Raw genomic sequence first — 115,343 nt, 5'->3', positions numbered from 1 at the left:
TTTAAGCGCTCGTCGATATCGCTGAGGGCGATAACTTCCGCGCCGACTTCATCCGCCAGCGCCTGGGCGCGTTCACGGGTGCGGTTGGCAATCACCATTTTGCGAACGTTATGTTCGCGCAGATGGCGGGCGACCAGTTCGATAGTTTCCCCCGCGCCAACCAGTAACACCGTGACGCTGGAGAGCGATTCAAAAATTTGTCGCGCCAGCGTACAGGCGGCGAAGGCAACGGAAACGGCGCTGGCGCCGATATCGGTTTCGGTACGCACGCGCTTAGCTACCGAAAACGATTTCTGGAACATACGCTCCAGTTCGCTGACGTTCAGATGGCCGCGGCTGGAATCCGCAAACGCTTTTTTCACCTGCCCGAGGATTTGCGGCTCGCCAAGCACGAGTGAATCCAGGCCGCTGGCGACACGCATCAGATGGCTGACGGCGTCATTATCCTGATGCCAATAAAGACTTTTACGTAGGTCTTCTTCATTCAGGCCGTGGAAGTCGCATAGCCAGCGAATCAGCGCTTCCTGCAGGTTGTCCTGCTCTTCAACGCTGAGATACAGCTCCGTGCGATTACAGGTTGATAACACCACCCCGCCCTGCACCATCGGCTGAGCCAATAAGCTCTCCAGCGCCTTGTCGAGCGTATCCGGCGAAAACGTTACGCGTTCTCGCAGCGCTACCGGAGCTGTTTTGTGGTTGATGCCAAGAGCTAAAAGGGTCATGGTGAGGGAATAGTACCAGCGTTGCTAAGGTTAGTCTGAGCGCATCATACAGGATGCGCGTACTCAATAAAAGAGACGCCCCCCTTTTGGAGTAATAGTCAGGGCTTAATAGCCACTAACGGTAATTTTTTGATTTCAGACAACTTGAACGTAGACGCTATCGGCCAGCGACGCTAGCATTAAGGGTTATTATTGCAACCCGCTACACAAATCGGTGTGCGAACCATCAGTCGCCGCATTTCACTGTAGACATCAAGGATTTGTCATCATTATGAATCGACTGTTCCGCCTGCTGCCGTTGGCAAGCCTCGTTCTGACCGCCTGTGCAATCAATACTCCGCCGCAAGGGCCAGGCAAAAGCCCGGACTCCCCGCAATGGCGCCAGCACCAGCAGGATGTCCGCAACCTTAACCAGTTCCAGACCCGCGGGGCGTTTGCCTATCTTTCCGATGAGCAGAAAGTGTATGCCCGTTTCTTCTGGCAACAAACCGGCCAGGACCGCTACCGCCTGCTGCTGACCAACCCGCTTGGCAGCACCGAACTGTCATTAACCGCGCAGCCGGGCGGCGTCCAATTGATTGACAACAAAGGCCAGACCTACAACGCCACCGATGCCGAAGAGATGATTGGCCGCCTGACCGGCATGCCGATCCCGCTTAACAGCCTGCGTCAGTGGATTATCGGCCTGCCGGGCGATGCCACCGACTATTCGCTGGATGACCAGTACCGCCTGCGCGAACTCAACTACACGCAGAACGGTAAAACCTGGCACGTGACCTACAGCGGCTACACCAGCGACACCAAACCCGCCCTGCCGTCTAATATGGAACTCAACAACGGCAGCCAGCGCATCAAGCTGAAAATGGATAACTGGATTGTGAAATGATGAGTCGCTGGCCCGCCCCCGCAAAATTGAATCTGTTTTTGTATATCACCGGTCAACGCGCCGATGGTTATCACACGCTGCAGACGTTGTTTCAGTTTCTCGACTATGGCGACACGCTGACCATTGAACCGCGCCGCGACGGGAAACTGCGGTTGTTAACGCCGGTCGCCGGCGTGCCGGATGAAGAGAACCTGATTATCCGCGCCGCCAGATTGCTGATGGCAGCGGCGGAGTCTCACGGTCAACTCCCCGCAGGCAGCGGCGCGGATATCAGCATCGACAAACGCCTGCCGATGGGCGGCGGCTTAGGCGGCGGCTCTTCTAACGCCGCGACGGTGCTGGTAGCCCTCAATCATCTGTGGGGCTGCGGGCTTAGCGAAGACCAGCTGGCGACGCTTGGGCTACAGCTCGGCGCCGATGTCCCGGTTTTCGTTCGCGGTCACGCGGCGTTTGCCGAAGGGGTTGGCGAGATTCTCACCCCGGTCGATCCGCCGGAAAAATGGTATCTGGTCGCCCACCCGGGCGTGAGTATCCCGACGCCGATCATTTTTCGCGATCCGGAGTTACCACGAAATACCCCGAGCAGGTCAATTAATACCTTACTAAACTGTGAATTCGGCAACGATTGCGAGGTTATCGCAAGAAAACGTTTTCGTGAGGTTGATGCAACGCTTTCCTGGCTGTTAGAATACGCGCCGTCGCGCCTGACTGGCACAGGAGCCTGTGTGTTTGCTGAATTTGACACCGAATCCGCCGCTCGTCAGGTGCTGGAAAAAGCCCCGGAATGGCTGCAAGGCTTTGTTGCGCGAGGAATAAATGTCTCGCCGCTGAAGCAAGCCCTACTGAAGTAATTCTGCTTTTTGCATGAATAACGGCAAGTTTGCCGGGCAAACAGAGTATCGGTGACAACGTCACCCTGTTCCAGACGTTGCATCGTGCTCTTTAATACACCGCCTGGATGAGATGGCGCCGGCCCGCACAGTTTAATGGCCCGTTTCATCCACCACTGGACGCATGCCTGAGGTTCTTCTCGTGCCTGATATGAAGCTTTTTGCTGGTAACGCCACCCCGGAACTAGCACAACGTATTGCCAACCGCCTGTACACTTCTCTTGGCGACGCCGCTGTAGGTCGTTTTAGCGACGGCGAAGTCAGCGTACAAATCAACGAAAACGTACGCGGTGGTGATATTTTCATCATCCAGTCCACTTGTGCTCCCACCAATGACAACCTGATGGAATTGGTTGTTATGGTTGATGCCCTGCGTCGCGCTTCTGCAGGTCGTATCACCGCTGTTATCCCTTACTTCGGCTATGCCCGCCAGGACCGTCGCGTACGTTCCGCTCGTGTGCCAATCACCGCTAAAGTCGTCGCTGACTTCCTGTCCAGTGTCGGCGTTGACCGCGTACTGACCGTTGACCTGCACGCTGAACAGATTCAGGGCTTCTTTGATGTTCCGGTTGATAACGTATTCGGTAGCCCAATTCTGCTCGAAGATATGCTGCAGCTGAATCTGGACAACCCGATCGTGGTTTCTCCGGACATCGGCGGCGTGGTTCGCGCTCGCGCTATCGCGAAGCTGCTGAACGATACCGACATGGCGATCATCGATAAACGCCGCCCGCGCGCTAACGTTTCTCAGGTGATGCATATCATCGGCGACGTCGCTGGCCGTGACTGCGTGATGGTTGATGACATGATCGATACCGGCGGTACCCTGTGTAAAGCCGCGGAAGCGCTGAAAGAGCGCGGTGCGAAACGTGTCTTCGCCTACGCGACTCACCCGATCTTCTCCGGCAATGCTATCCAGAACATTAAAAACTCTGTGATTGATGAATTCGTCGTCTGCGATACCATTCCGCTGACGCCGGAAATCAAAGCGCTGGACAAAGTCCGCACCCTGACCCTATCAGGTATGCTGGCCGAAGCGATTCGTCGTATCAGCAACGAAGAATCCATTTCCGCTATGTTCGAGCACTAATCGAGCCCAGCCGAAAAACCCGCTGCGGCGGGTTTTTTTGTCTCTGGTTCATATTTGTATGACTAATGCCTCCTTCACCTGCCATTCAGTTGACAGATGATGCGCTCATGGATGAAACATTATTGTGAATAGATTATTTTCCTCACATGTGATGCCTTTCCGCGCCCTCATCGACGCTTGCTGGAAAGAAAAGTACACCGCATCGCGCTTTACCCGCGATCTCATCGCCGGGATAACCGTCGGGATCATCGCTATCCCGCTGGCGATGGCGTTAGCAATTGGCAGCGGCGTAGCGCCTCAATATGGACTCTACACCTCGGCGGTGGCGGGGATTGTCATCGCCCTGACCGGCGGTTCACGCTTTAGCGTTTCCGGCCCCACCGCGGCCTTCGTGGTGATCCTCTATCCGGTGTCACAACAGTTTGGCTTGGCCGGCTTGCTGGTGGCGACGCTAATGTCGGGTATCTTCTTGATCCTTTTCGGCCTCGCCCGCTTTGGCCGTCTGATTGAATATATCCCGCTTTCAGTCACCCTTGGCTTTACCTCCGGTATCGGCATCACCATCGGTACCATGCAAATTAAAGACTTCCTTGGTCTGCAGATGGCGCATGTCCCAGAGCACTATCTGCAGAAAGTCGGCGCGCTGGTGATGGCGCTGCCGACAATTAACGTTGGCGATGCCGCCATCGGTATCGTGACGCTGGGTATTCTGATTTTCTGGCCGCGTTTGGGCATCCGCCTGCCGGGGCACCTGCCGGCGCTGCTGGCGGGCTGTGCGGTGATGGGCATCGTTAATTTACTCGGCGGACATGTGGCGACCATCGGCTCGCAGTTCCACTATATCCTCGCCGATGGCAGCCAGGGCAACGGTATCCCGCAATTGCTGCCGCAGCTGGTGTTGCCGTGGGATATGCCGGGCTCGGAGTTCACCCTGAGCTGGTCGTCGCTGCGCGCGCTGCTGCCTGCCGCCTTCTCTATGGCGATGCTGGGCGCCATTGAATCACTGCTCTGCGCGGTGGTGCTCGATGGTATGACCGGCACCAAACACAAAGCGAATAGCGAGCTGGTCGGCCAGGGCCTGGGCAATATCATCGCGCCATTCTTTGGCGGCATTACCGCCACCGCGGCGATTGCTCGCTCCGCGGCTAACGTGCGCGCCGGCGCGACCTCGCCGATTTCCGCGGTGATCCATGCCCTGCTGGTGATCCTCGCGCTGCTAATCCTCGCCCCGCTGCTCTCGTGGCTGCCGCTGTCGGCCATGGCTGCCCTGCTGCTGATGGTAGCGTGGAACATGAGCGAGGCGCATAAGGTGATTAACCTGCTACGCCACGGGCCAAAAGACGACATCGTTGTGCTGTTGATGTGCATGTCGTTGACCGTGCTGTTCGATATGGTCATCGCCATTAGCGTCGGTATCGTGCTGGCTTCGCTGCTGTTTATGCGCCGCATCGCGCGCATGACGCGACTGGCGCCGGTCAACGTTGAAGTGCCGGACGATGTTCTGGTGCTACGGGTGATCGGCCCGCTGTTCTTCGCTGCGGCGGAAGGGTTGTTTACCGATCTGGAAAGCCGGATTGCAGGCAAACGCGTGGTGGTGCTGAAGTGGGATGCGGTGCCGGTGCTGGACGCCGGCGGTCTTGACGCTTTCTTGCGCTTTGTGAAGCGCCTGCCGGAAGGCTGCGAGCTGCGGGTATCGAACCTTGAGTTCCAGCCGCTGCGTACTTTAGCGCGCGCAGGCGTCCAGCCGATTCCGGGACGCCTGAGCTTCTACCCGGACCGTACCGCGGCGCTGGCGGATATTGAATTAACGCAATAAAAGAGAGGCTCGCCGGAAGGGAGATCCGGCGAGCTGAATTCAGTTAGCTGTGACGATGCTGGTCGCGACGGCAGCGTTTATCGTAGTGGCGTACCCACCAATAGCGGTCGGAGACTCTTTCATGACCGCCAACGCGAGCGCCCGCCAGCCATAAAACGGCGCCGACGAAAATACTCAACACCGCGCCATGAGCAAAGAATTGCGGCAGGTTAAATTGTGGAAGCTGGTTTAAAATAGAGTAACCAACGCCGACCACCATCACAACCAACCCTAAACCCATCAGTATGTTACCGAGTAACGAAGCGTTTCTGCGTTTCATATGTCACCTCCGGACCTTGGGCTACATGGGAATATCCCCAAAATTTATAGGTTAAGTATAGACAATAGGGATATGAGTGATTGCGTGAGTGATCACATTCGGGAACATCTGATCAACAAAAGTTTACAAATAAGCCACTGAACAACATCAAATTCTAATGGTTCAAAGTGGAAATTATCAGCAACGGTAGCGTTTCGCTGGCAGAATTTTGTCAAGCGCCGACGCAGGCAGTACACTACGCGGCAAAGTACGCCTATGCAGGAATAAAAAGTGACGATAAAACTGATTGTCGGCCTGGCTAACCCCGGAGCGGAATACGCGGCAACGCGCCATAACGCCGGCGCCTGGTACGTAGATTTACTGGCGGAGCGCCACCGCGCGCCGCTGCGAGAAGAGAGCAAATTCTTCGGCTATACCTCGCGCCTGAACCTGGCGGGGGAAGACGTGCGTCTGCTGGTGCCGACCACCTTTATGAATCTCAGCGGCAAAGCCGTGGCCGCGATGGCTACCTTTTACCGTATTAATCCGGATGAAATTCTGGTCGCCCACGACGAGCTCGATTTACCCCCCGGCGTCGCTAAATTCAAACTTGGCGGCGGGCACGGCGGTCATAATGGCCTGAAGGACATTATCAGCAAGCTGAGTAATAACCCAAACTTTCACCGCTTACGCGTCGGAATTGGCCATCCGGGCGATAAAAATAAAGTTGTCGGCTTTGTGCTGGGTAAACCACCGGCCAGCGAACAGAAGCTAATTGACGAAGCGGTTGATGAAGCGGCGCGCTGTACAGAGGTGTGGCTGAAAGACGGTTTAACCAAAGCTACCAACCGTTTACACGCCTTTAAAGCGCAATAAGCGTCCGACGTGCGGAATTTTTGCCGCACACCGTGTATAATAGGCGAAGCTATTTACTTTTCTACAGTCTGTTATTCATAACAGACTGATTATCCAAAGATTAAGGTGATTTAAATCATGGGATTCAAATGCGGTATCGTCGGTTTGCCCAACGTCGGCAAATCCACCCTGTTCAATGCGCTCACCAAAGCAGGTATTGAAGCGGCCAACTTCCCGTTCTGTACCATTGAGCCGAACACCGGTGTCGTACCGATGCCCGATCCGCGTCTGGACAAACTGGCTGAGATCGTCAAGCCGCAGCGTATCCTACCGACGACCATGGAATTCGTTGATATTGCCGGTCTTGTTAAAGGCGCGTCCAAAGGCGAAGGTCTGGGTAACCAGTTCCTGACCAATATTCGTGAAACCGAAGCCATCGGCCACGTAGTGCGTTGCTTTGAAAATGACAACATTATCCACGTCGCGGGTAAAGTCGATCCGGCGGAAGATATTGACGTTATCAACACCGAGCTGGCGCTGTCCGACCTCGACACCTGCGAACGCGCCATTCACCGCGTGTCCAAGAAGGCCAAAGGCGGCGATAAAGACGCTAAGGTTGAACTGGCCGCGCTGGAAAAATGCCTGCCGCAGCTGGAAAAAGCAGGCATGCTGCGCGCGCTGGATCTGAGCAAAGAAGAGAAAGAAGCGATCCGCTATCTGAGCTTCCTGACCCTGAAGCCGACCATGTACATCGCCAACGTTAACGAAGACGGTTTTGAAAACAACCCGTATCTCGACCAGGTTCGCGCTATCGCTGAGCAAGAAGGTTCCGTGGTGGTTCCGGTTTGCGCCGCCGTTGAATCCGACATTGCCGAGCTGGACGACGAAGAGCGTGACGAGTTCATGGCCGAGCTGGGCCTTGAAGAGCCGGGCCTGAACCGCGTGATCCGCGCAGGCTACGCTCTGCTGAACCTGCAGACCTACTTCACCGCCGGCGTCAAAGAAGTTCGCGCATGGACTATTCCGGTTGGCGCGACCGCGCCGCAGGCTGCCGGTAAAATCCACACCGACTTCGAAAAAGGCTTTATCCGCGCCCAGACCATCGCCTATGAAGATTTCATTGCTTATAAAGGTGAACAAGGCGCGAAAGAAGCCGGTAAAATGCGTGCGGAAGGGAAAGACTACATCGTTAAAGATGGCGACGTAATGAACTTCTTGTTCAACGTCTAATCCCGGACGATAAAATCCGCGCCCCGGCGCGGATTTTTCATTTCAAAGCCTCGCAGGTTTTATGACTCGCGAGGCTTTAAATTATCTGAATGGCGCATCTAACGGAATTTCTGCGTCAGGCTCGTGGGTAATTCGGTTACGCAGATCGCGACGAATCATTTCAATTGCCCAGAACCAAAAAATATGGCCAAGCAGTTCAGAAATATATTCATCAGCCGGAATGTTTAATAACGACGGCGTAAGTCCTAATAGCGGAAATGAAATCCAGTGTACCGCAATGGTGGCGACAATACCGGCCCATACTCCCTGCCATAATTTAACTTTTGGGAATATCTCCGCCACCACGCAATAGCCAATCGCGAACACCAGCGAAAAGATGATATGCGTGACCATTACCGGGTTGATGATATGCTCAGAGAAGGTGTACACGGTATGTGTAGGGTCAATGCCAAGATAGTCGCGTAAAAAGAGATAAGGAGGATTAAATTCATCACGCCCACCGGAAAATGTTCGCGGCGGCAGAGGTACTTCCGCCCCCCACTTAACGAATGCCGACATAATTCCGGCAATAACCCCAACTAATAATGCGACGCCATAGCGACGCCGACCTGGTGCAGTTTGTACAAAAAAGTCCTTAATTGCCATAAATCCCTCGCCATGAATAATATTGTTACAGCATTGCAATATTCTTTAAGTCCGCGCGGGTATGGCTTGATCAAGATCACACTTTTTGTTCAAAAGATAAACAAAGCTAATATTTTTATGTCATCGCGGAGCATCAATTAATGCCCCGCGTGGCATTCTTTTAATCACGCCAACCCATTGCCGGTGCAACGTGCTTCAGAATAGACTCAATCACGTGAGCGTTATAATCCACGCCCAGCTGATTCGGCACCGTCAGCAATAAAGTATCCGCTTCTGCGATCGCCTCATCCTGTTTCAGTTGCTCGATGAGCTTATCGGGTTCAGCGGCATAGCTGCGGCCGAAAATGGCGCGGGTTTTCTCATCAAGAAAACCAATACTATCGCTGTTATCCCGGCTGGAGCCAAAATACATCCGGTCGCGATCGTCCATCAGGGCAAAAATACTCCGACTGACCGATACCCGCGGCGTACGCGTGTGCCCCGCCTCCGTCCAGGCCTGACGATAAGCGCGGATCTGTTTCGCCTGTTGGATATGGAATGGTTCGCCCGTCTCATCATCTTTCAGCGTCGAGCTCTGCAGGTTCATACCGAGCTTCGCCGCCCACATCGCCGTGGCATTAGAGCCCGCGCCCCACCAGATACGCTCGCGTAGTCCGGCAGAATACGGCTCAAGGCGCAGCAATCCCGGCGGGTTGGGGAACATCGGTTGCGGGTTAGGTTTAGCGAAACCTTCGCCGCGCAGCACGTCCAACAGGACCTCAGTGTGGCGCCGCGCCATATCAGCGTCAGACTCGCCATCCTGCGGTTGAAAACCGAAATGACGCCAGCCATCAATCACCTGTTCCGGCGAGCCCCGGCTGATGCCAAGCTGTAAACGCCCACCGGCTATCAAATCTGCAGCGCCGGCATCCTCCGCCATATATAGCGGGTTTTCGTAGCGCATATCGATAACGCCGGTGCCAATCTCAATCTTTTTAGTTTTCGCGCCGATAGCGGCCAGCAGCGGGAACGGTGAACTGAGCTGGCGGGCGAAATGGTGCACCCGAAAATAGGCGCCGTCCGCGCCTAACTCTTCGGCGGCAACTGCCAGATCGATGGATTGTAAAAGCGTGTCGGCAGCGGAACGAGTCGCCGACTGCGGCGATGGCGTCCAGTGGCCAAATGACAAAAATCCAATCTTTTTCATGAGGATAGACCCTGATTTGGCAAAACATTCAGCAGACGCGGAGATAACGTTCCGCGTCTGCTTGTGGTTCTCCTACTCTACCCCTTAGCCAAAATGTATAAATGGCGTTTATTTAACAGAATAGTTCAAATAAATTGACCAAATATTACGAGAGTTATTTCTGCATCAGCGCAAAAACGCCCCAACCGAAATATTCCCGGGTATAAGTGACATGGCGAAGCGGTGCGGCATTGAGCTCCGCACGGACCTCAACCGCAAATTCATCATCCGGATGCGCCTGCAGCCAACGGCGCATCGTTAGCCATTTAGCGGCTTCATAACGGTCCCACCCTTCGCGGTCAGCCAGCACCATCTCAACAATGTCATAGCCCAGTTCGCCAAAAGTGGCGACCAGCGCTGGAAGCGGCAACAAATCGGCCACCGCAGAAACGCCGCAGGCGCGCGCCTGTTCTTCTGTGGCGGGTACCTTACGCCACCAGGGTTCCCCGATAAGTAGCATACCGCCAGGCTTAAGGCTGCGGGCTAACTGCGCCACGGTTCCAGCGACGCCGCCGGCTATCCACGTCGCGCCGATACAGGCCGCCACATCGTATTGCCGTTCGGCAACGTAACCTGCCGCATCGCTATGGAGAAAAGTGACGCGATCGCTAACGCCAAGTGCTGCGGCGCGTTGTTTTGCCTGCGCGGTAAACAATGGGCTCATATCAATGCCCATACCGCCGATAGCATGGTCCCGCGCCCAGGTGCAGAGCATTTCACCAGAACCGCTGCCAAGGTCGAGGATCTGCGCCCCTGCCTGCAGGCGAAGTACGCGGCCAAGCGTGGCATATTTTTCCGCCGTGAAGGGGTTATGGATACGATGTTCACTTTCGCTGATGGTAAAGATACGTGGGATATCGATAGTTGTGGTCATGTCACTCTCCTTAGCGGTTATCCGGCTGGGCGCGAACGTTATTCAGCCCGCTGGTGTTGATGCGGTACGGTTGGCCGTTAACGGATTTAATCAGTTTTTTAGTGCGGAGCTTTTTGAAGACGGCGAGCGTACAGTCGCTGAGCAGTAGCCCTTCGCGGCTATAGCACTCCACGGCAATGACGCGGCCTGATGTATCGCGAATGTGCGCAATACGTCCGCCTTTCGCGAGAACGTGTAAGGTACGTTGTTCCTGACGGGATAAATTCATACTGGAAAACCTGTTTAATCATCATGTGCAAAACGTGCAAACACGCAGCGGTGTCCGCATTCGATTTCAGCGCAGTGATAACCAGCCCGGCCTGAAAGGTCGGCAAACTGATTATCAGATGATTACATTCTCCAGCATCAAAGCCTCGGTAGAGTTGAAAGGTATTTACCGGCTGGATGATAACATCCAGTGACAGAAAGGATATTTATAAACGGGAAAATTGTGATCGGTATCTGAAATTGCGCCCCCGCCCCATGACGAAAGGCGCACAATGAATGGCAGCAACGCATTGCTCCTGATTACCACATCAAATCATCAGGTACTTTAAAGTCAGCGTACGGATCGTCTTCGTCCTCTGCTTCCTGGCTCAGGGCGCTGTTCAACACAATACTCTCGGCGTCGCGCTGGGCGATTTTATCCGCCACGCTGGCAGGGATAATCGCGTATTCATATTTACCGTTATTATCAACAGCAAGGCGGGCAATCGCCAGACGGCCGCTAATGAGCTGCGCCTGGGTGGTTTTATCCACATCAATGTTTTTGATGAGATTATTATCCGTAAAGTTAAAAGCGATATGGCCTTTCGCAATCGTGATTCGGTTCATTTCGATCAGCTGCTTAACCTGCGCTTTATACTCTTTTGCTAAAGCCGCTTGCTTTTGCTGCTCGCTGAGCTGCTTGTCGCGCTCAAGCTGGGCTTTTTTGTTTTCCTCAACGGCCTCGCGGGCTTCACGCGCCTGAACACGTGACTTTTTCGCCGTTCTCTGAACCTTAGCCATCTTTTTACTGGTGACCAGACCCGCTTTCAGCATCTGCTCTTGTAAGGTAAGTTTTGTCATCGTCGTTTCTACAATCGTTTGAATGATGTTTTGGATACGGTAAATCAGGGTCAGACTTTCAGGAGCTTCACCGTGGCGTCGATGTCGATTTCATCTTCAGAGAAGATGAGCGTGGTGCCCTGAAAGGTAGTGATCGCCAGCTTTTTCAGCGTACGCATTTCACCCGGCTTCACGCTCGCTTTGGGCTTGATGCTGTTCATCAGCAGCCCCACGGAGAGCACCGCATTTTCCTTGTCGATATGCGTATCTGCTGGCACTTCCTCACTGTAGACCAGGTAAGACTTAATCGATGTCAGCTTCAGGCGCTCACCGGCAATATACAGATATTTGCTTTCCGGGATGACCTTCACCGCGTAAGCTGATAGGCCCTTATTATTGGTCGTAGGTTCAAACGTGACCGCCGCATCTTTCTTAATCAGCTCCGGATTGGCGACCTTAATCACGTGAAAATAGCGGTTATCACCATTTTCATCTTTGATAAATCCGAAACCTTTATCTTTAAACCACGTTGTGATCGTACCGTTCATCGCCATTACCGCCTGATTAATCGTTTATCTACTCAATTTTGCAGCGCGCAGTTTAAAGCACAATGTCAGCGTAGACCATGCCTTTGCTCTAAGTGTTGCCTGATATCGGCAATTGATCCTGGCTTTTGCCGAAAATTTGATTCATTAATGAGTACGGTTCATTCAGGAGAATGCATGATGCCTAATCTACCCTCCGTTGCGTTGCTAGGTCCTGGCGCTATCGGCACGACCATTGCCGCCGTACTGCATGAAGCGGGCCGCAAACCGCTGCTCTGCGGGCGCACCGCGCATCAACGGTTGGTTTTGCGCCACGAAGACGGCGAAACGATCATTCCAGGACCAGTATTGACCGATCCACATACGCTGGAACACCCGATTGAGCTGCTGTTTGTGGCGGTGAAAACCACCCAGGTAGCGGATTGCGCGGGCTGGCTTAACGCGCTGTGCGATGAAAACACGGTGGTCTGCGCACTACAGAACGGTGTCGAACAGGAAAGCCTGCTTAACCCCTATGTTAACGGCGCAAAGGTATTGCCTTCGGTTGTCTGGTTTCCGGCACAACGAGAGGCGGATGCTTCGGTATGGTTACGCGCCAAACCGCGCCTGACGCTACCCGATACGCCGCAAGGGCAGAAAATAGCCGAGGTTCTCGACGGTACCCGCTGCGCGGTTGAGTTGACGGCTGATTTCACATCGGTCGCCTGGCGGAAACTTCTGCAAAATGCCGTCGCTGGCCTGATGGTGCTGGCGAATCGCCGCGCCGGGATGTTTTCGCGCCAGGACATCACCGGGCTGGCGCTGGCCTATCTGCACGAGTGCCTGGCGGTGGCGCGCGCCGCAGGGGCGGTACTCGCCGATAGCGTGCCGCAGGAAATTGTTGATGGGTTTCATCAGGCACCGGCGGATTTAAGCACCTCGATACTTGCCGACCGTCAGGCCAATCGTCCGCTGGAATGGGACATCCGCAACGGAGTCATACAGCGCTATGGCCGAACGCTGGGCGTTGCCACCCCCATCAGCGATGTCGTCGTGCCGCTGCTGGCGGCTGGAAGCGAGGGGCCTGGCTAAGATTGCTTCAAAAAAATTACCGTATTTGTTATAGTGTTACTCACTGATTATTTACCTCTGCGGTGCCAAAAAGAACAAGATTCACCGCAACCCAGGACAAGAAAATGCTAGATTACCGCTTCCCGACAGCTTTGCAGATGGTTCTCAGCGTAGCGATGGCGGAGCAATTGGGTGAACGTTCGACGAGTGCGATCCTGGCCTACGGCCTGGAAGCCAACCCGAGCTTTATCCGTAAACTCATGGTTCCGCTCACCCGCGACGGCATCATCGTCTCCACACTTGGCCGCAACGGCTCTATTCATCTTGGCCGTCCTGCCGATCAAATCACGCTGCGTGATATCTATCTTTCCGTTATTGAAGATAAAAAACTGTGGGCGTCTCGCCCTGACGTCCCGGCTCGCTGCGTGGTCAGCGCCAACGCTTGCTGGTACTTTAAGTCCGTAGCCGATGAAGCCGAGCAGGCGTCGCTCGCGGTGTTAGCTCGCCACACCGTGGCGAGCGCCCTGGAAGAGGTCAAAAAAGCCGATACCAGCGGCTGCGATCCGCTGCCTGAGCTGACTGCCCGCTATAAAGAAGCGCATTAACTTTTCTTGTTGCGAAAAAAAACCGCCTTTAAACGAAAAGGCGGTTTTTTGTTATTAGCAGCGACCTACTCAGGCAGGACGTCCCTAACCGGTTCGCCGCGCGTCACCAGTTTTCGCAGCGTCACGTAAAACACCGGCGTCAGGAACAGCCCAAACAGCGTCACGCCGAGCATACCGGAGAACACCGTGATCCCGGTGACGCCGCGCACTTCCGCCCCCGCGCCGTGGCCAAGAATCAGCGGAATCGTCCCGGCAATAAAGGCAATCGAGGTCATGATAATCGGACGTAAACGCAGACGACAGGCTTCCAGCGCCGCTTCCATAATCCCTTTGCCCTGAATTTCCAGTTCGCGGGCAAACTCGACAATCAGAATCGCGTTTTTACAGGCCAGCCCCATCAGCACCACCAGCCCCACCTGCACAAATACGTTATTGTCGCCGCCGGTCAGCCAGACGCCAAACAGCGCGGAGAGCATGGTCATCGGGACGATAAGGATCACCGCCAGCGGTAGCGTCCAGCTTTCATATAGCGCCGCCAGCACCAGGAACGCCAACAGTACCGCGACCGGGAAGACGATTAGCGCCGTATTGCCCTGCGTGGCCTGCTGGAAGCTGAGATCCGTCCACTCAATATTCATCCCATTCGGCAGTATCTGCTTAGACATGCCTGCCAGCAGCGTCATCGCCTGCGTGGACGAGAGCACGCGGGGATCGGCATCGCCAATCAAATCCGCCGCCGGATAACCATTGTAGCGAATCACCGGATCCGGTCCGTAGGTGGTATTAATATTCACCATACTGCCAATCGGCACCATTTCGCCCTGATTATTGCGGGTACGTAAATTAGCAATATCTTCCACGCTGTCGCGGAACGGCCCGTCAGCCTGCGCCATTACGCGCCAGGTACGCCCAAACTGGTTAAAGTCATTCACATACGATGACCCCAGATAAGTTTGCAGCGTCCCGAAAAGGTCGGTCAACGACACGCCCTGCGCTTTCGCTTTATCTCGATCGACCTGCACATCCAGCTGCGGCACGTTCGCCTGATAGGTCGAGATCGGGAAATGCATCCCCGGCGTCTGCATAATCGAACCCGACATCGCGTTCACTGCGTTTTGCAACGCGCCATAACCCAGACCGGCGCGATCTTGAATATACAGTGAATAGCCGGACCCCTGACCCAGTCCTAAAATCGGCGGCGGCAGAATCGAGAAACCAAAGCCCTGCTGAATTTGCGCGATTTTGGCATTAATCTCGGCATTAATTTCCGCTGCGGTGTGTTTTCGCTGATCGAACGGTTTCAGACCAAAAAAGACCGTCCCGGTATTCGGCGTATTGGTGAACTGCAGCGCATTAAGCCCCGGAAAAGCCACCGCATAATCCACGCCTTCGGTATTCATACCGATTTCGCTCATTTTGCGGATCACGGCGTCGGTGCGCGCCAGTGAAGAGCCTTCGGGCATTTTCACGCCGCCAATTAAATACAGTTTATCCTGCGTCGGAATAAACCCGCCGGGTACGACTTTAAACATCACGCCAGCGGCGCAGAGCAGCAGGACGTAGACCACAAACACCGCGCCGCGTCGCCCGAGCGTTTTGCCTACCAGCCCCTGATAGCCGTTTGAGCTACGATGGAAAAAACGGTTAAACGGACGGAAAATCCAGCCGAACAAGCGATCGATAAGCCGGGTCGGGAAGTCTTTCGCCGCGCCGTGCGGTTTTAACAGCAGCGCCGCCAGCGCTGGCGAGAGCGTCAGGGAGTTGATGGCGGAGATCACCGTCGATATCGCAATCGTCACCGCAAACTGCTTATAAAACTGCCCCGTTACCCCGGAGAGGAACGCCATCGGCACAAACACCGCGCACAACACCAGCGCGATAGCGATAATCGGCCCGGAGACTTCGCGCATCGCCTGATGCGCCGCCGCTAGTGGCGCCAGCCCCTCTTCGATGTTTCGTTCAACGTTTTCCACCACCACGATGGCATCATCCACGACGATACCGATCGCCAGTACCAGCCCGAACAGACTCAGGGTATTCAGCGAAAAGCCCAGCAGATAAAGAATGCTGAAGGTGCCCACCACCGATACCGGCACCGCGATCAGCGGAATAATCGACGCGCGCCACGTCTGCAGGAACAAAATCACCACCAGCACCACCAACACTACCGCTTCCAGCAGCGTTTGCACCACCGCGCGAATCGAATCGCGCACAAACACGGTCGGATCGTACGGCGCCGCCCATTTCATATCTTCCGGGAAACGGGTGGAGAGTTCGTTCATTTTCGCGCGTACGGCGTTAGACAAATCGATAGCATTCGCCCCCGGCGACTGGAAAATACCAATCCCGACCGCGTCTTTATTGTTAAGCTGGGAACGTAACGCATAGCTACCCGAGCCCATTTCGATACGCGCCACGTCGCGCAGGCGCACCAGCGAACCGTCTTGCGCCGTTTTCAGAATAATATTGCCAAACTCTTCTTCCGTATGCAGACGCCCCTGGGCGTTAATAGAGATCAAAAAATCGCTCTCTTTCGGCAGCGGCTCGGCGCCCAGCTGTCCGGCGGAAACCTGAACGTTTTGCTCCTGCATCGCCGTCACCACATCCGATGCGGTTAACCCGCGCGCCGCAACCTTATTGGGATCCAGCCAGATGCGCATCGCATATTCACCCGAGCCAAAAATCTGGATCTGCCCGACGCCGGGCAGACGCGCGAGTTCATCTTTTACTTTCAACGTGGCGTAGTTACGCATATACAGTGAATCGTACTTACCGCCGGGTGAAAACAGATGCACCACCAACGTCAGCGTTGGCGATTGCTTCTGGGTGGTGATGCCTAAACGGCGCACATCTTCCGGGAGACGAGCCTCGGCCTGCGAGACCCGGTTTTGCACCTGAACCTGCGCCTGATCGGGGTCGGTTCCCGGACGGAACGTGACGGTAGTGACCAGTACGCCGTCAGAGCCTGCGACGGACTTCATGTACATCATATTTTCGACGCCGTTGATGGCTTCTTCCAATGGCGTCGCCACGGTTTCGGCGATCACTTTCGGGTTGGCGCCGGGATACTCCGCCCGCACCTGCACGCTAGGCGGTACGACATCAGGATATTCGCTGACCGGCAACAGCGGAATGGCGATCAAGCCGGTGATAAAAATCAGAATCGACAGCACGGCGGCAAAAATCGGCCTGTCGATAAAAAAGCGGGAAAAGTCCATATGGCGGATTCTCAGATAAGGGATCAGTTGAGGGCGGCGCTGGTGGTCATGGCAACGGTCTTCGCGTTAACCGGCATTCCCGGCATAAACACTTTTTGCAAACCATCGACGATGACTTTGTCGCCTGGGTTCAGCCCCTGCTTGACGATACGTAAACCGGCAGCCAACCGCCCCGGCGCAATATCGCGACGCTGGGCTTTACCCTCTTTATCAACGATATAGACATATTTACGGTCCTGATCGGTCAGTACCGCTTTGTCGTCGATAAGCGTGGCTTTGAATTCAGCGCTGCCCGGCAAGCGGACACGGGCAAAGAGTCCCGGCGTGAACAGACGCTGCGAATTGTCCAGCAGCGCGCGCATGCGGATCGTACCGGTGCTCGGCGTTAACTGATTATCCAGAAAATCCACTTTACCCTGATGAGGGTAGCCCTCTTCGCCCACAAGGCCGATCTCAACCGGTAATGCCTGGTGGCTGCTGGAGGCCCCTTGCCCCCTGCGGGCAAGATTTTGGTAGTGAAGATAGGTCGACTCATCCACGTCAAAGTAGACGTAAACCGTTTTCTGCGACACCAGCGTGGTAAGGACGCTGGCGGTATCGCCAGCGGTGACCAGATTACCGCTGGTGATTAACGCGCGACTGGCGCGGCCATCAATAGGCGCGGTCACTTTGGTGAAGTCCAGATTAAGCTGCGCGGCATCAACCGCCGCCTGGGCGGCGCGAATATCCGCTTGCGCCTGGACCGCAGCGGAGCGGCGCTGCTCCCACTCTTCACGGGAAACCAGATTGGTATTGATTAATTTATCGGTGCGGTTTGCTTCACTTCGCGCCAGGCTTGCTTGCGTTTTCGCTCTCGCCAGGGTTGCCTGCGCCTGTTCCAGCGCCGCGCGATAGGTTCGATCGTCAATGGTAAATAACACCTCCCCCTTCTTCACCTCCTGACCGTCGGTGTAATTCACTTTATCAATATAACCAGAAACGCGGGGACGTAGCTGCACGCTTTCCACCGCCTCAATCCGGCCATTAAAGCTATCCCACTGACTAATGGATTTCACCACCACCTCAGCGGCGCTGACGGCAGGCGCTTGCGGCGCGGCGTTTTGCGCGACGCCTTCATCGCAGCCGGCGAGCAGCGCCGAGAGTAGCACCATACCTACTGCAGTCAGATGACGTTTTCCCCAGGTTTTTTGCAGGCTCATTATTTTTATTCCGGTAATTGTCGCCGCCGGGCAAGACGCTGCGGGAGACGCTGCGCCACTTCCTTTGTCCGGGCAGGCTTGAGGCCATTTGTGTCGTTCATCGCCACAAAACTGTAACAGTTGCGAATACACTATCGCGGCGATTGTAGGAAGGCGCTAAACTAAGTGCAAGAATAATTGTTGCACTTTATGTGCTATTCTTCTGGATCGAAAAAAGCCCATTTCAGGCAGGGAATTAATTGCAACAATAAAACTTGCAATTAATGCTAAAACGGGCCACCTTAAATGCAACAATTAAAGATGCTTTTATTATCTGCGTGGAGCAACAAGATGAACACTGCTGCGGTTATTCACGATCTACTCGATTGGATCGACAACAATCTCGAGAGCCGTCTGGATATTGAGACCGTTGCCAGGCGTGCGGGCTATTCGAAATGGCACCTGCAGCGGATCTTCAAGGAGCACACCGGTTACCCTCTCGCTGAATATATTCGCATGCATAAGCTACAAAGATCGGTCGAACGCTTAGCCAACAGCGACGAGCCTATTTTAAACGTGGCGATCGCACTGGGTTTCGACTCCCAGCAATCCTTTAACCGTAGCTTCAAGCGCCAGTATGGCCAGGCGCCCGGCGCCTGGCGACGCAGTATCTGCGGCGCAGAAACACAGCATTTACGCTAACAGTCGTGATAACCGTCGTGATAATCGTCCTCAGGGATTCGGCGAGCGAACAGTAGAAGCACCTATGTTTAGCAGCTATCAGGGCGTAGCGCCTACCGTTATGATTGGCCCATACCAAACAAACAAGGACGCGTTACCATGCTGAACAAATCGCCGTTGGTGTTGTTATTGTTCCCTTTACTGCTGGCAGGTTGTCACCATCATCAGCCCACGCCGCGCGCGGCGGCGAGCGCCACTGAAGTAGACGATCTGTTCGCCAGCCTCCCTTCGTCGAAACCATCAAGTCGGGCTACCTACGCCCGACAGATAATGACCGCCATCAGGGCAAAAATGCCTGATTCCGTGGAGTATCCCGGGCAAACCTGTCGGATTCGTTTGTCGCTGCAGCGTGATGGCACCGTAAATTCCGCTACCGTGGAAAAGGGGGATGAAGAACTATGCAACACTGTTGTAGCCGCATTTATGCAAGCAGACATTCCCGCCGCGCCGGATGATGACGCTTATCAGACGTTTAAAAATACCAGTATCGATTTTAAAGCATAAGACTAGCGCTTTATTACCAGCAGCATGGCATTCAACCGACCGTAATTCGTAGTATATTAAAAACAATCTCTGTTATCAGGTATACGGAATGTCCTACTCCATCGGCGAATTTTCCCGTCTTTGCGGCATCAATGCGACCACGCTGCGGGCCTGGCAACGCCGGTACGGCCTGCTGAAACCCGAGCGTACCGATGGAGGCCACCGCCTCTATAACGATGATGATGTCCAACTGGCGCTAAAAATTCTCGACTGGGTAAAAAAAGGCGTGCCTGTAAGCCAGGTTAAACCGCTATTGACCCGCTCTGACGCCGGCCCTGGTGATAACTGGCTTGTCCTGCAGGACAATATGCTGCAGCGGCTGAAAGAGGGAAAAATCGAATCCCTGCGCCAGCTGATCTACGATGCCGGTCGGGAAAATCCCCGCCCTGAGCTGATTACCAACGTATTGCGCCCATTACGCAGTAAAGTATCGGCTAATGTGCCGGCGATGCAGACCCTGCGTGAGATCCTCGACGGCATCATTATCTCCTACACCTCTTTTTGTCTTGAAGGCGATAAACGCGCGCCGGGCGATAACTCTCTGATTACCGGTTGGCACCTGAGCGACCCATGTGAAATCTGGCTGGAAGCGCTCATGCGTACCGGACAAGGTCATCGCATTGATGTGCTGCCGATGCCGGCCACCGCGCTGGCCCCGGAAATATTTCCTCAACGCCACTGGTTGCTGGTGACCACGGGCCAGCTCACCGCCGCACGCCAGAGACAGATAGATCTCTGGCGTCAATTGGTTATTTCTCTGGACGTTATCTCCTTGTAAAAAAGCTTTGCTCCCCTACGCCATGTTCTCCGCTAAAAAAGCACGCCAAAAACTTGGACAAAAATACGTGATTGTGTAAGTTTAATGTATCGGGCTAAACGTTTTTGCGCGATGGCCCATCCAGTGAGAGCAAAGCGAGGAGTACGCCATGAATAAGCAACCTGTCATTGGCATCAGCGGCTGTTTAACCGGCTCGTCCGTGCGCTTTGATGGCGGACATAAACGATTGCCATTTGCGATGGATGAACTGGCGCCGTGGGTAACCTTCAAACCCATTTGTCCGGAAATGGCCATCGGTCTCAGCTCTCCACGTCCGGCTCTGCGCCTGGTGCGGACCGACGAAGGTGAGATTCAGATGCGTTTTAGCAGCGATCCGCATGACGATGTCACAGGCAAAATGGCGGACTTTACCGCCGGTTACCTGCCTGGGCTTGGCGAATTAGCAGGTTTTATCGTCTGCGCCAAATCACCGAGCTGCGGCATGGAACGCGTGCGCCTGTATGATGAAAAAGGCAACCGCGGGCGCAAAGAAGGAACCGGCCTGTTTACCCACGCGTTGATGGAAGCCTATCCGTGGTTGCCGGTAGAAGAGGATGGACGACTGCACGACCCGCAGTTAAGAGAGAATTTTGTCGAGCGTCTTTTCGCCCTGCATGAACTGAATACGCTGCGGGCCAATGGCCTGACCCGTCGGGCGTTAATGGATTTTCATAGCCGCTATAAACTGCAGCTACTGGCGCATCATCAGGCCGGCTATCGAGAAATTGGCCCTTTCGTCGCGTCGATGCATCAATGGCAAGACCTGGATGCCTTTTTCGTCGCCTACCGCGATAAGCTGATGGCGATCCTGAAAAACACCGCCTCCAGGAAAAACCACACCAATGTGCTGATGCATATTCAGGGCTATTTCCGCGAACGGTTGAATAGCCGCCAGCGCGGCGAGCTGCGTGACGTGATACTGCATTATCGCGCGGGGCTGCTCCCAATCCTGGCGCCCCTTACGCTGCTTAAGCATTACCTGGCCGAGTATCCTGATCGCTATCTGCAGACGCAAAACTATTTTGATCCCTACCCGCAGGCTTTAGCCCTGCGCCTGGGTGTTAATTAACCGCCAGGCGGTGTGCAATTACGACGAAGCGTGACTACTTCTTCTTGTTCATCATGGCTTTTAAATCGGCAAAAGGATTGTAGGTGGCTTCACCGACATCCTTTTGCGCATCTTCACCGGCCACCACTCTGGTACCGTACTGGTCGGCCTCAGTGTACTTGGAGTGCTCATGATCGTGGCAATAGAGGCACAATAGCTCCCAGTTGCTGCCATCTTCCGGGTTATTGGTATGATCGTGATCGATGTGATGTACCGTCAGTTCACGCAGGTTGGAGTAGACAAATTCGCGCGAGCAACGTCCGCATACCCATGGATAAATTTTAAGCGCCTTCTCGCGATAGCCACTTTCCAGGCGGGCGTAGTTTTTGGGGATCAAAGCCATGGCAGATGTTACCTGTGATAAAGAGATAATTTACGATAATAGCGCCAATATAGCGTAAAACGGAGCAGGAAAGGAAATCGATGCGCTGAGGTGGGCGGGGGCAAAATCCCGGCGTGGCGCCGGGAAGATGATTATTAATGGCTGGTCACTGCCGCCGCCGCGACCGGATGATCCGCTGAAGCGACAACCGTGGTACGCGCTACAGGATGGCGACCGTTATCGCTGGTTGCCGCCGCCACCGCCACCGGATGGTCCGCTGTGGCGACAGCCGTAGTACGCGCCACCGGATGGTTGCCATTATCGCTGGTTGCCGCCGCGACCGCCACCGGATGATCGGCTGAGGCTACAGCTGCGGTCCTTGCGACCGGATGGTAACCCGCGAAGGCAGAAATACTTGCTGATGCTAATACCAGGGTCAGAATAATCTTTTTCATAATATCACCTCTAATAATAATAACCTGAAAAAACCAGGCAAAATATGGCAATAAATACAGCCAATGGATGATTTACCGTAGCAAGCGGCAGCGGGCATGAATAGCTCACTGTTATTTAATTATGGATAACCCGGTACACAACAAATAAAAACGGGAACCCTTAGGCTCCCGTTTCGCATTAATCCAGAAAAATGGATTACATGTTTTTGATGATCGCGTCGCCGAACTCAGAGCATTTCAGCAGCTTAGCGCCTTCCATCAGACGTTCGAAGTCATAGGTCACGGTCTTGGCGGCGATGGCGCCTTCCATGCCTTTAACAATCAGGTCTGCGGCTTCGAACCACTGCATGTGGCGCAGCATCATTTCTGCAGACAGGATGATGGAACCTGGGTTCACTTTATCCTGGCCGGCATACTTCGGCGCGGTACCGTGGGTGGCTTCGAACAGCGCGCACTCGTCGCCAATGTTGGCGCCCGGCGCGATACCGATACCGCCAACCTGCGCCGCCAGGGCGTCAGAGATATAGTCGCCGTTCAGGTTCATACAGGCGATAACATCGTATTCAGCCGGACGCAGCAGGATTTGCTGCAGGAACGCATCGGCGATCACGTCTTTAACCACGATCTCTTTGCCGGTGTTCGGGTTCTTGATTTTCACCCACGGGCCGCCGTCGATCAGCTCACCGCCGAACTCCTCGCGAGCCAGCTGGTAACCCCAGTCTTTGAACGCGCCTTCGGTGAACTTCATGATGTTGCCTTTGTGCACCAGGGTCACGGAATCACGATCGTTAGTGATCGCATATTCGATAGCGGCGCGTACCAGGCGTTTGGTTCCTTCTTCAGAGCACGGCTTGATGCCGATACCGCAATGTTCCGGGAAGCGAATTTTCTTCACGCCCATCTCATCGCGCAGGAATTTGATAACTTTGTCAGCTTCGGCAGAGTCTGCTTTCCACTCGATACCCGCATAAATATCTTCGGAGTTTTCACGGAAGATAACCATATCGGTCAGCTCCGGGTGTTTAACCGGGCTCGGGGTGCCCTGATAGTAACGTACCGGACGCAGGCAAACGTAGAGATCCAGCTCCTGACGCAGCGCCACGTTCAGAGAACGGATGCCGCCGCCAACTGGCGTCGTCAGAGGACCTTTAATAGCAACACGGTAATCACGAATCAGATCGAGGGTTTCAGCAGGCAGCCAGACATCCTGGCCGTAAACGTGGGTAGATTTTTCACCGGTGTAAACTTCCATCCAGGAAATTTTACGCTCGCCTTTATAGGCTTTCTCAACGGCGGCATCAACCACTTTCAGCATCGCTGGGGTAACGTCAACACCGATACCGTCACCTTCAATGAACGGGATAATCGGGTTATGAGGGACGTTCAGTTTGCCGTTTTGCAGGGTGATTTTCTGACCTTCCGCCGGAACTACTACTTTGCTTTCCATTAACCTCTCCTTCGAGCGCTTCTGGTTCTGCTCTTTCCTCTTCACGCGAGCCTGGTGTTGGCTTAGTCGGCCTACTCCTGAGTACCGGGTTGCCCCGCTAACCGGAGATTCGCGTCCGTGTTGCCTTCCTGCCTGTATTGCGAATCGGTTTGAGCAATTTTTTGTTAATAATTTGTAATGAGCATGTCAATACTACCTGAATGTTTGCGTCCATGAAAGGCATTCGTAATTAGGCTATAATGCGGCAATTGAGAGAGCCTGAAAATACCATGCAGAAAACTTCATTTAGAAAACATCGCGTTGAGCGATTCAGCACACAACAAGTGACCAGACAACGTAAAGAACGCCAGCTTAAAACTGTGATCTTGTTCAATAAACCCTACGATGTGTTGCCGCAGTTTACCGACGAGTCCGGGCGCCGCACGCTGAAGGATTTTATCCCTGTCGCCGGTGTTTACGCCGCCGGTCGTCTTGACCGCGACAGCGAAGGTCTGCTGGTGCTGACCAACGACGGCGCGCTACAGGCAAAACTGACCCAGCCCGGTAAGCGCACCGGCAAAATTTACTACGTTCAGGTGGAAGGCGAACCTACAGAAGAAGCGATCCGCGCGCTGCGCGACGGAGTGACGCTAAACGATGGACTCACCCTACCCGCCGGCGTGGAGCTGGTGGATGAACCCGCCTGGCTTTGGCCGCGCAATCCGCCGATTCGCGAGCGTAAATCGATTCCCACTCGCTGGCTAAAAATCACCCTCTATGAGGGGCGCAACCGTCAGGTTCGCCGGATGACCGCCCACGTCGGTTTTCCGACGCTAAGGCTAATTCGCTACGCCATGGGCGGCTATACGCTTGATGGTTTAGCCAACGGCGAGTGGCGTCAAACCGAATAACCGCATTCATAAGGAAGCTCGATGTTTAAACCGCACGTCACCGTCGCCTGCGTGGTTCACGCCAAAGGCAAATTCCTGATTGTTGAAGAGACGATTAACGGCAAAGCGCTATGGAACCAGCCAGCTGGTCATCTTGAGGCCAATGAGACCCTGGCGCAGGCCGCCGAACGCGAACTGTGGGAGGAGACCGGTATTCGCGCCGCGCCGCAGCACTTCATCCGCATGCACCAGTGGCAGGCCCCGGATAATACGCCGTTCCTGCGCTTCCTGTTTGCCATTGAGCTTAACGATACGTGCGCTACTGAACCGCACGACAGCGACATCGACCGCTGTCTGTGGCTCAGCGCTGAGGAAATTCTTAACGCTAAAAACCTGCGCTCGCCGCTGGTGGCGGAAAGCATTCGCAGCTATCAGCAGGATCCGCGGCATCCGCTGTCGCTGATTGCGGAATTTAACTGGCCGTTCACAGGGGGTGCCTGAACGGTTGACGCGTGCTAGAATACGCCGCCTTGAAGTTCAATGTGGTGAGTATTCCAATGTCAGAAAGTCCAAAAAAAGTGATCGTCGGCATGTCCGGCGGCGTCGATTCCTCTGTTTCCGCCTACCTTCTGCAACAGCAAGGGTATAAGGTGGAAGGCCTGTTCATGAAGAACTGGGAGGAAGACGACGGTGAGGAATACTGCACCGCCGCTGCCGACCTCGCCGACGCGCAAGCCGTCTGCGATAAGCTCGGTATTGAACTGCATACCGTCAACTTTGCCGCAGAATACTGGGATAACGTCTTCGAGCTGTTCCTCGAAGAGTATAAAGCAGGCCGTACGCCGAACCCGGATATCCTGTGCAACAAAGAGATCAAATTCAAAGCCTTCCTTGAGTTCGCCGCAGAAGACCTCGGCGCTGACTACATCGCCACCGGTCACTACGTGCGCCGCGCCGATGTCAACGGCAAAAGCCAACTGTTGCGCGGGCTCGACGGCAATAAAGACCAGAGCTATTTCCTCTACACCCTCAGCCACGAACAAATCGCGCAAAGTCTGTTCCCGGTCGGTGAGCTGGAAAAACCGCAGGTGCGTAAAATCGCCGAAGAGCTGGATCTTATCACCGCGAAGAAAAAAGACTCTACCGGCATCTGCTTTATCGGCGAGCGTAAGTTCCGCGACTTCCTGGGCCGCTATCTGCCTGCGCAGCCGGGCAAAATCATCACCGTCGACGGCGATGAGATCGGCGAACACCAGGGGCTGATGTATCACACCCTCGGCCAGCGTAAAGGGCTCGGCATCGGCGGCACCAAAGAAGGTAGCGAAGATCCGTGGTATGTGGTCGATAAAGACGTGGAAAACAACGTGCTGATCGTCGCCCAGGGTCACGATCACCCGCGTCTGATGTCCGTCGGCCTGATTGCCCAGCAGTTACACTGGGTCGATCGTCAGCCGCTGCAGGGCACCCTTCGCTGCACGGTGAAAACCCGCTACCGCCAGACCGACATCCCCTGCACCGTGAAGGCGCTGGATGACGACCGCATCGAGGTTATCTTTGATGAACCCGTCGCCGCCGTGACGCCGGGACAGTCGGCTGTTTTCTATAGCGGCGAAGTGTGTCTCGGCGGCGGAATTATCGAACAGCGTCTGCCGCTGGCGTCTTGATCGACCATTTTCCGCCGGATGCCTGATTAACGCCCGGCGGGTTACAAGGAGTAAGCGTGGCGAAGAATTATTATGACATCACTCTGGCGTTGGCGGGCGTATGCCAGGCGGCGCGGCTGGTTCAGCAACTGGCGCATCAGGGGCATTGCGACAGCGACGCCCTGCACGTTTCGCTGAACAGCATCATCGATCTCGACCCGGATTCAACCCTGGCGGTATTCGGTGGGAGTGAAGCCAATCTTCGTCTCGGGCTTGAGACTCTGCTCGGCGTGCTGAATACCAGCAGCCGTCAGGGCCTCAACGCGGAACTCACCCGCTACACATTAAGCCTGATGGTGCTGGAACGTAAACTCGCCGCCAGCAAAGGGGCGATGGATACCCTCGGCAACCGCATCGGCGGCCTGCGCCGTCAGTTAGAACATTTTGATCTACAATCTGAAACGCTGCTCAGCGCGATGGCCGGCATTTACGTTGACGTCATCAGCCCGCTGGGGCCGCGCATTCAGGTCACAGGTTCCCCTGCCGTGCTGCAAAGCCCGCAGGTTCAGGCGAAAGTCCGTTCTACCCTGCTCGCCGGCATTCGTTCCGCCGTGCTCTGGCATCAGGTTGGCGGCGGACGTCTGCAGCTCATGTTTTCTCGCAATCGTCTGGTTAACCAGGCAAAACAAATTCTTGCTCATTTAACCCCGGAGTTATGATTTATGGAATTATCCTCACTGACCGCCGTTTCCCCCGTAGACGGCCGCTACGGCGATAAAGTCAGCGCGCTGCGCGGTATCTTCAGCGAATTCGGTTTGCTGAAATTCCGTGTACAGGTAGAAGTCCGCTGGCTGCAAAAACTGGCCGCGCACGCAGCGATCAAGGAAGTTCCTGCTTTTGCTGCCGACGCAAACGGTTTCCTTGATAAAATCGTTGCCGACTTCAGCGTAGAGGACGCGGAGCGTATCAAAACCATCGAACGCACCACCAACCACGACGTGAAAGCGGTAGAATATTTCCTCAAGGAAAAAGTCGCCGATATCGCCGAGCTGCACGCGGTGTCAGAATTCATTCACTTCGCCTGTACTTCTGAAGACATCAACAACCTGTCGCACGCGCTGATGCTGAAAACCGCACGTGACGAAGTGGTGCTGCCGTACTGGCGCAAGCTGATTGACGCGATTAAAGATCTGGCGACCCAATACCGTGACGTACCGCTGCTTTCTCGTACCCACGGTCAACCGGCTACCCCGTCCACCATGGGCAAAGAGATGGCCAACGTCGCCTACCGTATGGAGCGCCAGTACCGTCAGCTGAATCAGGTGGAAATCCTCGGTAAAATCAACGGCGCGGTCGGTAACTACAACGCCCACATCGCTGCCTATCCGGAAGTTGACTGGCATCAGTTCAGCGAAGAGTTCGTTACTTCGCTTGGCATTCAATGGAACCCGTACACCACCCAGATCGAGCCGCACGACTACATTGCCGAACTGTTCGATTGCATGGCGCGCTTCAACACCATCCTGATCGATTTCGATCGCGATGTGTGGGGCTACATTGCGCTCAACCACTTCAAACAGAAAACCATCGCCGGCGAAATCGGCTCTTCGACCATGCCGCATAAAGTGAACCCGATTGACTTCGAAAACTCCGAAGGCAACCTCGGCCTGGCGAACGCCGTGATGCAGCATCTGGCCAGCAAACTGCCGGTTTCCCGCTGGCAGCGCGACCTGACCGACTCCACCGTGCTGCGTAACCTCGGCGTAGGTATCGGTTATGCGCTAATCGCGTACCAATCCACGCTGAAAGGCGTGAGCAAACTGGAGCTGAACCAGGATCGTCTGCTGGACGAACTGGACCACAACTGGGAAGTGCTGGCTGAGCCGATCCAGACCGTCATGCGCCGCTACGGTATCGAAAAACCGTACGAGAAGCTGAAAGAGCTGACCCGCGGTAAGCGCGTTGATGCCGAAGGCATGCAGCAGTTCATCGACGGCCTGCCGCTGCCGGAAGCAGAAAAAATCCGCCTGAAGGCGATGACCCCGGCTAACTACATCGGCCGCGCGACCACCATGGTCGACGAGCTGAAGTAACCGGCCTGACTCAGGTAGCATGGGCAATCTCTTCGCGCATGCTACCTGGCAATCCCCCGCTTTCCACGCAGAAAAACACGCTCTCCCGCCTGGTTTAAATAATGTTTACCCCCAGCCCCACATAATGGCGTTAAACTATTAAAATCGAAAATGAAATGGAGAATGGGCATGCGCGTACTCGTCGTTGAGGATAATGCTCTGCTGCGCCATCACCTCAAGGTCCAGCTACAGGAATTGGGGCATCAGGTGGATGCTGCGGAAGATGCAAAGGAAGCAGACTACTACCTGGGCGAGCATATTCCGGATGTCGCCATCGTTGACCTCGGCCTACCGGATGAAGACGGTCTGTCGCTAATCCGCCGCTGGCGCAGTCACGACGTATCGGTACCGGTACTGGTGCTGACCGCCCGTGAAGGCTGGCAGGATAAAGTTGAGGTGCTGAGCGCTGGCGCCGATGATTACGTCACCAAACCCTTCCATATCGAAGAGGTCGCCGCCCGCATGCAGGCGTTGCTGCGTCGCAATAGCGGCCTGGCCTCGCAGGTTATCTCGATCCCGCCGTTCCAGGTGGATTTATCGCGCCGCGAGTTATCGGTCAATGAACAGCCGATCAAGCTCACCGCCTTTGAGTACACCATCATGGAAACGCTGATCCGTAACCGCGGCAAAGTGGTGAGCAAAGATTCGCTAATGCTGCAGCTCTACCCGGATGCCGAACTCCGCGAAAGCCACACCATCGATGTGTTGATGGGGCGGCTGCGTAAGAAAATCCAGGCGCAATATCCGCAGGACGTGATCACCACCGTGCGCGGCCAGGGCTACTTATTCGAACTGCGCGGATGAAAAGCGTGTTACGACATATTCTTCCGCTTTCTCTGCGCGTCCGCTTTCTGCTGGCGACCGCCGCCGTGGTACTGATCCTGTCGTTGGCGTACGGCATGGTTGCGCTGGTAGGCTACAGCGTGAGCTTTGATAAAACCACCTTCCGCCTGCTGCGCGGTGAGAGCAACCTGTTCTACATGCTGGCGAAGTGGGAAAATAACCACATCGATGTCGATATCCCCGAACACCTGAACATGCAGAGCCCGACGGTGACGCTGATTTACGACGCCAAAGGTAAACTGCTGTGGGCGCAGCATGACGTCCCGTGGCTGGTGAAGCGGATCCAACCTGAATGGCTGAAAAGCAACGGCTTTCATGAAATAGAAGCCGATGTTGGCAGCAGTAGTCTGCTGCTGCGCAATAATGATGAAATGCGCGAACAGCTTGACGCCATCCGCGAGGAAGACGACTCCTCGGAGATGACGCACTCGGTGGCGATTAATCTCTATCCAGCCACCGCGACGATGCCGCAATTGAGTATTGTGGTGGTCGACACCATTCCGGTGGAGCTAAAACGCTCTTATATGGTGTGGAGCTGGTTTATTTACGTGCTGGCGGCCAACCTGTTGCTGGTCATTCCGCTGCTGTGGCTTGCCGCCTGGTGGAGTTTACGCCCTATCGAATCCCTGGCGAAAGAGGTCCGCGAGCTGGAAGAACATCATCGTGAGAGGCTCGATTCTCACACCACTCGTGAACTTACCGGCCTGGTCAGTAACCTCAATCGCCTGCTGAAAAGCGAGCGTGACCGCTATGACAAATACCGAACCACCCTCACTGACTTAACCCACAGCCTGAAAACGCCGCTGGCGGTGCTGCAAAGCACCCTACGCTCGTTGCGCGGCGAGAAAATCAGCGTCAGCGAAGCTGAGCCGGTAATGCTGGAACAGATTAGCCGCATCTCGCAGCAAATCGGCTACTATCTGCACCGCGCCAGCATGCGCAGCGGCAATGCGCTTCTCAGCCGGGAACTGCACCCCATCGCCCCGCTGCTGGATAGCCTGACCTCTGCTTTAAATAAGGTCTACCAGCGTAAAGGGGTCAACATCACGCTGGATATTTCGCCGGAGATAAGCTTTGTCGGCGAGCAGAACGACTTTATGGAAGTGATGGGCAACGTTCTCGATAACGCCTGCAAGTACTGTCTGGAGTTTGTCGAAGTCTCGGTACGCCAGACCAACGACAACCAGTTGCATATTCTGGTGGAGGACGACGGCCCCGGTATCCCCCGCAACCAGCGCACGGCGGTGTTCGATCGCGGCCAGCGCGCCGATACGTTGCGTCCGGGTCAGGGGGTAGGCCTGTCTGTCGCCCGCGATATCGTCGAACAGTACGACGGCGATATCCTGACCGGTGACAGCCTGCTCGGCGGCGCCTGCATGGAAGTTATCTTTGGCCGCCAGCTTCCTGATGATAAAGAGAGCTAACGCAACAGTTTTTTAACGGCGCCTGCATCGCCGCGGCGCCGCATCCGTTATAATCCCAGACAGACACCTGCTGTGGAATATAAATATGGACTATCAATTAACGCTTAACTGGCCCGACTTCATCGAACGCTACTGGCAAAAACGCCCGGTAGTGTTAAAGCGCGGCTTCGCCAATTTCATCGACCCAATCAGCCCGGATGAACTGGCCGGCCTGGCCATGGAGAGCGAGGTCGACAGCCGCCTGGTGAGCCATCAGGACGGAAAATGGCAGGTCAGCCATGGTCCATTTGAAAGCTACGATCATCTTAGCGAGAACAACTGGTCGCTGCTGGTGCAAGCGGTGAACAACTGGCACGAGCCGACGGCGGCATTGATGCATCCCTTCCGCGCCCTGCCGGACTGGCGTATCGATGACCTGATGATCTCTTTCTCCGTTCCCGGCGGCGGTGTGGGTCCACACCTTGATCAATACGACGTGTTTATTATTCAGGGCACCGGCCGCCGACGCTGGCGCGTGGGCGAAAAGGTGCCGATGAAGCAGCACTGCCCGCATCCCGATCTGCTACAGGTTGATCCATTCGAGGCCATCATCGATGAAGAGATGGAACCTGGCGATATTCTCTACATTCCGCCAGGATTCCCACATGAAGGCTATTCGCTGGAAAATTCGCTTAACTATTCGGTCGGCTATCGTGCGCCGAATGCCCGCGAGCTGTTCAGCGGTTTTGCTGACTATATTTTGCAACGAGAGTTGGGCAGCCAGCGCTATGCCGATCCGGACGTGCCATCCCGCGACCATCCGGCCGATATTCTGCCGGTTGAACTGGATCGCCTGCGTGAGATGATGCTGGGGCTGATTAACCAACCTGAACACTTTAAGCAGTGGTTTGGTGAGTTCATTACCCAATCCCGCCACGAGCTTGACGTAGCGCCGCCGGAGCCGCCATACCAGCCGGATGAAATTTACGATGCGCTGCAGCAGGGCGATAAGCTCGCCCGCCTTGGCGGCCTTCGCGTGCTGCGGATCGATGGCGAAGTGTTCGTCAACGGCGAGAAAATCGACTCTCCGCACCGCCCGGCGCTTGACGCCCTGGCAACGCATCTGTCGCTACGCGCCGAACATTTCGGCGATGCGCTGGAAGACCCATCTTTCCTCGCCATGCTGGCGGCGCTGGTCAACAGCGGATACTGGTTCTTCGAGGACTGAGTCGACACCCTGCCCGGTGGCGCTACGCTTACCGGGCCTACAAACGGCATCAACCCACATCCTGCCCGGTGGCGCTGCGCTTACCGGGCCTACAAACGGCATCAACCACACCCTGCCCGGTGGCGCTGCGCTTACCGGGCCTACAAACGACATCAACCACACCCTGCCCGGTGGCGCTACGCTTACCGGGCCTACAAATGGCATCAACCCACATCCTGCCCGGTGGCGCTGCGCTTGCCGGGCCTACAAACGGCATCAACCACACCCTGCCCGGTGGCGCTACGCTTACCGGGCCTACAAACCACATCAACCCACACCCTGCCCGGTAGCGCTGCGCTTACCGGGCCGACAAATGGCATCGGTACCGTAGGCCGGATAAGGCGTAGCCGCCATCCGGCATATTACCGCCGCTCTCCGGCATCTATTTCGACCGTATCCCCAGCCCAATCTTCAGGATATAACCCTTTCCTCACATCGCGGTGGAACGTTGAATATGGCCAATCCCTCACGCATCCAACAAGCCGATATTTCACTGGATTGATATAAACGTAATCCATATGGCGCCGATAATCTTCATCATTACGGATGGCATGTTCCCAAAAACGCGGCTGCCAGATCTGGTTTTGCGCTAACGCACGCGTAAAAGACTTTTTAATTTCCCGCCAACGACCGGAATAATCGGAATCGCCTTCCGGCAACGTCCAGATACAGTGCATATGTTCAGGTAACACAACCCAACTGTTAATCTGGAAAGGTCTTTTACGTTTAGCACAGGCTATCGCGGCACGAAGATGATCAATATGTCGTGTCAGCAGATCGCTGTGCCGATTTTGCAGGTTTACGGTGAAGAACCAGCAGCCGCCGGGGATATAACTACGGCGATAATTTGACATCAGAGGTTCCCTCCTCTTCAGCTTATATGGACTCTTTTTGCCCGGTGGCGGCTCACGCCTTACCGGGCCTGCAGGACCGGGATCTGGGTTTAACGTTTTGCCGCCAGCTCCGCAATCCGCACAATCACCTGCACGGCTTTCTCCATGCCCTCCAGAGTGACAAACTCGTGCTTACCGTGATAGTTGTAGCCGCCGGTAAATAGGTTCGGGCACGGTAAGCCCATGAAAGAGAGCTGGGCGCCGTCCGTACCGCCACGGATTGGCTTTATCTGCGGCTCGATATCGCAGTCCACCATCGCCTGACGCGCGATGTCCACTACATGCGGATGGGCAATCACCTTCTCATGCATGTTGTAATAACTATCTTCGATCACCAGTTCGATGTAGCAATCCGGATGTAGCCCTTTACCGACCTTTTTGGCGATCTCCATCATTTTGCGTTTGCGCGCTTCAAACTGCTTGCGATCGAAATCGCGCAAAATGTAGTGCATCTCCGCCCGGTCGACGCTGCCCTTGATGCTGGTCAGGTGATAAAAACCCTCATAACCGTCGGTGGTTTCCGGGGCCTCACTGGCCGGCACTTCGGCGTGAATACGCGCCGCCAGCGATAAAGCGTTAACCATCACCCCTTTAGCCGTGCCGGGATGCACATTATTGCCAACGATTTTGATAGTTACCGACGCGGCATTGAAATTTTCAAACTCCAGTTCGCCGACCCCGCCGCCATCCACGGTGTACGCCCAGCGGGCATCAAACGCGGCGACGTCAAAGTGCTTCGCGCCTTTGCCGACTTCTTCATCCGGCGTAAAGGCGACGCGAATATCGCCGTGAGGGATCTTTTTCGCCTGCAGCGTCGCCAGCGCCGTCATGATCTCTGCGATGCCCGCTTTATCGTCGGCGCCGAGCAGCGTTTTACCATCGGTGGTAATCAGGGTCTGGCCTAACAGCTGATGCAGGACCGGGAACATCACCGGCGACAACACTTCATCGCCGATGCCGAGGGCGATATCGCCGCCGCGGTAGTTTTCGACAATTTGCGGATTCACGTTCTTGCCGCTGAAATCCGGCGAGGTATCAACGTGGGAAATAAAACCGATGGCCGGGATTTCGCCTGCGACGTTGGCCGGCAGCGTCCCCATCACCGTGCCCTTTTCACTTAGCGTCACGTTGACCAGCCCCATCTCTTCCAACTGGCTCTGCAGCAAACGCAGCAGCTTCCACTGCCCTTCGGTACTGGGAACCTGACGCACGCCAGGCTTCGATTGCGTATCTAAAGAAACATACTGCAGAAAACGCTCAAGCAATTTATCCATGTGGCCACCCTCTTTTTTTGTGACAACATTATCAATAAGGGCGAAAAGACAAATATTGCGTCAGGTCATTTTTAGCCCGTAAACCAAAATTTAATACATTTACATGCATTATGTGTAAAGGTGGTACACCGCGGTACAACAATGATTGGCGATTACAATCGTTTGCCGTAAAATGCTGGCCCTTATTAATTATGTGCAACCCCAAAGGTGGTTAATCACAAACCCCGCAGCGATCCCTTTTCCGTTGCGTCTACATGGGACAGAGTCAAAAATTGAATATACAACCGCGTTCGCTTTCTCCGCTGGTACAACTGGCGGGAATTCGCAAAAGCTTTGATGGTAAGACCGTTATCTCCGATCTCAACTTAACCATCAATAATGGTGAATTTCTCACCCTGCTTGGCCCCTCTGGCTGCGGTAAAACAACCGTTCTTCGTCTAATCGCTGGTCTGGAAAGCGTCGATGTCGGACGTATCCACCTTGAAGACCAGGATATCACCCATGTTCCGGCGGAAAACCGCCACGTCAATACCGTATTCCAAAGCTATGCGCTTTTCCCGCACATGACCGTGTTTGAAAACGTCGCCTTCGGCCTGCGGATGCAGAAAACCCCGGCGGCAGAAATCACCCCGCGGGTGATGGACGCTTTGAAAATGGTACAGCTGGAGGCGTTTGCCCAGCGTAAGCCCCACCAACTCTCCGGCGGCCAGCAGCAGCGTGTCGCCATCGCCCGGGCGGTGGTCAACAAACCGCGTCTGCTGCTGCTTGATGAATCCCTCTCGGCGCTCGACTACAAGCTGCGTAAGCAGATGCAGAACGAACTCAAAGCGCTACAGCGCAAGCTCGGCATCACTTTTGTTTTCGTCACCCATGACCAGGAAGAAGCCCTGACGATGTCCGACCGCATTGTGGTGATGCGCGATGGCAAAATCGAGCAGGACGGCACTCCGCGTGAAATCTACGAAGAGCCGAAGAATCTGTTCGTCGCCAGTTTTATTGGCGAAATCAACATCTTCAACGCGACCGTCATTGAACGTCTGGATGAACAGCGCGTGCGCGCCTGCGTCGAAGGCCGCGAGTGCAATATCTACGTCAACTTCGCCGTTGAAAAAGGGCAACAGCTGAACGTACTGCTCCGTCCGGAAGATCTCCGCGTGGATGAAATTCATCACGGCAGCGAAGCTGACGGGCTTATCGGCTACGTGCGTGAGCGCAACTACAAGGGGATGACCCTTGAGTCGGTTGTTGAGCTGGAAAACGGCAAGATGGTTATGGTCAGCGAATTCTTCAATGAAGACGATCCGGACTTTGACCACTCACTCGACCAGAAAATGGCGATTAATTGGGTAGAAAGCTGGGAGGTTGTGCTGGCCGATGAAGAACACCAGTAAATTCCAGAATGTGGTGATCGCCACTATCGTGGGTTGGCTTGTGCTGTTCGTTTTTTTGCCCAACCTGATGATCATCGCCACCAGCTTCCTGACCCGCGACGATGCGAACTTCGTCAAAATGGTCTTCACGCTGGATAACTACTCGCGGCTGCTGGATCCGCTCTATTACGATGTGCTGCTGCATTCGTTGAATATGGCGCTGATGGCGACCCTCGCCTGCCTGGCGTTGGGCTATCCGTTCGCGTGGTTCCTGGCGCGCTTGCCGCAAAAGATACGCCCGCTGCTGCTGTTCCTGCTGATCGTCCCGTTCTGGACGAACTCGCTAATCCGTATCTATGGGCTGAAGATTTTCCTCAGTACCAAAGGCTATCTGAACGAGTTCCTGCTGTGGTTGGGGGTTATCGATACGCCGGTACGCATTATGTACACGCCGTCAGCGGTGATCATCGGCCTGGTCTATATTTTGCTGCCGTTTATGGTGATGCCGCTCTACTCCAGCATTGAGAAACTGGATCGCCCGCTGCTGGAGGCGGCAAAAGATCTCGGCGCCAGCAAGCTGCAGACTTTTATCCGCATCATTATTCCACTGACCATGCCGGGAATTATCGCCGGCTGTCTGCTGGTGATGCTGCCGGCAATGGGGCTCTTTTACGTCTCAGACCTGATGGGCGGCGCCAAAAACCTGCTGATCGGCAACGTTATCAAGAGTCAGTTCCTTAATATCCGCGACTGGCCGTTCGGCGCGGCGACCAGTATTACCTTAACGCTGGTGATGGGGCTGATGTTGTTGATTTACTGGCGCGCGGCGCGTCTGCTGAATAAAAAGGTGGAGCTGGAATGATCGGTCGACTGCTGCGCGGCGGCTTTATGACCGCCATTTACGCGTATCTCTACATCCCTATTATTATTCTGATCGTTAACTCGTTTAACCGTTCACGCTTTGGTATTAACTGGCAAGGCTTCACCACCGACTGGTATAGCCTGCTGATGAATAACGATAGCCTGCTGCAGGCCGCCCAGCACTCGCTGACCATGGCGGTGCTGTCGGCAACCTTCGCCACGCTTATCGGCTCGCTCACCGCCGTGGCGCTGTATCGCTACCGTTTTCGCGGTAAGCCGTTCGTCAGCGGAATGCTATTCGTCGTGATGATGTCCCCGGATATCGTGATGGCTATCTCCCTGCTGGTGCTGTTTATGCTGATCGGTATTCAATTGGGTTTCTGGTCGCTGCTGTTTTCGCATATCACCTTCTGCCTGCCATTCGTGGTGGTGACCGTGTTCTCTCGCCTGAAAGGCTTTGATGTGCGCATGCTGGAAGCGGCGAAAGATCTCGGCGCCAGCGAGATGACCATCCTGCGCAAAATCATCCTGCCGCTGGCGCTGCCGGCGGTAGCGGCCGGGTGGCTGTTGAGCTTTACCCTGTCGATGGATGACGTGGTGGTCTCTTCGTTTGTCACCGGTCCGGGTTATGAAATCCTGCCGCTGAAGATCTACTCCATGGTGAAGGTCGGCGTTTCGCCAGAAGTGAACGCGCTGGCGACGATTCTGTTGGTTCTTTCGCTGGTGATGGTTATCGCCAGTCAGTTAATTGCACGTGATAAAACTCAGGGGACGTTAAAATGAAAAAATGGTCACGCCACCTGCTCGCTGCGGGCGCTCTGGCTTTGGGCATGGGCGCCGCGCAGGCGGACGATAGCAAAACGCTCTACTTCTATAACTGGACCGAATACGTGCCGCCAGGCCTGCTGGAACAGTTCACCAAAGAGACCGGCATCAAGGTGATCTATTCGACCTACGAGTCGAATGAAACCATGTACGCCAAGCTCAAAACCTATAAAGACGGCGCTTACGATCTGGTGGTGCCATCAACCTATTTCGTCGACAAAATGCGCAAAGAAGGCATGCTGCAAAAGATTGATAAGAGCAAGCTGAGTAACTTCAGCAACCTCGATCCGCAGATGCTGAACAAACCTTTCGACCCAAATAACGACTACTCGATTCCCTACATCTGGGGCGCGACGGCAATCGGCGTCAATAGCGATGCTATCGACCCGAAAACCGTAACCAGTTGGGCCGACCTGTGGAAACCGGAATATAAAAGCAGCCTGCTGCTGACCGATGACGCCCGCGAGGTGTTCCAGATGGCGCTGCGCAAACTGGGCTATTCCGGCAACACCACCGATCCAAAAGAGATTGAAGCGGCTTATAACGAACTGAGAAAGCTGATGCCAAACGTCGCGGCGTTCAACTCCGATAACCCGGCAAACCCGTATATGGAAGGCGAAGTGAACCTTGGCATGGTCTGGAACGGTTCCGCTTATGTCGCGCGTCAGGCAGGTACCCCGCTGGAAGTGATTTGGCCAAAAGAAGGCGGCATTTTCTGGATGGATAGCCTGTCGATTCCGGCGAATGCCAAAAACGTTGACGGCGCGCTGAAGTTGATTAACTTCCTGCTGCGCCCTGATGTCGCGAAACAGGTAGCCGAAACTATCGGCTATCCGACGCCAAACCTGGCAGCGCGCAAAATGCTCAGCCCGGAAGTCGCCAACGATAAATCGCTGTATCCGGATGCCGCCACTATCGAAAAAGGCGAATGGCAAAATGACGTCGGCAGCGCCAGCGCCATTTATGAAGAGTATTACCAGAAACTGAAAGCCGGGCGCTAACCCCGTAAGGCGGAACCCTGGTTCCGCCTTTTTCCCCCTACCCGCCTGATGCTGTAGACAATGCACAGACTCAGCGGTGGTCATCTTTCCTCGCGCATTAAAATCTGGCCGTACTCGTCACGAAGGCGATTCTTCAGCACCTTACCGGTGGCGCTAACCGGCAACGCATCGATAAAAATTATGCGGTCGGGGATCTGCCATTTCGGCACCCGCTCCTGATACCAGGCCAGCAGATCGGCCTCTTCGACTTCGCCCCCTTCAGCGCGGACGCATAGCAGCACCGGGCGTTCATCCCAACGCGGATGACGTGCGGCAATCGCTGCGGCGCTGCGCACCGCTGGATGGGCGATGGCGATATTCTCCAGCTCGACGGTCGAGATCCACTCCCCACCAGATTTAATAATATCTTTCGCCCGATCGTGGATAACCAGATAGCCGTTAACGTCGAGGGTGCCGATATCGCCGGTATCAAACCAGCCATCAGCGGTCAGCGCACTCTCATCGCGACCAAAATAGTGATCGACCACCCAGTGGCCGCGAACCTGCAAATATCCCTGACTTTTGCCATCACAGGGTAGCGGTTTCCCGTCGATATCCACCACCCGTAGATCGATGCCGAAAATCGGCCGTCCCTGCCCATCACTCTGCTGACGCTGCTGCTCCGCCGGGAGTGCGGCGTGCTTACTGAGCAGCGTATTGATCGTGCCGATGGGCGACGTTTCCGTCATCCCCCAGGCATGGATCAGCTCAATATCATAATCGCGCTTAAACGCTTCTCTCATCGATGGCGGTAACGCCGAGCCACCGACGAAGGAGCGCTTGAAATAAGGCAGGCGAAGATCCGATTTACGCAGCGCCGCCAGCAGTCCGGCCCAAATCACCGGCACGCCAAAAGCCACGCTGACCTTCTCGGCGCTCAGCAGACGCAACAGGCTATCGCCATCCAGGTGCGGCCCCGGCAACACCAGCCGCGCGCCGACCATCGCGGCAATAAACGGCGTTCCCCAGGCGTTGACGTGGAACATCGGCACTACCGGCAACAGCGAATCTTGCGCTGAAATGCCTGCACCGTCCGGCTGGTTGCCGCTTAGCGCATGCAGCACCAGCGAGCGATGGGTATTCAGTACGCCTTTCGGCCTGCCGGTGGTCCCTGAGGTATAACAAAGCGAAGCAGGCGTCAGCTCATTCAACCCAGGCCAGCAATAGTCGGCATCCCCCTGCTGTAACAGCTGGTCAAAAAAGCGTAATGACGGCAGCAAATCCTGCGCGTCTTCACTATGCGGCTCCATCAATACAATATGTTTAACCGTCGGTAGTTGTGGCTGCAGTTGCCGTATTAATGGCAGGAAAGTCTGGTCAATAAACAGCACCTCATCGGCGGCATCATTGATGATATACAACAGATGTTCGACCGACAGCCGCGGATTGATCGTGTGCGTCACCCAACCGCCAGACGCGACGGCGAAATAGATTTCGAGATGACGACGGTTATTCCACGCTAACGTACCGCAGCGGGCGCCAGCGGGCAGGCCCAACGTCGCCAGCGCCGAGGCCAGTCGTCGGGCGTTGCGGGCCACTTCTCCCCAACTGCTACGTTCTATTTCTCCGGCAGTACTCACCGAGACGATTTCCGTCTCGCGATGATACTGCGCCGCGTGTTCGAGTAGCGCTGAGGTAGTTAAGTGCTGATAAATCATCGGCGAAGGCATCACAGGCTCTCCTTATACAGGCTGATGGGCATGGCGGATGGAATCGCCGCAGGGTCTTCCACGATAACGATCAACACCGCGGCAGAGACAGGATAAAGATGGGATTGATGACGAGGCAGCCGGAAGCTGCCCGCCGATAAACGCCAGGTGCTACGCGCGCAGCGGATGGACGCGGGATTTGATCAACGCGTCCTCAACATCGAAATGGCTTAAAGGATAGTTGCTGGCCACCAGGTAGAAACGGCCATCCTGCGCTGGATATTCGTGAACATGATAGTTCACCATTTTCGGCGCAACCATCGGCTCATCATCAACGGTGCGTTTAGCATCTGAGGCATACTTTGAACGTACGGCCAGGCGGGTAGATTTAATATCGCTGTAAGTTTCGCCATGGTGCTCGTCGCCGAGGATCAGGTAATCAACGTACTCAGGTGGCATCTCACGCTCCTTCTTGGTCGCCAGAGAGTAAGAATATGCCATAAACGACGGCAGCATATCGCTTCGGTAGTCACAATATTGCAACTAAAAAATAACACATTATGAGTATCGCCCGGCAACGTTCCGGGCGATAGCGGTGAGACGATTACAGCAGTGCTTTCGCTTTGGCGACAACGTTGTCAACGGTGAAGCCGAACTCTTCAAACAGCTGCTCTGCCGGCGCAGACTCACCGAAGGTGGTCATGCCAACGATGGCGCCGTTCAGGCCAACGTATTTGAACCAGTAGTCCGCGATACCGGCTTCTACCGCCACGCGAGCGGAAACGGCTTTCGGCAGTACGGATTCACGATAGGCCGCATCCTGCTTGTCGAACGCGTCGGTGGACGGCATGGAGACCACGCGCGCCTTCACGCCTTCAGCGGTCAGTTTGTCCCACGCGGCAACCGCCAGTTCCACTTCTGAACCGGTGGCGATGAAGATCAGTTCCGGCTGCGAGCCGGCACACTCTTTCAGCACATAACCGCCGCGGGCCACGTTTGCCAGCTGCTCTGCGGTACGCTCCTGCTGCGCCAGGTTCTGACGGGAGAGGATCAGCGCGGTCGGGCCGTCCTGACGCTCTACGCCATATTTCCACGCAATCGCGGATTCAACCTGGTCACACGGACGCCAGGTGGACATGTTCGGCGTGACGCGCAGGGAAGCCACCTGCTCTACCGGCTGGTGAGTCGGGCCATCTTCGCCCAGACCGATGGAGTCGTGGGTGTAGACCATCACCTGACGCTGTTTCATCAGCGCCGCCATGCGTACCGCGTTACGCGCATATTCCACGAACATCAGGAAGGTAGAGGTGTACGGCAGGAAACCGCCGTGCAGCGAGATACCGTTGGCAATCGCGGTCATACCGAATTCACGTACGCCGTAATGGATGTAGTTACCGGCGGTGTCTTCGTTGATCGGCTTAGAGCCGGACCACAGGGTCAGGTTGGACGGCGCCAGGTCGGCAGAACCGCCGAGGAATTCCGGCAGCAGCGGGCCAAACGCTTCGATGGCGTTCTGCGATGCTTTGCGGCTGGCGATTTTGGCCGGATTGGCCTGCAGCTTAGCGATGAACTCGTTAGCTTTGGCGTCGAAGTCAGACGGCATTTCGCCTTTCATACGGCGGGTGAATTCGGCTGCTTCCTGCGGGAAGGCTTTCGCGTAGGCGGCAAACTTGTCGTTCCACGCCGCTTCTTTCGCCTGGCCAGCTTCTTTCGCATCCCACTGCGCATAGATGTCAGACGGGATTTCAAACGGAGCGTATTTCCAGCCCAGCGCTTCGCGGGTCAGCGCGATTTCCGCGTCGCCCAGCGGCGCGCCGTGGGAATCATGGGTGCCTGCTTTGTTCGGCGAACCGAAGCCGATGATGGTTTTGCACATCAGCAGGGACGGTTTGTCGGTGACCGTGCGCGCTTCTTCTACCGCGCGTTTGATGGCGTCAGCGTCGTGACCGTCAACGCCGCGCACCACGTGCCAGCCGTAGGCTTCAAAGCGTTTCGCGGTATCGTCGGTGAACCAGCCTTCAACGTGACCATCGATGGAGATGCCGTTGTCATCATAGAACGCCACCAGTTTACCCAGTTTCAGAGTACCGGCCAGGGAGCACACTTCGTGAGAAATGCCTTCCATCATGCAGCCGTCGCCCATGAAGGCGTAGGTGAAGTGATCGACGATGTCGTGTCCTGGACGGTTAAACTGCGCCGCCAGCGTTTTTTCCGCGATAGCCATACCGACTGCGTTAGCGATCCCCTGGCCCAGCGGGCCGGTGGTGGTTTCCACGCCTGCGGTGTAGCCGACTTCCGGGTGGCCCGGAGTCTTGGAGTGCAGCTGACGGAAGTTTTTCAGTTCTTCAATCGGCAGATCATAACCGGTGAGGTGCAGCAGGCTGTAAATCAGCATGGAGCCGTGACCGTTGGACAGCACGAAGCGGTCGCGATCGGCCCAGGACGGGTTCTGCGGGTTATGGTTCAGGAAATCACGCCACAGGACTTCGGCAATGTCAGCCATGCCCATCGGGGCGCCAGGGTGGCCGGATTTGGCTTTCTGTACAGCGTCCATCGAGAGTGCGCGCAGCGCGTTGGCGCAGCGGCGGCGAACGACAAGAGTGTTATTCATAGCGGTCTTCCCTGCTGCTTACAGCATCTGGCGAATTTGGTTTTCAAGTTTCAGTTGATCGGCGGCAAACAGCCGAATGCCTTCCGACAGTTTCTCCACCGCCATCGGATCCTGATGATGCTGCCAGAGAAACTCAGCCTGGCTCATCGGCGACGGTCGAGTTTCGCTGACGTAACCGGGCTGGAGCTGACGACTGAGCGGTGCGTCGTTAGCCGCCAGCTCATCGAGCAGCGCCGGGGAAATCGTCAACCGGTCGCAGCCCGCCAGCGCCTGAATTTGCTCAATACGGCGAAAGCTGGCGCCCATCACTACGGTGTCGTAGCCGTGGGATTTGTAGTACTGATAAATCTGGCGTACGGAAACGACGCCCGGATCGAGGTCGGCCTGATATTCCGTCTGGGGTTGATGCTTTTGATACCAGTCGTAGATCCGCCCGACGAACGGCGAAATCAGATAGACCCCCGCTTCGGCGCAGGCGCGTGCCTGGGCAAAGGAAAAGAGCAGCGTCAGGTTACAGTTAATGCCGCTTTTCTCCAGTTCCTCCGCCGCGCGGATCCCTTCCCAGGTCGCCGCCAGCTTAATCAGGATCCGTTCGGCGCCGATACCGTTTTTTTCATACATCTGGATTAGCTTGCGCGCCTGCGCGACGCACATGCCACGATCCCAGGCGTAACGCGCGTCGACTTCGGTGGAGATACGCCCGGGTACATGGCGCAGTACTTCGCTGCCGATATCCACCGCCACCTGATCGCAGGCATTAATCAGTTGGGTTTGTTCGCTGCCGCCCTGACGGCGCGCTTTACCGATGGCGTCGGCGATCAGCGCCTGGTACTGCGGAAGTTGGGCAGCCTTCAGCACCAATGACGGATTGGTCGTAGCATCCTGCGGCGAAAATTTTTTAATCGATTCAATATCGCCGGTATCGGCAACGACCACGGTATAGGATTTCAGGGTATCAAGCTGGTTCATAGTCTGTTCCTTTCAAAAAAACCGGGAATTAATCTCTGGCATGCTGGTGTTCGTAATAATCGATTCGTTCAACTTTCGGCGCTGAACCGCCGCCCTCGTATTCTGCCGCCAGCCACGCCTGGAGGATTTTTTTGCCTAATTCCGTGCCGATAACCCGCGCGCCAAGGGTGATAATCTGCGCATTATTGCTTTTGCGCGCCCGCTCGGCGGAGAAAGTATCGTGACACTGCGCGGCGCGAATACCCGGAACTTTATTCGCCACAATGCTCATGCCAATGCCGGTACCGCAAATTAAGATCCCGCGATCGTGTTCACCCTGCTTAATCGACATCGCCACCGCGTGAGCGACATCCGGATATACCGTGCTACCCTGGCGTTTATCGCTGCTGTAATCCGCAACGTTTATTCCTGACTCCTGCAAATAAGCGACGATGACATCGCGAAATGCATAGGCGGCATCATCCGCACCAATAGCGATCGTTTTCATAGTTAATTCCTTAGATTAATAACAGATTTAATTTAAAGTGTATAAATTGAAATTTGGTCACCCTCACTTATTATTTTGGGTGAACTGCCTGCCAGGTGAACCATCCCAGGTAATTCAGCCTGCGCGGCGTTATCAAAACTCAAGGTAATATGGCCAAGCCGTTTTAAATTCGCCGTTGCCACGCTGCCCACCGCGGTGATGCGATACTGAGTATTATTTAGCGATAGTATCTGTCCGGGAGCTAATTCCGCCGATAAATCACTGGCGCGGTGCAGCGCACAATACATGGCAATATCCGCAGGTGCCGGTTCAGCAAAGAGAATTAATTTATTTTCCGCGAGATAATTTGTGACGTATTCTCCCACGGCGGTAATTGACAACGAATACAACGGTGATGGCATATTATTTATTCCCCCGCGGCGCATGCGATGGTAGCGACACCGGTTTGTCATCTTCTTTTACTGGCGTATCCTCTACCTGCGGGGCGCGCTTTTTCAGACGTTTGTCAAACCAGGCCACCAGAACCGGCGCGGTGAGCATGGTAATAATACTGGCGGTAGCCAGCTGCGCGGTGGCGGCATCAACGTACATCGTCAGCGACGGATCCGCCTGCGCCACCAGAGCTGGCGTCAGTGCGGAACTGGCGGCCGTGGTGCCGAGCGCTGCGCCCAATGCGGTCTTCCTCTTAAGAAACAGGTTATACAGGAAATAGAAAATAATGCCGGTGATGGCCGAGATAACGCCCAACAGAATGCCTGACAGCCCGGCGGTAAACACGGTATCAATGCTTGAGTTAGCGCCAATGGCAAACGACATAATGATGATAATCAGCGGCTGCGCCGCGGCGCAAAGCTGTTTGAAGCTCTCATCGAGATTCCCCCATAGCATGCCGATCAGCAGCGGGATCAGCATCGACAGCAGCGCGGCAAAGGGGATATTAGCCAGACCGCTGACACCCAACACCACCATGGTGACGAAGGGACCGTCTTTAATGCAAAACACCGATATCGCTCCGGCGTCGCTGGCATCGCCATAGTTGCTACACAGCGCGATATACAGTGAACTGTTAGAGCTGGTTAAACAGGCAATCAGCGCCAGAGTCGAAATACCAAGGAAACCAGCCGGACCAAACATCGCCCCTGCCGCCCATACCGCCAGCGCCCCAGCAAGACATTTAAGGAACAGCAGCACCGCGCCTTTATACAATGGCAAACCGGCCTGGCGAATATTAATCGAGGTTCCGCAAATTAGCAGGAAAATCCCCATCATGGCGCTGGAGCCAACTTTAAACAGTGCCGTTGTCGGGCCGCCAATCGCCAATACCTGCGGCACAAAAGTATTAATAAGAATGGCGGCAAGCAGTGGGATAATAATTAATCCACCGGGTACCTTATTCATTTTATCCAGGATATTTATATTCATAGGGTAGCTCATCTTAGTTATATATATCCAGCCCTCTTCAAGTTGTATCGACGAATAATGCAATTACGGCTGATAACTTAAAGTATTTAGGGCACAGAGAGAAAACGACGCAATACCACCCGGACTACAATTACGTCGCCTTGGATTATTAATTTTGTGCTTCTTTATAAATCCGTTCGACAATGGTGCTAATAATATCTTCCGGGCCGGTTAATCCGCCCTTGCCGACGCAAATTAACCCAGCATAATCACCGCCGATAATTCGCACCATATCAGTTTGCGGGATCACGTAGTCAATCATTTCAATACCGGTTGCGCCAAGCTCTTTCAGGACGTTGACCATTGTGTCGCCTCCGGTCATATAAAGCCCTTTTATTTCCCCACCGGCGCAGTTCAACACCTCACGCACGATGCTGCCCAGTCCCTGGTTGATATTCTCCGCCGCCTGGCCGTGAGAGAGCCCGAAACGCCGCTCCTCCTCCTGGAGATCCAGAAGCCGCCCGGTCAACGCCGACTCAAAGACGAATAAGGCGTTTTGCTGCTGCGGAATGCAATGACGGGCATGCTGTACCACCCGCTGTACTTCAATTTCCGCGGCATTCTTTTTATCCACCAGCAGTTCCGCATCCACCGGGATGTGGCATACCCGCGGATCGTTGGCGATCAAATACTGTAATTGTTTTTTGGTCACCGGCGTGGCGCTGCCCGCCACCACCAGAATCGAACCACGCTGCTGCTCTGCGGTCTGCGGAGCCAGCGCTGCGACGCGAGCTTCACGCATCAGGCCACGGCGCACCGCCAGCCGTTCGGTAAAGGGGCCCGGGTCGACGGCCAGTACATTCCAGTTCAACGCAACCACCGCCCCGGCAATCGCATCAACATCCTCGACGGTGATCGCGTCAACAACGATAACTCGTACTCCGCGTTGCTGTTGCTCCTGCAGATCAATTTCAATCTGCGACTCGCCCTTCATTACCGAAGAGAGAGAAATATGGCCAACCTGATGATGCGTTTGCGCCGCCAACAGCCCCGGCACCCAGGATTCCGTTACTGGCGTGCGGACATCGCGGGCAACGTCGGTACGCGAGAGCGCGACTGAATCAATAACCGAATAGCCGCCCACGAGGATCCGCCGCGACTGCGGCATCGCCGGCACCACGACCGCCACCGTTTCCAGCGGCAGTTGTTCGAGCATAGCGTCAATTTCAAAACCGATGCCGCCGCGCAAGGTGGTATCGATGCGCTTGGTAAAATAGTGCGCGCCGCGCGCCTGTAACTGCTGTACCGCCGCGCTCACCTGGTGTTGGGCTTCGGCTTTCGGCAGCGGCCGACTGTCGCTACTAACAACCATGGCCGGATATTCCACCTCATTGCGCGAGAAGGACTCCGTATCAAAGAAAGCCGCCGTCTTCAGGCCGCTACGCGCCAGCAGGACGCCAAGGGTCGTCGCGCCGGTGAGATCGTCTGCGACGATACCCAGCGTGCCGCCTTCTCCCTGCGGCCACACCACCTCAATACCGGCAGGCGTGACCCCGGAGACATATATTTCCTCGTGGATATATTCCGCCAGCGGTCCGCTCTTTCCGGTGGGGTGTAAATTGATGGTCGGGATCCCGCGTTTCGGATACAGGCCGCAGCGCAGGGTGCCGCCGCAGTCAATCACCATCAGGCCAATTTCCGCTTCCGGCGGCTCGCCATTTTTAAATACATCAACGGCTGGCCAGCCGGTCAGCTCACACAGGCGCTCAACTACCGGGGGACACATCCCACCGGTGATATACGCAATCTTTTTCGCCTGACCGATATTTACCGTCAGCGGCCCGCCCCAGCCTTTACTGCCTTTGCTAATCAACAGATGCTTTTCCATCTCTCTGTCCTTTTGATTTGCATTAACGTCAGCGATTATTGATGCTTCATTTTCCAGTAACGCGCGGCCACCAGCGTCGACTCCAGCATACTGACGGTGCCCGCCTTGCCGGTACCGGCGATATCGAAGGCCGTACCGTGATCCACGGAGCTGCGCATAAACGGCAGACCGAAGGTAATGGTGATCGAACGTTCAAAATCGAGCGTCTTACAGGCGATATGCCCCTGATCGTGATACAGGGAGAGAATGGCGTCGTAGCGGCCCTGTTTACCAAGATGGAACACCGAATCCGCCGGTACCGGGCCAATGGCATTGATACCTAGCTCTTGCGCCGCTTTCACCGCCGGAATCAGGTTATCGGCCTCTTCATGACCAAACAGACCGTTATCAGAGCCATGCGGGTTCAGCGCGGCAACGGCAATGCGCGGGTTGCGAATATTCAGTTCGCTAAATTCATGGTGGATTTGTTGCACACAGGCCAGCACACGCTCTTTGTTGGCGTAATCACAGGCGGCTTTCAGCGCCATATGACGGCTGACGAAGAACACGCGCAGATTATGCACATGGAACATAGTCAGCCCGTAGTCGGATTTGGTCTCAACCTGATAGATTTCGGTATGGCCCGGCAATTTACAGCCCGCCAGCTTGATCGCCTCTTTATGGATAGGCGCGGTAGATACCACATCGATAAGCCCTGCCATCCCCAGCTCGATAGATTTCATCACATAATCCAGCGACATCTCGCCCGCCAGTTTTTGCACTTTACCCCATTCGATGCTGTCGCAGTCGTATTCGCCAGTCTCCATGATATCCAGCGTGCCCCAACGGAAACGGGCCTGTTCCGGATGCGTAATGCGGTTGATGGCAAAATCGCAGCCCATGATCTTCATCGCCCGCTCGACGATAGCAACCGAGCCTATCAGAAAAGGGTTGCACTCGTCATAGACGCCTTTGTCCATCATGGTGGCAACGGTGATCTCCGGGCCGATCCCTGCCGGATCGCCGATGGTGATTGCAACAACGGGTTTTTTCTCTTGTGACATCGTGAGCCTCTCGTGGTAGAAGTTAGTTGTTCATATGTTCACTATCAAATCAGATGTTCAAAACATTACCTGATGATCGCGTAACCATTAGTGATGCCGATCACATAAAATAATCTGAGAATTTATTTCATCAAAAAACGTGATCTAACATGTGTTCACACAATGATAAAAAGTTCAATCTCAGTGCTATCAGCACAAATCGATGTGACAAGCTATTGATTTTATTAATCAGGAGAAGTGAAGATGAAACCGATATGGTTAGGAACCAGCTGGAAGATGAACAAACCGCTATCGCAGGCGCTAGCCTGGTGCGAAACCCTGGCGCAACGTTTACCGCAGGTGACGCATCCTGATATTCAATCCTTTGTTATTCCCCCCTTTACCGCCATTCATCCCGTCAGCCGCTTTATCCAGCAGCACCATCTGCCGTGTCTGACCGGCGCACAAAATATGCATGAAGCGGAGAACGGCGCGTGGACAGGCGAGATTTCCGCCGCCATGTTGCAGGAAACCGGGGCGACACTGGTCGAACTTGGCCACTCAGAACGACGCGGCGCGTTCAATGAGTGCGACGCGGCCATTAACCAAAAGGTGCATAGCGCCCTGCGCCATGGATTACGCCCACTGATCTGCATCGGCGATAGCGCTGATGAAAAGCGCTGGCAGGTGTCTCAAGAAAGCGTAGTGCGGCAGATGAAAATCGCCCTCTATGGCCTGAGCGATAGTCAGGTGTTGCAAACGCTGGTGGCCTATGAACCCATCTGGGCTATCGGCGAACAGGGTACGCCGGCGACGCCGGAACAGGCCGCGGCGGTGCATCAGGCGTTGCGTCAGGCGCTATGCGCGACTTTCGGCGATGAGACCGGGCAACGTATTCCCCTGCTCTACGGCGGCAGCGTCAATCTGCAAAATGCGGTAGAACTACTGCGCCAGCCGGATATCGACGGCCTGTTTATCGGCCGCGCGGCATGGGACGCCAACGGCTATTGTGAAATTGTTCAACGCGTTACACAGGAATTTATTCTTCAGGCGCAGTAGTATTAAGGGGACACCAGAGATGGAAATTCCACGCTATGAATGAACAAGACTCAGATTACGCGCTGCTCACTGAAATCGCAGTCGCCTATTACGATCGGGAACAGACGCAGGAAGAGATAGCCAAACGTTTCGGGATCTCGCGCATCAAAGTGGGGCGACTACTGAAAAAAGCGCGTCAGGAAGGCATCGTTGAGATAAGCGTTAAGTACCACCCGGTCTTTAGTTCGCAGATTGAACAGCAGTTTATTTCGCACTTCGGGATTAAACGCGCGCTGATTGCCCTCGATCATCATGATGAAGATGAGCAGCGCCAGCAGGTGGCGGCGTTGGTAAGCAACTATCTTGCCGGCGTGTTAAAGAATGATATGACCGTCACCGTCGGTCAGGGGCGGAACGTGGCGGCCGTCGCTAATCACGTTGGCGTATTCCCGGAGCGCAACTGCCGCTTCATCTGCGGCATCGGCGGCACCAAGCGCGATAACCAGCTCATTGACGCCGACCATATCAGCCGGAATCTGGCGCGCAAATTTAACGGCTTTAGTGAAACGCTGTATGCGCCAGCCTATGTCGAAACCCCGGAGCTACGTTCGGCGTTTATGCAAAACCGCCTGATCAAAGCCACGCTGGAGCAGGCCAGCAAAGCCGACGTCGCCATCATTGGCCTTGGCGATATGAACGAGAACAGCTTTATGGTCCAACTCGGATGGTTCACACCGCAGGAAATCGCTTCCGCGCGGCAGGATCAGGGCGTGGTTGGCGACCTTGCAGGGTATAGCTTTTTCAATATTCAGGGTAAGCCGGTTGATACAGTAATGAATGACCGGGTGATCGGCCTGAGCCTCGAGCAACTGCGTTCCATTCCTTGCGTTATCGCCATTGCTTCGGAAAGCACTAAAGCGACGGCCATCCTCGGCGCGCTCCGTACCGGGGTTATAGATGTGCTGGCGACCAGCGCCTCAAATGCCCGCTCGGTTATCAATATGCAAAAAGCGCTATAAAACCGCCGCGTCAGACGCGGCGGTTTGACGTTAAGCCGTTACAGCCCTTTCAGCAGCTTATCAATGAACTCGGGCACCACTTCGCTTGCCAGCCCGTAATGTTTCTCAGCGAATTCGCTGCCGACCTGGCTGGGTTCAAGGTTTAGCTCGACGGTATGCGCGCCGTGCAGACGGGCTTCATGGACGAAACCCGCCGCCGGATAAACGTGACCAGAGGTTCCGATAGCAATAAAGATATCGGCCTCGGCCAGCCCGCTGTAGATCTCATCCATCCCCAGCGGCATCTCGCCAAACCATACCACGTGCGGGCGCAGCGCCGCCGGGAACTGGCAGCAGTGGCATTTGTCATCCACCGTCACGTCACCGGTCCATTCCAGCACCTGCCCGCTCCACGAACAGCGTACTTTCAGCAACTCGCCATGCATATGGATAACCCGGCGGTTACCCGCGCGCTCGTGCAGATTATCGATGTTCTGCGTCACCAGCAGAAAACGATCGCCAAGCACCTCTTCCAGCTTCGCCAGCGCCAGATGCGCGGCATTAGGCGCGATTTCTGCGCTCTGCAACTGGCGGCGGCGGGCGTTATAAAACGCCTGCACCAGCGCCGGGTCGCGGGCAAAACCTTCCGGTGTCGCCACGTCCTCTACCCGGTGTTCTTCCCACAGGCCGTCGGCGGCGCGGAAGGTTTTAATCCCCGACTCTGCCGAAATACCGGCGCCGGTTAACACCACCACCCGCGGTTTGTCTATTGCCTGCGGCGGCGTTTTGTCTTCGCCGAAGAAGACACGTTGCCGTAAGCGATCGCGTAACTGGCGTTTTTTACGGCGGAAACGGCTTAAGCGATGTAAGCGGCGCGACAGCATAGCTACCCCTGTAATTAATGAGTCAAATGAAGGAAGGCCGCACCGCGCATACCTCCGGCGTCGCCATGACGCGCGCGCTCAATGCGCGGCACCCGGGCGACCGGAAGCAAATGACGCGGCAGGCGCTGCGCCAGCCCTTCGGTTATAGCAGTAAAATTAGATAATCCGCCACCCAACACCAGCAGATCCGGATCGACAATGGTGAGGATATTGCCCAGACAAACGGCCAGTAGATCGAGATAACGCTCGACGTGCTCCCGCGCCTGCGCATCACCCTGCAGCCACAGATCGACGATCTGCGGCGAAGTTAAGGATTGGTGATAAAAATGCTGATACAGCCAGGCGAATCCGCGGCCGGAAAGATAGTTCTCGATGCAGCCGAGCTGACCACAGCCGCAACGGGTCAGCGGAAAATCGCGCCCCACCACTTCCAGGGCGTCTACCGGTAGACGAATATGGCCGAACTCGCCGGTGATGTAGCTGTGGCCGGTTATCGATTTACCGTTAAGCACGATCCCGCCGCCCACGCCGGTGCCGAGGATTAATCCCATCACCAGCGGATATTGGGTAAATTCATCATCCCACGCTTCAGATAACGCAAAACAGTTGGCGTCATTATCAAGACGCACTTCACGCCCCAGGCGCGCGCTGAGATCAACGCGCAGCGGTTGGCCGCTGGCGGCGGGTACGTTGGCGGCATACAGCTTGCCCTCCGCGGTTTCCGGCATGCCGGGGATACCGATACCGACCGCGCCCTCCACGCCAAAGCGCCGATCGGCTTCGCGAACCAGCGCTTCAATCGCCTGCAGGAAAGCCTCATAGCTTTCCGTTGGAGTGGGGACGCGTTTTTCCCACTGCAGTTGCCGGGCGTTATCAAATACGCCCAATGCTATCTTGCTGCCGCCAATGTCAAATCCGTAGTACATTTCAGCCATTCCTCTTATTGGCCCCAACCCCTCATCCTTTGGGCTGTATCTGCTTTCACAGCACTGGCCTAAGGGATGCGGCGTTTGACGGGCCACGACGATAAATTACTGGCCACTCAGCACCCTCGCCGGGTCAATACGACTGGCGCGGCGGGCGGGATACCAGCTGGCCAGCAAACTCAGCAACAGTGCTGTCACCAGCACATAAACGACATCCAGCCAGTGCAATTCAGACGGCAGGAAGTCAATAAAATAGATGTCGCCGGAAAGGAATTTATGCCCGATCAACGCTTCGATACCGTTGATAATCGATGTCAGCTTCAGCGCGGCTATCACGCCGATCACTACCCCGATCAGGCTCCCGACCGAACCGGCCAATAAACCATACCATACGAAAATCGCGCGGATTAAGCCGTCTTTCGCGCCAAGCGTGCGCAGCACCGCAATATCGCCGCTTTTATCTTTCACCGCCATCACCAGCGTCGAGACAATGTTGAAACAGGCGACGCCGATAACCAGTACCATGGCGAGATACATAATGGCGCGGATCATCTGAATATCACGGTACATATAGCCATAAGTGCCGATCCAGCTCTTGATATAGACGTAGCTGTTGGTCACTTCGCCGGCGTCGCGTACCAGCGTATTCGCGTGAAACACGTCGGTGACTTTAATGGCGATGCCGGTCACGCTGCTGCCCATATCCAGATACTGCTGGGCGTCCGCCATTGGGATCATCGCGAAGCTATGGTCCAGTTGGCCGCTCAGTTGCAGAATCCCGGTCACGTGTAGCCTGACGCGTTTCGGCTGCAACAGCTGGTGCTCGGAATCTGAATTGGGGATCATGATCGACACCCAATCGCCCTGCTTCACGTGCAGCGCATCGGCGACGCCTTTACCCAGAATCACCTGCTGCTCGCCGGCCTTAAAGTTGGCCCATGCGTTGTTCTGCACAAAGTTTGGTAGCGAACTCAGGCGGCTCTCCTGCTGCGGATCGACGCCCTTGACCTGAATGGCGCGCATATTGCTGCCGCTCTCCACCAACCCGGTAAAGTTGATATAAGGCGCAGCGGCGACGATGCCTTTCACTTTTTCAACTTTCGTCAGCGCTTCGTTCCAGTTATTCCACGGCTGGTTAACCGGCTCGATTTCGCCGTGCGGCACCACCGCCAGAATGCGGTTGTTGAGCTCGCGCTCGAAACCGTTCATCGCGCTCAGGCCGACGATCAGTACCGCCACCCCTAATGCGATGCCGATAGTAGAGATGACGGAAATCAGCGAGACCATACCGCCGCGGCGTCTGCCGCGGCTAAAACGCAGCGCAATCAGTAACGATAACGGTGAAGCCATTACTGGGCCCCCATCAGGGTCAGGTCAGCCGTCAGGCGGCCATCGCGCATCTCCAACTGGCGGTTCATGCGTTTCGCCAGCTGCAGGTCATGGGTCACCACCAGGAAAGCGGTACGCTGCGCCACGTTGAGCTCGCCCAGCAGCTCAAAAATACTGTCGGCATTGCGGGCGTCGAGGTTGCCGGTCGGTTCATCCGCCAGTACCAGCCGCGGTTTGTTCACCAGCGCGCGAGCAATCGCCACGCGCTGGCGCTCGCCGCCGGAAAGCTCCGACGGACGATGATGGCTACGATGCTCCAGGCCGACCGCCTGCAGCATCGCTTTCGCCTGACGTTCGATATCCGCCGCTTTTTTCTTGCCAATCAGCAGCGGCATCGCCACGTTTTCCAGCGCGGTAAAATCCGGCAGCAGATGGTGGAACTGATAGATAAAGCCGAGTTCGCGGTTACGCAGATCGGCGCGAGCCGCGGCGGAGAGCGAGCTCATCGGCTGACCGGAGAAAATAACATCGCCGGAGGTCGGCGTATCCAGCCCGCCAAGCAGGTGCAGTAGCGTACTTTTGCCGGAGCCTGAAGAGCCGACAATCGCCATCATTTCACCCTCTTGAATGCTGAAGCTGACATCGTGCAGCACATCGGTTTGCACGTTGCCTTCCTGATAGCGTTTGCACAGGTTGTCGCATTGCAGCAGGATCTTATTCATAACGTAAAGCCTCAGCGGGTTGGGTGGCGGCGGCGCGCCAGGAAGGATACAACGTAGACAGCAGGGCCAGCGCCATCGCCACCAGAGCGATAATAATCACCTGCAGCGGCTCAATCGCCACCGGCAGGGCCGCGCCGTCCAAAAACGCGCCGATAATCGGCATTAAATTATTCAGCTGGCTGGCCAACAGCACGCCGAGCAGCGCGCCAAGCAGCGCGCCCACTATCCCGGCGCTGGCGCCCTGTACCATAAAGACGGCCATGATCTGCCGCGGCGTCAGCCCCTGGGTCTGCAGAATAGCCACCTCGCCCTGCTTCTCCATCACCATCATGCCAAGCGAGGTAATAATGTTAAAAGCGGCAACGGCGACGATCAGGCTCAGCAGCAGCCCCATCATATTTTTTTCCATCCGCACGGCCTGGAACAGCTCGCCTTTACGCTCACGCCAGTCCTGCCATTTGGTACCTTCCGGCAGCGTCTGTTGGCTGAGGGTGTCAACCTGCAGCGGCTGGCTAAGCCACAGTCGCCAGCCGGTAATATTGCCCAGCGGATAGCGCATCAGACGAGAGGCATCATCGATATTGGTCAGCATTTGATAGCCGTCGACTTCGCTGTTGGCGGCGAAGGTGCCGATGACGTTAAACAAACGCTGGCTCGGGACACGGCCCATCGGGGTAAACTGGCTGGCGGAAGGCACCATGATGCGAATTTGATCGCCGCGGTTAACCCCCAACTGACCCGCCAGCTGTTCGCCGAGAATGACGTTATATTTGCCGGCCTGCAAATCGCTTTGTTTCACGTTCACCAGGTAAGGCGTCAGCGGATCTTTTTGCGCCGGGTCGATACCCAGCATCACGCCGACGGCGACGCTGCGGGCGCTTTGCAGCACCACATCACCGGTGGTGATCGGCGCGACGCGCGTCACGCCCTGCAGCTTAACGGCGCTTTCCGGCATTTTTTGCGGGTTGATAGAGCCCTGCTGGGCGCTAATGATAGCCTGCGGCATCAGCCCCAGGATGTTGTTTTGCAGCTCGCGCTCAAAACCGTTCATCACCGACAGGACGGTCACCAGCGCCATCACGCCAAGCGTAATGCCGATGGTCGAAAGCCAGGAAACGAAACGGCCGAAGCGGTCGGCTGCGCGCCCGCGCATGTAGCGAAGGCCGATAAATAGTGCGGCAGGTTGGTACATGTAATCCATCTGGTTGCTGATAGCCGATGTTCGAGTATATATGGCATAGCCCAACGCGTAAATCGCTGATACGGTAGATTTTTTCGCCAAAATAACAAAATAATAGTTTTAAATCAGAAAGTTAATTTAGAGTGTGTATATTTATCAATCGCCACACGCTGTAGAAAACATGGCGCAGAAGGCCATTCGGGTTGGCGAAATCAGACCAATTGCGGATAATCAGAGACATTGAATATCAGCAATTTGCCCCTACATCGAAGAGCGAGTTGGCCGACTGCGGCCAAACAGTACACACAATCGCCTGATGGGATAGGCGCTAAGGGATCCTGACAACCGTTATGCCTGAACAATATCGCTATACTCTGCCGGTCAAAGCCGGCGATCAGCGCCAGCTTGGCGAACTCACCGGCGCCGCCTGCGCCACGCTGGTAGCCGAAATGGCCGAACGCCATCATGGCCCGGTGGTGCTGGTGGCGCCTGACATGCAAAACGCCCTGCGTTTGAATGATGAAATCAGGCAATTTACCGATAGCATGGTGATCGGCCTCGCTGACTGGGAAACCCTGCCCTACGATAGCTTTTCGCCACATCAGGATATTATCTCTTCGCGCCTTGCGACTTTATACCAGCTGCCGACCATGCAGCGCGGCGTGCTTATCGTTCCGGTCAGCACTCTGATGCAGAAGGTCTGCCCGCATAATTATCTGCACGGTCACGCGCTGGTAATGAAAAAAGGGCAACGTCTGTCGCGCGATGCGCTACGCACGCAGTTGGACAGCGCCGGTTACCGCCATGTCGATCAGGTAATGGAACACGGCGAATACGCGACCCGCGGCGCCCTGCTCGACCTCTTCCCGATGGGCAGCGAGCAGCCCTATCGCCTCGATTTCTTCGATGACGAAATAGACAGCCTGCGGTTATTCGATGTTGATAGCCAGCGTACTCTGGAAGAAGTCGAGGCCATCAATTTGCTGCCGGCGCATGAGTTCCCAACCGACCAGGCGGCGATCGAACTGTTCCGCAGCCAGTGGCGCGATCGCTTTGACGTGAAGCGCGATCCGGAACATATCTACCAGCAGGTAAGCAAAGGTACCCTGCCCGCCGGGATCGAATACTGGCAACCGCTGTTCTTCAACGAGCCGCTGCCGCCGCTGTTTAGCTATTTCCCCTCCAGTACGCTGATTGTGAATACCGGCGATCTGGAGCACAGCGCCGAGCGTTTCCAGAATGAAACCCGCGCCCGCTTTGAAAACCGCGGCGTCGATCCGATGCGCCCGCTGCTACCGCCGGAACAACTGTGGCTGCGCAGCGACGAACTTTTTAGCGAGCTGAAAAAATGGCCGCGGGTCCAGTTAAAAACCGAGCGTCTGGCGGAGAAAGCCGCTCATACTAATCTCGGCTATCAACCCCTGCCCGAGTTGGCGATTCAGGCGCAGAATAAAGCGCCGCTGGACAACCTGCGACGCTTCCTTGAATCCTTCAGCGGCCCGGTGATTTTCTCCGTTGAAAGCGAAGGCCGCCGCGAGGCGCTGGGCGAAATGCTGGCGCGCATCAAAGTTGCGCCAAAACATATATTGCGCCTGCAGGAAGCCAGCGGAAATGGTCGTTTCCTGATGATCGGCGCCGCCGAGCACGGATTTATCGACAGCCAGGCTAATCTGGCGCTGATTTGCGAAAGCGATCTGCTGGGCGAACGCGTCGCCCGCCGTCGTCAGGATTCCCGCCGTACCATTAACCCCGATACGCTCATTCGCAACCTGGCGGAACTACATATCGGACAGCCGGTGGTGCACCTTGAACATGGGGTGGGTCGTTATGCGGGGATGACCACCCTCGAAGCCGGGGGCATCAAAGGCGAATATCTGATGCTGACCTACGCCAACGACGCCAAACTGTACGTCCCGGTATCGTCACTGCATTTGATTAGCCGCTACGCCGGCGGGGCGGAAGAAAATGCGCCGCTACATAAACTGGGCGGCGATGCCTGGGCGCGGGCAAGGCAAAAAGCGGCGGAGAAAGTGCGCGACGTCGCCGCCGAACTGCTGGATATCTACGCCCAGCGCGCGGCCAAAGAAGGCTTCGCCTTTAAGCATGACCGCGAGCAGTATCAATTATTCTGCGATGGTTTCCCGTTCGAAACCACGCCGGATCAGGCGCAGGCGATCAACGCCGTTCTCAGCGATATGTGCCAGCCGCTGGCAATGGACCGCCTGGTGTGCGGCGACGTTGGCTTCGGGAAAACCGAAGTGGCGATGCGCGCCGCCTTCCTCGCCGTCGAAAACCACAAACAGGTGGCCGTGCTGGTGCCGACCACCCTGCTCGCCCAGCAGCACTACGATAACTTCCGCGACCGCTTCGCCAACTGGCCGGTACGCATTGAGATGCTATCGCGTTTCCGCAGCGCCAAAGAGCAGGCGCAGATCCTCGAACAGGCGGCAGAAGGTAAAATCGATATTCTGATCGGCACCCATAAGCTGCTGCAAAATGAAGTCAAGCTGCGCGACCTGGGTCTGCTTATCGTCGATGAAGAACACCGCTTCGGGGTGCGTCATAAAGAACGCATCAAGGCGATGCGCGCGGACGTCGATATCCTGACGCTGACCGCCACGCCTATTCCGCGTACGCTTAATATGGCGATGAGCGGAATGCGCGATCTGTCCATTATCGCCACCCCGCCAGCTCGCCGTCTGGCGGTAAAAACCTTTGTCCGCGAATATGACGCGCTGGTGGTTCGCGAGGCGATCCTGCGTGAAGTCCTGCGCGGCGGTCAGGTTTACTATCTGTATAACGATGTTGAAAATATTCAGAAAGCGGCGGATCGTCTGGCGGAACTGGTGCCGGAGGCGCGAATTGCCATCGGTCACGGCCAGATGCGCGAACGCGAACTGGAACGGGTGATGAATGATTTCCATCACCAGCGTTTTAACGTGCTGGTCTGCACGACGATCATTGAAACCGGCATCGATATCCCGACCGCCAATACCATCATCATTGAGCGCGCCGATCACTTCGGCCTTGCCCAGCTGCACCAGCTGCGCGGCCGCGTGGGCCGTTCACACCATCAGGCCTACGCCTGGCTGCTCACCCCGCATCCGAAAGCGATGACTACCGACGCGCAGAAACGCCTGGAAGCTATCGCTTCGCTGGAAGACCTTGGCGCCGGCTTTGCCCTCGCGACCCACGATCTTGAAATTCGCGGCGCCGGCGAACTGCTGGGAGAAGGTCAGAGCGGACAGATGGAAACCATCGGCTTCTCGCTGTATATGGAACTGCTGGAGAACGCCGTCGATGCCCTGAAAGAGGGTCGCGAGCCGTCACTGGAAGATCTCACCAGCCAGCAGACGGAAGTGGAGCTGCGCATGCCGGCGCTGCTGCCGGATGACTTTATTCCCGACGTGAACACCCGTCTGTCGTTCTATAAACGTATCGCCAGCACCAAAAACGAACACGATCTCGATGAGATCAAAGTCGAGCTGATCGATCGCTTTGGCACATTGCCGGATGCGGCGCGTAATTTGCTGGATATCACGCGCCTACGCCAGCAGGCGCAAAAGCTGGGGATCCGTAAGCTGGAGTGCAATGAAAAAGGCGGCGTGATCGAGTTTAACGAGAAAAATAATGTGAACCCGGTCTGGCTTATCGGTCTGCTGCAGAAGCAGCCGCAGCATTACCGGCTGGATGGGCCAACTCGTCTTAAATTCTTCCAGGAGCTGGATGAGCGTAAAACACGTATGGACTGGGTACGCCAGTTTATGCGTCAGCTGGAAGAAAACGCCACCGCTTGATAAAAAAGAGATGCGGTTGTCAGAACCGCATCTCTTTACCTGTCACAGTTAGCAAACTTTACAAACATTTTGCAATCCACCTGGATTTCCCAACACTCTCCCGCGCCATAATTGACATTGATTATCTTATAAAAATAACCATTTGTTTATTGTGGAATTATGGTAATGATAAATATCTCGCGTGTTTCAACCTGGCTTACGGCATTCGCTCTCGCGGCGACGCTGGCCCTTCCCGCCCGCGCCAATACCTGGCCGTTACCGCCGAGCGGTAGCCGTCTGGTCGGGCAGAATCAGTTTCATGTAGTGCAGGATAACGGCGGATCGCTGGAAGCGATTGCCAAAAAATACAACGTTGGTTTTCTCGCGCTGCTGCAGGCTAATCCCGGGGTCGATCCTTATGTGCCGCGCGCCGGTAGCGTGCTGACCATCCCGCTGCAGACGCTGCTGCCTGACGCCCCCCGTGAAGGTCTGGTGCTCAATATCGCCGAGCTGCGCCTGTACTACTATCCACCTGGACAGAATAGCGTGACCGTTTATCCGATAGGTATCGGCCAGCTTGGCGGCGATACCCTGACCCCGACGATGGTCACTACCGTTTCCGATAAGCGCGCCAACCCCACCTGGACACCAACCGCCAACATCCGCGCGCGATATAAAGCGATGGGGATCGATTTGCCGGCCGTAGTCCCTGCCGGGCCGAATAACCCGATGGGACATCACGCGATTCGTCTCGCGGCCTACGGCGGCGTCTATCTACTGCACGGCACCAACGCCGATTTTGGTATCGGGATGCGCGTCAGTTCAGGCTGTATCCGCCTGCGCGATGCGGATATAAAGTCTCTGTATAACAAAATCACGCCGGGCACCAGGGTGAATATCATCAACGAACCTATCAAAGTTTCGGTAGAGCCAAACGGTACCCGTCTGGTGGAAGTCCACCAGCCGCTGTCCGAACATATCAATGACGATCCGCAGACGCTGCCAATCGTCCTGAATGCCGGCATGAAGAACTTTAAACAGGCACCGCAGACCAATCAGCAGGTGATGGAATACGCGATGGAGCTGCGCTCCGGAATGCCGGTCGATGTGACCCGCCATCAGCTTCCCGCTGAGCAAGCCATGTAGTGCATTTCCGGATGGTAGAATGTAAAAAACCCGCCAGGCACGGCGGGTTTTTTGTGGCAATCGCCAGCTTCGCTGACGAGGTTTCGCGGGGCGCGGTCCCATGAAGGGGTGTGGACCGCGTCGCGAGAGTGGCATAACAAAGGGAACGACTTTTACTGCTTACTACACGCGTTCTGCTGAAGGGGGTCAGGAACGCGTTTTGTCAGTGGCATGACAGGGGTTACAACATTTATTTATAGATAACTGCGGTACCGTGCAGGGTATTAGGACCGGTTACCGAGGTAATACGGTAAGAGGTCGCCCCCATCTCGTCGGCTTTCTGCGCCAGCTGCTCTTCAAGCGAACCCAGATTGGTGCCGGCGGATGCGGAAACGGTACCGATTTTATGTTGACCTGCTGGGGTGGATTGCACCTCAACAGCGGCGAAACTTGCGAATGAGAGTGAGCTCAGTACGGCAGCAAGTGCCAGTTTTTGGACGTTTTTCATGATTATTATACCTATGCAGATGATTTTTATAGTAGGGTCGCAAGAATTAACTTAACGATCGATAGGTAAATGATAATGTGATCCATGTCACAGGTCAACTCATTTTTATAACGATCATTTAACTATTTATAAAATGCTTAATTTTCATACATATATGAATTATTTATTTTTGGACTTCTGCCGCTGGTAGCGTGACGCGTTTATTTTTATAATGGCCGTTCAACAACCCAACATAGGTACAACGGCATCATGACAACTGACGTTCAAAGTTGCGCAAAAAAAAGCCGTGGCCGACCTAAAGTGTTCGACAGGGACGCGGCGCTGGACAAGGCCATGACACTTTTCTGGCAGCACGGCTATGAAGCAACTTCGCTGGCCGATCTCGTCGAAGCGACCGGTGCGAAAGCCCCGACGCTATACGCCGAGTTCGTGAACAAAGAAGGCTTATTCCGCGCGGTGCTGGATCGCTACATTTCCCGCTTCGCCGCCAAACACGAAGCCCTGCTATTCGATGACCACAAAACCGTCGATCAGGCGCTGCGCGACTATTTCACCGCTGTCGCCACCTGCTTTACCAGCAAAGATACCCCGGCAGGCTGTTTTATGATTAACACCTCCGCGGCGCTGGCCGCCTCTTCAACCGATATCGCCAACACCATTAAGTCGCGGCACGCGGTGCAGGAACAAACGTTGACGCAATTTTTACAGCAGCGTCAGCAACGCGGCGAACTCCCTGCGCAGGGCAATGTCTTGCAGCTGGCGCAGTTTTTAAACTGCATGCTGCAAGGAATGTCGATCAGTGCGCGCGAAGGCGCTGATTTTGCCACCCTGAAACAGATTAGTGACACGACGCTGCGCCTGTGGCCGCAAATCCTGCAACCTTAATCCCCTACCGGCGGCCGTCGCTCGCCGGTTTTTTCCCCATCTGCTGAATACCCTTACTTTTCTCAATATTTTCATTATGTTGATTTGTTGTAAATGATATTGATAACGATAATCAATATGTGCAAAATTCGCATTTGTCTTTCTATATGTTTCACGCTGTAACAGCCGCGCCTGTGGCTGAAAAAAATAACAACAGTAATGACTAACTCATATCAAGGAATGCGAATGAACAAGCGCCTCTGGCTGCTCAATCCTCTGCTGCTGGCCACCGCCCTGCCAGCCTTTACCGCGCAGGCCGCCGATGAAGACGATATTATCGTCAGCGCCAACCGTAACCACCGTACTGTCGCCGAGATGGCGCAAACCACCTGGGTGATTGAAGGCCAGGAGATTGAGCAACAGGTTCAGGGTGGCAAAGAGTTTAAAGATGTCCTCGCGCAGCTGATCCCCGGGATAGATGTCAGCAGCCAGGGGCGTACCAACTACGGCATGAACATGCGCGGACGCGCCATCGTCGTGCTCATCGACGGCGTGCGTCTCAATTCATCGCGTACCGATAGCCGCCAGCTTGACGCCATCGATCCGTTTAACATCGAACATATTGAAGTTATTTCCGGCGCCACGTCGTTATACGGCGGCGGCAGTACCGGCGGTCTGATTAATATCGTCACGAAAAAAGGCCAGCAGGAACGCCAGGTGGATCTGGAGCTGGGTGGTAAAACCGGCTTTGCCAATAGCAACGATCATGATGAACGAGTAGCAGCGGCCGTCAGCGGGGGTACCGATCATGCTTCCGGCCGATTGTCGGTGGCCTATCAGCGCTTCGGCGGCTGGTATGACGGCAACAATGACGCGCTGATCCTCGATAATACCCAAACCGGCTTACAGCATTCGGACCGACTCGACGTGATGGGTACCGGAACCATCGAAATCGATGACCAGCGCCAGCTCCAGCTTGTCACGCAGTACTATAAGAGCCAGGGCGATGATTATGGTCTGAATTTGGGCAAAGATATGTCTGCGGTACTTGGCGAAAGTAAAGCCTGGACCTCTAACGGGCTTAACTCCGATCGCGTGCCTGGTACCGAGCGTCATTTGATCAGTCTGCAATACTCCGACGCCGACTTCTTCGGCCAGAATATGGTCAGCCAGATTTATTACCGCGACGAATCACTGACCTTCTACCCCTTCCCGGCCCTGAGCAAAGGGCAAATCAGCAGTTTTTCCGCTTCACAGCAGGATACCGATCAGTACGGCGCTAAGATCACCTTCAACAGCCAACCGCTGACGGGATGGGATCTGACCTGGGGCGTTGATGCCGACCATGAAACCTTCAACTCCAACCAAATGTTCTTCGACCTGGATAAAGCAATGGCTTCCGGCGGCCTGAATAATCAGTCAGCCTACACCACCGGCCGCTATCCAGGCTACAGCATCACCAATCTCGCGCCGTTCCTGCAAACCAGCTATGACCTGAACGACATCTTCACCCTTAGCGGCGGCGTGCGCTATCAATGGACGGAAAACCGCGTCGATGATTTTGTCGGCTACGCGCAGCAGCAGGATGTCGCTAAAGGCAAATATCAGTCGGCGGATGCCATTCCTGGCGGTAAGACCGATTATGATAACTTCCTCTTTAATGCCGGGATCGTCGCCCACATTACCGAACGCCAGCAGACCTGGTTTAACTTCTCTCAGGGCGTCGAACTACCGGATCCGGGCAAATATTACGGTATCGGCAGCTACGGCGCCGCGGTCAACGGCCATCTGCCGCTGGTCTCGAGCGTTAACGTCGGCGACTCGCCGCTACAGGGGATCAAAGTTAACTCCTGGGAGCTGGGCTGGCGTTACACCGGCGACAACCTGCGCACCCAGCTTGCCGCTTATTACTCGACATCAGACAAAACCATCGTAGTTAACCGCAGCGATATGACCATTGATGTGCAATCGGATAAACGACGCATTTACGGCGTGGAAGGCGCGGTGGACTACTTCGTGCCTGATAGCGACTGGAGCCTGGGCGCTAACTTCAACGTGCTGAAATCGCAAGTAAAAACCGATGGCAGTTGGCAGAAGTGGGACGTCACCCTGGCCTCGCCGTCGAAAGCCACCGCCTGGGTCGGCTGGGCGCCAGACCCATGGTCGCTGCGCGTGCAAAGCCAGCAGGTATTTGATTTAAGCGACGCCAGCGGCAATAAGCTTGATGGGTACAACACCGTCGATTTTATCGGTAGCTATCTGCTGCCGGTGGGTAAACTGACCTTTAGCATCGAAAACTTGCTGAACGAAGATTACGTCACCATCTGGGGACAACGCGCGCCGCTGTTGTATAGTCCAACCTATGGCAGCGCCGGGCTGTACGAATATAAAGGCCGTGGCCGGACCTTCGGCCTGAACTACGCGTTAACGTTCTAATAAAAAAAGCCCCTCAGCCTGAGTGATTGAGGGGCTAATAGCTTAAAACTGCTGTTTTACGCTTTGTTATTCAGAATCAGCTGACCGTTGCTGTCCAGCGGGATTTGCGCCCCCGGCTGGTGGTCCATGCGGATTTTGCCCTGCTGGTCGCCGATTTTATAGGTAACATCATAACCGAGCATTTTTTCCGACTTATCGTACACCGTCTTACAGCGCTGCTGGGTGGTGGTATAGGTGTCGTTATCCTGCATCGAGCCCTGAATTTGGTTACCGGCATAGCCGCCGCCCAGCGCGCCAACCACGGTAGCGACATCACGCCCTCGCCCGCCGCCAAACTGGTGGCCAATCACACCCCCGGCGACCGCGCCGAGAACGGAACCGGCAATACGGTTTTCATCCTGCACCGGACGACGATGGGTAACGGTCACGTTACGGCATTCCTGACGCGGCGTTTTTATGCTTTCTTTTATCGGCGTACTGGACACCACTTGCGCATATTGCGGGCCACGATCTAATACATTGAGACCGGCAACGGCGGCGACGCCCAACGCGGCGGCAACGCCAATCCCAATACCCGCCAACATTGATTTATTCACGGGAATTCCTCCTTCATTGCTGTTACTAGCAATTCTGCGTGCTGCTCAGGGGGTATGCAAATCAGAAAGCGGATGAAAAATGCGGGAACCTACGGCAAATCAAGGGGATTCAGAGGATTCCTAACAGGAATTAGCGAGTCTGGCAGAAGGATATGCTGTGTTTTCAGGATAGCGCCGCGATGGCGCTATCCTGATTGCTGACAGTTTAGTGCAGCTTGAGACGCGGACGAATAATACGGTTAATACGTCCTACCAACATCATCAGGCCGGTTTTGAAATAGCCATGTAACGCAATCTGATGCATGCGGTACAGCGAGATATACACGAAGCGCGCAATTCGCCCTTCAACCATCATCGAGCCGCGCATCAGGTTACCCATCAGGCTGCCAACGGTGGAGTAGTTCGACAGCGAGACCAGTGAACCGTGATCTTTATAGACATACGGTTTCAGCGCTTTACCTTTCATCTGCGCCAGAATGTTATTCAGCGCGCAGGTCGCCATCTGGTGCGCCGCCTGGGCGCGTGGAGGTACAAAGCCGCCTTCCGGACGAGCGCATGAGGCACAATCGCCGATAGCGTAGATATCCGGATCACGCGTTGTCTGCAGCGTCGGCTCCACCACCAGTTGGTTAATGCGGTTGGTCTCAAGGCCGCCAATCTCTTTCATGAAATCAGGCGCTTTGATGCCCGCCGCCCACACCATCAGGTCGGCATCAATAAATTGACCATCTTTAGTGTGCAGGCCGTTAACGTCTGCGCTGGTCACCATGGTCTGCGTCAGGACACGTACGCCAAGCTTAGTCAGTTCATTGTGCGCGGCGCCGGAAATGCGCGGCGGCAGCGCCGGAAGAATACGTTCGCCGGCTTCAACCAGCGTCACGTTCAGCGCTTCGTTGGTCAACCCTTTGTAACCATAGCTATGCAGCTGTTTCACCGCATTATGTAGCTCGGCGGACAGCTCAACCCCGGTGGCTCCGCCGCCGACGATGGCGATATTGACCTTACCGTTGGCACCGAGGTTTGCAGAATACTTGAGGAACAGGTTAAGCATTTCCTGATGGAAACGGCGCGCCTGGTGCGGGTTATCAAGGAAAATGCAGTTTTCCTTCACCCCTGGCGTGTTAAAGTCATTTGAGGTACTACCCAGCGCCATCACCAGCGTGTCGTACGGCAGCTTACGCTCGGCAACCAACAGCTCGCCTTTCTCGTTGCGCAGTTCCGCGAGAGTAATGGTCTTTCCTTCGCGATTGATATCTACCACCGAGCCTAACTGGAACTGGAAACCGTGGTTACGCGCATGCGCCAGGTAGCTCAGCGCATCAACGCCCTCATCCAGAGAACCGGTCGCCACTTCATGCAGTAGCGGCTTCCACAGGTGGCTATGGTTGCGATCCACCAGCGTAATTTTCGCTTTTTTGTTGCGGCCCAGCTTTCTACCCAACTGAGTAGCCAGTTCCAGTCCGCCGGCACCACCACCTACAATAACGATTCTTTTCAATGGCGTAGTCACAAGACCCCCTAAAAGTATTAACCAATTGTTAATTAAAAGTTATCCAAATAGCTCTTAGTTAACAACAAGTTGCAGCAATGAAACCATTCAGCAGGACCGAGAATAGCATGAACGGAACATTGGTCATACCAAAATTGATGTGCATCAAGTTTTACCGCATATTTTTTAAACGAACAACGTCAATTATGGACAAGAAAAAGCCCGCGGCGTTTGCACGCGGCGGGCTGAGAAAGTGAAAACAAGGTTAGCCGAGGGTCTTAAAAGCCTTTATTCGCTGCAGATGCGGTGAAAGACTTTTAAATTTGTGCGTCTGTTCTTCATCCCAGATGATTTCGTAATAATGATGCAGCACTTCAGCCGAGCGTTGGCTATCCAGCGCCTCATCATGGCGTGATAGCATCACCAGGCAGCGGTCGCGATTTTTTTCGCGGAAGTTGTTCACGCACTTGGTGGCGATATCCTGATACTCTTCCGGCCTGTCGATTTTCCCTTCCATGTTCTCGTAGGGGAACAGGTTCGGGTTGAACACGGCCTGCCTAATATCGCAGAGGAAACCGATCCTTTCCGCCCAATAACCGCCTAACCCGACGCCGCATATCAGCGGCCGATCGTCGGCAGTGAGCTGCAGCATTTTGTCGACTTCCTTCAACAAATGCTGCATATCATGTTTTGGATGGAGCGTACTGTAGCTAATCAACCGCACGTCAGGGTCGATAAACTGCAGCTGCAGCACCTTTTCATGGTTACCGGGGCTGTTAGAGTCAAAACCGTGTAAATAGATAATCATCGTATCCTCACCAGACAACAACGCCCTTCAGGTTAATTACGCAGACTTCGCTTCTTGCCAGCGCGCATGGAGCTGTTCCAGCTGTGCGCTTACCGTTTGCCAACGGGCGGAATCTCGCAGTTCCTGACGGGTAAATGAACCTTTATGATACAATTTTGTAACACGCTCTGCTTTGATCGGGGACAGGTTATCCAATACGCTCACCGCGCCTTTACGATTATTGCAGACCAGGATCATATCGCAACCGGCATCGAGCGATGCTTGCCCACGTTCAGCATAGCTGCCCATGATCGCCGCCCCTTCCATCGACAGGTCGTCAGAGAAGATGACGCCATCAAAGCCCATCTCGCCGCGCAGCACCGTTTTCAGCCAGTATTCTGAACCACTCGCCGGGCGCGGATCGATGTCAGAGTAAATCACATGCGCCGGCATAATCGCATCCAGGCGTTGTTCATCGATCAGGCTCTTGAACACCGCCATATCTTTAGCACGGATTTCCGCTGCCGGACGCGGATCAAACGGTGTCTCTTTGTGTGAATCCGCCGTCACCGCGCCGTGGCCCGGGAAGTGTTTACCGGTGGTTTTCATACCGGCGGCATGCATACCGTCAATGAAATGACGCGCCATCACCAGCGCCTTTTGCGGGTCTTCATGCCATGAGCGTTCGCCGATCGCAGCGCTGATGTGCCCCACATCCAGCACCGGCGCGAAGCTGATATCAATATCCATGGCAATCATTTCGCTGGCCATCAGCCAACCGGCTTCTGCGGCGAGCTTACCGCCCTCTTCCACCCCCAGCAGCGCGGCAAAAGACTGCGCGGCCGGCAGACGGGTAAAACCTTCGCGAAAGCGCTGCACACGCCCACCTTCCTGATCCACCGCCACCACGAGATGATTACGCGAGGCATCGCGGATTTGGCGTACCAGTTCGCGCAACTGCGCCGGATCGTGGTAGTTGCGGGTAAACAAAATTAAGCCGCCGACCAAAGGATGAGCCAGAATCTCACGCTCTTCCGCATCCAGTTCAAAACCTTCGACATCCAACATTACCGGACCCACACAGACCTCTCTTATCCTTTATTTTCTGTTTTTAACTGACGCCATGTCGCATCCGCCAGTGCAATAAATTGCCGGTCGCCGCTCTGCTGCCAGCGCCGCTCATACCAGCCCGCCATCAATATAAGTACCCACGGCCGCCAACGCTGTATTTGCCGCCGCAGTTGCTGCTTATCAATTCGGGCAAAGCGCGAATACTCATTGAGCAGCTGGCAACGCGTATGGGCATCGCACCATACCGCCGCCAGTTCAAGCGCGATATCGCCATCTCCCGCATACTCCCAGTCAATCAAGCGTAGACCGTCGCGGCTATGAATAATATTACCAGCGTGGACGTCCATATGCAGAGGCGCTAAACGCAACGGCCGCGGTTCACGCTGGCGCAATAACCGTTTATGCCAGCGCAGCCAGAAAACGGTGCGCCTGGTCGGATCGCACTGCTGCCAGTACAACTCAAGCAGCGGCGCCAGCTCGATGCGCCAGCCAAAACGCGGCTGTTGGTGCAGATGATACAATAACCCGGCAAGCGAAGGGCACTCCGGCAGCGCGCTTTTCACTTCTCCTGCGCAATACTCCACCACCATCCAGCGTGGCGAAAAGAACACCGCCGCCGGCGAAAGCGACGCCGGAAGGTGCTGAAGCGCGCGGTACTGGCGCAGAAAATGGCTGAGCGGCGCCAGCGGATCGTGAGGCTGGCGCAACACCAGCCGACGGACGCCATCGCTGATAACGCAACTGCCGCCGCTAAGACCGTTTTCAGTCAACGCGGCGACAGGTGAATAGCGAGGAAAGAAGCGCGACAAGAGCTCGTCGCGCGTAAGCTTATTGTTGCTGAACCGCACCTTTGCCTGACCAGATAATCTCGCCGGACTGCACCAGCATCAGCTGCATTTTCAGCTCCGGCGCATTCACGTTGCCGGTGGCGTTGGAATACAGTACGTACTGTGCACCAACGGTGCGCGCAATCCCCATCGCTTTGCTGCGGCTGCCGAGGCTATCCTGCGGCGACAGGCCCAGCTGTTGTTTAGCCACCGCAAGCTGCTGAGTCGATACCAGCGTAAACTTGCCGTTGCCCGCCAGCGCGTTGCGCAGCGCGGAGGTCGCTTCGGCCGCGTTCAGCGATCCGTTGGTACGGTTATTGACGCTATCCACCAACAGAATGCTGCCAGCGTTCACTCCGCCGGCCTGCAGCATCTGGCCGACCATTGGTTGTACGGCGGCGTCCCAGTTGTAGTGACGAACGCGCGGTGCAGGCTGAGACGGCTGCGATGGCTGTTCGCCGCCGTGTTCGATCGGCCCCGGCTGCGTTGGCACCGTCGGCACGGCAGGCACCGTCGGCTGCGGCTGCGCAGGTTGTTCCGGCTTCGGCTTCGCCTCCTCGACCGGCGCAGGTTCATTACGTTGCCCCACACAGCCTGCCAGGAATATCGCCAGTGCTGTGATTAACGCATAGCGACACATTTTAATCATTATGATGACCTCTTAGAGATAAAGATAAAGGCGGGCTTTGTGCGCCCCGAGAATATTGGCACTGCCGTAGAGCACGACGGACGAGCGTGCTGGAACCGTCACGCTACGCGCAGGGTCCAGCGGATGCATCTCAAGCCCATGGGCGTCATACCAGAAAAAACGGTAGTGCACGGTAATGGGCTCTTGCCGTTCATTAAATAATCTTGAGGTAGCGGTGGCCTGAATTTCCGAAGCGGTCACCGACGGCGGATCGGCGCTGATGCCAGCCGCCAGAACGCTTGATTCCATCACCAACGTCTGCTGCTCGCCAACCGGAATTTCCGGGTGCGAGCTACATCCGGCCAACAGCGCCGCCAGAACCAGGACGCCTGAATAAGCAGCACGCATCGATTTAGCCTTTATGCGCCAGCATCGGGCCCAACGGACGGCCGCCCAACAGGTGCATATGAATATGGTAAACTTCCTGCCCGCCGTGGCGGTTGCAGTTAACGATAAGACGGTAGCCGTCGTCAGCCAGACCTTCATCACGGGCAATCTTCGCCGCGACGGTCATCATTCGGCCTAGCGCCTGTTCGTGTTCGGCGGTGACGTCATTTACGGTTGGAATCAGGATATTCGGGATAATCAGAATATGGGTCGGCGCCTGCGGAGAGATATCGCGAAAAGCGGTGACCAGTTCATCCTGATACACAATATCCGACGGGATTTCCCGGCGAATGATTTTGCTGAAAATCGTTTCTTCTGCCATGACTGATTCCTTATTAGTTTTATACCGTGCCCCGGCCTGCCTCTGCAGATAAACACGAATGCACAGGATCAGCTAAGAGTATGAGCGACTTCCTCCCTCTCTTTCAACCTGAATGCAGTTTTTCTTATTCAACTATAGACTTAGCTGCTGAGGGAATAAGCATTTCCCCCATTTTCCGGGTATTGCCAAACAATGACCAGAATACCAACGTAAAAAAGGCAGCCATTTGGCTGCCTTAGTCTCCCCACACTACGTCTTAGCTATTGCGGATGTACTCATCCATCTCGGTTTTCAGGTTATCGGACTTGGTGCCGAAAATAGCCTGAACGCCGGAACCTGCAACAACTACGCCAGCAGCACCCAGTTTTTTCAGGCCAGCCTGATCAACTTTCGCTACGTCAGCCACGCTTACGCGCAGACGAGTAATACATGCGTCGAGGTTTGTGATGTTCTCTTTACCACCGAAGGCGGCAATCAGCGCCGGCGCCATTTCACTGGTCGCAGCGGATTTGCTGTCTTCAGTTGCATCTTCACGGCCTGGAGTTTTCAGGTTCAGCGCTTTAATCAGCACGCGGAAGACCACGTAGTACACGATCGCATAGCAAATACCGACAATCGGGAACAGCCACAGCTTGCTGCTGTTGCCGGAAAGAACGATAAAGTCGATCAGACCGTGAGAGAACGACGTCCCGTCACGCATACCCAACAGGATACAGATCGGGAATGCCAGGCCTGCAAGAATCGCGTGGATGATATACAGGATCGGCGCAACGAACATGAAGGAGAACTCGATCGGCTCGGTAATACCGGTCAGGAACGAGGTCAGCGCCGCGGAGATCATAATACCGCCGACTTTGGCACGGTTTTCTGGTTTAGCAGAGTGCCAAATCGCGATAGCTGCAGCCGGCAGGCCGTACATTTTGAACAGGAAGCCGCCAGACAGTTTACCAGCAGTCGGGTCGCCTGCCATGTAACGAGGGATGTCGCCATGGAACACCTGACCTGCAGCGTTGGTGTATTCACCAATTTGCATCTGGAAAGGTACGTTCCAGATATGGTGCAGACCAAACGGTACCAGGCAACGCTCGATGAAACCGTAGATACCGAACGCCACAACCGGGTTCTGGTAAGCAGCCCACTGAGAGAAGGTCTGGATGGCGGAACCAATCGGCGGCCAGATGAAGGACAGGATCACGCCGGTGAAGATAGCGGCGAGACCAGAGATGATCGGCACAAAACGCTTGCCCGCGAAGAAGCCCAGATATTCAGGCAGCTTGATACGGTAGAAGCGGTTGAACATGTAGGCTGCAATCGCACCGGAGATAATACCGCCAAGCACGCCGGTATCAGCCAGGTGTTTGGCTGCGATTTCCTCAGCAGGTAAATGCAGAACCAGCGGCGCGACTACCGCCATGGTTTTCACCATGATGCCGTAAGCTACGACTGCAGCCAGTGCGGATACACCGTCGTTATTGGTGAAGCCAAGCGCAACACCGATTGCGAAGATCAGCGGCATATTGGCGAAAACTGAACCGCCTGCTTCCGCCATGACGTGGGAGACCACGGCTGGCAGCCAGCTGAAGTTGGCAGAACCGACGCCCAGCAGGATACCTGCAATAGGCAGTACGGATACTGGCAGCATCAGCGATTTACCGACCTTCTGCAGGTTAGCAAATGCATTCTTAAACATAATTGAGAGTGCTCCTGAGTATTTGGTACTTTTTTACGCTTTCACGCATTGGCCCGGGGGGAGAACCGTGCCGTGGACAGGACATCTAAGCGCCCTTTATTTATTACACAGAGTAAAATAATTAACGCGGACATTGTTTGACGGCTATCACGTTTCATTCAGTCAACATATAAAAATTTACACTGATTTACATAATGTGTATCTGTATGTTGCAAAAATGCGCTCACCGCCTCTGTCGCGGCGGTGAACTTTACTCGCTTTAACTATTAATTACGAGCCTTAAAATAATAGAAAGATCAGGCGGGTTGCAGTCTGGCAGGGTCGATGTGGAACAAGCTGGCAAAGTTATCGGTGGTTTGTTGCGCGAGCTGCTCCAGCGACACGCCCTTCAGCACCGCCATGTATTCAGCGACATCGCGCACCATCGCCGGCTGGTTCTCTTTACCGCGATGTGGTACCGGCGCCAGATAAGGCGAATCGGTCTCTACCAGCAAGCGATCGAGCGGAACATAGCGCGCGGCATCTCGTAGCTGCTCCGCGTTACGGAACGTGACGATACCGGAAAACGAAATATAAAACCCCATGTCCAGCAATTTACCCGCTGTCTCCCTGTCTTCAGTGAAACAGTGTAGTACGCCACCGCAATCCGTCACCTTTTCTTCCTGTAAAATCGCCAGCGTATCGGCGCGCGCATCGCGGGTATGCACAATCACCGGCTTATTCAATTCGCGGCCAATGCGGATATGCTGGCGGAAAGACTCCTGCTGGCGGAGTTTCGTTTCCGGGGTATAAAAATAATCGAGCCCGGTTTCCCCCATCGCCACTACGCCCTCTTCCGCAGCCAGCGAACGCAGCTCTTCGAAGTCATACGCTTCATCCTGGTTCAATGGATGAACACCGCAGGAAAAGACGACATTTTCTCGCTGGCCGACTAACTCGCGCATCCCGCGATATCCCGGCAGCGTGGTGGCGACTGCCAGGCAAAACTTAACATCACGCGCGGCGGCTTTCGCCAGCACATCATCGACATCTTTATGCAGCGTTTGATAATCCAGGCCATCAAGATGGCAGTGGGAATCGACTAAAAACATGTTCTTATTCTCAGAGATGTGAGACGGGCAGAACCGCCCCGGGTTGCAGGTAATGTTCCCAGCGCAGGAGGCGCTCGGTGAGTAGTAGTTCGCGGTTGACGCCGACCACGCTCAGCAACTGCTCGCGACAGGCGCTAACATCGCGCGTGATAGCTTCAAGACGTGGGCCCGAAAGTGTTTGCGCCAGTTGGTTAACCAGCGTCCAGGCATCTGGATTACTCAGAAGCGTAATCCCCTGTTGCCGCTTCTGCGCATCCAGCAACAGCGATGCCAGCCAGTGCAGACGCACCGGGGCCTGTTCGTGATTCAGAACCGGCAATAATGACAGCCAGTCACCGCTGGTTAACGCGCTGGCTAACGCCTGGCAAAGCTGTTGTCGCGGAGCCCAGTTAGCCTCTTGCAGTAACTCCAGCGCTGCCGCGGGTGCGTTAGCGCTGAGGCGCAACGCGGCCAATAAAGCTTCTTGTGACATTGTCACTTCACGTGCTAACCACCCTAACGCCCAGGCTTCAGAAGGCGGAGTAAGGTGATATGAGAAGCACCGGCTGCGCAAGGTGGCGAGCAGACGCGCCGGCTCCGGGCAGGCCAGGAAAAACCAGGTATTTTCCGGCGGCTCTTCCAGCGTCTTCAGCAAAGCATTGGCGGCGGCATCGGTTAACAACGTCGCATCGTTGATCCACACCACCTTCGCGCCGCCGAGACGCGCACGCTCATAGAGTTTTTCAGTGATGCCGCGCACCGCATCGATGCCTAGCGCGCTCTTGCCCTTCTCCGGAACCAGAGTGTAGTAATCAGGATGGGTCCCCGCCTGCATAAGCTGGCAGCTATGACAATGGCCACAGCTTTTATGCCCTTCCGGCTGGCGGCACATCAGGAAACGGCATAACGCGTAGATAAGCGCATCGCCCCCCATCCCCGGTAATGCCTGGAGTAATAACGCATGGTGACCCCGTCCTGCCTGATAGCCAGCCACTAGCTGCTCGAAGGACGGGCGTAACCACGGATACCATTTCATGCGCGTTGCTCCGCAACCCATTGAGTGATAACGGCGCGAATGTCGCGCTCAACCGCTTCCAGAGGCTGCGTCGCATCCACCGTGCGGATAGTCGGATCCTGAGCCGCCAGTTCAAGGTAGCGCGCGCGGGTACGATTGAAGAAATTCATCGACTCCTGCTCAATCCGATCCAGATCGCCTCGCGCGCGGGCGCGCTTAAGGCCAACTTCCGGCGTCACGTCAAGATAGAGTGTTAAATCAGGGCGAAAATCACCGAGCACCGCATCGCGTAGCGTCGCCAGCATCCCCTGATCGATACCGCGCCCCCCGCCCTGGTAGGCCTGAGTTGAGAGATCGTGACGGTCGCCAATGACCCATTGACCGCGAGCCAGAGCAGGCTTAATCACCGTTTCCACCAGCTGTACGCGGGCGGCGTAAAACATCAGCACTTCCGCTTTATCGTTAATGACTTCATCGCCGGTAGACTGGATATCCAGCACCAGGCTGCGCAGTTTTTCAGCCAGGATGGTACCGCCCGGTTCACGGGTAAACACCATATCGCGGATACCCAGCTGTTCGAGTGTCTCAACGACCAGATTGCGTGCGGTCGTTTTCCCCGCCCCTTCCAGGCCTTCGATGACGATATAGTTACTGCGCATTTTTTTCCTTAAGTACTTTTAAATAGTCCTGAACCGAACGGTTATGGCTGGCCAGATTGGTATTGAACGTATGGCCGCCTTTTCCGTCGGCAACAAAATAGAGGTACGGCGTTTTAGCCGGATGGGCTGCCGCATTGAGAGACGCTTCACCAGGGACCGCTATGGGTCCAGGCGGCATACCGCTAATCACATAGGTGTTATAGGCGGTCGGCGTCTCCAGATCTTTACGCGACAGTTTACCATTATAGCGCTCTCCCATGCCGTAAATTACGGTAGGGTCGGTCTGCAAACGCATGCCAATGCGTAGACGGTTGATAAAGACCGACGCCACGCGATCGCGCTCGGCAGGAACCGCGGTCTCTTTCTCAACGATAGAGGCCATGGTCAGTAACTGGTTTTGATCTTTATAGGGTAGATTATCCGCCCGCCCTTCCCAGGCTTTCGCTACCGCAGCGACCATTTTCTGGTGCGCGCGTTTAAGAATGGCGATATCGCTGGTATTGGCGGTGTACATCCAGGTATCCGGCCATAACCAACCTTCAACCCAATCGGCGTGCTCAAGACCCAGCGCTTTGGCGACCGTTTCGTAACTGTCGTCTTCTAAAGTGTGCTTCACATACGGCGCATCGCGCAGCTGACGCAAATAGTCGCTAACGCGCATCCCTTCAACAAACCGTAGCGGGAACTGCGCTTCTTTACCGCTCGCTAAAAGCTGCAGCATCTCGCGCACCGTCATTTGCGGTGTGAAGCGATAGGTACCCGCTTTGAAATGAGAAAGTTCAGGTTCGACGCGCAGCAGCCACTGGAATACGCGTGGACGATTAATGATTTTATCGCCATACAGCTGCTGGCCAAGCACCACTCGCCCGGTTCCTGGCTCAAGGGTGAAGATGGTCTCTTCTTTAATAAGCAACTTACTATCTGCCAGTTGGCGGACTTTCCACATACCTGCCGCTGCGGCAATACCGAACACCACGACTAACAGCAGGACAAAACGTAACATTTTCTTCATGACTAACCAGGCAGCTCACACAATGGGGCTAAAAAATGGTAAAGATCGCGTTCAGACCAACAGACGTCATCCCAACGACAAACCGGTACCAGCGGCATAAGCGCATTGCAAATCAGCACTTCATCGGCATCGCGCAGTACATCAGGGCGCATGGATACTTCGACAACATCAAAAGAAGAACGTGCCAACATAACCATACAGTGCTGGCGCATAATGCCATTAACGCCCGCCTGATCCAGGCGCGGCGTGAACACCTGGCTTCCTTTACGCCAGAACACATTCGCGGCACAGCATTCCGTAAGCCACCCGTCGCTGTCAAGAACCAGCGCCTCATCGGCGTCCGTCTGCTCAAGATGAGAACGAATTAAGACTTGTTCGAGGCGATTAAGATGTTTGAGCCCCGCCAGCGAAGGATTGCGCCCCAGGCGGATCGGGCTTAACGCCAGGGTTATTCCCTCTTCTCGCCAACGCGCATAATGCGCGGGGAAAGACGACACACTCATCATGCGGGTAGGTTGAATGCATCCGCTCGCGCTATATCCCCGACCTCCTGAACCACGCGTTATGACCACTTTGAGTACGCCTTCTCGATGTGGCTTTGCCAGTTCTTGCATTTCTGCGGCCAACGTTTCCCATTCAGAAAAAGGTATCAAGAGTTTTTCGCAAGTATCTTGCAAGCGGCCCAAATGGGCATTGAAGAAGGCTATCTGGCCGTCGATGATTCGCGAGGTGGTAAAACACCCATCACCGAATTGAATTGCACGGTCGTTTGCTGCCAGCACATCCTGCTCGACACCATTTATCAAGAACATAGGGGGCTCCTCTCACCGGTGGCACAGTGTCTCAGGATAAAAAGCAGAGAACAAGCGGAGAAAACCGAATAAAAAAAGACCCGCCAGGCGGGTCTTTTCGTCAACGCTTAAACCAGCATTAGCGGTTGATCATACTTTTTTGAAGATAATCGAACCGTTAGTACCGCCAAAGCCGAAGGAGTTACACAGGGTGTATTCCATACCGGAAACCTGACGCGCTTCATGAGGAACGAAGTCGAGGTCGCAACCTTCATCTGGGTTATCCAGGTTGATGGTCGGCGGAACCGCCTGATCGCGCAGCGCCAGAATAGAGTAGATAGACTCTACTGCGCCAGCCGCGCCTAACAGGTGGCCGGTCATTGATTTGGTGGAGCTCACCATCACGCGGCTTGCCGCATCGCCAAACACGGATTTCACCGCCTGGGCTTCTGCTTTATCACCAGCTGGCGTCGAAGTACCGTGGGCGTTGACATAGCCAATCTGGCCCGGTTCAATCGCCGCGTCGCGAATGGCGTTAACCATCGCCAGCGCAGCGCCAGCGCCATCTTCCGGTGGAGACGTCATATGGTACGCATCGCTGCTCATACCAAAACCAACGATCTCTGCGTAGATTTTCGCGCCGCGTTTTTTCGCATGCTCGTACTCTTCCAGCACGACCATACCAGCACCGTCGCCCAGCACGAAGCCATCACGCTCTTTATCCCACGGACGGCTTGCCGCCTGCGGGTTGTCATTGCGGGTGGACAGCGCGCGCGCAGCGCCAAAGCCGCCTACGCCCAGCGGCGTACTCGCCTTCTCTGCACCACCGGCAACCATCGCGTCGGCATCGCCATAGGCGATAATACGTGCCGCGTGGCCGATATTGTGTACGCCTGAAGTACACGCGGTCGCGATGGAGATACTCGGTCCACGCAGACCAAACATGATGGTCAGATGACCGGCCACCATGTTAACAATTGTGGACGGAACGAAGAACGGGCTGATCTTCCGCGGTCCGCCGTTTACCAGCGAACTATGGTTTTCTTCGATCAGGCCGAGGCCCCCGATACCGGAACCGATAGCGGCGCCGATGCGGGTTGCGTTTTCTTCCGTCACTTCAAGGCCAGAATCCTGCATGGCCTGAACGCCAGCGACAATTCCATATTGAATGAAGGCATCCATCTTGCGCTGTTCTTTGCGCGAGATGATATCATCACAGTTAAAATCCTTTACTAAGCCAGCAAATTTCGTTGCATAGGCGCTAGTATCGAAATGGTCGATCAGGCTGATGCCACTCTGACCGGCAAGGAGAGCTTTCCAGGTAGACTCTACGGTATTGCCGACAGGAGACAACATGCCCAGTCCGGTCACAACTACACGACGCTTAGACACGGTTGTCCTCCAGGGAGGGAAAATAGATTCTTGTGGGACAAAAAAAGATAAAACTCAGGCGGTCGAATGACCGCCTGGAGATGTTCACTTACGCCTGGTGACCGTTGATGTAATCAATGGCAGCCTGAACGGTGGTGATTTTCTCAGCTTCTTCGTCCGGAATCTCAGTATCAAACTCTTCTTCCAGAGCCATTACCAGCTCAACGGTGTCAAGAGAATCAGCGCCCAGGTCTTCAACGAAGGAAGCATTGTTGGTAACTTCTTCCTGCTTAACGCCCAGCTGTTCGCCGATAATTTTCTTAACGCGTTCTTCGATAGTGCTCATACTCTTAAATTTCCTATCAAAACTCGCTTTCGCGATGGTTTTCGTAGTGTATAAAATGTTGAAAAATTTGCAACTAAATCCCGGCAGGTCTTACCACGATTTTACGCTATTTTGCGGCTGTTTGCCCTAATAACGCAAATGATTTCGCACAAAACTGTACCCGCAAGCGTGCAGACTGCGCGCTTCCTGAACATTTTGCGCAAATCTCGGTCAGACCATATACATCCCGCCATTGACGTGCAGGGTTTCACCAGTGATGTAACCCGCTTCGTCAGAGGCTAAGAATGCAACCGCGCTGGCGATTTCATTTGGGGAGCCAAGGCGCCCCGCAGGAACTGCAGCCAGCGTACCCGCACGCTGCTCATCGGTCAGCGCACGCGTCATGTCCGTTTCAATAAAGCCCGGAGCAACAACGTTTACAGTAATACCGCGAGACGCAACTTCACGTGCCAGTGACTTACTGAAACCAATCAGACCCGCTTTCGCCGCAGCGTAGTTAGCCTGACCAGCATTTCCCATGGTACCAACCACAGAACCGATAGTGATAATACGCCCATGACGCTTTTTCATCATAGCGCGCATTACCGCTTTTGACAGACGGAATACAGATGACAGGTTGGTTTCGATAATATCGTTCCACTCATCATCTTTCATTCGCATTAACAGGTTATCACGAGTAATTCCGGCATTATTGACCAGGATATCAACTTCGCCAAACTCTGCGCGAACATTTTCCAGAACAGATTCAATAGATGCCGGGTCGGTCACATTCAACATCAGACCTTTACCGTTGGCACCTAAATAGTCGCTGATTGCCTGCGCACCGCTTTCGCTGGTGGCAGTACCGATAACTTTCGCACCGCGCGCGGCGAGGGTTTCAGCGATTGCGCGGCCGATACCGCGGCTCGCACCGGTAACCAGCGCGATTTTTCCTTCAAAACTCATGGTATTCCTCTTTTATTGCTCAAGCGCCGCAGACATCGCAGCCGGCTCGTTGAGCGCAGAAGCAGTCAGGGTGTCAACAATACGTTTGGTCAGGCCGGTGAGGACTTTACCCGGGCCCATTTCATACAGGTGCTCGACGCCCTGAGATGCCATAAACTCAACGGTCTTAGTCCACTGAACCGGGCTGTACAGTTGGCGAATCAGCGCGTCGCGGATAGCATCAGGCGCGGTTTCACACTTCACGTCGACGTTGTTCACAACCGGAACGGTCGGCGCATTAAAAGTGATTTTCTGCAGCTCTACCGCCAGTTTTTCAGCGGCAGGTTTCATCAGCGCGCAGTGAGACGGTACGCTGACCGGCAACGGCAGCGCACGTTTGGCGCCTGCGGCTTTACATGCAGCGCCTGCACGCTCAACGGCTTCTTTGTGCCCGGCGATAACCACCTGACCCGGTGAATTGTAGTTCACTGGCGAAACCACCTGCCCTTGTGCAGATTCTTCACAGGCTTTAGCGATGGACGCGTCGTCGAGGCCAATAATTGCAGACATCGCGCCGGTACCTTCTGGTACCGCTTCCTGCATGAATTTGCCACGCAGTTCAACCAGACGAACGGCATCAGCGAAATTAATCACGCCCGCGCAGACCAGCGCAGAGTATTCGCCAAGGCTATGACCGGCTAACAGCGCCGGCGCTTTACCGCCCTGCTGCTGCCATACGCGATATAACGCGACGGAAGCGGTCAGCAGCGCCGGCTGCGTTTGCCAGGTTTTGTTCAATTCTTCTGCCGGGCCCTGTTGGGCAAGCGCCCACAGATCGTAACCCAACGCTGCGGAAGCTTCGCCGAAAGTCTCTTCAATAACTGGCCAGGTCGCGGCCATATCTGCCAGCATACCGACAGCCTGAGAGCCCTGTCCCGGGAACACAAAAGCAAATTGCGTCATGTTTAAATCCTTATACTAAAAACGAACCAGCGCGGAACCCCAGGTGAAACCACCACCGAAGGCTTCCAGCAGAATCAACTGGCCGCGTTGAATACGGCCATCGCGAACGGCTTCATCGAGCGCGCAAGGGACCGAGGCGGCAGAAGTGTTACCGTGACGATCGAGCGTGACCACCACATTATCCATCGACATTCCCAGCTTTTTCGCCGTCGCGCTGATGATCCGCAGGTTAGCCTGGTGCGGCACCAGCCAATCCAGCGCCGAGCGCTCAAGATTATTGGCCGCCAGCGTCTCGTCAACGATATGCGCCAGTTCGGTGACCGCAACTTTAAACACTTCGTTGCCGGCCATCGTCAGATAAATCGGATTTTCCGGCTCTACGCGATCGGCGTTCGGCAGCGTTAACAGCTCACCGTAGCGGCCATCGGCATGCAGATGCGTGGAAATAATGCCTGGCTCTTCAGAAGCGCCAAGCACCACTGCGCCCGCGCCGTCGCCGAAGATAATGATCGTGCCGCGATCGGTTGGATCGCAGGTGCGCGCCAGCACGTCGGCGCCAATCACCAGCGCGTAATCTACGGCGCCGTTTTTCACATACTGGTCGGCGATGCTCAACGCGTAGGTGAAGCCCGCGCAGGCAGCTGCGACGTCAAACGCCGGACAGCCTTTGACACCCAGCATAGATTGAATCTGGCACGCAGAGCTCGGGAAGGCATGAGTACCCGAGGTGGTCGCAACAACGATCAGACCAATTTGTTCCGGGTTGACATTCGCCATTTCCAGCGCTTTCTTTGCGGCTTCGAAGCCCATCGTAGCAACTGTCTCGTTCGCTGCGGCAATACGGCGTTCACGAATACCTGTACGTGTGACAATCCACTCGTCAGTCGTTTCAACCATTTTTTCCAGGTCGGCGTTAGTACGCACTTGCTCAGGCAGGTAGCTGCCGGTGCCAATAATCTTTGTATACATGTACGCTCAGTCACTCTTGGGTAATATACCCGCGTTGTTCAAACCGCAGGGCGTCAGTCGTATCCGTTGGTCCCGGTGTGCTGTCGGGCATTCCCGTTACCGCTGCTGCTCCCTGGCAGTTCAAAGCCTGCTGGGTATAACGATTCCAGGCGAGCGGCGATCCGCTGTGGAACCTGCCGCTGCACCGCCTGCACTGCCTGCTCTATTGCGACGCAAAATGCGCGCTGGTTGGCAGCGCCATGACTTTTGATCACAGAACCGCGCAATCCTAACAGACAGGCGCCATTATACTGGTCGGGGTTGAGGTGACTGAATCGCCTGCTCAGGCTTTTTTGTAACCAACGCTTTAATAAAATCAGCCACCACGACCGTTTTTTTCCCTCTCCCTGTGATTTCAGCAGCGAAAGGAACATCCTGACAACACCTTCCATCGTCTTTAATGTGACGTTGCCTGTGAATCCGTCACAAACCAGAACATCCGTTTTCCCCGTCAACAGTTCGTTAGCTTCAAGGTAACCAATATAGTTGAAGGACGGCAGTTTTTTGAGCATTGCCGACGCATCGCGAATGCTGGTGAGACCTTTCATCTCTTCTTCACCGATATTCAACAACGCAATGCGTGGGTTTTTAATCCCCACCACTTCTTCAGCTAACACTGCGCCCATTACGGCGAACTGCACCAGCATTGTACTGTCGCAATCGACGTTAGCGCCTAAATCCAGCACTACCGTTTTGCCCTTTTGCTGATGCGGCAGAACCGTCACCAGCGCCGGGCGCTCAATCCCCTCAATGGGCTTAAGCAATAATTTCGCCAGCCCCATCAGCGCGCCGGTATTTCCCGCGCTAACGCAGGCTTCGGCTCGCCCTTCTTTCACCAGCTCCAGCGCCAGGCGCATCGAGCTTCCGCGGCTACTGCGGATAGCCTGCGCGGGTCGCGCATCACTGGCAATAACTGACTGTGCAGGGATAATCTGCAGTCGCGAACGTTGTTCGAAATCAGCTTTGGCAAGTAATGGCGTGATGGCGTCGGGGTCGCCGACTAAAAGAAGTGTGAGTTGCGAATTAGAGTTCAGTGCCTGCAGTGCTGCAGGCACTGTCACGGATGGGCCAAAATCGCCCCCCATGACATCTAACGCCAGGGTTAGACGTGTCAAGGTATCGTCGCTGCCCGGTTCGGTTATTCCCCAGTTACCTGGGGAGATCCTCACTAAGCTTCACCACGCTTTTACTCTTGTCTTTCACGTTACAAGGACGTTGACTACGTTTTCTTGCAACGTGAAATCCACGGAGTAAGGCGTGATTACTTAGCGATTACCTTGCGACCGCGGTAGAAACCGTCGGCAGTGATGTGGTGACGCAGGTGTTTCTCACCAGAAGTTTTGTCTACAGACAGGCTGGTGACTGCGGTCAGAGCGTCATGGGAACGACGCATGCCACGTTTGGAACGGGTTGGTTTATTCTGTTGTACGGCCATGGACCTTACTCCTCAATTACTTATGCTTTAAGCTGGCTAATACGGCAAATGGGTTTGGTTTTTGTGCCTCTTCAGGCAGTTCGCCAAAGACCATGTCCGCGTCGGACACTTCACAGTGTTCAGAATCATGCACCGGAACTACCGGCAAGGAAAGAATGATTTCATCCTCAACCATCGCCTGCAGATCGATTTCACCGAATTCGTTAACCTCAATCGGCTCATACGCTTCCGGTAGTGCTTCTGCCTGTTCGTCATTTCTGACAGGGCTGAAACAATACGTTGTGTGAACATGATGAGGGAACGGTTTCCCGCAACGCTGACATTCGAGGGTTACCGACACCTTCGCATCACCGGTAATAACGGCGAGACGCTGGTTATCGATAGCGAACGACATACTGCATTCCACATCACTGTCCACGCTGACGACTGAATCGGCGACACGGCCAACCTGATCACGGGCGTAGATACCCTCGTAATCAAGGCGTTTTTGAGCCGTGCGAACCGGATCGAGAGTCAGGGGTAATTTTACCTTTTGCATAGGGCGCGCATATTAACTTTGTAATGTCATAGAGTCAAAGAAAAAGGCAGCCTCAGGTTGCCTTTTGCCATTTATTCGCACACATTGCGGCGCATAGTTTAAAATGATGCTCTGCGAAGCGCTATATGTGGATGAAAAAATATGTCTAATCTTCTCCTGGCCTCAACCTCGCCGTGGCGGCGGATGCTGCTGGAAAAACTCACGCTGCCGTTCGAATGCGCGGCGCCGGAGGTTGACGAAACGCCTCAGCCCGGCGAATCCGCCCGCCAGTTGGTTGTGCGTCTGGCGCAAGCCAAAGCCCAGGCGCTGGCATCCCGCTTCCCTCAGCACCTTATTATAGGTTCCGATCAGGTTTGCGTCTTAGACGGCGAAATCACCGGTAAACCGCACACTGAAGAAAACGCTCACCGTCAGCTACGCAAAGCCAGCGGCACGATTGTCACTTTTTATACCGGGCTTGCGCTCTACAATTCCGCCAACGGACACCTGCAAACGGAATGCGAACCCTTCGATGTCCATTTTCGTCATTTAAACGATCAGGAGATCGAGGCCTATATCCGTAAAGAGAACCCTCTGCAGTGTGCCGGCAGTTTTAAAAGCGAAGGCTTAGGCATCACGCTATTTGAGCGACTGGAAGGACGCGATCCTAATTCGCTGGTTGGATTACCGCTGATAGCGCTATGCCAGATGTTGCGCCGGGAAGGCTTTAACCCGCTGCTTAGCTAGCCATAAAAGAAAGCGGCGGAGTATGAATCCGCCGCTGTGCTTATTTGCTATTGCGCAAAACCTGCAAGCAGTGTTTCAGTTGGTTATCCAACGGCGCTTCAATACGCATCACTTCACCGGTGCCTGGATGAGTGAACTTCAGCGCTGCCGCATGCAAAAACAGACGGTTTAAACCTGTCCCTGAAAGCTGCTTGTCAAACTCGCGATCGCCATAACGATCGTCAAAAGCAATAGGATGTCCCGCATACTGCGTGTGAACGCGAATCTGATGCGTACGCCCGGTAACCGGGCTACAGCGTACCAACGTGGCAAACGCGTAACGCTCTTCCACTTTAAAGCGCGTTTCGGAAGGCTTACCTTCCTGGCTCACGCGCACGATGCGCTCGCCGCTCTGCAGAATATTTTTCAGCAGCGGCGCTTGTACCACCTTCGTGTGCGACTGCCACTGACCGCGGACCAGCGCCAGATAATCCTTCTGCATCCCTTTCTCACGCAGTTGCTCATGAAGCGAGCGAAGCGCCGAACGTTTTTTCGCTACCAGCAGAACGCCTGAGGTATCACGATCGAGACGGTGGACCAGTTCCAGGAAACGGGCCTCAGGGCGTAGCGCCCGCAGCCCTTCAATCACGCCGAAGCTCAGACCGCTACCACCGTGCACCGCGGTACCGGAAGGTTTATTCAGCACCAGGATATGATCGTCTTCATAGAGGATAACATCCGACAGCGCCGCCACTTTTTGCAGATGCGGCGAAACGGCCTCTTCTTCGCGCTCGGCGACCCTCACCGGCGGGATACGCACTTCATCGCCATCTTCCAGTTTATATTCCGGCTTGACGCGTTTTTTGTTCACCCGCACCTCGCCTTTACGCAGGATGCGATAAATCATGCTCTTCGGTACGCCTTTAAGTTGCGTACGCAAAAAGTTGTCGATACGTTGCCCCGCTTCATCGGCGGAAATGGCAACCATTTTTACGGTTGGAGTCTCAGTTTTCATGGTCGGCGATTCTAAATAGCCGAGGGCATTAGCGCCACTCATTTTTATATGCTTATATTTATCAGTATCCGGTTTTCATCGCATGCTTCATCGGCGTTTTGTTTGTTATTAGAACAATCTGTAGACGCTGGTGAAAAAACTGTGAGTAACCCGGTGATAAAAGGTAAAAGTGAACTTGCTATAACAAGGTTAGCAATGGAATAATGAAGCCGTTTTCCGTGTTGACACTTGTTAGAACAAGAAATTAGCGGAATGACCAATTTTGTCTGACCGATCATCCACGCAGCAATGGCGTAAGACGTATTGATCTTTCAGACAGTTAGCGGGCTGCGGGTTGCAGTCCTTACCGGCACAGGCTCTATAAGATTTTTGCGTGGCAGGACGGCGTCGACTCCGGAACCACCGGGAGTTCATCTGAATCCTCCGATTGAGGTGAACAGGTTAAGCCATTACTCCTGCGACGTGAGAGACGATGAGAATATACGCAACATCGTTTGAGGTGCGTCAAGGCTGCAAAAGAGAGAATCTTCAGTCGGTTGTACAAGCAATCGATTGAGGTGAACAAGCGCGGCCAACGCGAAATCACTTAAAGGATGAAGTGTATAAATGGAATATTCTCTGGTGATACATCCCAGGCTGTTCCCCTGAATAATTGCGCTGTGTTTCCGTTTGAAACACAGGCGACCGACACTCTGCGCCTCTTAAGCGCGCGACAACCGTGAGGTTGGCGACGTGAACCAGACTCGAGGCCATCGGTTTTCACCCGGTAAGGCGTTACTCTGCCCGTAGCTTAGTCGTCAATGTAAGAATAATGAGTAAGTTACGATGAAAAGAATGTTAATCAACGCAACTCAGCAGGAAGAGTTGCGCGTCGCTCTTGTTGATGGGCAGCGCCTGTACGACCTGGATATCGAAAGCCCCGGGCACGAGCAGAAAAAAGCGAACATCTACAAAGGCAAAATCACGCGTATTGAACCTAGCCTTGAAGCCGCGTTTGTCGATTACGGCGCTGAGCGTCATGGTTTCCTCCCCCTCAAAGAAATTGCCCGCGAATACTTCCCAGCCAATTACAGCGCTCATGGCCGCCCTAACATTAAGGACGTTCTGCGCGAAGGTCAGGAAGTCATTGTTCAGATTGATAAAGAAGAGCGCGGTAATAAAGGCGCCGCGCTGACCACCTTTATCAGCCTGGCAGGCAGCTACCTGGTACTGATGCCGAACAACCCTCGCGCCGGCGGCATTTCGCGCCGTATCGAAGGTGACGATCGTACCGAGCTGAAAGAAGCGCTGGCGAGCCTTCAGCTGCCGGACGGCATGGGTCTTATCGTGCGTACCGCGGGCGTTGGCAAATCCGCTGAAGCGCTGCAGTGGGATCTGAGCTTCCGCCTGAAGCACTGGGAAGCGATTCAGAAAGCCGCTGAGAGCCGCCCTGCTCCGTTCCTGATCCACCAGGAAAGTAACGTTATCGTGCGTGCCTTCCGCGACTATCTGCGCCAGGACATCGGCGAAATCCTGATCGATAATCCGAAAGTGCTTGAGCTGGCGCGCCAGCATATCGCCGCCCTCGGTCGTCCGGATTTCAGCAGCAAAATCAAACTGTACACCGGTGAAATCCCGCTGTTCAGCCATTACCAAATTGAATCCCAGATTGAATCCGCGTTCCAGCGTGAAGTGCGTCTGCCGTCCGGTGGTTCTATCGTTATCGATAGCACCGAAGCGCTGACCGCTATCGACATCAACTCCGCTCGCGCGACCCGCGGCGGCGATATCGAAGAAACGGCGTTCAACACTAACCTCGAAGCGGCTGACGAAATCGCACGCCAGTTGCGTCTGCGCGACCTTGGCGGCCTGATCGTTATCGACTTCATCGATATGACCCCGGTTCGCCACCAGCGTGCGGTTGAAAACCGCCTGCGTGAAGCCGTCCGCCAGGACCGCGCGCGTATCCAGATCAGCCATATCTCGCGCTTCGGCCTGCTGGAGATGTCCCGCCAGCGTCTGAGCCCGTCGCTGGGCGAATCCAGCCACCACGTGTGCCCACGCTGTAGCGGCACCGGTACCGTGCGTGACAACGAATCGCTGTCGCTCTCTATCCTGCGCCTGATTGAAGAAGAAGCGCTGAAAGAGAACACCAAAGAAGTCCACGCGATCGTTCCGGTACCTATCGCTTCTTACCTGCTTAACGAAAAACGTGCCGCAGTCAGCGCGATTGAAACCCGCCAGAGCGACATTCGCGTCATCATCGTCCCTAACGATGAGATGCAAACCCCGCACTACTCCGTACTGCGCGTGCGTAAAGGCGAAGAAACCTCCACGCTGAGCTATTTGCTGCCGAAACTGCACGAAGAAGAGATGGCGATGCCGTCTGACGAAGAACCGGCTGAACGCAAACGCCGCGAAGAGCCAGCGCTGGCTGCTTTCGTGATGCCGGATGCGCCGCCTGCGCCGGTACAGGAAGAAACCGCAGCCGCGCCGACCGCAGCGAAAGCCGCCGCTGCTCCGGCAGCGAAGGTAGCAACGCCTGCCCAGCCTGGTCTGCTGTCCCGCTTCTTCGGCGCGTTGAAAAACATCTTCTCCGGCGCAGAAGAAGCTAAACCGGCTGAAGTCAAAGCCGAGCAAAAAACTGAAGAGAAACCTGAGCGTCAGCAAGAGCGCCGTAAACCGCGTTCTAATAATCGCCGCGACCGTAACGACCGTCGTGATAACCGCGATAATCGTGACAACCGTGATAATCGTGATAATCGCGGAGAAAACACAGAAGGTCGCGAACCTCGTGAATCACGCGAGGAGAACCGCCGTAATCGTCGTGACAAACAATCACAGAACGCTGAACTGCGCGAATCTCGCCAAAACGCGGGCGATGAGTCTGATAAAGGCAAATCACGCGATGAGCAACAGCAACCGCGCCGTGAACGCAACCGCCGTCGTAATGATGACAAGCGTCAGGCACAGCAGGAAGCGAAAACTCAGACCCGCGAAGAACCGGTAGTACAGCAGGAAACCGAGCAGGAAGAGCGCGTTCAGAGCATGCCGCGTCGTAAGCCGCGTCAGCTGGCGCAGAAAGTCCGCTTTGAATCCGCAGAAACCGAGCAGGTTGTCGAAGCCGTTGCTGAGCAGCAGGCGGAATCCACTACGCCGCGTACGGAACTGGCAAAAGTCGATCTGCCGGCCGTCGTTGAAACTGCCGCTGAGCAGGATGAAAACGGCGACGCTCGTGAATCTAACGGTATGCCGCGTCGCTCTCGTCGTTCTCCGCGCCACCTGCGCGTAAGCGGCCAACGTCGCCGTCGTTACCGCGATGAGCGTTATCCGACCCAGTCGCCGATGCCGCTGGCCATCGCCTGCGCGTCGCCTGAGCTGGCGTCAGGTAAAGCGTGGATCCGCTATCCGATTGCCCGTACGCATGATCAGCAGCAGGAAGAGTTACCGGTACAGGAAACCGCCAACGTTGAGCCTATCATTACACCAGTCGTCGCGGAGACTATCGCTCCGGTTGTCGTTGCGGAAACCGTCGCAGCTGAAACTGTCGCACCGGCAGTGGCCAGCGAACCGACCGCAGAAGCAACCGTCGTTGAAGCCCCGGTCGTCGAAGAAACGGCGGTGGTTGAAGAGACCGCAGTTGTTGCAGAAAACGTTGTGCCGCAGGCAGAAGTCAGTGAGCCAGCAGAGCCGGTAGTCGAAGAAACTGAGACCGCACCTGCTCCAGCTACTGAAGAAACCGTCACTGCGCAGCCAACGATTGCCGAAGAAGAAACCGCTGTTGTCGAAGAAACGACCGTTGCCGCCGTTGAAGAAGCCGCACCGGTTGTTGAACCGACGCCGGTCGTCAGCGCCGCGCCAGTGGTGAAAGCACAACCGGTAACCGCCGCGACTCGCCACGCGACCGCGCCAATGACCCGCGCGCCGGCTCCGGAATACGTGCCGGAAGCGCCGCGCCAAAGCGATTGGGTTCGCCCACCGTTTGCCTTTGAGGGTAAAGGGTCCGCAGGCGGCCATAGCGCCACTCACCAGGCCGCGGCGGAAGCAACCCGTCCGCAACCTGTAGAGTAACGGTGCACGACTAAAAAACCGGCCAACTGGCCGGTTTTTTTATTTCTTCTCGTCCGGGCGCTGCATCCCCGCCACCTGTGGCATCACTTCGCGCATCAAATCGAGAAACTTGCGTAGCCGCGTCGGATAATAGCGCGCCCAGGGATAAACCAGATGCACCGGTAGCGGCGAAGCCCGCCACTGCGCAAACGGCTCAATCAACCTGCCTGCCGCAATATCCTCCTCCACCGCCCAACTGGAAACAATTGCCGCCCCCAACCCCGCCAGGGCGGTGTTACGCGCAACGTAGACGCTATCGGTACTCAGACAAGGGACAATCGGGAAACTCATCAACTGCCCGTCCACCTGATGCTGTAGCGTGACTTCATGCTGATAAAAGGTGCTGATAGCGACCCAGGGCAGCGCGGAGAGCGCCTGCGGTTCGCTGAGTTCCGGATGACGCGCCAATAGCTCAGGCGCAACCACCAGGCTGCGGGGAACCACAGCCAACAGTACCGATACCGTTGATGGATCGACTTCCGCGCCAACGCGGATCGCGCAATCAATATTATCGCTAAGAAAGTCGACGGTTTTATCATTCAGCATCCACTCAACGGAGAGCTCAGGATATCGCTGCAGAAAACTCACCAGCGGACCCAGCAACTGCTGTTGGCCAAAAGCGTGCGGCGCCCGCACCCGCAGCACGCCAACCGGCCGGTCCTCCTCGATGCGCAAATCATCTTCCAGCGCCAGCCAGCTGTCCACCAGTCGCCGCGCATGTTGATAACAGCGCTCGCCGTCATCGGTTAGTTTCATCGCATGGGTCGTGCGCAGAATAAGCCTTGCGCCGAGTAACGTCTCCAGCGACTGCAAACGTCGGCTGACCGTCGCCTGAGTCGTACTCATCTGCAGAGCCGCCGCCGAGAGCGAACCCGCTTCGACGATGCGAATAAAGGTTCGCATCAGCTCAATCCGATCTATACGCTCTTGTTTCTTCATTTATATTTTGCCTATACGTGCTACGTATAACCGTTTTACCACTACCCTATCTTCCGCGCCAGTCTGCTTCAGGGAACAATAGCGCCAACGCATTTACGAGGGCACTACCATGACACCGCTTCCTTTATCCCCCCGCCAGGCCGGCTGGGTTATTTTTATTCTCGCGCTCGGCGCTGGCTTCAGCGTCGCATCCATCTACTACGCCCAGCCGCTGCTGCCGTTAATCGGCGCCAACCTGCATCTCAGCGTTGAGGGAATGGGGCTGGTGCCCACGTTGACACAGGCTGGCTATGCATTGGGAATATTATTTCTGCTGCCGCTCGGCGATCGCCACGATCGCCGAACGCTTATCCTGCTGAAAAGCGCCGTGCTGGCGGTACTGTTGCTACTCTGCAGCCTGACCGGTCAGCTTACCTCGCTACTGGTCGTCAGCCTGCTGATTGGCATGGCGGCGACCATGGCGCAGGATATTGTCCCGGCGGCGGCTATTCTGGCGCCGGCGGGCAAACAGGGGAAGATGGTCGGTACGGTGATGACCGGCCTGCTACTGGGGATCCTGCTTTCACGTACCGTCAGCGGGCTGGTCGGCGCGCTATTTGGCTGGCGGGTCATGTACCAGGCAGCGGCAGTCAGTATCGCCTTCATCGGCCTGTTAATGTGGCGTGTTGTGCCGCGTTTTGAGATCCACTCTACCCTCAGTTATCCGCAGTTGCTGAAGTCAATGGCCCATTTGTGGCAGCGCTATCCCGCGCTGCGCCGCGCGGCATTCGCCCAGGGCTTTTTATCTATCGCCTTTAGCGCGTTCTGGTCGACGCTGGCGGTCATGCTCGCCGAACATTACCAGATGGGTAGCGCGGTCGCCGGCGGCTTCGGTATCGCTGGCGCAGCAGGCGCCCTGGCGGCACCGCTGGCAGGCGGTTTGGCGGATAAAGTTGGCGCAGGGAGAGTCACCCAGCTCGGCACGGCGTTAGTCACCGTCTCCTTTGCCCTGATGTTGCTACTGCCCGCGCTGCCGGTACACGGCCAACTGGCGCTGATTGCGTTATCGGCTATCGGTTTTGACCTTGGTCTGCAGTCGAGCCTGGTGGCGCATCAAAACCTGGTTTACAGCCTGGAGCCCCAGGCCCGCGGCAGGCTTAACGCCTTGCTATTTACCGTGGTCTTCATCGGAATGGCTCTGGGATCGGTGCTGGGAAGTAAACTGTACGTGCTGGCTGGCTGGAACGGTGTGGTGATTCTGGCGGTGAGTAGCGGCGCGATTGCTCTGATTATCCGCCTGCTGGAAAATGCCCGTCTACAGGCCGCAGAACGCGCCGTGAGATAAAAAAACCCGCTCCGCATGGCGGAACGGGTTAATCAGGCCCGACGTTACGGTGAATTTAAATCGTGCGGCGGGCAAACTCTTTCAGGCGAAAGCCGAGCAGCAGCAATGTCGCGAAATAGGCGACTACGCCAGCCACCACCACCACCATCAGACGCATCAGGCGGAACGGCATCGTCCCCTGCGACCATTCCGGCATCAGATACATCACGCCGACGAGCGCTGCGGCCATGACCAGCACCGCGATGACCAGACGCAGCAGGAAGACGAACCAGCCCGGCTGCGGCGTGAAGATTTTCTGCTTACGCAGTTGCCAGTAAAGCAGCGCGGCGTTCAGACAGGCAGCCAGACCAATAGACAGCGACAAGCCGGCATGCTTCAACGGGCCAATAAACGCCAGGTTCATCACCTGGGTCATTATCAGAGTAACAATGGCGATTTTAACCGGCGTCTTGATATCCTGGCGCGAGTAAAAGCCCGGCGCCAGTACCTTCACGACGATAAGCCCCATCAGTCCAACCGAATAAGCCACCAGAGCGCGTTGCGTCATCGCCGCATCGAAAGCGTTAAACTTACCGTACTGGAATAGCGATACCGTCAGCGGTTTGGCGAGAATGCCTAAGGCAACCGCGCTTGGCAAGGCCAGCAGGAAGCACAGACGCAGCCCCCAATCCATCAGTCGGCAGTACTCATCGTGATTGCCGCTGGCGAAACTTTTTGATAACGATGGCAACAGGATGGTGCCCAGCGCCACGCCCAGCACGCCGGAGGGGAACTCCATCAGACGGTCGGCATAATACATCCAGGAGACCGAACCTGAAACCAGGAAGGAGGCAAAAATGGTATTGATAATCAGCGAGATCTGGCTGACAGAGACGCCGAGGATCGCCGGCCCCATCTGCTTAACCACGCGAATCGCCCCGGCATCTTTCAGGTTAACCCGCGGCAGAACCAGCATACCTATTTTTTTCAGATGCGGCAGTTGATACGCCAGTTGCAGGATACCGCCAACCGTGACCGCCCAGGCCATCGCCAGCATTGGCGGATGAAAATAAGGCGCGGCAAACAGGGCAAAACCAATCATGCTGACGTTAAGGAAGGTCGGCGCGAACGCGGGAACCGAGAAGCGGTTCCAGGTGTTAAGGATCGCCCCCACTAGCGACGCCAGCGAGATCAATAAAATGTAGGGGAAGGTGATGCGCAGCAGCTGGGTGGTTAAGGCAAATTTATCCGGCGTATCGGCAAAGCCCGGAGCGGTGACGGTAATCACCCATGGCGCCGCCAGCATCCCTGCCACCGTGACCAGCGCCAGAACCAGCGTCAACAGCCCGGAAACATAGGAGACGAACACCCGCGTCGCGTCTTCGCCCTGCTTGCTTTTATATTCAGCGAGAATCGGCACAAACGCCTGAGAAAAGGCGCCTTCGGCAAAAATACGCCGCAAGAGGTTTGGCAGTTTGAAGGCCACAAAAAAGGCGTCGGTCGCCATCCCGGCGCCAAAAATACGCGCGACGATAGCATCGCGGGCGAACCCCAGTACACGCGAGAACATGGTCATCGAGCTGACTGCCGCTAATGATTTTAATAGATTCATTACTGTCTTATTCCACAACCCATGGAGTAAAACGCCCGCAAAAGCGGGCGCTGGAAAGTGGCGATAGTCTACCGGGTTCGCAATGAATTACTACTGTCAGTTGTTACAACCAGTTATTCGCTCATCGCCTCGCGCCAGAGCTTTTCCACGATCCGCTGGGCTAAAAGCGCCTGCTCGCCGGCGGTTTCCGGAACCGTCTGATTTTGCACACATTCGATAAAGTGGCGAGCGCAGCCGTCGAATCCGCGCTGTTCAAGTGTCGTTTGCCAGCCGGGCGCCGGGCGCTGCAGGATACCGCTGCCCCTCTCTTCACGCCACTCGCGCATATCGCACACCTCATACAGTCCGCCATCGGTCACCGCCTGCACCCACTCACGCTGGCTTCCCGCGCGACGATGCATACTGGTGGTGATCTGCAGTTGCCCCGCGCTGAAGTGATGCTCGGCGTAGAGCATTTCCCCTTGAGAAGTGGTTTGCAGGACCCCGCCGTCCACCCGCGTTTTATCTCCCGCCAGCCACAGCGCGGTATCGACAACATGCAGATAATCATCCAGCAGGGTAAAGCGCAGCTCTTTGCCCACGCTATCGCTACGGTGCTTATCCATGCGCAATGACGCCGCGTCATTGAGATGCGCTTTCAATTCACGATACAACGGCGCAAAGCGGCGATTGAAGCCCACCATTAACGTTAAACGCCGACGTGCCGCCAGTTCAACCAATGATTCGGCTTCGCTGAGCTTGTCCGCCAGCGGCTTATCCACGCAAACATGAACGCCTGCATTCAGCAGATGATGAACCACTTCATAATGTGAAGCGGTTGAGGTATGGACAAATACCGCATCACATTGCGCCGCCAGCGCATCCAGAGACTCGGCATAGGGCAGACGCCAGGTTTCGCAGATGCGTAACGCTTTCTCTTTTCCTGGCGACCAGGCGGCCTGCAGCGTCCAGCCATCAGCGGCGCCCAGCACCGGCAGCCATGCCTTTTGCGCAATGCCGCCAAGTCCCACCACGCCAACACGTAATTTCGCCGTCACGGTTACTCTCCTAAATGAGCCAGTAGTGAATCAAGGCGTACTTTGAGCTCAGCGACTTCACTTTCCAGCGCCTCAACGCGCGCCTGCAAATCGTCATTCGGCGGCGACACCGCCTCGACCACGGTGATAAGCGAATCCATGTCATCACAAAACAGGTGCATATAGCGGCTTTCGCGTTTACCCGGTTCGCGCGGAAGGCGCGCGACGTAAGGACCGTCTTCACGACTGGCCAAATTGTCGAGCGTGCTTTCCACCTCGGCCATGTCGCGGAATTCATACATCCGCTGCGCGCGGCTACGCAGCTCGCCTGGCGTTTGCGCACCGCGCAGCAGCAGCGTCGTGACAATGGCGACTTCCGCCGCCGTTAATTTGAGATCGCCAAATTCCGAATTGCAGAAGCGCTGTTCATATTTGGTCACCCGGTTGCCAAAACCGCTTACCGTACGCAGGTAGTGGCGTTTGACCAGCTCATCCAGCAAATCCTGAACGTCGCTTTCCGCCAGCGACATTACCGGCTCACGGTTGGTTTTCTGGTTACAGGCGGTAACCACAGCATTCACTGATAGCGGATATTGTTCCGGCGTGGTCACCTGCTTCTCCAGCAGGCAACCAATGATGCGCGCTTCATGCGCGGTTAGCTGATATTTCATGTTTTCTCCTTAGCGCCCTGGTGTCCAGTCAGTGGCCGTTAACGCCGTCAATACGTGGTCTCGCCATTGCCCATCAATGAGGAGGTAGTCCTTTGCGTAACCCTCTTTTTCGAACCCGAGCCGGGCAAGCAGATCGCCGCTGCGTTTGTTATGCGGCATATAGTTGGCCATGATACGGTGAATATGCTGCGTACGTTGCATATAGCGAATCGCCGCGGTCAGCGCTTCAAACATCAGCCCCTGCCCTTGCCACTTTTCACCAATGGAATAGCCGAGATAACAGGCATGAAATGAACCACGCACCACATTTGAGAAATTCGCTACGCCAATAATCTCTTTCTCATCAGGATCGAGTAGCGCGAAATAAAAGGCCGAACCCTGTTTATGAAACTCCGTAATCATCGATAATCGCGCCTGCCAGCCGGAAGGATAACAGTGGCTTTCATCGCGCACCGGCTCCCAGGGTTTCAGGAACCCCTTGTTTTCCGCGTAATAATCGGCCAGACGCCAGGCGTCACGATCGTGAACCAGCCGCACCACCAGCCGGTCCGTCGTCAAACGCACCTTGGGTACGTTACTGCGATAGCCAAACATTCCTCACTCCTGTTCCCTGCCCCAAACTAATATCTTTCACTATACCTTCCCTGAGTGAAGGTGGGAAAACAGCAACATACCATTTTCTGCACCATCTCCATTTTTCGATGAATAGGCTCAATCGATCTTGCTTTTTGATAAAAAAATATTGTCGCCAGTATGCTGGGAAAATAACCGCCGCCCCCGCAGAATATCTAAGCTTATCTTTCTTTTTCCCTGGAGGGGAAATGTCCCGCGTATCGCAGGCAAGGAGCCTGGGTAAATATTTCCTGTTAGTCGATAACATGCTGGTTGTGCTCGGCTTTTTTGTCGTATTCCCACTGATATCGATCCGTTTTGTCGACCAAATGGGTTGGGCGGCGCTGATGGTCGGTATTGCCCTCGGTCTACGTCAGCTGGTGCAACAAGGATTAGGCATCTTCGGTGGGGCGATTGCCGATCGTTTCGGCGCCAAACCGATGATCGTCACCGGCATGCTGATGCGCGCCGGCGGTTTCGCGGCGATGGCCGTCGCCCATGAGCCCTGGGTGCTCTGGCTCTCATGCATTTTGTCTGGTCTCGGCGGCACCCTGTTCGACCCGCCGCGAGCGGCGCTGGTGGTCAAACTGGTGCGCCCGCATCAACGTGGTCGTTTCTTCTCTATCCTGATGATGCAAGATAGCGCCGGCGCGGTCATCGGCGCTCTGCTCGGCAGTTGGCTATTACAGTACGATTTCCGTCTGGTGTGCAGCGCAGGGGCAGCGCTCTTTATTGCCTGTGCCGCATTTAACGCCTGGTATCTGCCGGCATGGAAACTCTCGACGGTCAAAACACCGATCCGCGAAGGACTGGGGCTGGTGTTACGCGATAAGCGCTTTGTCACTTACGTGTTGACCCTGACCGGTTACTACATGCTGGCCGTGCAGGTGATGCTCATGCTGCCGATTATGGTTAACGATATTGCGGGTTCTCCGGCGGCGGTGAAATGGATGTATGCCATCGAGGCGACAATCTCCCTGACGCTGCTGTATCCCATCGCCCGCTGGAGCGAGAAACGTTTTCGCCTCGAGCATCGTCTGATGGCGGGTTTGCTGGTGATGACGGCGGCGATGCTGCCGATTGGCTTAACCAGCACGCTACAGCAGCTGTTTACCTTAATCTGTATTTTCTATATCGGCTCGATCATTGCCGAACCTGCGCGCGAAACGCTGGGCGCTTCACTGGCTGATGCCCGCGCTCGCGGCAGCTATATGGGTTTCAGCCGCCTTGGTCTGGCATTTGGCGGCGCGCTGGGGTATGCCGGCGGCGGCTGGCTGTTTGATGCAGGTAAAGTGCTTAATCAACCTGAACTACCGTGGCTGATGCTGGGCATTATCGGCTTTGCAACTTTCATTGCGCTATGGTGGCAGTTTAGCCAGAAACGGTCGGCTTCCGGCATGCTGGAACCGCGCACCTGACAATCAGCCAAAGTGGTAATCCTTTTTTTCAGCATTTTCCGCTAGTACAAGCGGGGCTAGCAGACCATGCTGCTTTGTGTCAGGATTAGCTATGGCATGACGTTAAGGAACCCAATGAAAAAGATGTTGATCGCGGCCGCGCTGATTGTCAGCGGCCTTCTGAGCGGATGTAACCAGCTTACGCAATACTCCGTTAGCGAGCAGGAGATTAACCAGGCGCTGCAGAAACGTAATCACTTCGCTAAAGATATCGGCCTGCCTGGCGTAGCGGATGCGCACATTGAGCTGCAAAACCTGACCAGCGCCATTGGTCGTGAAGAGCCGAACAAGGTGTCGTTGAGCGGAACCGCTAATCTGGATCTGAATTCGCTGTTTGGCAATCAGAAAGCGACCATCGACCTGAAGCTCAAAGCGCTGCCGGTGTTCAATAAAGAGCAAGGCGCGATTTATCTGCGTGAAATGGAAGTCGTCGATGCGAAAGTTAAGCCGGAAAAGCTCACCTCCGTGGTACAGACGCTGATCCCTTATCTGAATCAGTCGCTGCGCAGCTATTTCAATCAGCAACCAGCCTACGTTCTGCGTGAAGATGCCAGCACAGGTGAAGCCTTAGCGAAGAAATACGCTAAAGGCATTGAAGTGAAACCGGGCGAGATAATCATCCCCTTCACTGATTAAACAATAAGGGCGCTGAATATGGCGCCCTTAATTTTTTACGGAAATGAGTGCAAAGGAAAACGTTTACGCTTATCCTTAGTGCCCGGCAAAAAACAGCCCTGATGACTGAACCAATTAGCCGGAGCCTTCCATGACAGCACAACCCCAGGTATTGAAAATCCGCCGCCCTGACGACTGGCATATCCATTTACGCGATGATGATATGTTGCAAACCGTCGTGCCTTACACCAGTGAGTTTTATGGCCGGGCGATCGTGATGCCGAATCTGGTACCGCCGGTAACGACCGTCGCTGCTGCCATTGCTTACCGCCAGCGCATCATCGATGCGATTCCCGCCGGGCATGATTTCACTCCGCTGATGACCTGCTACCTGACCGACACGCTCGATCCGGACGAACTGGAGCGCGGATTCCGTGAAGGCGTATTTACCGCAGCCAAACTCTACCCGGCAAACGCCACCACCAACTCCAGTCACGGCGTGACCAGCACCGATGCCATTATGCCGGTGCTGGAACGGATGGAAAAACTGGGCATGCCGCTACTGGTACACGGCGAAGTTACCCATGCTGATATCGATATCTTCGATCGCGAAGCGCGCTTTATCGAGACGGTGATGGAACCACTGCGCAAACGGCTGCAGGGGTTAAAAGTGGTCTTCGAACATATCACCACCAAAGATGCCGCTGAATACGTGCGCGACGGCAACGAACTGCTGGCCGCCACCATCACGCCGCAGCATCTGATGTTTAACCGCAACCATATGCTGGTTGGCGGTATTCGCCCGCATCTATATTGCCTGCCGATCCTCAAGCGCAATATCCACCAGCAGGCGCTGCGTGAACTGGTCGCCAGCGGGTTCAGTCGCGCGTTCCTCGGCACCGACTCCGCTCCGCATGCACGCCACCGTAAAGAGGCCAGTTGCGGCTGTGCGGGCTGTTTCAATGCCCCGACCGCGCTTGGTAGTTACGCCACCGTCTTTGAAGAGATGAATGCGCTGGAACATTTTGAGGCTTTCTGCTCGTTGAATGGCCCGCGTTTCTACGGCCTGCCGGTGAATGAAAGCTACGTTGAACTGGTACGCGAAGAGAGTACTGTCGCCGAAAGCATCGCCCTTCCTGGCGATACGCTGATACCGTTCCTGGCCGGCGAAACCGTGCGCTGGACGATGAAAAAATAAAGTTTTTTGCCCCCTGTTGTAAATATGCAAGCGTTACTGTATAAATAACCAGTATATTACCCAGGGGGCCATTATGCGCATCGAAGTGTCAATTGCCAAAACCACAGCCTTACCCAACGGCGCGCTGGAAGCGCTGAATAACGAACTCGCTAAGCGTATCGCTCACTATTACCCGGAACGTGAAAACCAGGTCACGGTACGTTATGCCGCTGGCAATAATTTATCTGTCATCGGTGGCCTGAAAGAAGACAAAGACCGGATTAGCGAAATCCTGCAGGAAACCTGGGAAAGCGCCGACGACTGGTTTATCCACGACTAAGCCTCCGGGTCTGCTTACGCAAAATCAATTTGCTCCCTCATTGTGCTTTTTTTTGCCGGGTCGCCCCGGCTTTTTTATCTCCGCTTATAACTAAGACTTTCCTTAATATCCTGATAAATTCCTTAAAAAATAATGAGACCCAGGACGAAACTCGCGCAAAAAACCGCCAATCAGCGCAAAATTTGTCGCTATTTATTTATTTTCTCGAGTTTGTACTTAACTGCTGATATAATTAACCTGCTTCAGAAAACAAGCATTAAACCTCGAGAATTGTTGTCTTTTAACATATGAATAAGGGGTTATGATGGAAAAGAATAATGAAGTCATCCAGACCCATCCCCTCGTCGGATGGGACATCAGCACCGTTGATAGCTACGATGCGCTGATGTTGCGCCTGCACTACCAAAACCCCACCCAAGAAAGCGATAAAGAAGCAGAAATTGGCCAGACGCTATGGCTAACGACGGACGTCGCACGTCAGTTTATTTCTATTCTGGAAGCAGGAATAGCGAAGATAGAATCTGGCGATTACCAGGCAAATGAGTATCGCAGACATTAGCATCACCGATGATGTCTAAATATTCACTGAACAGGCACCTGCGGGTGCCTGAATTATTTTTCGCGCTTGTACATCCGGCTGATGTTAATTACCCTGCTAATAAAACAATAACCCGGAACTCACCATGCAATACGACCTCATCATTATCGGTAGCGGCTCCGTTGGCGCTGCCGCTGGCTATTACGCCCGCCGCGCCGGTCTGAATGTCCTGATGACCGATGCCCACAAACCGCCGCATCAGGAAGGCAGCCACCATGGCAACACGCGTCTGATTCGTCACGCTTATGGCGAGGGCGAAAAATACGTACCGTTGGTGCTACGTGCCCAGCAGCTATGGGACGAATTCGCGCAAGACAGCGGCGAGGCCGTATTCGAAAAAACCGGCGTCATTAACCTGGGCCCGGCCAGCTCCGATTTTCTCAATAACGTGGCCCACAGCGCGCGTCAGTTTAAGCTTAACGTAGAGGAACTGGACGCTGAAGCTGTCATGAAGCGTTGGCCGGAGATTCGTATCCCACAAGATTATCGGGCAATTTTTGAGCCGGCTTCCGGCGTATTACGCAGCGAACTGGCGGTTGAAACCTGGATCCGGCTGGCGCGTGAGGCGGGTTGTGCCCAGCTCTTCAACTGTCCGGTGACCGCGATCCATCATCATGCCGATGGCGTGACCATCGATACCGCTGACGGCAGTTACAATGGCAAAAAACTGCTGATCAGCGCCGGAACCTGGGTAACGAAATTATTGCCGGAACTGCCCATTCAACCGGTACGTAAAGTCTTCGCCTGGTTCCAGGCCGATGGTCGCTATAGCACGAAAAATAACTTCCCTGCTTTCACCGGCGAACTACCGAATGGCGATCAGTATTATGGCTTCCCGGCGGAAGACAACGAATTGAAGATCGGCAAACACAATGGCGGCCAGCTGATTTCCGAGCCGGGCGAGCGGAAACCGTTTGGCGCTGTCGCCAGCGATGGGTCTGAGTCGTTCAACTTCCTGCGCAACGTGCTGCCCGGAATTGGCGGCTGCCTGCACGGCGCCTCCTGTACGTACGATAATACGGTAGATGAAGATTTCATCATTGATACGCTTCCCGGTCACGACAACACATTACTCATTACTGGTTTAAGCGGTCACGGTTTCAAATTTGCCCCGGTACTTGGCGAAATTGCGACGCAATTTGCGCAAGGTGAAACGACGGAGTTTGATTTGACTCCCTTCTCGCTGGCGCGATTTTCACAATAATAGCCAGCCATAAAACGAAACGGCCTCAATGGAGGCCGTTTATTGATTGAGAACGTTTATGCGTCGCCTGTATCACTGGTTAGTCAACAATGTGCGCGAGCACTTTATGATTTATCTCGCGCTGTGGCTGCTGCTAGCAGTAATCGACCTCATCTGGTTATGGTTTTACTGACGGGTCGGGATCCGGGATACCTAATTTGGTATTAAGACGGCCACGGGATTTATTAAAAATCTTATTGCCATTCTCTCGCCCCGCCCGCAGTTTGCGCTGCTCCTCTTCCGGTAGTTTATGCTCTTCCATACAGGCTTCACTGCAGCAACCGGCAAATTTCTCGGCACAAGCCGGACACTGAATAAACAGCAAATGGCAGCCGTCGTTCAGGCAATTGGTGTGGCTGTCGCATGGTGCGCCGCATTGATGGCAGTGGGCAATCACATCATCAGAAATACGCTCGCCCATTCTTTCGTCAAAGACAAAGTTCTTACCGATAAAGCGTACCGGCAATCCCTGTTCACGGGCGCGGCGCGCATACTCGATAATCCCGCCTTCGATGTGCCATACCTTATTGAAACCGCTATGCTTCATCCAGGCGCTGGCTTTCTCACAGCGAATACCGCCGGTACAGTACATGACAATCTTCTTGTCTTTGTACTCCTGCATCATCTCAACCGCTTTCGGCAATTGATCGCGGAAGGTATCCGCCGGAATTTCCATCGCGTTCTCAAAATGACCGACTTCGTACTCATAATGGTTACGCATATCGATGAATACCGCGTCCGGATCGTCCAGCATCGCGTTCACTTCCGCCGCTTTCAGATACTCGCCCACATCAGAGGGATCAAAGGTTGGGTCATCAATACCGTCGGCCACAATGCGGTCGCGGACCTTGAGGCGCAGGACCCAAAAGGATTTACCGTCATCATCCAGCGCGATGTTCAGACGTAACCCCTTTAGCGCCGGATCGAAGCTATCGAGAAATTCACGCAGCGCTGCGACCTTGCTTTCCGGCACGCTGATCTGCGCATTGATACCTTCATGGGCCAGATAGATGCGGCCAAAGACGTTCAGCTTAGTCAACGCCAGCCACAGAGCGTCGCGGGTCGCTTTCGGGTCAACGATAGTGAAATATTTATAGAACGAGATCGTCGTGCGCGGCTCGGTCTCAGCCAGCATCTGCGCCTTTAACGTCTCATTTGAAATGCGGTTGTGTAACACTGGCATGGTGTACCTGCTCGACATAGGAAATGAGTAAAATAAACGGCGGGCATCATATAGCAAACACCGTTAATTTACATCCCTACATTTTACGCTACATTTCATCCACGCGGTTTTCAGCCGTTAACAATCGGCTTCAGCCGGAGACTGCTTTTGGCGGTAGAGGAAAAAAATGCGATAATAGAACGCGTTGTTTAATCAGACAGGTATGAAATGACCCATTTACCGAAATTTTCCGCCGCGCTGCTCCACCCGCGCTACTGGCTGCTTTGGCTGGGCATAGGCCTGTTGTGGTTAGTTGTCCAACTCCCTTATCCGGTTATCTACCGTCTCGGTAATGCCATTGGTCGTCTGGCGATGCGTTTTATGAAACGCCGCGCAAAAATCGCTTATCGTAATCTTGAGCTCTGCTTTCCTGAGAAGAGCGAGCAGGAGCGTCATCAACTGGTAGTTCAAAACTTCGAGTCAGTCGGCATGGGCCTGATGGAAACCGGGATGGCATGGTTCTGGCCAACCCGACGCATTGCGCGCTGGACAGACACCATCGGCTTTGAACATGTCCGCGACGTGCAGGCACAAAACCGCGGCATCCTGCTGATTGGCATTCATTTCCTGACGCTGGAAATGGGTGCGCGCATGTTCGGCATGAATCAACCCGGTATCGGCGTCTATCGCCCGAATGACAACCCGGTTATCGACTGGCTGCAGACCTGGGGCCGCCTGCGTTCCAACAAAGATATGATTGACCGTAAAGATCTCAAAGGCATGATCCGCGCGCTGAAAAAAGGCGAAGTGGTCTGGTATGCCCCGGACCATGACTACGGCCCGACCGCCAGCGTCTTCGCCCCCCTGTTCGCCGTCGAGCAGGCCGCCACCACTTCCGGGACCTGGATGCTGGCGAAAATGTCTAAAGCGTGCATTGTGCCATTCGTCCCACGACGCAAACCGAATGGCAAAGGCTATGAGCTCATCATGCTGCCGCCGGAATGCGATCCGCCTCTGGAAAACGCAGAAACCACCGCCGCGTGGATGAACAAAATCGTCGAACAGTGCATTTTGATGGCGCCAGAGCAATATATGTGGCTGCATCGCCGCTTTAAAACCCGTCCGGAAGGCGTGCCTTCGCGCTACTGATTGACTCACTATCCGGGCGGTTCTCTGCCCGGATAAATTCTACCGCCAGTCCTCTTAAATACTCCTTTAGCTTTAAAAGCTATGCTCCATTGCGACAACCATTTCTCAGGCGCATAATTAGCAGGCTCATATTTTCCTTTATTTTGACCCGCGCCGCGGGCCAGTGAGACCTTATGTCGTCTGCTGATACACCTATTAACTGGAAACGAAATCTTACCGTCACCTGGCTTGGCTGCTTTTTAACCGGCGCCGCCTTTAGCCTCGTGATGCCTTTTTTGCCGCTCTACGTCGAACAGTTGGGCGTCACCGGCCATAGCGCGCTGAATATGTGGTCAGGGCTGGTCTTTAGCATAACCTTCCTCTTTTCCGCCGTTGCCTCGCCGTTCTGGGGCGGATTAGCCGACCGTAAAGGGCGTAAGATTATGTTGCTGCGTTCGGCGCTGGGGATGGCTATCGTCATGATGCTGATGGGCATGGCGCAGAACATTTGGCAATTCCTGATCCTGCGCGCGTTGCTGGGTTTACTGGGCGGGTTTATTCCCAATGCCAATGCGCTGATCGCCACCCAGATCCCCCGTCAGAAAAGCGGCTGGGCGCTAGGAACGCTTTCAACCGGCGCGGTAAGCGGCGCCCTGCTCGGCCCGCTGGCTGGCGGTTTCCTTGCCGACCACTGGGGGTTGCGCACCGTCTTCTTTATGACCGCCACGGTGCTGTTTATCTGCTTCCTGTTCACCCTGTTTTTAATCCGCGAAAACTTTGTTCCGGTGAACAAAAAAGAGATGCTCAATGCCAGGGACGTTTTCGGTTCGCTTAAGAATCCTAAACTGGTGCTGAGCTTGTTCGTCACCTCATTGATTATCCAGGTCGCTACCGGCTCCATTGCGCCGATACTGACGCTCTACGTGCGTGACCTGGCAGGTAACGTCAGTAATATCGCCTTTATTAGCGGCATGATTGCTTCCGTACCCGGCATTGCCGCCCTATTGAGCGCGCCACGTTTAGGCAAGCTCGGCGATCGCATTGGGCCGGAAAAGATCCTGATAGTTGCTCTGGTTATCTCCGTGCTATTACTGATCCCGATGTCATTCGTTCAGACGCCGCTGCAGCTAGGCATTCTGCGCTTTTTGCTTGGTGCCGCCGACGGCGCGCTGTTACCCGCCGTACAAACCCTGCTGGTGTACAACTCCACCAGCCAGATTTCGGGACGTATCTTCAGCTATAACCAGTCGTTTCGCGATATCGGCAACGTCACCGGCCCGTTAATCGGCGCCTCGGTCTCGGCCAACTACGGCTTCCGCGCCGTCTTCATCGTCACCGCCTGCGTCGTCCTGTTTAACGCTTTTTACTCGACCATCAGTCTGCGCCGCCCACGGCACGACGCTTCAGCGGATGACGGGGGCTCGGGTAAACGTTCGGTAAATTAAGCGCTTCAGCTCTTCTCTGCCTTGACGCCAGACTAACCGCCTTCTATAGATTGAAACGTGTTCCTTTTTCATTCTTCTTAGGGGGTTAGCTATGTCAACGGAATCAGTTTTCTACGCCACGCTCGAAGAGGCCATCGACGCCGCCCGGGAAGAGTTTTTGGCCGATTATCCCGACAGCGATGAAGAAACTGCCAACATCGAACAGTTCAATATGCAGAAGTATATTCTCCAGGATGGCGATATCGCCTGGCGGGCTGAATTCTTCGCCAGCGAAGATGAAGAAGGCGAGTGCCTGGCCATGCTCAGTGGCGAAGCGGCACAGAGCGTATTTGACGGCGATTATGACGAAATCGAGCTACGCCAGGAGTGGGTGGAAGAGAATACGCTACACGAATGGGATGAAGGCGAGTTTCAGCTGGAGCCTTCCCTGGATACCGAAGAGGGGCAGACCGCAGCCGATGAGTGGGACGAGCGTTAATTACTCATAGGGGCCGTGGCTGGCGTCTAGCGGTAGCAACAGCGTATCAAATACCAGCGAGAATGGCAGATCGAGAATGGTCAGATAGCGCCAGGCTGAATCACGAACATCCCACTGTACGCCGGGGTAATATTGGTTGCCATGGCCCTGCCCCGGTACCGTACGGCTAATAATGCTGCCGCAGCCGCTGAGTACCAGCGTCATGGCGATAAGCACAAATATTCTCATTAACTTCCTCTCAGGCAAAAAAATACCGGCACAATTGCCGGTATTTTCCTTAACGTACGGCTTACTTCGTTTTCAACGCCAGAGGGTTCAGCGTGAGCTGCTGATACGCCCCCACCCAGGAGGAGTATTTCTCCGGGGCGTTCCACACGCGATAGTGCAGACGCGACATCGTTACCGGATCGCTTAACAGCACCAGCCGACGATCGCGGTTGAGTTTATCAGGCGTTTCATTCAGCGCCTGCTCAACGTGGCGTTCACGGGCGATATCCAGAATACGGCCGTGGCGGTGACGCGCCGTAGCCATTGCCGTCGCCAGAGCGTTGAACGATGGGTTAAACACCGCGTGCATAAAGCCATCGCCCAGCGAACGCTGACGGTTCAAAGTCAGGTAAGCATCGGTATCTTTCAGTACCTGCGGCGGCGAATACTCTTCCGGGATCAGGAACAATTTCCAGCGTTTAGTGCGCAGACCTACCGTCGCGCGGCTGGAAATCGCCGAGACAAACGGAGAGAGGATCAGCGACACGACGATAGGCGCCAGCCAGAACAGGAAACGCAGATCCAGCCACGCCATGCCAACCGCCCATACCAGCCCCAGCAGCAGCTGCGAACCGTGACGCATAAAGGCCTCGCCCCACGGTGTTGAGTCATCATCGCGCTGCGGTGAGTTCCACACTACCTCCCAACCGAGGAACGCGCTGACCACGAACACGGTATGGAACAGCATGCGCACCGGCGCCAGCAGCACCGAGAACAGTACCTCCAGCAACAGGGAGAGCGTCACGCGGAAGAAGCCGCCGTACTCTTTCGGCCCCTTGCACCACACCAGAATGATACTCAGCAGTTTTGGCAGGAACAGCAGTACCATGGTCGAAGCAAACAGCGCGATAGCCAGTTCCGGACGCCATTGTGGCCATACCGGGAACAGCTGACGCGGCTGCAGGAAGTATTGCGGCTCGGTCAGGGCGTGCACGACCTGTAGCGCCGTCGACAGCGCGAGGAACATAAACCACAGCGGCGCCGACAGATAGGACATGACGCCGGTCAGGAACACCGCACGGTGTACCGGGTGCATCCCTTTCACCAGGAACAGGCGGAAGTTCATCAGGTTACCCTGACACCAGCGGCGGTCACGCTTCAGTTCATCCAGCAGGTTCGGCGGCAGCTCTTCATAGGAGCCAGGCAGATCGTAGGCGATCCAAACGCCCCACCCCGCACGGCGCATCAGCGCAGCTTCCACGAAGTCATGCGAAAGAATCGAGCCGGCAAAGTTACCTTCGCCCGGCAGCGGCGCCAGCGCGCAGTGTTCGATGAAAGGCTTCACGCGGATAATGGCGTTGTGACCCCAGTAGTGCGATTCACCTAACTGCCAGAAGTGCAGCCCGGCGGTAAACAGCGGGCCGTACACGCGGGTGGCGAACTGCTGGCAGCGCGCATAAAGGGTATCCATACCGGAAGCGCGCGGCGAAGACTGGATGATCCCGGCATTCGGATTCGCTTCCATCAGGCGCACCAGCCCGCTCAGGCACTCGCCGGTCATTACTGAGTCAGCGTCGAGCACCACCATGTAGCTATACTGGCTACCCCAGCGACGGCAGAAATCATCGATGTTGCCGCTTTTACGCTTCACACGACGACGACGGCGACGATAGAAGATCTGGCCTTCACCCTGCACTTCGGCAATCAATTCCATCCACGCTTTTTGCTCGGCAACGCAAATATCCGGGTCGTAGCTGTCGCTGAGCACGTAAACGTCAAAATGCGCAGCGTTACCCGTCGCTTTCACCGATTCCCAGGTGGCGCGCAGGCCGGCAAACACGCGGTCAACATCTTCATTACAGATAGGCATGATAAGCGCTGTACGGTGTTCCGGGTTCAGCGGCTCGTCGCCAACGGTGGATGCCGAAATACTGTACTTATCACGCCCGATCAGCAATTGCAGGAAGCCCATCAGCGCGGTCCAGAAACCGGCCGAGACCCAACAGAAAAGTACCGCAAAGAGGATCAGGATGCCGGTCTGCAACACGTAAGGGAGTAGCTGCATGAAGGAGACCCACAGATCCTGGCCAACCATATCGGATGGATTGATCAGCGCCCACCCCTGATAAGGGAGGATGGTCTTCATATACCAGGTGGCCACTACCGTTTGCGCCAGCGTCAGCAGCAGCAAAATGTAGCGACGAATGGTGCCGACGGTACGCCATTTCTGTTCGCTTTCACGCTCTTCTTGCGTGAGGCGAGAGAGATAGCGCGGAGTCACGTCACGGCCACGCAGGCGATCCCAGAAGCGGCCTACCGGGTTGGTACGCCACGGGTCGGGGATCATTGAGGAACGTTTCGCTTTCGGCATCGCATGAAGCTGCGTGCGCCCTTCATCATCTTTCACCAGCTGATCGCCGGACAGAGAGTCCGGCCAGCTATGCTCCAGCCGCGCTTTTACCGATCCTAACGGGGAATCTTCATCACGCGGAAAATGATGATGCTCTGCGTCAAGCGCTTCATGCACGGCTTGCAGGCTCGCATCTGGTAATGCGGCCTTTTCTGCATCCGACAGCGGCAATGCGTCGATATAATTCGTTATCTTATTCATTGGCAGGCAGCTGATAGCTCCAGGTTTCGCTCAGCGTCTGATCGCCATTGACCAGCGCCGCACGCATTTCCGTGGTTTTCTTCGGATCTTTCACTTTCACGCGCAGGGTCATACGCCAACCTTTGATAACCGGGTTATAGCGCACGGAGTTTTCCACGATTTCGGCATTATCGCCGATGCTCGCCTGCGCCGTTACCGGAGTGTCCGCCGCCATTTTTTTCATGTCAGCGCCGGTGAAATCAACGATGAAAGCGATAGTGCCATCTGGCTGGCGAATGAGGTTAGACTGCTTCACATCACCGGTTGAGCGGCGAGTCTGCACCACATAAGCGCTATCTGGCGCATGCAGCTTGTCTTCATCGCGGCTGAAGGTAATAGAGTATTTGAAGTTCATCTCTTTGCCCGGTTCTGGCAGCTGATCCGGGGTCCAGTAGGTGACGATATTGTCGTTGGTTTCATCGTTGGTCGGGATTTCAACCAATTCGATTTTACCCTTACCCCAGTCGCCTTTCGGGGTGATCCACGCGCTCGGGCGCTGGTCGTAACGATCGTCGAGATCTTCAAAGCGGGAGAACTGGCGGCCACGCTGCAGCAAGCCAAACCCTTGCGGGTTCTCCATCGCATAACTGCTAACGGCCAGGTGTTTCGGGTTATTCAGCGGACGCCAGATCCACTCGCCGTTACCGGCAAGAATCGACAGACCGTTGGAGTCATGTAGTTCCGGACGATAGTTAGTCGTCGGCGACGGTTGGTTCGGCCCAAACAGGAACATACTGGTCAACGGTGCCACGCCGAGTTTACCGACTTTGTCACGCAGATAGACCTTCGACTGCACATCAACCACGGTGTCGCGCCCAGGCATAACCACAAAACGATAGGCGCCGGTCGCACGCGGGGAATCCAACAGCGCATAGATAGTTAAGCGCTTATCGGTCGCTTTCGGGCGCTCAATCCAGAACTCGCGGAAACGAGGAAACTCTTCGCCTGACGGCAGCGCGGTATCGATAGCCAGGCCGCGGGCGGAAAGCCCGTATACCTGACCCTGGCCAAGAACGCGGAAGTAGCTGGCTCCGAGCATGCTGACGATTTCGTCATTCTTGTCTTTGCTATTGATCGGATACAGTACTTTAAAACCGGCGAAACCAAGGTCTTTCACCGTGTCTTTATCGTGTTGCACATTGCCAAAATTAAAATAATCCGGGCTATATTTAATTTTACGTACACTGGTGCTGGTCACTTCATTAATAGTAACCGGCGTGTCGAAATACATGCCCTGGTGGTAAAATTCCAGCTTGAACGGGGTCTTCAGGTTATTCCAGTACGCTTTGTCGTGATTGAACTGGATTTGCTGGTAATCCGCGTATTTCATATCGCGGAAGGCGGAGGGCAGGTTACTTTTCGGCGCTTCATAGCCTTTCCCGGCTAACGTTTTCGCCTGTTTTGCTACGTCATCAATGCTGAATGCCCATGCAGATGAAGTACACAGGGACAACATTACGGCTGCGCTTAACCAACGCATTTTCATCATCTGTGGTTTATGTTTCATAGTAAGTAAGCACTTCCCCCTTTGTGTGCTTAAATCGATCCGATCTATTTTAATGGAAACTCAGGCAATCCGACAACATAATCCCTGCATTGTTCAGCTTAGCGGACCAGGGAATAAACAGTTCTCTGTCCCATATTGCACTTTGCGTACTTATCCTGGAGACAGATACCCTGAGTTCATGTAGGGTTGCTGGGAATGTAACCGTTATCGCCGCGAGTGATAAGACGAATTGTCTGAGATTGTTGTGAATTTATGAATAAAACACCAGTAGAGCGTGAATATTTCTTCGACAGCATCCGCGCCTGGCTGATGCTGCTGGGGATACCCTTTCACATTTCGCTTATCTACTCCAGCCACAGCTGGCATGTGAATAGCCTGGAGCCCTCCTGGGGGTTAACGCTGTTCAATGACTTTATCCATGCTTTCCGCATGCAGGTCTTCTTTGTTATTTCCGGCTACTTCTCTTACATGCTGTTTCTACGCTATCCCCTAAAGAAATGGTGGAAAGTACGCGTAGAGCGCGTTGGCATTCCGATGCTCACCGCGATTCCACTTCTGACTTTGCCGCAATTCTTGATGCTGCAATACGTTAATGGTAAAGCGCAAAACTGGCACACGCTCTCCGGCTATGACAAATTCAACACCCTGGCATGGGAGCTTATCTCTCATCTGTGGTTCCTGCTGGTGCTGGTCGTGCTGACCACTCTCGGCGTGGTGCTGTTTAAGTGGCTGGCCAATCGAGGGAAAACGCAGACCGCCAGCTTTGGTGACACTGTCACATTTGGTCAATTATCTCTTATTTTCCTTGGGCTTGGCGTGTTGTATGCGGTAATTCGTCGCACTATTTTTATCGTTTACCCGCCGATTCTCAGCAACGGACTGTTTAACTTCATCGTTATGCAGACCCTGTTCTATCTGCCGTTCTTTGTTCTCGGCGCGCAGACGTTCATCAACCCGCGGCTAAAAGCGATGTTCACCACCTCATCACCCTGGTGTTTTGTCGGCGCACTGCTGGGCTTTATCGCCTATCGTCTTAACCAGCAGTATGGTTCCGGCGATGGCTGGATGTATGAAACCGAATCGGTGATTACCATGGTGCTTGGGCTGTGGATGGTGAACGTGGTATTCTCGCTGGGCCACCGCCTGCTCAACTTCCAGTCCGCTCGGGTGACTTACTTCGTCAACGCCTCGCTGTTTATCTACCTGGTGCATCATCCCCTCACCCTGCTGTACGGAGCGTGGATTACGCCAATAATCAAATCGAATCTGTTAGGTTTTATCGCCGGACTGGTGTTTGTGGTGGGTATTGCGCTGGTGCTGTACGAAATCCATCTACGTATTCCTCTGCTGCGCTTCCTGTTCTCAGGCAAACCGCAGCAAAAACCGGCGAAAGCGCCGGTGTCGGTTAACTAAAATCCGCAACCGGCAGCGCGCCTGCGTGCTGCCGGTGCCGCGATTCATTCTGCCTGCAATAATCGCTGATAGATCTCCGCCGTTTCGTTATCAAAGCAGACAAAGCACACTCGTTCCAGTGGATTATATCGGGTGAGGAAAGCCTTCACCGTTTTCACCGCAATTTCCGCCGCCGCCTGTTTCGGATAGCCATATACGCCGGTGCTGATAGCCGGAAAAGCAATAGATCGATAATTATTGGCTGCCGCCAGCAACAGACTATTGCGATAGGCATCCGTCAGTAATTCGGCCTCTTGCTCGTCACCGCCGTGCCAGACGGGGCCGACTGCATGAATCACCGCGCTGGCCGGTAGATTACCGGCGCTGGTGATAACCGCATGCCCGGGCGGACATTCGCCCTGCTGCTTACGGACTATTTTGCAGGCTGCCAGTAGTTCCGGGCCCGCTGCGCGATGAATGGCGCCATCAACACCGCCGCCGCCCAGTAACGATGGGTTTGCCGCGTTGACAATAACATCTACCTGCAACGTCGTGATATCGCCGAGAACCACCTCAGGTTGAACAACCATTTCCCCCTCCTGTCGGCAAACGTCTTCATACTTAGCGTGGTGTCTACTATGGCATGATAGCCCCCCAGGCGGAAGCCTGAGGGGCGGTAATTAGCGATAATTCACTTCGAGGATAGCGCGGGTATGTTGCGGATCAATATACTTTAATTGTGCTGAACGGACGGCGTCATTGCTGTAATTTCCCGTCGTCAGCACCTGGGGCGAAAGCGCCCGTGTAGGCAGCTGCGGGCAGGCCATTTCAATCTTTTCGCTCACACTATTGGCTTCGCAGGACGGATCGACGACCTGCCCATAAATGGCGACAACGCCGTCGGTCGGCGCGGCGTGCACTGCTCCAAACAAGCACGACAACATCAGACATGGCATCGCGAAGGCGTGGATTTTTTTTATCACGGCAGTCTCCTCTGTTTAATAGCAAAGAAGCAACAGGCCATCCATGAGCGCACTGCGCCGCCAGAATACGGCAAGGCAATGATTGCGTTATGAAATACAAATATATTACTTTTTGTTTTCTTTTTGCTAACAAAATCGATTCATCTTGATTTTGCTACAAAAAAGCAGCGTGAGAATGTCAGGAGAGAGGCGCGGCGAAGGCCCCCGCTGGATCTGCAGGGGCCTTGCTATTACCGATAACTCACTTCGAGAATAGCGTTGGTGTGCTGGGGATTGATAAAGGTGAACTGTGTAGATTTGATATTGGCATGTTGCAGATCTCCCCGGGCTACCTGCTGGGCAGAAAAAGTGACTGACTTCTGCTTAGCGCAAGCCATCGAGACCTGATCTTCTGAAGAACGAATTTTACAAGGCGGTTCGACAACGCCGCCGTGGAAACGAATCACGCCGCTTGCGGCGTTAGAGGTAGTTGAAAAAGTCAATAAAGCGGGAAGGAAACAAACTGTAGCAAGTAGTACGCCAGTCATTTTTTTCACGGCAAAACCCCTCTGCGTAACGGTCAAAAAAACCTTACAAATCATCCATGAGCGCAGTTGAATACAAGCAACTACATACAAAATCAGTATATATATGAAGTACCCGTTGATACTTTTTTCTCTCCGTTTTTGCAAACGGTATCAAATTATTATGGTTTGTTTGCTCAAAATGTCTGCATTAAGAGGAAAAAACAATCGAAGAGGGGTTGATGCGAAAAGGCTTTCATGTAGTGAGTGACGGGAAGCTTACTCCCGTCGTCGAGGAAATGTGAAGAAAATCAGACGTTATCGTTAGCCAGAGACTTATTCTTTGCCGCTCGCGCCGCCAGCCACAGCCCGCTGTTTTTCATGGCATAGCCAAAGACCAATCCCAGCGCCAGCGATGGCACGACAATGCGCCAGTCGCCGCTCGCGGCAAAGGTCGCGCAGGCGCCGATAAAGGTTCCGGGAACAAAAGAGAGCAACAGCTGACGCGCCTGAATACACATCAGGAAGGCGACTATTCCGGTCATCACATAGCTGAGGATTTCCAACTGCGGCGCCAGCGCGCTACCGTAAATAATCACCAGCGCCCATATCACGCCGCTCATGACCGTGCAGGCGGAAATCAACAGCCCTTTCAGGCCGCCCTGTGGGCAAGCGAAATAGGCCGTACAGCCGAGGAAACCGGCCCAGCTCAGCAGGCCAAGTGAGACCGCCACCCATCCCCAAATACCGGAGAGAATGCCCGTCGTGAGTGCGATTGCGAAGAGTATGTTCATGCCGCGTATCATAGCAGATACGCGGCAACCAAATGCGATCCAGAACACACAATATGAATGCGTGAGTTTGCTGTTTCACACTAAAAGTGACTTAAATCACAATTATTCGTCATTTTCTTCCTGCAGCTCATCCCACATGGCGGATATAGCTTCACGCGTGAGTAGCGCCATGGTACGCCAGAATGCGGTTTGCGCATGCGCCTCGACTTTACCGAGGAAGGTGCCGCACCACGGTAAGAGGTAATCGGCAAACAACGTTTCCAACGTTTCGCTTTCGTCATCTGAGACATGATCTTCAAGCCAGGATGCGGCCAGCAGTAGGGATCCAATATGATCGGTTGGCCCGTCGCCAGTAGGAATACCGTGTTGAGTGAGAAAACCGCGGACTTCCGCTTCCGTGGCGCCTTCAACCCACGCGCTGCGATAAGGCGAGACCGCACATTCGTCACCAACGAACAGGGCGTTGTAATCAGCGGTTAACGGCTGGGTATCACAACTCTTCTGCAGACGCTCCAGTAATTCATCCTGTTCCAGCGGCCAACTGGCGGCCAGCTTGCCATCGCGAATCAGCGTGAACAGCGGCACCAACAGCGGGTCCTGCGGCTGACGATAGTACAGCGAGCCCAGCACGCGACAGAGGATTGAAAATTCATTCATACAATATGTTCCAGTGGTTCAAATTAAAGGTCTGCAAATTCCGCAATCGCCGGCATTCCGCGTGATTCGAGGAAATTCAGTAGTCGACGCGGACTGACGTTAAGGATCCGCTCTTCCGGGAAATTCACCGCGTCGAGGATTTTGCGACATTCGGTAAATTCGCCAAGCGTAAAGGCGGTATGGGAGTCCGAACCCAGCGCCACCCAACCACCCGCATCACGCACGGCGGCGGCGATTGCCCGGCAATTATCTTCACTACCGATACGCGATGAAAGGAAAGAGGAATTATTAATTTCCAGCGCCACATGATGCTTTGCCGCTGCTTCGGCTACTGCCGGAATATCGATCGGGAATTTCGGATTGCCTGGATGGCTAATCATGTGGACTGCGCCACTGGCAATCGCGGCAATCATCGCTTCAGTGTGGGTGGCTTTATCCTGAGGCGGGAATACCGGCTCATGAAAACCGGCAATAATCAGATCCAGCGAGGTCAGCATTGGTCCGGTACAGTCAATTTCACCCTGGGTATTTTTAATATTCGCTTCAATGCCGCGCAGAATGCCGACGCCATCTACCAGACGCGGCCAGATACGCATATTGACGAAATGCCAGTAGTGCGGCGCATCGGCCATATCCGGGCCGTGATCGGTGATGGCAAAAAGTTTAATGCCTTTACGTTTGGCCTCGGCAATATAGTCATGCAGGGTACTATAGGCGTGGGTGCTGGCGACGGTATGCATGTGCAGGTCAACAGGATACATCACAATCTCCTCCTCTGTTTGTGGCAAGAATAGCAGGAATCAGGAGTCATGATCAGTAAAAACCCCGCCGTAGCGGGGTTATCGATTAGTAGCCGCGTTGGCGATCGACCTGCCCGCTGACCGTTTCACCACGCTCCAGGCGGCTAATGGTACTGGCAATATAAGCGATCGCTTCCTGTGGACGGGTAACGGCGGCAATATGCGGCGTCATGGCCACACGCGGATGCGCCCACAGCGGGCTCTCTTTCGGCAGCGGTTCGCGGCTAAAGACATCCAGCATCGCCCCTTTCACCTTACCGCTGTCAAGCGCGGCCAGTAAATCCGGCTCAACAATATGTACGCCGCGGGCGAGATTCAGAACATAGCTGTTATCCGGAAGTTGAGAGAGTAAAGTTTCATTAATGATGCCGACGGTTTCAGCCGTATTTGGCAACAGGTTGATCAGCACGCGGGTTTGCCGTAAAAATGCGCCCAGTTCTTCCTGACCGGCAAAACTCTCAACTTGCGGCCAGGATTTGTGGCTACGGCTCCAGCAGCGCACTGGGAAACCCCAGCGCAACAGGCTTTCCGCGACTTTGCCGCCCAACACCCCTGCCCCCATAATGCCGATAGTGAAATCTTCGCGACGGTATTCCGGCAACGGCTGCCAGCGGGATTGCAGCTTCAGCGCCTGATAATCATCAAAGCGGCGGAACCAGTGCAGTACCTGGCTTACCGCATATTCCTGCATCTGCAGGCCCATACCGGTATCTTCGAGGCGGAACAGCGGGATCGAAAGCGGCAGCATTTCCGGATGCTCCCGCAGCTTGCTAAGAATAGAATCCACGCCTGCGCCGAGGGCAAAAACCGCCTTCAATTTGCGGCCTTGCAACATTTCTACCGGTGGATGCCAGACCAGCGCATAGTCGGCTGGTTGATTGTCGCCAGGTTTCCACTCACGAACGCGCGCTCCCGGCAGATGTTTTTCCAGCTCTGCGATCCAGTAGGGGGTATCGAACGTCGGGTGGTAAAAAATAATCTCCATAATGACTCCTGATTACTGACGCGTGAGTAGGTTGAGGTTTGCGTCGTGTTTTACTCTTTGTTTTGTATTGGTTTGCCAGCATAACAAATTTCGTATCGCTATCGAGGAATAAAGAGAATGGTGACAAAAAAAACGATTCCCGCGCGTTTAAGAAGCAAGTTGTTTGAAGTTTGGCTAAACGCATCTTTTTTTAAAAAAGTTGATTGACGGGAGATACGTATTTCCCTACATTAGCGCCCGTTCCCAGCAACAACGGGAAAGACAATATGGTGAGGTGTCCGAGTGGCTGAAGGAGCACGCCTGGAAAGTGTGTATACGGCAACGTATCGGGGGTTCGAATCCCCCCCTCACCGCCATATTCGAGATGAGAGCTCGTACGAAAGTACGGGCTC

The 115,343-nt window shown here is 55.0% G+C and carries 113 protein-coding genes, 1 tRNA gene and 2 pseudogenes (1 of these 116 running past the window's edge); 46 read left to right on the top strand and 70 right to left on the bottom strand.

What is annotated here, in order from left to right; translation table 11 throughout:
* On the bottom strand, positions 1-722 hold the 5' portion of the coding sequence (hemA, locus tag ABLU78_RS05360; protein WP_015367110.1) for a glutamyl-tRNA reductase. The gene continues 535 nt to the left of window position 1, outside the view; the window shows 722 of its 1,257 coding nt (coding positions 1-722); its start codon is at positions 720-722; its stop codon lies beyond the left edge, outside the window.
* Positions 723-993: 271 nt separating this feature from the next.
* Between hemA and lolB the strand changes: the two genes are divergently transcribed.
* The 4 genes from lolB (at position 994) to dauA (ending at position 5,404) form a co-directional block, all read left to right on the top strand.
* Positions 994-1,608, top strand: a complete 615-nt coding sequence (gene lolB, locus ABLU78_RS05355; RefSeq protein WP_032707781.1) for a lipoprotein insertase outer membrane protein LolB — start codon at positions 994-996, stop codon at positions 1,606-1,608.
* Positions 1,608-2,459 carry a 4-(cytidine 5'-diphospho)-2-C-methyl-D-erythritol kinase gene (ispE, locus tag ABLU78_RS05350; RefSeq protein WP_015367112.1) on the top strand — a complete coding sequence of 284 codons (852 nt, stop codon included), beginning with the start codon at positions 1,608-1,610 and terminating at the stop codon, positions 2,457-2,459. Before lolB ends, ispE begins: the two co-directional genes overlap by 1 nt.
* 181 nt (positions 2,460-2,640) lie before the next feature.
* Complete coding sequence (prs, locus tag ABLU78_RS05345; RefSeq protein WP_015367113.1) at positions 2,641-3,588, top strand: ribose-phosphate diphosphokinase; 948 nt, start codon at positions 2,641-2,643, stop codon at positions 3,586-3,588.
* A 124-nt stretch (positions 3,589-3,712) separates the two neighbouring features.
* On the top strand, positions 3,713-5,404 hold the full coding sequence (gene dauA, locus ABLU78_RS05340; RefSeq protein WP_026612348.1) for a C4-dicarboxylic acid transporter DauA: 1,692 nt from the start codon (positions 3,713-3,715) through the stop codon (positions 5,402-5,404).
* Between the two features lie 43 nt (positions 5,405-5,447).
* Here the strand turns inward: dauA and ychH are convergent, their stop codons facing one another.
* Complete coding sequence (gene ychH / locus ABLU78_RS05335; RefSeq protein WP_015367115.1) at positions 5,448-5,723, bottom strand: stress-induced protein YchH; 276 nt, start codon at positions 5,721-5,723, stop codon at positions 5,448-5,450.
* A gap of 270 nt (positions 5,724-5,993) precedes the next feature.
* Here ychH and pth point away from each other — a divergent pair, with 270 nt between their 5' ends.
* On the top strand, positions 5,994-6,578 hold the full coding sequence (gene pth, locus ABLU78_RS05330) for an aminoacyl-tRNA hydrolase (RefSeq protein ID WP_048228658.1): 585 nt from the start codon (positions 5,994-5,996) through the stop codon (positions 6,576-6,578).
* Positions 6,579-6,695: 117 nt separating this feature from the next.
* Entirely contained in the window at positions 6,696-7,787 is a 1,092-nt protein-coding gene (ychF, locus tag ABLU78_RS05325; protein ID WP_015705079.1) for a redox-regulated ATPase YchF, read from the top strand.
* Between the two features lie 81 nt (positions 7,788-7,868).
* Here the strand turns inward: ychF and ABLU78_RS05320 are convergent, their stop codons facing one another.
* From ABLU78_RS05320 to ABLU78_RS05295, 6 genes and pseudogenes are all read right to left on the bottom strand, one after another.
* On the bottom strand, positions 7,869-8,432 hold the full coding sequence (locus ABLU78_RS05320; protein ID WP_015367118.1) for a DUF1440 domain-containing protein: 564 nt from the start codon (positions 8,430-8,432) through the stop codon (positions 7,869-7,871).
* A 160-nt stretch (positions 8,433-8,592) separates the two neighbouring features.
* Positions 8,593-9,618, bottom strand: coding sequence for an LLM class flavin-dependent oxidoreductase (locus ABLU78_RS05315; protein ID WP_015367119.1), 1,026 nt, complete (start codon positions 9,616-9,618; stop codon positions 8,593-8,595).
* Between the two features lie 154 nt (positions 9,619-9,772).
* Positions 9,773-10,519, bottom strand: a pseudogene (locus ABLU78_RS05310) (class I SAM-dependent methyltransferase); the annotation flags it as partial.
* A gap of 22 nt (positions 10,520-10,541) precedes the next feature.
* On the bottom strand, positions 10,542-10,799 hold the full coding sequence (locus ABLU78_RS05305) for a YjhX family toxin (protein ID WP_015705074.1): 258 nt from the start codon (positions 10,797-10,799) through the stop codon (positions 10,542-10,544).
* Positions 10,800-11,098: 299 nt separating this feature from the next.
* Positions 11,099-11,638: a DUF2058 domain-containing protein gene (locus ABLU78_RS05300; protein ID WP_015367123.1), complete on the bottom strand. Its 540-nt coding sequence runs from the start codon at positions 11,636-11,638 to the stop codon at positions 11,099-11,101.
* A gap of 50 nt (positions 11,639-11,688) precedes the next feature.
* On the bottom strand, positions 11,689-12,171 hold the full coding sequence (locus tag ABLU78_RS05295; RefSeq protein WP_032714284.1) for a cold shock domain-containing protein: 483 nt from the start codon (positions 12,169-12,171) through the stop codon (positions 11,689-11,691).
* Positions 12,172-12,342: 171 nt separating this feature from the next.
* Between ABLU78_RS05295 and ABLU78_RS05290 the strand changes: the two genes are divergently transcribed.
* Together ABLU78_RS05290 and ABLU78_RS05285 are read left to right on the top strand one after the other, a co-directional pair.
* Positions 12,343-13,233, top strand: coding sequence for an oxidoreductase (locus ABLU78_RS05290; protein WP_048229274.1), 891 nt, complete (start codon positions 12,343-12,345; stop codon positions 13,231-13,233).
* A 104-nt stretch (positions 13,234-13,337) separates the two neighbouring features.
* Positions 13,338-13,817 carry an Rrf2 family transcriptional regulator gene (locus tag ABLU78_RS05285; protein WP_015705070.1) on the top strand — a complete coding sequence of 160 codons (480 nt, stop codon included), beginning with the start codon at positions 13,338-13,340 and terminating at the stop codon, positions 13,815-13,817.
* 65 nt (positions 13,818-13,882) lie between these two features.
* On the opposite strand, the gene oqxB is transcribed toward ABLU78_RS05285, so the two are convergent.
* Together oqxB and ABLU78_RS05275 are read right to left on the bottom strand one after the other, a co-directional pair.
* The gene (gene oqxB / locus ABLU78_RS05280) at positions 13,883-17,035 is read right to left on the bottom strand and encodes a multidrug efflux RND transporter permease subunit OqxB (RefSeq protein ID WP_045386296.1); all 3,153 of its coding nucleotides are present in this window, start codon (positions 17,033-17,035) and stop codon (positions 13,883-13,885) included.
* Between the two features lie 23 nt (positions 17,036-17,058).
* The gene (locus ABLU78_RS05275) at positions 17,059-18,234 is read right to left on the bottom strand and encodes an efflux RND transporter periplasmic adaptor subunit (RefSeq protein ID WP_015367128.1); all 1,176 of its coding nucleotides are present in this window, start codon (positions 18,232-18,234) and stop codon (positions 17,059-17,061) included.
* A 330-nt stretch (positions 18,235-18,564) separates the two neighbouring features.
* Here ABLU78_RS05275 and ABLU78_RS05270 point away from each other — a divergent pair, with 330 nt between their 5' ends.
* The 4 genes from ABLU78_RS05270 to ABLU78_RS05255 all read left to right on the top strand — a co-directional run bounded on the left by ABLU78_RS05270 (position 18,565) and on the right by ABLU78_RS05255 (position 21,383).
* Positions 18,565-18,915 carry a helix-turn-helix domain-containing protein gene (locus ABLU78_RS05270; protein ID WP_015367129.1) on the top strand — a complete coding sequence of 117 codons (351 nt, stop codon included), beginning with the start codon at positions 18,565-18,567 and terminating at the stop codon, positions 18,913-18,915.
* A gap of 138 nt (positions 18,916-19,053) precedes the next feature.
* Positions 19,054-19,458: a cell envelope integrity protein TolA gene (tolA, locus tag ABLU78_RS05265; protein ID WP_015367130.1), complete on the top strand. Its 405-nt coding sequence runs from the start codon at positions 19,054-19,056 to the stop codon at positions 19,456-19,458.
* Between the two features lie 88 nt (positions 19,459-19,546).
* Positions 19,547-20,275: a MerR family transcriptional regulator gene (locus ABLU78_RS05260; RefSeq protein ID WP_048228656.1), complete on the top strand. Its 729-nt coding sequence runs from the start codon at positions 19,547-19,549 to the stop codon at positions 20,273-20,275.
* Positions 20,276-20,423: 148 nt separating this feature from the next.
* A complete protein-coding gene (locus ABLU78_RS05255) occupies positions 20,424-21,383 on the top strand; it encodes a DUF523 and DUF1722 domain-containing protein (RefSeq protein WP_048228655.1) in 960 nt (319 codons plus the stop codon).
* Between the two features lie 34 nt (positions 21,384-21,417).
* Here the strand turns inward: ABLU78_RS05255 and yajD are convergent, their stop codons facing one another.
* From yajD to icd, 3 genes are all read right to left on the bottom strand, one after another.
* Positions 21,418-21,765 carry an HNH nuclease YajD gene (gene yajD, locus ABLU78_RS05250; protein ID WP_015367133.1) on the bottom strand — a complete coding sequence of 116 codons (348 nt, stop codon included), beginning with the start codon at positions 21,763-21,765 and terminating at the stop codon, positions 21,418-21,420.
* Between the two features lie 134 nt (positions 21,766-21,899).
* Positions 21,900-22,199 (bottom strand): hypothetical protein, encoded by a 300-nt coding sequence (locus ABLU78_RS05245; protein WP_015367134.1) that lies wholly within the window; start codon positions 22,197-22,199, stop codon positions 21,900-21,902.
* A gap of 196 nt (positions 22,200-22,395) precedes the next feature.
* Positions 22,396-23,646 carry an NADP-dependent isocitrate dehydrogenase gene (gene icd / locus ABLU78_RS05240; RefSeq protein WP_015705065.1) on the bottom strand — a complete coding sequence of 417 codons (1,251 nt, stop codon included), beginning with the start codon at positions 23,644-23,646 and terminating at the stop codon, positions 22,396-22,398.
* Positions 23,647-23,885: 239 nt separating this feature from the next.
* On the opposite strand from icd, the gene rluE reads away from it, so the two are divergent.
* The 8 genes from rluE to ABLU78_RS05200 all read left to right on the top strand — a co-directional run bounded on the left by rluE (position 23,886) and on the right by ABLU78_RS05200 (position 31,764).
* Positions 23,886-24,536 carry a 23S rRNA pseudouridine(2457) synthase RluE gene (gene rluE, locus ABLU78_RS05235; protein ID WP_046883767.1) on the top strand — a complete coding sequence of 217 codons (651 nt, stop codon included), beginning with the start codon at positions 23,886-23,888 and terminating at the stop codon, positions 24,534-24,536.
* A 21-nt stretch (positions 24,537-24,557) separates the two neighbouring features.
* The gene (locus ABLU78_RS05230; RefSeq protein WP_015367142.1) at positions 24,558-25,016 is read left to right on the top strand and encodes an NUDIX hydrolase; all 459 of its coding nucleotides are present in this window, start codon (positions 24,558-24,560) and stop codon (positions 25,014-25,016) included.
* 56 nt (positions 25,017-25,072) lie between these two features.
* On the top strand, positions 25,073-26,179 hold the full coding sequence (gene mnmA, locus ABLU78_RS05225; RefSeq protein ID WP_015367143.1) for a tRNA 2-thiouridine(34) synthase MnmA: 1,107 nt from the start codon (positions 25,073-25,075) through the stop codon (positions 26,177-26,179).
* Positions 26,180-26,235: 56 nt separating this feature from the next.
* Positions 26,236-26,877, top strand: coding sequence for a high frequency lysogenization protein HflD (gene hflD / locus ABLU78_RS05220; RefSeq protein WP_015367144.1), 642 nt, complete (start codon positions 26,236-26,238; stop codon positions 26,875-26,877).
* A 3-nt stretch (positions 26,878-26,880) separates the two neighbouring features.
* The gene (gene purB / locus ABLU78_RS05215; RefSeq protein WP_015367145.1) at positions 26,881-28,251 is read left to right on the top strand and encodes an adenylosuccinate lyase; all 1,371 of its coding nucleotides are present in this window, start codon (positions 26,881-26,883) and stop codon (positions 28,249-28,251) included.
* Between the two features lie 168 nt (positions 28,252-28,419).
* A complete protein-coding gene (phoP, locus tag ABLU78_RS05210; protein ID WP_015367146.1) occupies positions 28,420-29,094 on the top strand; it encodes a two-component system response regulator PhoP in 675 nt (224 codons plus the stop codon).
* On the top strand, positions 29,091-30,557 hold the full coding sequence (gene phoQ, locus ABLU78_RS05205) for a two-component system sensor histidine kinase PhoQ (protein WP_015705063.1): 1,467 nt from the start codon (positions 29,091-29,093) through the stop codon (positions 30,555-30,557). Before phoP ends, phoQ begins: the two co-directional genes overlap by 4 nt.
* Before the next feature lie 85 nt (positions 30,558-30,642).
* A complete protein-coding gene (locus tag ABLU78_RS05200) occupies positions 30,643-31,764 on the top strand; it encodes a cupin domain-containing protein (protein ID WP_015367148.1) in 1,122 nt (373 codons plus the stop codon).
* Between the two features lie 49 nt (positions 31,765-31,813).
* Here ABLU78_RS05200 and ABLU78_RS05195 read toward each other — a convergent pair whose 3' ends face one another.
* The 3 genes from ABLU78_RS05195 to pepT all read right to left on the bottom strand — a co-directional run bounded on the left by ABLU78_RS05195 (position 31,814) and on the right by pepT (position 33,970).
* Positions 31,814-32,071 (bottom strand): hypothetical protein, encoded by a 258-nt coding sequence (locus ABLU78_RS05195; protein ID WP_162866948.1) that lies wholly within the window; start codon positions 32,069-32,071, stop codon positions 31,814-31,816.
* A 94-nt stretch (positions 32,072-32,165) separates the two neighbouring features.
* The gene (locus ABLU78_RS05190; RefSeq protein WP_015705062.1) at positions 32,166-32,657 is read right to left on the bottom strand and encodes a transposase; all 492 of its coding nucleotides are present in this window, start codon (positions 32,655-32,657) and stop codon (positions 32,166-32,168) included.
* Positions 32,658-32,746: 89 nt separating this feature from the next.
* Entirely contained in the window at positions 32,747-33,970 is a 1,224-nt protein-coding gene (gene pepT, locus ABLU78_RS05185) for a peptidase T (protein ID WP_015705061.1), read from the bottom strand.
* A gap of 254 nt (positions 33,971-34,224) precedes the next feature.
* On the opposite strand from pepT, the gene potA reads away from it, so the two are divergent.
* The 4 genes from potA to potD are packed head-to-tail and all read left to right on the top strand — an operon-like array spanning position 34,225 to position 38,027.
* Positions 34,225-35,361, top strand: a complete 1,137-nt coding sequence (gene potA, locus ABLU78_RS05180) for a spermidine/putrescine ABC transporter ATP-binding protein PotA (protein WP_015705060.1) — start codon at positions 34,225-34,227, stop codon at positions 35,359-35,361.
* Positions 35,345-36,202, top strand: a complete 858-nt coding sequence (potB, locus tag ABLU78_RS05175) for a spermidine/putrescine ABC transporter permease PotB (RefSeq protein WP_047053791.1) — start codon at positions 35,345-35,347, stop codon at positions 36,200-36,202. Before potA ends, potB begins: the two co-directional genes overlap by 17 nt.
* Positions 36,199-36,984 (top strand): spermidine/putrescine ABC transporter permease PotC, encoded by a 786-nt coding sequence (gene potC / locus ABLU78_RS05170; protein WP_012968557.1) that lies wholly within the window; start codon positions 36,199-36,201, stop codon positions 36,982-36,984. The genes potB and potC overlap by 4 nt, the downstream gene beginning before the upstream one ends.
* Positions 36,981-38,027 (top strand): spermidine/putrescine ABC transporter substrate-binding protein PotD, encoded by a 1,047-nt coding sequence (potD, locus tag ABLU78_RS05165; protein ID WP_015367153.1) that lies wholly within the window; start codon positions 36,981-36,983, stop codon positions 38,025-38,027. The genes potC and potD overlap by 4 nt, the downstream gene beginning before the upstream one ends.
* Before the next feature lie 80 nt (positions 38,028-38,107).
* On the opposite strand, the gene ABLU78_RS05160 is transcribed toward potD, so the two are convergent.
* The 9 genes from ABLU78_RS05160 to pdxA all read right to left on the bottom strand — a co-directional run bounded on the left by ABLU78_RS05160 (position 38,108) and on the right by pdxA (position 48,114).
* Positions 38,108-39,736 (bottom strand): long-chain fatty acid--CoA ligase, encoded by a 1,629-nt coding sequence (locus tag ABLU78_RS05160; RefSeq protein ID WP_042892242.1) that lies wholly within the window; start codon positions 39,734-39,736, stop codon positions 38,108-38,110.
* Positions 39,737-39,886: 150 nt separating this feature from the next.
* Positions 39,887-40,174 (bottom strand): hypothetical protein, encoded by a 288-nt coding sequence (locus ABLU78_RS05155; protein ID WP_015367155.1) that lies wholly within the window; start codon positions 40,172-40,174, stop codon positions 39,887-39,889.
* A 145-nt stretch (positions 40,175-40,319) separates the two neighbouring features.
* A complete protein-coding gene (gene tkt / locus ABLU78_RS05150; RefSeq protein ID WP_142966255.1) occupies positions 40,320-42,326 on the bottom strand; it encodes a transketolase in 2,007 nt (668 codons plus the stop codon).
* 18 nt (positions 42,327-42,344) lie between these two features.
* Positions 42,345-43,295, bottom strand: coding sequence for a transaldolase (tal, locus tag ABLU78_RS05145; protein ID WP_048228654.1), 951 nt, complete (start codon positions 43,293-43,295; stop codon positions 42,345-42,347).
* Between the two features lie 28 nt (positions 43,296-43,323).
* On the bottom strand, positions 43,324-43,782 hold the full coding sequence (rpiB, locus tag ABLU78_RS05140; RefSeq protein WP_015367158.1) for a ribose 5-phosphate isomerase B: 459 nt from the start codon (positions 43,780-43,782) through the stop codon (positions 43,324-43,326).
* 32 nt (positions 43,783-43,814) lie between these two features.
* Positions 43,815-44,183, bottom strand: a complete 369-nt coding sequence (locus tag ABLU78_RS05135; RefSeq protein ID WP_047045304.1) for a PTS glucitol/sorbitol transporter subunit IIA — start codon at positions 44,181-44,183, stop codon at positions 43,815-43,817.
* A 1-nt stretch (position 44,184) separates the two neighbouring features.
* Positions 44,185-45,204 (bottom strand): 2-keto-3-deoxygluconate permease, encoded by a 1,020-nt coding sequence (locus ABLU78_RS05130; RefSeq protein ID WP_048228653.1) that lies wholly within the window; start codon positions 45,202-45,204, stop codon positions 44,185-44,187.
* Positions 45,205-45,352: 148 nt separating this feature from the next.
* Entirely contained in the window at positions 45,353-47,071 is a 1,719-nt protein-coding gene (locus ABLU78_RS05125; RefSeq protein ID WP_048228652.1) for a four-carbon acid sugar kinase family protein, read from the bottom strand.
* A gap of 35 nt (positions 47,072-47,106) precedes the next feature.
* On the bottom strand, positions 47,107-48,114 hold the full coding sequence (gene pdxA, locus ABLU78_RS05120; RefSeq protein ID WP_015367162.1) for a 4-hydroxythreonine-4-phosphate dehydrogenase PdxA: 1,008 nt from the start codon (positions 48,112-48,114) through the stop codon (positions 47,107-47,109).
* Between the two features lie 243 nt (positions 48,115-48,357).
* Here pdxA and ABLU78_RS05115 point away from each other — a divergent pair, with 243 nt between their 5' ends.
* Both ABLU78_RS05115 and ABLU78_RS05110 read left to right on the top strand, forming a co-directional pair.
* On the top strand, positions 48,358-49,152 hold the full coding sequence (locus ABLU78_RS05115) for a triose-phosphate isomerase (RefSeq protein ID WP_015367163.1): 795 nt from the start codon (positions 48,358-48,360) through the stop codon (positions 49,150-49,152).
* A 35-nt stretch (positions 49,153-49,187) separates the two neighbouring features.
* On the top strand, positions 49,188-50,150 hold the full coding sequence (locus ABLU78_RS05110) for a sugar-binding transcriptional regulator (protein ID WP_015367164.1): 963 nt from the start codon (positions 49,188-49,190) through the stop codon (positions 50,148-50,150).
* A gap of 38 nt (positions 50,151-50,188) precedes the next feature.
* Here ABLU78_RS05110 and cobB read toward each other — a convergent pair whose 3' ends face one another.
* The 5 genes from cobB to lolC all read right to left on the bottom strand — a co-directional run bounded on the left by cobB (position 50,189) and on the right by lolC (position 55,182).
* A complete protein-coding gene (gene cobB / locus ABLU78_RS05105; RefSeq protein WP_042892240.1) occupies positions 50,189-51,013 on the bottom strand; it encodes a Sir2 family NAD+-dependent deacetylase in 825 nt (274 codons plus the stop codon).
* 14 nt (positions 51,014-51,027) lie between these two features.
* The gene (nagK, locus tag ABLU78_RS05100) at positions 51,028-51,939 is read right to left on the bottom strand and encodes an N-acetylglucosamine kinase (RefSeq protein WP_015367166.1); all 912 of its coding nucleotides are present in this window, start codon (positions 51,937-51,939) and stop codon (positions 51,028-51,030) included.
* 105 nt (positions 51,940-52,044) lie between these two features.
* Positions 52,045-53,289, bottom strand: a complete 1,245-nt coding sequence (gene lolE, locus ABLU78_RS05095; RefSeq protein WP_015367167.1) for a lipoprotein-releasing ABC transporter permease subunit LolE — start codon at positions 53,287-53,289, stop codon at positions 52,045-52,047.
* A complete protein-coding gene (gene lolD, locus ABLU78_RS05090; RefSeq protein ID WP_015367168.1) occupies positions 53,289-53,990 on the bottom strand; it encodes a lipoprotein-releasing ABC transporter ATP-binding protein LolD in 702 nt (233 codons plus the stop codon). Before lolD ends, lolE begins: the two co-directional genes overlap by 1 nt.
* A complete protein-coding gene (gene lolC, locus ABLU78_RS05085; protein WP_072201364.1) occupies positions 53,983-55,182 on the bottom strand; it encodes a lipoprotein-releasing ABC transporter permease subunit LolC in 1,200 nt (399 codons plus the stop codon). Before lolC ends, lolD begins: the two co-directional genes overlap by 8 nt.
* 338 nt (positions 55,183-55,520) lie before the next feature.
* Here lolC and mfd point away from each other — a divergent pair, with 338 nt between their 5' ends.
* Together mfd and ABLU78_RS05075 are read left to right on the top strand one after the other, a co-directional pair.
* Positions 55,521-58,967, top strand: coding sequence for a transcription-repair coupling factor (gene mfd, locus ABLU78_RS05080; RefSeq protein WP_015705052.1), 3,447 nt, complete (start codon positions 55,521-55,523; stop codon positions 58,965-58,967).
* 165 nt (positions 58,968-59,132) lie between these two features.
* Positions 59,133-60,092 carry a L,D-transpeptidase family protein gene (locus ABLU78_RS05075; RefSeq protein WP_015705051.1) on the top strand — a complete coding sequence of 320 codons (960 nt, stop codon included), beginning with the start codon at positions 59,133-59,135 and terminating at the stop codon, positions 60,090-60,092.
* 229 nt (positions 60,093-60,321) lie between these two features.
* Here ABLU78_RS05075 and bhsA read toward each other — a convergent pair whose 3' ends face one another.
* A complete protein-coding gene (bhsA, locus tag ABLU78_RS05070; protein ID WP_015705050.1) occupies positions 60,322-60,579 on the bottom strand; it encodes a multiple stress resistance protein BhsA in 258 nt (85 codons plus the stop codon).
* Positions 60,580-60,703: 124 nt separating this feature from the next.
* On the opposite strand from bhsA, the pseudogene ABLU78_RS05065 reads away from it, so the two are divergent.
* From ABLU78_RS05065 to ABLU78_RS05055, 3 genes and pseudogenes are all read left to right on the top strand, one after another.
* Positions 60,704-60,766, top strand: a pseudogene (locus tag ABLU78_RS05065) (hypothetical protein); the annotation flags it as partial.
* Between the two features lie 62 nt (positions 60,767-60,828).
* On the top strand, positions 60,829-61,464 hold the full coding sequence (locus tag ABLU78_RS05060) for a TetR/AcrR family transcriptional regulator (RefSeq protein ID WP_015705049.1): 636 nt from the start codon (positions 60,829-60,831) through the stop codon (positions 61,462-61,464).
* Between the two features lie 225 nt (positions 61,465-61,689).
* Positions 61,690-63,879, top strand: a complete 2,190-nt coding sequence (locus ABLU78_RS05055) for a TonB-dependent siderophore receptor (protein WP_045361290.1) — start codon at positions 61,690-61,692, stop codon at positions 63,877-63,879.
* A 56-nt stretch (positions 63,880-63,935) separates the two neighbouring features.
* Here ABLU78_RS05055 and ABLU78_RS05050 read toward each other — a convergent pair whose 3' ends face one another.
* From ABLU78_RS05050 to yceD, 22 genes are all read right to left on the bottom strand, one after another.
* Positions 63,936-64,475, bottom strand: a complete 540-nt coding sequence (locus ABLU78_RS05050; RefSeq protein ID WP_048228651.1) for a glycine zipper 2TM domain-containing protein — start codon at positions 64,473-64,475, stop codon at positions 63,936-63,938.
* 205 nt (positions 64,476-64,680) lie between these two features.
* Positions 64,681-65,985 (bottom strand): NAD(P)/FAD-dependent oxidoreductase, encoded by a 1,305-nt coding sequence (locus tag ABLU78_RS05045; RefSeq protein ID WP_015367177.1) that lies wholly within the window; start codon positions 65,983-65,985, stop codon positions 64,681-64,683.
* A gap of 244 nt (positions 65,986-66,229) precedes the next feature.
* Positions 66,230-66,772 carry an alpha/beta hydrolase YcfP gene (ycfP, locus tag ABLU78_RS05040; RefSeq protein WP_015367178.1) on the bottom strand — a complete coding sequence of 181 codons (543 nt, stop codon included), beginning with the start codon at positions 66,770-66,772 and terminating at the stop codon, positions 66,230-66,232.
* A gap of 36 nt (positions 66,773-66,808) precedes the next feature.
* The gene (gene nagZ, locus ABLU78_RS05035; RefSeq protein WP_162866949.1) at positions 66,809-67,819 is read right to left on the bottom strand and encodes a beta-N-acetylhexosaminidase; all 1,011 of its coding nucleotides are present in this window, start codon (positions 67,817-67,819) and stop codon (positions 66,809-66,811) included.
* Positions 67,820-67,842: 23 nt separating this feature from the next.
* A complete protein-coding gene (gene thiK, locus ABLU78_RS05030) occupies positions 67,843-68,670 on the bottom strand; it encodes a thiamine kinase (protein ID WP_048228649.1) in 828 nt (275 codons plus the stop codon).
* Complete coding sequence (gene lpoB, locus ABLU78_RS05025; protein WP_162182273.1) at positions 68,651-69,289, bottom strand: penicillin-binding protein activator LpoB; 639 nt, start codon at positions 69,287-69,289, stop codon at positions 68,651-68,653. Before lpoB ends, thiK begins: the two co-directional genes overlap by 20 nt.
* A 21-nt stretch (positions 69,290-69,310) precedes the next feature.
* Entirely contained in the window at positions 69,311-69,685 is a 375-nt protein-coding gene (locus tag ABLU78_RS05020; protein ID WP_015367182.1) for a YcfL family protein, read from the bottom strand.
* 4 nt (positions 69,686-69,689) lie between these two features.
* On the bottom strand, positions 69,690-70,046 hold the full coding sequence (gene hinT / locus ABLU78_RS05015) for a purine nucleoside phosphoramidase (RefSeq protein WP_015705043.1): 357 nt from the start codon (positions 70,044-70,046) through the stop codon (positions 69,690-69,692).
* Between the two features lie 256 nt (positions 70,047-70,302).
* On the bottom strand, positions 70,303-71,736 hold the full coding sequence (gene ptsG / locus ABLU78_RS05010) for a PTS glucose transporter subunit IIBC (protein ID WP_015367184.1): 1,434 nt from the start codon (positions 71,734-71,736) through the stop codon (positions 70,303-70,305).
* A 296-nt stretch (positions 71,737-72,032) separates the two neighbouring features.
* Positions 72,033-72,827, bottom strand: a complete 795-nt coding sequence (locus ABLU78_RS05005; protein WP_020079141.1) for a metal-dependent hydrolase — start codon at positions 72,825-72,827, stop codon at positions 72,033-72,035.
* Positions 72,828-72,837: 10 nt separating this feature from the next.
* Positions 72,838-73,842: a DNA polymerase III subunit delta' gene (gene holB / locus ABLU78_RS05000; protein WP_032711395.1), complete on the bottom strand. Its 1,005-nt coding sequence runs from the start codon at positions 73,840-73,842 to the stop codon at positions 72,838-72,840.
* Positions 73,839-74,480 (bottom strand): dTMP kinase, encoded by a 642-nt coding sequence (gene tmk / locus ABLU78_RS04995; RefSeq protein ID WP_032707765.1) that lies wholly within the window; start codon positions 74,478-74,480, stop codon positions 73,839-73,841. Before tmk ends, holB begins: the two co-directional genes overlap by 4 nt.
* Positions 74,470-75,492: a cell division protein YceG gene (yceG, locus tag ABLU78_RS04990; RefSeq protein ID WP_020079144.1), complete on the bottom strand. Its 1,023-nt coding sequence runs from the start codon at positions 75,490-75,492 to the stop codon at positions 74,470-74,472. Before yceG ends, tmk begins: the two co-directional genes overlap by 11 nt.
* 2 nt (positions 75,493-75,494) lie before the next feature.
* Positions 75,495-76,304 (bottom strand): aminodeoxychorismate lyase, encoded by an 810-nt coding sequence (pabC, locus tag ABLU78_RS04985; protein ID WP_015705038.1) that lies wholly within the window; start codon positions 76,302-76,304, stop codon positions 75,495-75,497.
* Between the two features lie 129 nt (positions 76,305-76,433).
* Positions 76,434-77,675, bottom strand: coding sequence for a beta-ketoacyl-ACP synthase II (gene fabF / locus ABLU78_RS04980; protein WP_015705037.1), 1,242 nt, complete (start codon positions 77,673-77,675; stop codon positions 76,434-76,436).
* Between the two features lie 88 nt (positions 77,676-77,763).
* The gene (gene acpP / locus ABLU78_RS04975; RefSeq protein ID WP_000103754.1) at positions 77,764-78,000 is read right to left on the bottom strand and encodes an acyl carrier protein; all 237 of its coding nucleotides are present in this window, start codon (positions 77,998-78,000) and stop codon (positions 77,764-77,766) included.
* 210 nt (positions 78,001-78,210) lie between these two features.
* Positions 78,211-78,945, bottom strand: coding sequence for a 3-oxoacyl-ACP reductase FabG (fabG, locus tag ABLU78_RS04970; protein WP_015367190.1), 735 nt, complete (start codon positions 78,943-78,945; stop codon positions 78,211-78,213).
* Positions 78,946-78,957: 12 nt separating this feature from the next.
* A complete protein-coding gene (gene fabD, locus ABLU78_RS04965) occupies positions 78,958-79,887 on the bottom strand; it encodes an ACP S-malonyltransferase (protein ID WP_020079146.1) in 930 nt (309 codons plus the stop codon).
* A 15-nt stretch (positions 79,888-79,902) separates the two neighbouring features.
* Positions 79,903-80,856 carry a beta-ketoacyl-ACP synthase III gene (locus ABLU78_RS04960; RefSeq protein ID WP_015367192.1) on the bottom strand — a complete coding sequence of 318 codons (954 nt, stop codon included), beginning with the start codon at positions 80,854-80,856 and terminating at the stop codon, positions 79,903-79,905.
* Positions 80,857-80,909: 53 nt separating this feature from the next.
* A complete protein-coding gene (plsX, locus tag ABLU78_RS04955) occupies positions 80,910-82,010 on the bottom strand; it encodes a phosphate acyltransferase PlsX (protein ID WP_086557245.1) in 1,101 nt (366 codons plus the stop codon).
* A 146-nt stretch (positions 82,011-82,156) separates the two neighbouring features.
* The gene (gene rpmF / locus ABLU78_RS04950) at positions 82,157-82,330 is read right to left on the bottom strand and encodes a 50S ribosomal protein L32 (RefSeq protein ID WP_000290724.1); all 174 of its coding nucleotides are present in this window, start codon (positions 82,328-82,330) and stop codon (positions 82,157-82,159) included.
* A 16-nt stretch (positions 82,331-82,346) separates the two neighbouring features.
* A complete protein-coding gene (gene yceD / locus ABLU78_RS04945) occupies positions 82,347-82,868 on the bottom strand; it encodes a 23S rRNA accumulation protein YceD (RefSeq protein WP_015705036.1) in 522 nt (173 codons plus the stop codon).
* A gap of 141 nt (positions 82,869-83,009) precedes the next feature.
* On the opposite strand from yceD, the gene ABLU78_RS04940 reads away from it, so the two are divergent.
* Positions 83,010-83,594: a nucleoside triphosphate pyrophosphatase gene (locus ABLU78_RS04940; protein WP_048228648.1), complete on the top strand. Its 585-nt coding sequence runs from the start codon at positions 83,010-83,012 to the stop codon at positions 83,592-83,594.
* Positions 83,595-83,634: 40 nt separating this feature from the next.
* On the opposite strand, the gene rluC is transcribed toward ABLU78_RS04940, so the two are convergent.
* On the bottom strand, positions 83,635-84,588 hold the full coding sequence (gene rluC, locus ABLU78_RS04935; RefSeq protein WP_072205245.1) for a 23S rRNA pseudouridine(955/2504/2580) synthase RluC: 954 nt from the start codon (positions 84,586-84,588) through the stop codon (positions 83,635-83,637).
* Between the two features lie 825 nt (positions 84,589-85,413).
* On the opposite strand from rluC, the gene rne reads away from it, so the two are divergent.
* Positions 85,414-88,638, top strand: coding sequence for a ribonuclease E (gene rne / locus ABLU78_RS04930; RefSeq protein ID WP_020079149.1), 3,225 nt, complete (start codon positions 85,414-85,416; stop codon positions 88,636-88,638).
* 39 nt (positions 88,639-88,677) lie between these two features.
* On the opposite strand, the gene ABLU78_RS04925 is transcribed toward rne, so the two are convergent.
* Positions 88,678-89,616 carry a LysR family transcriptional regulator gene (locus ABLU78_RS04925; RefSeq protein ID WP_020079150.1) on the bottom strand — a complete coding sequence of 313 codons (939 nt, stop codon included), beginning with the start codon at positions 89,614-89,616 and terminating at the stop codon, positions 88,678-88,680.
* Positions 89,617-89,725: 109 nt separating this feature from the next.
* Here ABLU78_RS04925 and ABLU78_RS04920 point away from each other — a divergent pair, with 109 nt between their 5' ends.
* Positions 89,726-90,940: an MFS transporter gene (locus ABLU78_RS04920; RefSeq protein WP_348820199.1), complete on the top strand. Its 1,215-nt coding sequence runs from the start codon at positions 89,726-89,728 to the stop codon at positions 90,938-90,940.
* A 55-nt stretch (positions 90,941-90,995) separates the two neighbouring features.
* Here ABLU78_RS04920 and murJ read toward each other — a convergent pair whose 3' ends face one another.
* The 4 genes from murJ to rimJ form a co-directional block, all read right to left on the bottom strand.
* Positions 90,996-92,531, bottom strand: a complete 1,536-nt coding sequence (murJ, locus tag ABLU78_RS04915; protein WP_015367200.1) for a murein biosynthesis integral membrane protein MurJ — start codon at positions 92,529-92,531, stop codon at positions 90,996-90,998.
* Positions 92,532-92,644: 113 nt separating this feature from the next.
* On the bottom strand, positions 92,645-93,568 hold the full coding sequence (locus tag ABLU78_RS04910; protein ID WP_015367201.1) for a Gfo/Idh/MocA family oxidoreductase: 924 nt from the start codon (positions 93,566-93,568) through the stop codon (positions 92,645-92,647).
* A gap of 2 nt (positions 93,569-93,570) precedes the next feature.
* A complete protein-coding gene (locus ABLU78_RS04905; protein WP_015367202.1) occupies positions 93,571-94,218 on the bottom strand; it encodes a YceH family protein in 648 nt (215 codons plus the stop codon).
* A gap of 9 nt (positions 94,219-94,227) precedes the next feature.
* A complete protein-coding gene (gene rimJ, locus ABLU78_RS04900) occupies positions 94,228-94,812 on the bottom strand; it encodes a ribosomal protein S5-alanine N-acetyltransferase (RefSeq protein ID WP_015367203.1) in 585 nt (194 codons plus the stop codon).
* Positions 94,813-95,039: 227 nt separating this feature from the next.
* On the opposite strand from rimJ, the gene mdtH reads away from it, so the two are divergent.
* From mdtH to ABLU78_RS04865, 7 genes are all read left to right on the top strand, one after another.
* The gene (mdtH, locus tag ABLU78_RS04895) at positions 95,040-96,248 is read left to right on the top strand and encodes a multidrug efflux MFS transporter MdtH (protein ID WP_015367204.1); all 1,209 of its coding nucleotides are present in this window, start codon (positions 95,040-95,042) and stop codon (positions 96,246-96,248) included.
* A gap of 114 nt (positions 96,249-96,362) precedes the next feature.
* Positions 96,363-96,923: a lipoprotein gene (locus ABLU78_RS04890; protein ID WP_015705031.1), complete on the top strand. Its 561-nt coding sequence runs from the start codon at positions 96,363-96,365 to the stop codon at positions 96,921-96,923.
* A gap of 130 nt (positions 96,924-97,053) precedes the next feature.
* On the top strand, positions 97,054-98,100 hold the full coding sequence (pyrC, locus tag ABLU78_RS04885; protein ID WP_015367206.1) for a dihydroorotase: 1,047 nt from the start codon (positions 97,054-97,056) through the stop codon (positions 98,098-98,100).
* 73 nt (positions 98,101-98,173) lie between these two features.
* On the top strand, positions 98,174-98,419 hold the full coding sequence (gene dinI / locus ABLU78_RS04880) for a DNA damage-inducible protein I (RefSeq protein ID WP_015367207.1): 246 nt from the start codon (positions 98,174-98,176) through the stop codon (positions 98,417-98,419).
* 304 nt (positions 98,420-98,723) lie between these two features.
* Positions 98,724-98,978 (top strand): biofilm formation regulator BssS, encoded by a 255-nt coding sequence (bssS, locus tag ABLU78_RS04875; RefSeq protein ID WP_015367208.1) that lies wholly within the window; start codon positions 98,724-98,726, stop codon positions 98,976-98,978.
* A 124-nt stretch (positions 98,979-99,102) separates the two neighbouring features.
* Positions 99,103-100,221: an N-methyl-L-tryptophan oxidase gene (gene solA / locus ABLU78_RS04870; RefSeq protein WP_015705029.1), complete on the top strand. Its 1,119-nt coding sequence runs from the start codon at positions 99,103-99,105 to the stop codon at positions 100,219-100,221.
* A 58-nt stretch (positions 100,222-100,279) separates the two neighbouring features.
* Positions 100,280-100,393, top strand: coding sequence for a YceO family protein (locus ABLU78_RS04865; protein ID WP_015367210.1), 114 nt, complete (start codon positions 100,280-100,282; stop codon positions 100,391-100,393).
* Here the strand turns inward: ABLU78_RS04865 and ABLU78_RS04860 are convergent.
* Entirely contained in the window at positions 100,379-101,443 is a 1,065-nt protein-coding gene (locus ABLU78_RS04860; RefSeq protein WP_015705028.1) for a rhodanese-related sulfurtransferase, read from the bottom strand. The genes ABLU78_RS04865 and ABLU78_RS04860 overlap by 15 nt on opposite strands.
* A gap of 207 nt (positions 101,444-101,650) precedes the next feature.
* On the opposite strand from ABLU78_RS04860, the gene ABLU78_RS04855 reads away from it, so the two are divergent.
* The 3 genes from ABLU78_RS04855 to ABLU78_RS04845 all read left to right on the top strand — a co-directional run bounded on the left by ABLU78_RS04855 (position 101,651) and on the right by ABLU78_RS04845 (position 104,473).
* The gene (locus ABLU78_RS04855; RefSeq protein WP_015367212.1) at positions 101,651-102,571 is read left to right on the top strand and encodes a Kdo(2)-lipid IV(A) acyltransferase; all 921 of its coding nucleotides are present in this window, start codon (positions 101,651-101,653) and stop codon (positions 102,569-102,571) included.
* 173 nt (positions 102,572-102,744) lie between these two features.
* Complete coding sequence (mdtG, locus tag ABLU78_RS04850; RefSeq protein ID WP_048228647.1) at positions 102,745-103,995, top strand: multidrug efflux MFS transporter MdtG; 1,251 nt, start codon at positions 102,745-102,747, stop codon at positions 103,993-103,995.
* Between the two features lie 91 nt (positions 103,996-104,086).
* The gene (locus tag ABLU78_RS04845) at positions 104,087-104,473 is read left to right on the top strand and encodes a MysB family protein (RefSeq protein WP_048228646.1); all 387 of its coding nucleotides are present in this window, start codon (positions 104,087-104,089) and stop codon (positions 104,471-104,473) included.
* On the opposite strand, the gene ABLU78_RS04840 is transcribed toward ABLU78_RS04845, so the two are convergent.
* The 3 genes from ABLU78_RS04840 to mdoG form a co-directional block, all read right to left on the bottom strand.
* Complete coding sequence (locus ABLU78_RS04840; protein ID WP_015367215.1) at positions 104,474-104,701, bottom strand: YceK/YidQ family lipoprotein; 228 nt, start codon at positions 104,699-104,701, stop codon at positions 104,474-104,476.
* A 61-nt stretch (positions 104,702-104,762) separates the two neighbouring features.
* Positions 104,763-107,291 (bottom strand): glucans biosynthesis glucosyltransferase MdoH, encoded by a 2,529-nt coding sequence (mdoH, locus tag ABLU78_RS04835; protein ID WP_015705025.1) that lies wholly within the window; start codon positions 107,289-107,291, stop codon positions 104,763-104,765.
* Complete coding sequence (gene mdoG / locus ABLU78_RS04830; protein ID WP_048228645.1) at positions 107,284-108,837, bottom strand: glucans biosynthesis protein MdoG; 1,554 nt, start codon at positions 108,835-108,837, stop codon at positions 107,284-107,286. Before mdoG ends, mdoH begins: the two co-directional genes overlap by 8 nt.
* 252 nt (positions 108,838-109,089) lie before the next feature.
* Between mdoG and mdoC the strand changes: the two genes are divergently transcribed.
* The gene (mdoC, locus tag ABLU78_RS04825) at positions 109,090-110,250 is read left to right on the top strand and encodes a glucans biosynthesis protein MdoC (protein WP_015705023.1); all 1,161 of its coding nucleotides are present in this window, start codon (positions 109,090-109,092) and stop codon (positions 110,248-110,250) included.
* Positions 110,251-110,294: 44 nt separating this feature from the next.
* On the opposite strand, the gene ymdB is transcribed toward mdoC, so the two are convergent.
* The 7 genes from ymdB to ghrA all read right to left on the bottom strand — a co-directional run bounded on the left by ymdB (position 110,295) and on the right by ghrA (position 114,951).
* Entirely contained in the window at positions 110,295-110,819 is a 525-nt protein-coding gene (gene ymdB, locus ABLU78_RS04820; RefSeq protein WP_323806375.1) for an O-acetyl-ADP-ribose deacetylase, read from the bottom strand.
* A gap of 90 nt (positions 110,820-110,909) precedes the next feature.
* Positions 110,910-111,212 carry a type 1 fimbrial protein gene (locus ABLU78_RS04815; protein WP_020079155.1) on the bottom strand — a complete coding sequence of 101 codons (303 nt, stop codon included), beginning with the start codon at positions 111,210-111,212 and terminating at the stop codon, positions 110,910-110,912.
* 230 nt (positions 111,213-111,442) lie between these two features.
* On the bottom strand, positions 111,443-111,739 hold the full coding sequence (locus tag ABLU78_RS04810; RefSeq protein WP_223575861.1) for a fimbrial assembly protein: 297 nt from the start codon (positions 111,737-111,739) through the stop codon (positions 111,443-111,445).
* A gap of 287 nt (positions 111,740-112,026) precedes the next feature.
* Positions 112,027-112,509, bottom strand: coding sequence for a DUF1097 domain-containing protein (locus ABLU78_RS04805; protein WP_015705019.1), 483 nt, complete (start codon positions 112,507-112,509; stop codon positions 112,027-112,029).
* 102 nt (positions 112,510-112,611) lie between these two features.
* Positions 112,612-113,166 (bottom strand): molecular chaperone, encoded by a 555-nt coding sequence (locus ABLU78_RS04800; RefSeq protein ID WP_048228644.1) that lies wholly within the window; start codon positions 113,164-113,166, stop codon positions 112,612-112,614.
* A gap of 23 nt (positions 113,167-113,189) precedes the next feature.
* Entirely contained in the window at positions 113,190-113,927 is a 738-nt protein-coding gene (locus ABLU78_RS04795) for a phosphatase (RefSeq protein ID WP_015367224.1), read from the bottom strand.
* 85 nt (positions 113,928-114,012) lie between these two features.
* Positions 114,013-114,951 carry a glyoxylate/hydroxypyruvate reductase GhrA gene (gene ghrA / locus ABLU78_RS04790; protein WP_015705016.1) on the bottom strand — a complete coding sequence of 313 codons (939 nt, stop codon included), beginning with the start codon at positions 114,949-114,951 and terminating at the stop codon, positions 114,013-114,015.
* 268 nt (positions 114,952-115,219) lie between these two features.
* On the opposite strand from ghrA, the gene ABLU78_RS04785 reads away from it, so the two are divergent.
* A tRNA-Ser gene (locus ABLU78_RS04785) sits at positions 115,220-115,307 on the top strand.
* The last annotated feature ends 36 nt before the right edge of the window (positions 115,308-115,343 follow it).

The organism is Klebsiella sp. JN_Kp122 (assembly GCF_040062085.1).
Taxonomy (GTDB): Bacteria; Pseudomonadota; Gammaproteobacteria; order Enterobacterales; family Enterobacteriaceae; genus Klebsiella; species Klebsiella aerogenes.
Note: the sequence above shows the minus strand (reverse complement) of the source record. Positions and strands in the feature narration are given on the sequence as shown.

Coding starts and splice junctions, on each gene's coding strand:
- rpmF (WP_000290724.1), bottom strand. CDS start 82,330: ATGGCCGTACAACAGAATAAACCAACCCGTTCCAAACGTGGCATGCGT.
- ABLU78_RS04795 (WP_015367224.1), bottom strand. CDS start 113,927: ATGTATCCTGTTGACCTGCACATGCATACCGTCGCCAGCACCCACGCC.
- ABLU78_RS05245 (WP_015367134.1), bottom strand. CDS start 22,199: ATGAAAAAGATTATTCTGACCCTGGTATTAGCATCAGCAAGTATTTCT.
- ABLU78_RS05290 (WP_048229274.1), top strand. CDS start 12,343: ATGCCTAATCTACCCTCCGTTGCGTTGCTAGGTCCTGGCGCTATCGGC.
- ABLU78_RS05195 (WP_162866948.1), bottom strand. CDS start 32,071: ATGTGGTTTGTAGGCCCGGTAAGCGTAGCGCCACCGGGCAGGGTGTGG.
- ABLU78_RS04845 (WP_048228646.1), top strand. CDS start 104,087: ATGTCAACGGAATCAGTTTTCTACGCCACGCTCGAAGAGGCCATCGAC.
- ABLU78_RS04810 (WP_223575861.1), bottom strand. CDS start 111,739: ATGACTGGCGTACTACTTGCTACAGTTTGTTTCCTTCCCGCTTTATTG.
- mdtH (WP_015367204.1), top strand. CDS start 95,040: ATGTCCCGCGTATCGCAGGCAAGGAGCCTGGGTAAATATTTCCTGTTA.
- ABLU78_RS04960 (WP_015367192.1), bottom strand. CDS start 80,856: ATGTATACAAAGATTATTGGCACCGGCAGCTACCTGCCTGAGCAAGTG.
- ABLU78_RS05315 (WP_015367119.1), bottom strand. CDS start 9,618: ATGAAAAAGATTGGATTTTTGTCATTTGGCCACTGGACGCCATCGCCG.
- yceD (WP_015705036.1), bottom strand. CDS start 82,868: ATGCAAAAGGTAAAATTACCCCTGACTCTCGATCCGGTTCGCACGGCT.
- ispE (WP_015367112.1), top strand. CDS start 1,608: ATGAGTCGCTGGCCCGCCCCCGCAAAATTGAATCTGTTTTTGTATATC.
- pyrC (WP_015367206.1), top strand. CDS start 97,054: ATGACAGCACAACCCCAGGTATTGAAAATCCGCCGCCCTGACGACTGG.
- acpP (WP_000103754.1), bottom strand. CDS start 78,000: ATGAGCACTATCGAAGAACGCGTTAAGAAAATTATCGGCGAACAGCTG.
- fabD (WP_020079146.1), bottom strand. CDS start 79,887: ATGACGCAATTTGCTTTTGTGTTCCCGGGACAGGGCTCTCAGGCTGTC.
- ABLU78_RS05275 (WP_015367128.1), bottom strand. CDS start 18,234: ATGAGCCTGCAAAAAACCTGGGGAAAACGTCATCTGACTGCAGTAGGT.
- ABLU78_RS05300 (WP_015367123.1), bottom strand. CDS start 11,638: ATGACAAAACTTACCTTACAAGAGCAGATGCTGAAAGCGGGTCTGGTC.
- ABLU78_RS05075 (WP_015705051.1), top strand. CDS start 59,133: ATGATAAATATCTCGCGTGTTTCAACCTGGCTTACGGCATTCGCTCTC.
- ABLU78_RS05060 (WP_015705049.1), top strand. CDS start 60,829: ATGACAACTGACGTTCAAAGTTGCGCAAAAAAAAGCCGTGGCCGACCT.
- ABLU78_RS05130 (WP_048228653.1), bottom strand. CDS start 45,204: ATGAATATAAATATCCTGGATAAAATGAATAAGGTACCCGGTGGATTA.
- yajD (WP_015367133.1), bottom strand. CDS start 21,765: ATGGCTTTGATCCCCAAAAACTACGCCCGCCTGGAAAGTGGCTATCGC.
- lolD (WP_015367168.1), bottom strand. CDS start 53,990: ATGAATAAGATCCTGCTGCAATGCGACAACCTGTGCAAACGCTATCAG.
- ABLU78_RS04840 (WP_015367215.1), bottom strand. CDS start 104,701: ATGAGAATATTTGTGCTTATCGCCATGACGCTGGTACTCAGCGGCTGC.
- pabC (WP_015705038.1), bottom strand. CDS start 76,304: ATGTTCTTGATAAATGGTGTCGAGCAGGATGTGCTGGCAGCAAACGAC.
- nagZ (WP_162866949.1), bottom strand. CDS start 67,819: ATGTTGGATGTCGAAGGTTTTGAACTGGATGCGGAAGAGCGTGAGATT.
- tal (WP_048228654.1), bottom strand. CDS start 43,295: ATGAACCAGCTTGATACCCTGAAATCCTATACCGTGGTCGTTGCCGAT.
- potA (WP_015705060.1), top strand. CDS start 34,225: ATGGGACAGAGTCAAAAATTGAATATACAACCGCGTTCGCTTTCTCCG.
- rne (WP_020079149.1), top strand. CDS start 85,414: ATGAAAAGAATGTTAATCAACGCAACTCAGCAGGAAGAGTTGCGCGTC.
- ABLU78_RS05320 (WP_015367118.1), bottom strand. CDS start 8,432: ATGGCAATTAAGGACTTTTTTGTACAAACTGCACCAGGTCGGCGTCGC.
- hinT (WP_015705043.1), bottom strand. CDS start 70,046: ATGGCAGAAGAAACGATTTTCAGCAAAATCATTCGCCGGGAAATCCCG.
- bhsA (WP_015705050.1), bottom strand. CDS start 60,579: ATGAAAAACGTCCAAAAACTGGCACTTGCTGCCGTACTGAGCTCACTC.
- ABLU78_RS05255 (WP_048228655.1), top strand. CDS start 20,424: ATGAATAAGCAACCTGTCATTGGCATCAGCGGCTGTTTAACCGGCTCG.
- ABLU78_RS05005 (WP_020079141.1), bottom strand. CDS start 72,827: ATGTTTTTAGTCGATTCCCACTGCCATCTTGATGGCCTGGATTATCAA.
- ghrA (WP_015705016.1), bottom strand. CDS start 114,951: ATGGAGATTATTTTTTACCACCCGACGTTCGATACCCCCTACTGGATC.
- rpiB (WP_015367158.1), bottom strand. CDS start 43,782: ATGAAAACGATCGCTATTGGTGCGGATGATGCCGCCTATGCATTTCGC.
- mdoC (WP_015705023.1), top strand. CDS start 109,090: ATGAATAAAACACCAGTAGAGCGTGAATATTTCTTCGACAGCATCCGC.
- murJ (WP_015367200.1), bottom strand. CDS start 92,531: ATGAATCTATTAAAATCATTAGCGGCAGTCAGCTCGATGACCATGTTC.
- ABLU78_RS05125 (WP_048228652.1), bottom strand. CDS start 47,071: ATGGAAAAGCATCTGTTGATTAGCAAAGGCAGTAAAGGCTGGGGCGGG.
- bssS (WP_015367208.1), top strand. CDS start 98,724: ATGGAAAAGAATAATGAAGTCATCCAGACCCATCCCCTCGTCGGATGG.
- ABLU78_RS05055 (WP_045361290.1), top strand. CDS start 61,690: ATGAACAAGCGCCTCTGGCTGCTCAATCCTCTGCTGCTGGCCACCGCC.
- tolA (WP_015367130.1), top strand. CDS start 19,054: ATGCTGAACAAATCGCCGTTGGTGTTGTTATTGTTCCCTTTACTGCTG.
- lolE (WP_015367167.1), bottom strand. CDS start 53,289: ATGGCTTCACCGTTATCGTTACTGATTGCGCTGCGTTTTAGCCGCGGC.
- mdoH (WP_015705025.1), bottom strand. CDS start 107,291: ATGAATAAGATAACGAATTATATCGACGCATTGCCGCTGTCGGATGCA.
- solA (WP_015705029.1), top strand. CDS start 99,103: ATGCAATACGACCTCATCATTATCGGTAGCGGCTCCGTTGGCGCTGCC.
- phoQ (WP_015705063.1), top strand. CDS start 29,091: ATGAAAAGCGTGTTACGACATATTCTTCCGCTTTCTCTGCGCGTCCGC.
- lolC (WP_072201364.1), bottom strand. CDS start 55,182: ATGTACCAACCTGCCGCACTATTTATCGGCCTTCGCTACATGCGCGGG.
- lpoB (WP_162182273.1), bottom strand. CDS start 69,289: ATGTGTCGCTATGCGTTAATCACAGCACTGGCGATATTCCTGGCAGGC.
- ychF (WP_015705079.1), top strand. CDS start 6,696: ATGGGATTCAAATGCGGTATCGTCGGTTTGCCCAACGTCGGCAAATCC.
- icd (WP_015705065.1), bottom strand. CDS start 23,646: ATGGAAAGCAAAGTAGTAGTTCCGGCGGAAGGTCAGAAAATCACCCTG.
- ABLU78_RS05230 (WP_015367142.1), top strand. CDS start 24,558: ATGTTTAAACCGCACGTCACCGTCGCCTGCGTGGTTCACGCCAAAGGC.
- ABLU78_RS05285 (WP_015705070.1), top strand. CDS start 13,338: ATGCTAGATTACCGCTTCCCGACAGCTTTGCAGATGGTTCTCAGCGTA.
- ABLU78_RS05135 (WP_047045304.1), bottom strand. CDS start 44,183: ATGCCATCACCGTTGTATTCGTTGTCAATTACCGCCGTGGGAGAATAC.
- yceG (WP_020079144.1), bottom strand. CDS start 75,492: ATGAAGAAAATGTTACGTTTTGTCCTGCTGTTAGTCGTGGTGTTCGGT.
- fabG (WP_015367190.1), bottom strand. CDS start 78,945: ATGAGTTTTGAAGGAAAAATCGCGCTGGTTACCGGTGCGAGCCGCGGT.
- potC (WP_012968557.1), top strand. CDS start 36,199: ATGATCGGTCGACTGCTGCGCGGCGGCTTTATGACCGCCATTTACGCG.
- ABLU78_RS04855 (WP_015367212.1), top strand. CDS start 101,651: ATGACCCATTTACCGAAATTTTCCGCCGCGCTGCTCCACCCGCGCTAC.
- mfd (WP_015705052.1), top strand. CDS start 55,521: ATGCCTGAACAATATCGCTATACTCTGCCGGTCAAAGCCGGCGATCAG.
- ABLU78_RS05200 (WP_015367148.1), top strand. CDS start 30,643: ATGGACTATCAATTAACGCTTAACTGGCCCGACTTCATCGAACGCTAC.
- ABLU78_RS04920 (WP_348820199.1), top strand. CDS start 89,726: ATGACACCGCTTCCTTTATCCCCCCGCCAGGCCGGCTGGGTTATTTTT.
- ABLU78_RS05110 (WP_015367164.1), top strand. CDS start 49,188: ATGAATGAACAAGACTCAGATTACGCGCTGCTCACTGAAATCGCAGTC.
- ABLU78_RS05115 (WP_015367163.1), top strand. CDS start 48,358: ATGAAACCGATATGGTTAGGAACCAGCTGGAAGATGAACAAACCGCTA.
- oqxB (WP_045386296.1), bottom strand. CDS start 17,035: ATGGACTTTTCCCGCTTTTTTATCGACAGGCCGATTTTTGCCGCCGTG.
- rimJ (WP_015367203.1), bottom strand. CDS start 94,812: ATGTTTGGCTATCGCAGTAACGTACCCAAGGTGCGTTTGACGACGGAC.
- ycfP (WP_015367178.1), bottom strand. CDS start 66,772: ATGATTATCTATTTACACGGTTTTGACTCTAACAGCCCCGGTAACCAT.
- ABLU78_RS05270 (WP_015367129.1), top strand. CDS start 18,565: ATGAACACTGCTGCGGTTATTCACGATCTACTCGATTGGATCGACAAC.
- ABLU78_RS04860 (WP_015705028.1), bottom strand. CDS start 101,443: ATGCCAGTGTTACACAACCGCATTTCAAATGAGACGTTAAAGGCGCAG.
- ABLU78_RS04805 (WP_015705019.1), bottom strand. CDS start 112,509: ATGAACATACTCTTCGCAATCGCACTCACGACGGGCATTCTCTCCGGT.
- mdtG (WP_048228647.1), top strand. CDS start 102,745: ATGTCGTCTGCTGATACACCTATTAACTGGAAACGAAATCTTACCGTC.
- ABLU78_RS04890 (WP_015705031.1), top strand. CDS start 96,363: ATGAAAAAGATGTTGATCGCGGCCGCGCTGATTGTCAGCGGCCTTCTG.
- lolB (WP_032707781.1), top strand. CDS start 994: ATGAATCGACTGTTCCGCCTGCTGCCGTTGGCAAGCCTCGTTCTGACC.
- pdxA (WP_015367162.1), bottom strand. CDS start 48,114: ATGTCACAAGAGAAAAAACCCGTTGTTGCAATCACCATCGGCGATCCG.
- potD (WP_015367153.1), top strand. CDS start 36,981: ATGAAAAAATGGTCACGCCACCTGCTCGCTGCGGGCGCTCTGGCTTTG.
- ptsG (WP_015367184.1), bottom strand. CDS start 71,736: ATGTTTAAGAATGCATTTGCTAACCTGCAGAAGGTCGGTAAATCGCTG.
- nagK (WP_015367166.1), bottom strand. CDS start 51,939: ATGTACTACGGATTTGACATTGGCGGCAGCAAGATAGCATTGGGCGTA.
- ABLU78_RS05295 (WP_032714284.1), bottom strand. CDS start 12,171: ATGGCGATGAACGGTACGATCACAACGTGGTTTAAAGATAAAGGTTTC.
- ABLU78_RS05190 (WP_015705062.1), bottom strand. CDS start 32,657: ATGTCAAATTATCGCCGTAGTTATATCCCCGGCGGCTGCTGGTTCTTC.
- tmk (WP_032707765.1), bottom strand. CDS start 74,480: ATGCGCAGTAACTATATCGTCATCGAAGGCCTGGAAGGGGCGGGGAAA.
- ABLU78_RS04865 (WP_015367210.1), top strand. CDS start 100,280: ATGCGTCGCCTGTATCACTGGTTAGTCAACAATGTGCGCGAGCACTTT.
- purB (WP_015367145.1), top strand. CDS start 26,881: ATGGAATTATCCTCACTGACCGCCGTTTCCCCCGTAGACGGCCGCTAC.
- mdoG (WP_048228645.1), bottom strand. CDS start 108,837: ATGAAACATAAACCACAGATGATGAAAATGCGTTGGTTAAGCGCAGCC.
- potB (WP_047053791.1), top strand. CDS start 35,345: ATGAAGAACACCAGTAAATTCCAGAATGTGGTGATCGCCACTATCGTG.
- rluE (WP_046883767.1), top strand. CDS start 23,886: ATGCGGCAATTGAGAGAGCCTGAAAATACCATGCAGAAAACTTCATTT.
- ABLU78_RS04800 (WP_048228644.1), bottom strand. CDS start 113,166: ATGAATGAATTTTCAATCCTCTGTCGCGTGCTGGGCTCGCTGTACTAT.
- ABLU78_RS04905 (WP_015367202.1), bottom strand. CDS start 94,218: ATGAAATATCAGCTAACCGCGCATGAAGCGCGCATCATTGGTTGCCTG.
- ABLU78_RS04940 (WP_048228648.1), top strand. CDS start 83,010: ATGTCTAATCTTCTCCTGGCCTCAACCTCGCCGTGGCGGCGGATGCTG.
- pepT (WP_015705061.1), bottom strand. CDS start 33,970: ATGGATAAATTGCTTGAGCGTTTTCTGCAGTATGTTTCTTTAGATACG.
- phoP (WP_015367146.1), top strand. CDS start 28,420: ATGCGCGTACTCGTCGTTGAGGATAATGCTCTGCTGCGCCATCACCTC.
- ABLU78_RS05020 (WP_015367182.1), bottom strand. CDS start 69,685: ATGCGTGCTGCTTATTCAGGCGTCCTGGTTCTGGCGGCGCTGTTGGCC.
- ABLU78_RS05305 (WP_015705074.1), bottom strand. CDS start 10,799: ATGAATTTATCCCGTCAGGAACAACGTACCTTACACGTTCTCGCGAAA.
- rluC (WP_072205245.1), bottom strand. CDS start 84,588: ATGAAAACTGAGACTCCAACCGTAAAAATGGTTGCCATTTCCGCCGAT.
- cobB (WP_042892240.1), bottom strand. CDS start 51,013: ATGCTGTCGCGCCGCTTACATCGCTTAAGCCGTTTCCGCCGTAAAAAA.
- ymdB (WP_323806375.1), bottom strand. CDS start 110,819: ATGGTTGTTCAACCTGAGGTGGTTCTCGGCGATATCACGACGTTGCAG.
- dinI (WP_015367207.1), top strand. CDS start 98,174: ATGCGCATCGAAGTGTCAATTGCCAAAACCACAGCCTTACCCAACGGC.
- tkt (WP_142966255.1), bottom strand. CDS start 42,326: ATGAATAACACTCTTGTCGTTCGCCGCCGCTGCGCCAACGCGCTGCGC.
- ABLU78_RS05260 (WP_048228656.1), top strand. CDS start 19,547: ATGTCCTACTCCATCGGCGAATTTTCCCGTCTTTGCGGCATCAATGCG.
- ychH (WP_015367115.1), bottom strand. CDS start 5,723: ATGAAACGCAGAAACGCTTCGTTACTCGGTAACATACTGATGGGTTTA.
- holB (WP_032711395.1), bottom strand. CDS start 73,842: ATGAAATGGTATCCGTGGTTACGCCCGTCCTTCGAGCAGCTAGTGGCT.
- ABLU78_RS04925 (WP_020079150.1), bottom strand. CDS start 89,616: ATGAAGAAACAAGAGCGTATAGATCGGATTGAGCTGATGCGAACCTTT.
- mnmA (WP_015367143.1), top strand. CDS start 25,073: ATGTCAGAAAGTCCAAAAAAAGTGATCGTCGGCATGTCCGGCGGCGTC.
- ABLU78_RS05155 (WP_015367155.1), bottom strand. CDS start 40,174: ATGCCACCTGAGTACGTTGATTACCTGATCCTCGGCGACGAGCACCAT.
- ABLU78_RS05160 (WP_042892242.1), bottom strand. CDS start 39,736: ATGCCTTCGCCGATGATTTATCAGCACTTAACTACCTCAGCGCTACTC.